Annotated in this window: 87 protein-coding genes; 26 read left to right on the top strand and 61 right to left on the bottom strand. The window is 51.9% G+C overall.

The genetic code is table 11. The features are described from left to right. Positions 1 to 217: 217 nt before the first annotated feature. The 9 genes from ACO0LM_RS25245 to ACO0LM_RS25205 all read right to left on the bottom strand — a co-directional run bounded on the left by ACO0LM_RS25245 (position 218) and on the right by ACO0LM_RS25205 (position 9,938). On the bottom strand, positions 218 to 1,318 hold the full coding sequence (locus tag ACO0LM_RS25245) for an ABC transporter ATP-binding protein (protein WP_423041111.1): 1,101 nt from the start codon (positions 1,316 to 1,318) through the stop codon (positions 218 to 220). A 25-nt stretch (positions 1,319 to 1,343) separates the two neighbouring features. Next, entirely contained in the window at positions 1,344 to 2,879 is a 1,536-nt protein-coding gene (gene nagZ, locus ACO0LM_RS25240) for a beta-N-acetylhexosaminidase (RefSeq protein ID WP_423041109.1), read from the bottom strand. Then, complete coding sequence (locus ACO0LM_RS25235) at positions 2,876 to 3,697, bottom strand: carbohydrate ABC transporter permease (RefSeq protein WP_423041107.1); 822 nt, start codon at positions 3,695 to 3,697, stop codon at positions 2,876 to 2,878. Before ACO0LM_RS25235 ends, nagZ begins: the two co-directional genes overlap by 4 nt. A 2-nt stretch (positions 3,698 to 3,699) precedes the next feature. Then, entirely contained in the window at positions 3,700 to 4,605 is a 906-nt protein-coding gene (locus tag ACO0LM_RS25230; protein ID WP_423041105.1) for a carbohydrate ABC transporter permease, read from the bottom strand. Next, positions 4,602 to 5,858, bottom strand: coding sequence for an ABC transporter substrate-binding protein (locus ACO0LM_RS25225; RefSeq protein WP_423041103.1), 1,257 nt, complete (start codon positions 5,856 to 5,858; stop codon positions 4,602 to 4,604). The genes ACO0LM_RS25230 and ACO0LM_RS25225 overlap by 4 nt, the downstream gene beginning before the upstream one ends. A 194-nt stretch (positions 5,859 to 6,052) precedes the next feature. Next, positions 6,053 to 7,063 (bottom strand): SIS domain-containing protein, encoded by a 1,011-nt coding sequence (locus ACO0LM_RS25220; protein WP_422990572.1) that lies wholly within the window; start codon positions 7,061 to 7,063, stop codon positions 6,053 to 6,055. Beyond that, entirely contained in the window at positions 7,056 to 8,192 is a 1,137-nt protein-coding gene (nagA, locus tag ACO0LM_RS25215; protein ID WP_423041101.1) for an N-acetylglucosamine-6-phosphate deacetylase, read from the bottom strand. Before nagA ends, ACO0LM_RS25220 begins: the two co-directional genes overlap by 8 nt. Continuing rightward, positions 8,189 to 8,923, bottom strand: coding sequence for a GntR family transcriptional regulator (locus tag ACO0LM_RS25210; protein WP_422990553.1), 735 nt, complete (start codon positions 8,921 to 8,923; stop codon positions 8,189 to 8,191). Before ACO0LM_RS25210 ends, nagA begins: the two co-directional genes overlap by 4 nt. Positions 8,924 to 8,993: 70 nt before the next feature. Further along, positions 8,994 to 9,938, bottom strand: a complete 945-nt coding sequence (locus ACO0LM_RS25205; protein WP_423041099.1) for a BadF/BadG/BcrA/BcrD ATPase family protein — start codon at positions 9,936 to 9,938, stop codon at positions 8,994 to 8,996. A 648-nt stretch (positions 9,939 to 10,586) separates the two neighbouring features. Here ACO0LM_RS25205 and ACO0LM_RS25200 point away from each other — a divergent pair. The 3 genes from ACO0LM_RS25200 (at position 10,587) to ACO0LM_RS25190 (ending at position 12,885) form a co-directional block, all read left to right on the top strand. Continuing rightward, a complete protein-coding gene (locus ACO0LM_RS25200) occupies positions 10,587 to 11,231 on the top strand; it encodes a hypothetical protein (protein ID WP_423041097.1) in 645 nt (214 codons plus the stop codon). A gap of 124 nt (positions 11,232 to 11,355) precedes the next feature. Continuing rightward, positions 11,356 to 12,258, top strand: a complete 903-nt coding sequence (locus ACO0LM_RS25195; RefSeq protein WP_423041095.1) for a hypothetical protein — start codon at positions 11,356 to 11,358, stop codon at positions 12,256 to 12,258. 117 nt (positions 12,259 to 12,375) lie between these two features. Beyond that, the gene (locus tag ACO0LM_RS25190; protein ID WP_423041093.1) at positions 12,376 to 12,885 is read left to right on the top strand and encodes a hypothetical protein; all 510 of its coding nucleotides are present in this window, start codon (positions 12,376 to 12,378) and stop codon (positions 12,883 to 12,885) included. 160 nt (positions 12,886 to 13,045) lie between these two features. Here ACO0LM_RS25190 and ACO0LM_RS25185 read toward each other — a convergent pair whose 3' ends face one another. The 5 genes from ACO0LM_RS25185 to ACO0LM_RS25165 form a co-directional block, all read right to left on the bottom strand. Continuing rightward, positions 13,046 to 13,603: a cytochrome b/b6 domain-containing protein gene (locus ACO0LM_RS25185; protein WP_423041091.1), complete on the bottom strand. Its 558-nt coding sequence runs from the start codon at positions 13,601 to 13,603 to the stop codon at positions 13,046 to 13,048. 16 nt (positions 13,604 to 13,619) lie between these two features. Further along, a complete protein-coding gene (locus tag ACO0LM_RS25180; protein WP_422990560.1) occupies positions 13,620 to 13,901 on the bottom strand; it encodes a PepSY domain-containing protein in 282 nt (93 codons plus the stop codon). A gap of 107 nt (positions 13,902 to 14,008) precedes the next feature. After that, positions 14,009 to 14,692 (bottom strand): Fe2+-dependent dioxygenase, encoded by a 684-nt coding sequence (locus ACO0LM_RS25175; RefSeq protein WP_423041089.1) that lies wholly within the window; start codon positions 14,690 to 14,692, stop codon positions 14,009 to 14,011. A gap of 27 nt (positions 14,693 to 14,719) precedes the next feature. Then, a complete protein-coding gene (locus tag ACO0LM_RS25170; RefSeq protein WP_423041087.1) occupies positions 14,720 to 15,862 on the bottom strand; it encodes an alpha-hydroxy acid oxidase in 1,143 nt (380 codons plus the stop codon). Between the two features lie 66 nt (positions 15,863 to 15,928). Then, positions 15,929 to 18,241: a TonB-dependent receptor gene (locus tag ACO0LM_RS25165; RefSeq protein WP_423041085.1), complete on the bottom strand. Its 2,313-nt coding sequence runs from the start codon at positions 18,239 to 18,241 to the stop codon at positions 15,929 to 15,931. 138 nt (positions 18,242 to 18,379) lie between these two features. Here ACO0LM_RS25165 and ACO0LM_RS25160 point away from each other — a divergent pair, with 138 nt between their 5' ends. Then, entirely contained in the window at positions 18,380 to 19,270 is an 891-nt protein-coding gene (locus tag ACO0LM_RS25160) for a methyl-accepting chemotaxis protein (RefSeq protein WP_423041083.1), read from the top strand. A 95-nt stretch (positions 19,271 to 19,365) separates the two neighbouring features. Here the strand turns inward: ACO0LM_RS25160 and ACO0LM_RS25155 are convergent, their stop codons facing one another. The 8 genes from ACO0LM_RS25155 to ACO0LM_RS25120 form a co-directional block, all read right to left on the bottom strand. After that, positions 19,366 to 20,130, bottom strand: coding sequence for a hypothetical protein (locus tag ACO0LM_RS25155; RefSeq protein WP_423041082.1), 765 nt, complete (start codon positions 20,128 to 20,130; stop codon positions 19,366 to 19,368). Between the two features lie 61 nt (positions 20,131 to 20,191). Then, positions 20,192 to 20,596: a hypothetical protein gene (locus ACO0LM_RS25150; RefSeq protein WP_423041080.1), complete on the bottom strand. Its 405-nt coding sequence runs from the start codon at positions 20,594 to 20,596 to the stop codon at positions 20,192 to 20,194. A 13-nt stretch (positions 20,597 to 20,609) separates the two neighbouring features. Further along, positions 20,610 to 20,846 (bottom strand): hypothetical protein, encoded by a 237-nt coding sequence (locus ACO0LM_RS25145; protein WP_423041078.1) that lies wholly within the window; start codon positions 20,844 to 20,846, stop codon positions 20,610 to 20,612. A 10-nt stretch (positions 20,847 to 20,856) separates the two neighbouring features. Beyond that, complete coding sequence (locus tag ACO0LM_RS25140) at positions 20,857 to 21,066, bottom strand: hypothetical protein (RefSeq protein WP_423041076.1); 210 nt, start codon at positions 21,064 to 21,066, stop codon at positions 20,857 to 20,859. 408 nt (positions 21,067 to 21,474) lie between these two features. Then, the gene (locus ACO0LM_RS25135) at positions 21,475 to 23,913 is read right to left on the bottom strand and encodes a tetratricopeptide repeat protein (protein WP_423041074.1); all 2,439 of its coding nucleotides are present in this window, start codon (positions 23,911 to 23,913) and stop codon (positions 21,475 to 21,477) included. 17 nt (positions 23,914 to 23,930) lie between these two features. Beyond that, the gene (locus ACO0LM_RS25130) at positions 23,931 to 24,383 is read right to left on the bottom strand and encodes a hypothetical protein (RefSeq protein WP_423041072.1); all 453 of its coding nucleotides are present in this window, start codon (positions 24,381 to 24,383) and stop codon (positions 23,931 to 23,933) included. A 143-nt stretch (positions 24,384 to 24,526) separates the two neighbouring features. Continuing rightward, the gene (locus ACO0LM_RS25125) at positions 24,527 to 24,766 is read right to left on the bottom strand and encodes a hypothetical protein (RefSeq protein ID WP_423041070.1); all 240 of its coding nucleotides are present in this window, start codon (positions 24,764 to 24,766) and stop codon (positions 24,527 to 24,529) included. Between the two features lie 17 nt (positions 24,767 to 24,783). Further along, a complete protein-coding gene (locus tag ACO0LM_RS25120) occupies positions 24,784 to 25,266 on the bottom strand; it encodes a hypothetical protein (RefSeq protein ID WP_423041068.1) in 483 nt (160 codons plus the stop codon). 126 nt (positions 25,267 to 25,392) lie between these two features. Between ACO0LM_RS25120 and ACO0LM_RS25115 the strand changes: the two genes are divergently transcribed. Further along, positions 25,393 to 25,557: a hypothetical protein gene (locus ACO0LM_RS25115; RefSeq protein ID WP_423041066.1), complete on the top strand. Its 165-nt coding sequence runs from the start codon at positions 25,393 to 25,395 to the stop codon at positions 25,555 to 25,557. Positions 25,558 to 25,735: 178 nt separating this feature from the next. Continuing rightward, positions 25,736 to 26,020 (top strand): hypothetical protein, encoded by a 285-nt coding sequence (locus tag ACO0LM_RS25110; protein WP_423041064.1) that lies wholly within the window; start codon positions 25,736 to 25,738, stop codon positions 26,018 to 26,020. A gap of 101 nt (positions 26,021 to 26,121) precedes the next feature. On the opposite strand, the gene ACO0LM_RS25105 is transcribed toward ACO0LM_RS25110, so the two are convergent. Beyond that, complete coding sequence (locus ACO0LM_RS25105) at positions 26,122 to 27,192, bottom strand: hypothetical protein (RefSeq protein WP_423041062.1); 1,071 nt, start codon at positions 27,190 to 27,192, stop codon at positions 26,122 to 26,124. A gap of 139 nt (positions 27,193 to 27,331) precedes the next feature. Next, positions 27,332 to 28,249, bottom strand: coding sequence for a LysR family transcriptional regulator (locus ACO0LM_RS25100; RefSeq protein ID WP_423041117.1), 918 nt, complete (start codon positions 28,247 to 28,249; stop codon positions 27,332 to 27,334). Between the two features lie 175 nt (positions 28,250 to 28,424). On the opposite strand from ACO0LM_RS25100, the gene ACO0LM_RS25095 reads away from it, so the two are divergent. Then, positions 28,425 to 29,717 (top strand): MFS transporter, encoded by a 1,293-nt coding sequence (locus tag ACO0LM_RS25095; RefSeq protein WP_423041060.1) that lies wholly within the window; start codon positions 28,425 to 28,427, stop codon positions 29,715 to 29,717. A gap of 74 nt (positions 29,718 to 29,791) precedes the next feature. Here ACO0LM_RS25095 and ACO0LM_RS25090 read toward each other — a convergent pair whose 3' ends face one another. After that, entirely contained in the window at positions 29,792 to 32,284 is a 2,493-nt protein-coding gene (locus tag ACO0LM_RS25090) for a glycoside hydrolase family 95 protein (RefSeq protein ID WP_423041058.1), read from the bottom strand. A gap of 332 nt (positions 32,285 to 32,616) precedes the next feature. Next, the gene (locus ACO0LM_RS25085) at positions 32,617 to 34,224 is read right to left on the bottom strand and encodes a GH39 family glycosyl hydrolase (protein WP_423041056.1); all 1,608 of its coding nucleotides are present in this window, start codon (positions 34,222 to 34,224) and stop codon (positions 32,617 to 32,619) included. 738 nt (positions 34,225 to 34,962) lie between these two features. Between ACO0LM_RS25085 and ACO0LM_RS25080 the strand changes: the two genes are divergently transcribed. The 5 genes from ACO0LM_RS25080 (at position 34,963) to ACO0LM_RS25060 (ending at position 43,945) form a co-directional block, all read left to right on the top strand. After that, on the top strand, positions 34,963 to 37,728 hold the full coding sequence (locus ACO0LM_RS25080; RefSeq protein WP_423041054.1) for a TonB-dependent receptor: 2,766 nt from the start codon (positions 34,963 to 34,965) through the stop codon (positions 37,726 to 37,728). Positions 37,729 to 37,879: 151 nt separating this feature from the next. Continuing rightward, positions 37,880 to 39,388, top strand: a complete 1,509-nt coding sequence (locus ACO0LM_RS25075; RefSeq protein WP_423041052.1) for a tryptophan halogenase family protein — start codon at positions 37,880 to 37,882, stop codon at positions 39,386 to 39,388. A gap of 140 nt (positions 39,389 to 39,528) precedes the next feature. Next, positions 39,529 to 40,266, top strand: coding sequence for a YoaK family protein (locus tag ACO0LM_RS25070; protein ID WP_423041050.1), 738 nt, complete (start codon positions 39,529 to 39,531; stop codon positions 40,264 to 40,266). A gap of 104 nt (positions 40,267 to 40,370) precedes the next feature. Then, positions 40,371 to 42,479 (top strand): hypothetical protein, encoded by a 2,109-nt coding sequence (locus tag ACO0LM_RS25065; RefSeq protein WP_423041048.1) that lies wholly within the window; start codon positions 40,371 to 40,373, stop codon positions 42,477 to 42,479. 8 nt (positions 42,480 to 42,487) lie between these two features. Further along, entirely contained in the window at positions 42,488 to 43,945 is a 1,458-nt protein-coding gene (locus tag ACO0LM_RS25060; protein WP_423041046.1) for a M48 family metallopeptidase, read from the top strand. Positions 43,946 to 43,999: 54 nt separating this feature from the next. Here the strand turns inward: ACO0LM_RS25060 and ACO0LM_RS25055 are convergent, their stop codons facing one another. The 4 genes from ACO0LM_RS25055 to ACO0LM_RS25040 form a co-directional block, all read right to left on the bottom strand. Beyond that, positions 44,000 to 44,659, bottom strand: a complete 660-nt coding sequence (locus ACO0LM_RS25055) for an amino acid ABC transporter permease (protein WP_423041044.1) — start codon at positions 44,657 to 44,659, stop codon at positions 44,000 to 44,002. A 130-nt stretch (positions 44,660 to 44,789) separates the two neighbouring features. Continuing rightward, positions 44,790 to 45,596 carry a cystine ABC transporter substrate-binding protein gene (locus ACO0LM_RS25050; protein WP_423041115.1) on the bottom strand — a complete coding sequence of 269 codons (807 nt, stop codon included), beginning with the start codon at positions 45,594 to 45,596 and terminating at the stop codon, positions 44,790 to 44,792. Positions 45,597 to 45,821: 225 nt separating this feature from the next. Next, positions 45,822 to 46,136, bottom strand: a complete 315-nt coding sequence (locus tag ACO0LM_RS25045; protein WP_423041042.1) for a hypothetical protein — start codon at positions 46,134 to 46,136, stop codon at positions 45,822 to 45,824. Between the two features lie 358 nt (positions 46,137 to 46,494). After that, positions 46,495 to 48,177: a peptide chain release factor 3 gene (locus ACO0LM_RS25040; protein ID WP_423041040.1), complete on the bottom strand. Its 1,683-nt coding sequence runs from the start codon at positions 48,175 to 48,177 to the stop codon at positions 46,495 to 46,497. Positions 48,178 to 48,398: 221 nt separating this feature from the next. Here ACO0LM_RS25040 and ACO0LM_RS25035 point away from each other — a divergent pair, with 221 nt between their 5' ends. From ACO0LM_RS25035 to ACO0LM_RS25005, 7 genes are all read left to right on the top strand, one after another. Next, entirely contained in the window at positions 48,399 to 49,109 is a 711-nt protein-coding gene (locus ACO0LM_RS25035; protein WP_423041038.1) for a hypothetical protein, read from the top strand. 100 nt (positions 49,110 to 49,209) lie between these two features. Continuing rightward, positions 49,210 to 49,965: a hypothetical protein gene (locus ACO0LM_RS25030; protein WP_423041036.1), complete on the top strand. Its 756-nt coding sequence runs from the start codon at positions 49,210 to 49,212 to the stop codon at positions 49,963 to 49,965. 96 nt (positions 49,966 to 50,061) lie between these two features. Beyond that, entirely contained in the window at positions 50,062 to 51,075 is a 1,014-nt protein-coding gene (locus ACO0LM_RS25025; protein ID WP_423041034.1) for a S1/P1 nuclease, read from the top strand. A 65-nt stretch (positions 51,076 to 51,140) separates the two neighbouring features. Continuing rightward, positions 51,141 to 52,997, top strand: a complete 1,857-nt coding sequence (gene sppA, locus ACO0LM_RS25020) for a signal peptide peptidase SppA (protein ID WP_423041032.1) — start codon at positions 51,141 to 51,143, stop codon at positions 52,995 to 52,997. Between the two features lie 219 nt (positions 52,998 to 53,216). Then, on the top strand, positions 53,217 to 55,043 hold the full coding sequence (locus tag ACO0LM_RS25015) for a CIA30 family protein (protein ID WP_423041030.1): 1,827 nt from the start codon (positions 53,217 to 53,219) through the stop codon (positions 55,041 to 55,043). 202 nt (positions 55,044 to 55,245) lie between these two features. Beyond that, the gene (locus ACO0LM_RS25010; RefSeq protein ID WP_423041028.1) at positions 55,246 to 56,376 is read left to right on the top strand and encodes a sensor histidine kinase; all 1,131 of its coding nucleotides are present in this window, start codon (positions 55,246 to 55,248) and stop codon (positions 56,374 to 56,376) included. Beyond that, the gene (locus ACO0LM_RS25005; RefSeq protein WP_423041026.1) at positions 56,373 to 56,978 is read left to right on the top strand and encodes a response regulator transcription factor; all 606 of its coding nucleotides are present in this window, start codon (positions 56,373 to 56,375) and stop codon (positions 56,976 to 56,978) included. Before ACO0LM_RS25010 ends, ACO0LM_RS25005 begins: the two co-directional genes overlap by 4 nt. 105 nt (positions 56,979 to 57,083) lie before the next feature. Here ACO0LM_RS25005 and ACO0LM_RS25000 read toward each other — a convergent pair whose 3' ends face one another. Both ACO0LM_RS25000 and ACO0LM_RS24995 read right to left on the bottom strand, forming a co-directional pair. Beyond that, complete coding sequence (locus ACO0LM_RS25000; protein ID WP_423041024.1) at positions 57,084 to 57,941, bottom strand: SDR family oxidoreductase; 858 nt, start codon at positions 57,939 to 57,941, stop codon at positions 57,084 to 57,086. 64 nt (positions 57,942 to 58,005) lie between these two features. Beyond that, positions 58,006 to 58,533 (bottom strand): nuclear transport factor 2 family protein, encoded by a 528-nt coding sequence (locus ACO0LM_RS24995; RefSeq protein WP_423041022.1) that lies wholly within the window; start codon positions 58,531 to 58,533, stop codon positions 58,006 to 58,008. 86 nt (positions 58,534 to 58,619) lie between these two features. Here ACO0LM_RS24995 and ACO0LM_RS24990 point away from each other — a divergent pair, with 86 nt between their 5' ends. Beyond that, positions 58,620 to 59,024, top strand: a complete 405-nt coding sequence (locus ACO0LM_RS24990) for a winged helix-turn-helix transcriptional regulator (RefSeq protein ID WP_423041020.1) — start codon at positions 58,620 to 58,622, stop codon at positions 59,022 to 59,024. Positions 59,025 to 59,150: 126 nt separating this feature from the next. On the opposite strand, the gene ACO0LM_RS24985 is transcribed toward ACO0LM_RS24990, so the two are convergent. From ACO0LM_RS24985 to ACO0LM_RS24940, 10 genes are all read right to left on the bottom strand, one after another. Continuing rightward, complete coding sequence (locus ACO0LM_RS24985; protein ID WP_423041018.1) at positions 59,151 to 59,708, bottom strand: GNAT family N-acetyltransferase; 558 nt, start codon at positions 59,706 to 59,708, stop codon at positions 59,151 to 59,153. Positions 59,709 to 59,814: 106 nt separating this feature from the next. Further along, positions 59,815 to 60,081: a hypothetical protein gene (locus tag ACO0LM_RS24980; protein WP_423041016.1), complete on the bottom strand. Its 267-nt coding sequence runs from the start codon at positions 60,079 to 60,081 to the stop codon at positions 59,815 to 59,817. Positions 60,082 to 60,360: 279 nt separating this feature from the next. Further along, positions 60,361 to 60,960 (bottom strand): hypothetical protein, encoded by a 600-nt coding sequence (locus tag ACO0LM_RS24975; RefSeq protein WP_423041014.1) that lies wholly within the window; start codon positions 60,958 to 60,960, stop codon positions 60,361 to 60,363. 117 nt (positions 60,961 to 61,077) lie between these two features. Continuing rightward, a complete protein-coding gene (locus ACO0LM_RS24970) occupies positions 61,078 to 61,419 on the bottom strand; it encodes a hypothetical protein (RefSeq protein ID WP_423041012.1) in 342 nt (113 codons plus the stop codon). Between the two features lie 70 nt (positions 61,420 to 61,489). Continuing rightward, a complete protein-coding gene (arr, locus tag ACO0LM_RS24965; RefSeq protein WP_423041010.1) occupies positions 61,490 to 61,924 on the bottom strand; it encodes an NAD(+)--rifampin ADP-ribosyltransferase in 435 nt (144 codons plus the stop codon). Between the two features lie 36 nt (positions 61,925 to 61,960). Further along, positions 61,961 to 63,061 (bottom strand): DUF6765 family protein, encoded by a 1,101-nt coding sequence (locus ACO0LM_RS24960; protein WP_423041008.1) that lies wholly within the window; start codon positions 63,059 to 63,061, stop codon positions 61,961 to 61,963. 369 nt (positions 63,062 to 63,430) lie between these two features. Further along, entirely contained in the window at positions 63,431 to 64,261 is an 831-nt protein-coding gene (locus ACO0LM_RS24955) for a serine hydrolase (RefSeq protein WP_423041006.1), read from the bottom strand. A gap of 117 nt (positions 64,262 to 64,378) precedes the next feature. Beyond that, on the bottom strand, positions 64,379 to 64,900 hold the full coding sequence (gene pal, locus ACO0LM_RS24950) for a peptidoglycan-associated lipoprotein Pal (protein WP_423041113.1): 522 nt from the start codon (positions 64,898 to 64,900) through the stop codon (positions 64,379 to 64,381). A gap of 223 nt (positions 64,901 to 65,123) precedes the next feature. After that, entirely contained in the window at positions 65,124 to 66,449 is a 1,326-nt protein-coding gene (locus ACO0LM_RS24945) for an ATP-binding protein (RefSeq protein WP_423041004.1), read from the bottom strand. Beyond that, positions 66,446 to 67,108: a response regulator gene (locus ACO0LM_RS24940; RefSeq protein WP_423041002.1), complete on the bottom strand. Its 663-nt coding sequence runs from the start codon at positions 67,106 to 67,108 to the stop codon at positions 66,446 to 66,448. Before ACO0LM_RS24940 ends, ACO0LM_RS24945 begins: the two co-directional genes overlap by 4 nt. A gap of 181 nt (positions 67,109 to 67,289) precedes the next feature. Between ACO0LM_RS24940 and ACO0LM_RS24935 the strand changes: the two genes are divergently transcribed. Both ACO0LM_RS24935 and ACO0LM_RS24930 read left to right on the top strand, forming a co-directional pair. Further along, positions 67,290 to 67,769: a cell division protein gene (locus ACO0LM_RS24935; RefSeq protein ID WP_423041000.1), complete on the top strand. Its 480-nt coding sequence runs from the start codon at positions 67,290 to 67,292 to the stop codon at positions 67,767 to 67,769. A gap of 79 nt (positions 67,770 to 67,848) precedes the next feature. Further along, complete coding sequence (locus tag ACO0LM_RS24930) at positions 67,849 to 68,025, top strand: hypothetical protein (RefSeq protein ID WP_423040998.1); 177 nt, start codon at positions 67,849 to 67,851, stop codon at positions 68,023 to 68,025. A gap of 76 nt (positions 68,026 to 68,101) precedes the next feature. Here ACO0LM_RS24930 and ACO0LM_RS24925 read toward each other — a convergent pair whose 3' ends face one another. The 5 genes from ACO0LM_RS24925 to ACO0LM_RS24905 form a co-directional block, all read right to left on the bottom strand. Continuing rightward, complete coding sequence (locus ACO0LM_RS24925) at positions 68,102 to 69,808, bottom strand: long-chain-fatty-acid--CoA ligase (protein WP_423040996.1); 1,707 nt, start codon at positions 69,806 to 69,808, stop codon at positions 68,102 to 68,104. Between the two features lie 138 nt (positions 69,809 to 69,946). Further along, the gene (locus tag ACO0LM_RS24920; protein ID WP_422985926.1) at positions 69,947 to 71,173 is read right to left on the bottom strand and encodes an acyl-CoA dehydrogenase; all 1,227 of its coding nucleotides are present in this window, start codon (positions 71,171 to 71,173) and stop codon (positions 69,947 to 69,949) included. Between the two features lie 55 nt (positions 71,174 to 71,228). Beyond that, positions 71,229 to 71,687, bottom strand: coding sequence for a PaaI family thioesterase (locus tag ACO0LM_RS24915; protein WP_423040994.1), 459 nt, complete (start codon positions 71,685 to 71,687; stop codon positions 71,229 to 71,231). A gap of 25 nt (positions 71,688 to 71,712) precedes the next feature. Continuing rightward, positions 71,713 to 72,477: an SDR family oxidoreductase gene (locus ACO0LM_RS24910; protein WP_423040992.1), complete on the bottom strand. Its 765-nt coding sequence runs from the start codon at positions 72,475 to 72,477 to the stop codon at positions 71,713 to 71,715. A gap of 19 nt (positions 72,478 to 72,496) precedes the next feature. Beyond that, on the bottom strand, positions 72,497 to 73,228 hold the full coding sequence (locus ACO0LM_RS24905; RefSeq protein WP_423040990.1) for a histidine phosphatase family protein: 732 nt from the start codon (positions 73,226 to 73,228) through the stop codon (positions 72,497 to 72,499). 101 nt (positions 73,229 to 73,329) lie between these two features. On the opposite strand from ACO0LM_RS24905, the gene ACO0LM_RS24900 reads away from it, so the two are divergent. After that, the gene (locus tag ACO0LM_RS24900; protein ID WP_423040988.1) at positions 73,330 to 74,241 is read left to right on the top strand and encodes a LysR family transcriptional regulator; all 912 of its coding nucleotides are present in this window, start codon (positions 73,330 to 73,332) and stop codon (positions 74,239 to 74,241) included. Positions 74,242 to 74,296: 55 nt separating this feature from the next. Here the strand turns inward: ACO0LM_RS24900 and ACO0LM_RS24895 are convergent, their stop codons facing one another. The 8 genes from ACO0LM_RS24895 to rpsP all read right to left on the bottom strand — a co-directional run bounded on the left by ACO0LM_RS24895 (position 74,297) and on the right by rpsP (position 79,944). Beyond that, the gene (locus ACO0LM_RS24895) at positions 74,297 to 74,629 is read right to left on the bottom strand and encodes a DUF3579 domain-containing protein (protein WP_186947500.1); all 333 of its coding nucleotides are present in this window, start codon (positions 74,627 to 74,629) and stop codon (positions 74,297 to 74,299) included. A gap of 483 nt (positions 74,630 to 75,112) precedes the next feature. Continuing rightward, a complete protein-coding gene (locus ACO0LM_RS24890; protein WP_423040986.1) occupies positions 75,113 to 75,685 on the bottom strand; it encodes a GNAT family N-acetyltransferase in 573 nt (190 codons plus the stop codon). 116 nt (positions 75,686 to 75,801) lie between these two features. After that, entirely contained in the window at positions 75,802 to 76,752 is a 951-nt protein-coding gene (locus tag ACO0LM_RS24885; RefSeq protein WP_422985914.1) for a CobD/CbiB family protein, read from the bottom strand. Between the two features lie 118 nt (positions 76,753 to 76,870). Next, complete coding sequence (locus ACO0LM_RS24880) at positions 76,871 to 77,539, bottom strand: CoA pyrophosphatase (RefSeq protein ID WP_422985912.1); 669 nt, start codon at positions 77,537 to 77,539, stop codon at positions 76,871 to 76,873. Positions 77,540 to 77,711: 172 nt separating this feature from the next. After that, the gene (rplS, locus tag ACO0LM_RS24875; RefSeq protein WP_186947495.1) at positions 77,712 to 78,095 is read right to left on the bottom strand and encodes a 50S ribosomal protein L19; all 384 of its coding nucleotides are present in this window, start codon (positions 78,093 to 78,095) and stop codon (positions 77,712 to 77,714) included. Between the two features lie 130 nt (positions 78,096 to 78,225). Beyond that, a complete protein-coding gene (gene trmD, locus ACO0LM_RS24870) occupies positions 78,226 to 78,972 on the bottom strand; it encodes a tRNA (guanosine(37)-N1)-methyltransferase TrmD (RefSeq protein WP_423040984.1) in 747 nt (248 codons plus the stop codon). A gap of 169 nt (positions 78,973 to 79,141) precedes the next feature. Beyond that, a complete protein-coding gene (gene rimM / locus ACO0LM_RS24865; RefSeq protein ID WP_422985908.1) occupies positions 79,142 to 79,684 on the bottom strand; it encodes a ribosome maturation factor RimM in 543 nt (180 codons plus the stop codon). An 11-nt stretch (positions 79,685 to 79,695) separates the two neighbouring features. After that, on the bottom strand, positions 79,696 to 79,944 hold the full coding sequence (gene rpsP, locus ACO0LM_RS24860; RefSeq protein ID WP_186947492.1) for a 30S ribosomal protein S16: 249 nt from the start codon (positions 79,942 to 79,944) through the stop codon (positions 79,696 to 79,698). A 185-nt stretch (positions 79,945 to 80,129) separates the two neighbouring features. Between rpsP and ACO0LM_RS24855 the strand changes: the two genes are divergently transcribed. From ACO0LM_RS24855 to ACO0LM_RS24845, 3 genes are all read left to right on the top strand, one after another. Continuing rightward, positions 80,130 to 80,561, top strand: coding sequence for a hypothetical protein (locus ACO0LM_RS24855; RefSeq protein ID WP_423040982.1), 432 nt, complete (start codon positions 80,130 to 80,132; stop codon positions 80,559 to 80,561). A gap of 281 nt (positions 80,562 to 80,842) precedes the next feature. Next, a complete protein-coding gene (locus tag ACO0LM_RS24850) occupies positions 80,843 to 81,256 on the top strand; it encodes a CopG family transcriptional regulator (RefSeq protein WP_423040980.1) in 414 nt (137 codons plus the stop codon). Positions 81,257 to 81,297: 41 nt separating this feature from the next. Continuing rightward, positions 81,298 to 82,530: an alpha/beta hydrolase family esterase gene (locus tag ACO0LM_RS24845; protein ID WP_423040978.1), complete on the top strand. Its 1,233-nt coding sequence runs from the start codon at positions 81,298 to 81,300 to the stop codon at positions 82,528 to 82,530. 345 nt (positions 82,531 to 82,875) lie between these two features. On the opposite strand, the gene ACO0LM_RS24840 is transcribed toward ACO0LM_RS24845, so the two are convergent. The 6 genes from ACO0LM_RS24840 to ACO0LM_RS24815 all read right to left on the bottom strand — a co-directional run bounded on the left by ACO0LM_RS24840 (position 82,876) and on the right by ACO0LM_RS24815 (position 88,890). Continuing rightward, a complete protein-coding gene (locus ACO0LM_RS24840) occupies positions 82,876 to 83,775 on the bottom strand; it encodes a hypothetical protein (protein ID WP_423040976.1) in 900 nt (299 codons plus the stop codon). Positions 83,776 to 84,003: 228 nt separating this feature from the next. After that, positions 84,004 to 84,825, bottom strand: a complete 822-nt coding sequence (locus ACO0LM_RS24835; protein WP_423040974.1) for an alpha/beta hydrolase family esterase — start codon at positions 84,823 to 84,825, stop codon at positions 84,004 to 84,006. 31 nt (positions 84,826 to 84,856) lie between these two features. After that, entirely contained in the window at positions 84,857 to 84,997 is a 141-nt protein-coding gene (locus ACO0LM_RS24830) for a hypothetical protein (RefSeq protein WP_423040972.1), read from the bottom strand. 227 nt (positions 84,998 to 85,224) lie between these two features. Further along, on the bottom strand, positions 85,225 to 87,015 hold the full coding sequence (locus ACO0LM_RS24825; RefSeq protein ID WP_423040970.1) for an acyl-CoA dehydrogenase: 1,791 nt from the start codon (positions 87,013 to 87,015) through the stop codon (positions 85,225 to 85,227). Between the two features lie 104 nt (positions 87,016 to 87,119). Continuing rightward, the gene (locus ACO0LM_RS24820; RefSeq protein ID WP_423040968.1) at positions 87,120 to 88,049 is read right to left on the bottom strand and encodes an electron transfer flavoprotein subunit alpha/FixB family protein; all 930 of its coding nucleotides are present in this window, start codon (positions 88,047 to 88,049) and stop codon (positions 87,120 to 87,122) included. Positions 88,050 to 88,137: 88 nt separating this feature from the next. Next, positions 88,138 to 88,890, bottom strand: a complete 753-nt coding sequence (locus ACO0LM_RS24815) for an electron transfer flavoprotein subunit beta/FixA family protein (protein ID WP_423040966.1) — start codon at positions 88,888 to 88,890, stop codon at positions 88,138 to 88,140. Positions 88,891 to 89,343: the final 453 nt, after the last annotated feature.

The following is an 89,343-nucleotide window of genomic DNA, read 5'->3' as shown; positions in this document are numbered from 1 at the left end:
GTCTTGGCGTAACGTTCAAAGCTTCCTTGGGCAAAGGTAGTCTGTTTCATGGCTTCAATGATTGACAGGGGAACATGCTTCTATTAACGTTTCTGAAGGAGATTGCGTTTACTTAATCAGAGATTCCTTAACAACAAACACGATATCAAGTGGAACGTAAAATTAATATGTGCTTGTATAAAGCGCTTCAGATCAATATTTAAAACCATGTGCGGGCTCAAGCCCTAACTGCGCTGCCTTCTGCATCAAACACATGGCACCTCCCCACCGGCAGTTGCACCCGCAAATCTGCCCCAGGGAATAAATCTGAGGTATCTGCTGGCAGCTTGATGGCGAACAGGTTTTCTTCACCGGCCAGTGTGGCGTAGACGATGGCGGCGTCGCCCAGATGTTCGATGAAGCTGATGCAGACGCTGAGCTGGTTGTTGCTGTCCTGGGTTTGTGCGGATGGGGCTACGTGTTCTGCGCGTATGCCTATACTGACTGCTTGTCCTTCTGTCAGGGCGTTGGGAGGGATGTTGACTTCCAGGTGTGCGCCACCGGCTAAAATCACTGTTGCCTGGTTGTCGGCGCAGCGGCTGACTTTGCCTTGCAGGAAATTCATTTTGGGTGAGCCCAAAAAGCCGGCGACGAAACAGTTGGCGGGTTTGTCGTAGAGTTCCAGCGGTGCGCCTATCTGTTCTATCTTGCCGCCATTGAAGACGGCGATGCGCTGGCCCAGGGTCATGGCTTCAACCTGGTCATGGGTGACGTAGATCATGGTGGCGGCCAGTTCGCGGTGCAGCTTGCTGAGTTCTATGCGCATTTGCACGCGCAGGCTGGCGTCGAGATTGGATAGCGGTTCATCAAATAAAAACAGGCCGGGTTTGCGCACGATGGCGCGACCGATGGCGACGCGCTGGCGCTGGCCGCCGGACAGGTCACGCGGCTTGCGGTGCAGCAGGTGAGTCATTTGCAGGATGCCGGCAGCATGCTGGACCGCGGCATCGATGTCTTGCTTGCTCATGCTACTGAGGCTAAGGCTGAAGGCCATGTTTTCATACACGGTCATATGCGGATACAGGGCGTAGGACTGAAACACCATGGCCAGACCACGCTTGGCGGGTGGGATGTCGTTGGCCAGTGCATCACCGATGTACAGTTCACCGGCGCTGATATCTTCGAGGCCAGCGATCATGCGCAGCAGGGTCGATTTACCACAGCCCGAGGGGCCGACAAAGACCATGAATTCACCATTGCGCACATGCAGGTCTATGCCTTGCAAGACCTGGTTACTGCCATAGGATTTGCTGATCTGCTGCAGTCTGACTTCGGCCATGCCTTGCCCCTCCCCTTTATACTTCTTACGTTGCTGCGTTAGAAAAACCGGCGACCGGGATCTGGCCGCTGGCGATTATTTCAGCGGCAAACCAGGCGCGTGCGGCATCGATGGCGGGTGGGGAAAAGCCATAGGTGATCAGAGCCGGTGCCTGGATGTCGAGCATTTGAAACGGGTTCCACAAGACCAGGTGCAGGTCTGGCTTCCAGCTGTCGCGCACCTGCTTGCTGTAGCGTATGCGCACGGTGGATGCCAGTATCACGAAGCGGCCATCGTTGGGCAAGGCGCTCCAGTCAAAGGTGTCGGCTTTGTTAAAAGTGACGGTGTCCACATCGTACACACTGGCCAGCATGGCGCTGACTTTGCTGGCGGGGATGCCTGCTTCTGACACGCCATCGCTGACGACATCGGCGCTGATGATCAGGCGCACCTTGCTGCCCCTGGCGGGCGGTACGGCATTGCCCTGGGTGGTCAGGCCGCGCTTCCAGGCACTGGCCATAAGGATGCGGTCTGCCATGTCGGTCTGGTAGGCGGTGTCTATGCAGGGATAGCGTGTTGTCAGTGCAGTCATGCGCTGCAGTTTTTGCTGTATGTCGGCCAAAGAAATCTGGCCAGAGAAAATGACTTCGGTCAGTGCGTTCAGGGTTTCAAGCTGGGTTTCTGTTGTGCCTAGCGCCATGACCATGTCAGCCCCAGCCAGCAAGGCGCGCACCGCTGCATTGCCGACGCCATAGCGCCCGGCGATGGCGTGCATGTCCATGCCGTCGGTGATGACGACGCCCTGGTAATTCCATTGATCACGCAGCAGACCGGTGAGTATGGGTTTGGACATGGTGGCGGGATTGTCTGTATCCAGCGCCGGGTAGACGATATGCGCGGTCATCATGGCGGGTGCATTGCGGCTGACGGCGGTCTGGAAAGGGGCCAGTTCCAGCGCCTGCAATTCGGCCAGGCTTTTATTCACGGTGGGCAAATCGCGGTGTGAATCAACATTGGTGTCACCATGACCCGGGAAGTGCTTGACGCAGCAAGCCACGCCTTCAGACAGGCTGCCATCCATCCAGGCCAGTGCCAGTTCACTGGCGCGCTTTGGGTCAGCGCCGAATGAACGTTCAGAGATGACGGGGTTATCGACGTTATTATTCAAATCCAGCACGGGTGCAAAGTTCCAGTTAAAACCCAGTGCCTTGACACCACGGGCAACGGCAGCACCCACCTGGCGGCATAGTTCCGGGTCCTCGCTGGCACCCAGTGACATCGCCGCCGGAGGCTGCGGTACCCAGGTGGAACGCACCACTGCGCCCCCTTCCTGATCGATGCCGATCAGTGCTTCCGCCCCCATGGCACTGCGCAGATCAGCCGTCAGTTTTTTCAACTGGGTTTCGTCCACCATGTTTTGCCTGAACAGGCAAATACCACGGATGTAATTGTCTTTCAAGAATTGTGCGGATGCATCGTCAAGGCTGGTGATGGGCAGGCGTATCATCACCAGTTGGCCGGCCAGGCGGCGCGCTGCTTCGCGTGTCAGGGTTTGCTCATTATAGTTTTTGTCTTGCGTCATTTCACTGCTCCATCCATGCCGCGCATAAAAAAGCGCTGGGTAAATAAAAAGGCGACCAATATAGGTGCAACTGTCAAAATGGTTCCTGCCGCGATCACGCGGGTGCTGCTGCCGTAGGTGCCGCGCAAATACAGCACACCCGCAGATAACGGAAAATCTTCTGGCTTGCTGATGACGATAGATGGCCAGATGTATTCATTCCAGGCTTCGACTGCGGTCAGTATGCCCACTGTTGCCAGCCATGGGGTGATCAGGGGCAATACGATGCGGTAAAAAATTGTCCATTCACTGGCACCATCCACCCTTGCGGCATCCAGCAAGTCTTGCGGTACCTCATCGAAAGCCTGTTTCAGCAAGAGTATGGATACTGCCGTCACGATATTCGGCAACACCACGGCGGTATAGGTATTCACCAGCGATATCTTGGTGATGGTGATGAAGTTGACCAAAAAATTGACTTCTGACGGCAAGATCATGGTTGCCAGTATTACGCCCATGATGAGCTTGCTGCCGCTGAACTGCATGCGTGATAAAGGATAAGCGGCCAGTGAACACACCACCAGCTTACCCAGCACTGTCGCCAGGGTAATCAGCAGCGAATTTTTATAGAATGCAATGATGGGGATGACGCGGAATGCCTCGATAAAATTATCCAGCGACACGCCACGCGGCCAGAAGGTGGGTGGGAATTCAAACAGATTGCCTTCGGTCGATATCGCCACCACCAGTGTCCACCAGAAGGGGAAAATACAGATGATGGCAATCAGGCTCAACAAACCATATTGCGATGCCGTGTTCAGGATTTTTTTGATGGACATGCTCATTCCCTGTGCCCTGGTTTAAGCCAGCGCAGGCAGATGAAGGCAATCGCCATGCAGCACACAGACACCACGAAACTGGCAGCCAGACCACGTGGCAGTTTCAAGTGTTTTAGCCCCTGGTCATAAGCGTAATACAGGGCCGTGAAGGTGGAGTTCATGGGGCCGCCCTGGGTCAGCACATCGACTTCCTGATACGCTTTCAAAGCTGCCAATACCGACATGATGCTGCACACCAGGATTGTTGGTTTCAGCATCGGCACGGTGATGCGCCAGAAACGTTGCCAGCGATTGGCACCGTCGAGTATGGCTGCTTCCTGCATTTCTGCTGGCAGTGATTGCAATGCCGCCAGGTACATCACCATATACCAGCCCAGGCCACGCCAGAAGGATACAAACATGACGGCGAACAGGGCCAGGGTATCGTCCGACAGCCAGCCCAGCGGTGCAGCAATCACATGCAGTTGCAGCAGCACATAATTAAGCGTGCCCTGTTCATGGAACATGAACCCCCACATGATGCCCACCACAGAAACGGTGGTCACCACCGGCACATAATAGGCGGCACGAAACCAGCGTATGCCGGCCAATTGATTATTCACCAGCACCGCCAGCGAAATGGCACCCAACTGCGTGAAAGGCACCACCAACAAAAACAGCAGCGAATTTTTTAGCCCGGTCAAGAACATGTCATTCGCAAACAGGGCGCGGTAATTGGCAAACCCCACCCAATGCACAGGGCGTATCAAACTAAAATCGGTAAAGCTGAGGTAAGAGCCATACATCACCGGCCAGAAGGAAAACATCAGCAGCAAGAACAGGGCTGGGGCCAGAAAGGCATAGGCCAGCAGATTGCGTCGTCTTGTCACCGAAGCCAGAGTTGAAATGGATGCCGCTTGCTTGCTCATGGCTGCTTTGCTCCCTGCAATTTACGGTTCCAGATGGCGACGGCTTCATCCAGTGCTTCCTGCACGTCACGTCTGCCGGTGACACCAGCCTCCACGGCCTTGACCAGGAAGCGGCGCAATTCGTCATAATCATCAATGCCGCTGACATACAGGGTGCGTGAAGCATTCATGGAATTGGCAGCAACCGCCAATGCCTGTTCTGATGCACCGGCATTGGCTGGCACCTGCTTAAAGTAAGGGTTGGACAAGGCCTGCCTGGTGGTGGGCATGACGCCAGCAAGCCGTGCAAAAGTCAGTTGATTGGCGTCGCTGGTCAGGTAGCGGGCAAAGGTGGCAATCTCGGGCAGTTGCTGTTTTTTTACACCCTTGGGTATGGCAAAATGGAATAACCAGCCACCATCATTGATGCCAGTTGGCCCCGGTGGCACCGGAAAAATACCGGTCTGCGCATAAATCTCTGGCGCATCTGTCTGTATGCGTTTCATGGCGGTGGGTGCGCTGACCATGACGCCCAGTCGCCCACCCAGATAGGCATCCACCACCGCCGGGAAATTGTCTTCGGCAAACAGCTTGTCTTTCAAAAAACCGTTTGCCTTGTAGGTCGCCGCCAGTTTTTTGATCAATGCCACATGGGCGAGTGAGTTGAAGACGGCCTTGCCATCGCGCAGTAAATCCAGCCCCTGCTGCATGAAAAAACCATCAATCTTGCCCAGCGCCGGTGCATAACCTGGCTTGCCGGTTTTGGCGGAAATCAGCACTGCCTGGGCCAGCAGTTCATCCATGCTCCTGGGGGCCTGGGTGATGCCGGCTGCTGCCAGTATCTTGCGGTTATAGGCAATCACATTGACGTTGCTGTAATGGGGAAAGCCATACACCTTGCCATTGAAACGCAAATCGGCTAGTGCCGCATCGGTGTAATCAATTGCTGCACCCGGTGTGGCCAGCCATGCATCGACTGGTTCCAGCAAGCCATCACGTGCCATTTCTTCTGCCCATGGCACGCTCAGATTCACCAGTGCCGGTGGGGTACCGGCGGCGATGGCGGTGATCAGTTTCAACTGCAAGATGTCCCATGGAAAATCCACCCATTCGAGCTTGACGCCGGGGTGTTGTGCTTCGTAGTTTTTAACCAGTTGCTGGAAGTAGGGAATGAACTTGGGCTTGAGGCTCATGGTCCAGAATTCGATTTTCTGGACAGCCAGGGCATTGCCATGCAGTGTTGTGCCCAGCACAAAGGCAGCCAGCAATACCATGCATCTGGGCCAGCGGCTTTTAGCTGGGTGTTTAGCTGGACTTTTAGCCCGGCTGCTGCCCTTGACTATACTCCCCCCAATTTTGAATAAATTTCGCATTTTTTCTATGTATGCATTGCTATTAGTAAAAATACTAGGGGGAGTATCTATCTTTTAAGTTTTTAAAAAATAGCGCGGCGGATTATCTGCACAGTCTAATTGGTTTTTGTCACTTTGCTGAGGTGACGTGGCTTGTCCGGGTCCAGGCCACGGGCAATCGACAGATTGGCGGCCATGACATAAAACGCCTGTATCGCCACGATGGGGTCAAGATCGGGTGTGGCTGCTACCGGCAGGGTCAGATTACGTTCCTTGACATCATCCGGTGCGGCCAGCAAGACATTGGCGCCACGGCCACGCATTTCTTCTGCCAGGGCGATCTGGCCAGCCTGTGAGGGACCACGGGTTGCGAAGATCAGCAAGGGATAACCATCGTGTATCAGTGCCATCGGGCCATGTTTGATTTCTGCACCACTGAAGGCTTCAGCCTGGATGACGGAAGTTTCCTTGAACTTCAATGCCGATTCCAGCGCCACCGGGAAGCTGATGCCACGTCCCACCACCATGATGCGTGACGCCGGTGTCAGTACATCCAGCGCTGGCGACCAGTCAAATTCGGTGGCGGCACGCAGGGCGTCCGGCAATTGTTCTATGGCTTGCAAAAATGCCGCATCATCTTGCCAGTGCCCGACCAGGCGTGCAGCGGCAACCAGCGAAGTGATAAAGCTCTTGGTGGCCGCCACGCTCAGTTCTGGCCCGGCATGCAGGGGCATGGTCCATTCTGCGCTTTGCCCCAGCGGTGATGCAGCATCATTCACCAGCGCCACGGTAGTGGCACCACCTTCGCGAAAATAACGGATGGGTTCGACCACGTCCGGGCTTTGGCCAGATTGTGAAATCGCAATCGCCAATGCATCCCTGGCCTGCAAGGGCGCATTATTCAGTGTCACCAGCGACATCGGCAAGGACGCGACGATGCGTCCCAACCTGGCCATGATGAGGTAAGCCGCATAATTGGCGGCATGGTCAGAACTGCCACGTGCCACTGTCACCACCGAGCCTGGTGGATGGGCACGCAAATGGGCACCCAGGGCACGGTAACTGTCATTGTCCAGCTTCAGTTGTCCGGCTACAAAATCGGCGGAAGAACACGCTTCCTTAAGCATCTGCGAGGTCAATCTTTTCTCCTTCTACATAAACAGCGATGAGGTTGAGCTGGCGATCCAGCACGACCAGGTCTGCGTAACTGCCAGCCTGCAGGCGGCCACGCTCATTCAATCCCAGATAATCGGCTGCGTAGGTAGAAACACGCTTCGATGCATCTTCCAGATCCAGGCCTATGCTGACCAGATTGCGCAGCGCCTGATCCATGGTCAGGGTACTACCTGCCAGCGTGCCGTCTTCCAGACGCACACCACCCAGGCATTTATGCACCACCTGGCGGCCCAGCATGTACTGGCCGTCTGGCATGCCGGATGCGGCAGTGGAATCAGTCACGCAATACAGATGCGGAATGGCGCGCAGGGCAGCCCGGATAGCGCCCGGATGCACATGCACCAGGTCGGGAATAATTTCAGAAAACTGCGCATGTGCGAGGGCAGCGCCGACCATGCCGGGTGCCCGGTGATCCATGCGCGACATGGCGTTATACAAGTGGGTAAAACCAGTAGCACCGTTTTCCAGCGCGGCCTTGCCCTCTTCATACGTACCCAGGGTATGGCCTATCTGTATCTGCATGCCCATGTCTGTCAGCTCGCGCACCAGTTGCAGATGGCCGTCCATTTCGGGTGCGACGGTAATCAGTTTGATTGGCGCTATGGCATCCAGGTGACGCACCTGGTCCAGTGAACCGGCATGCGCGAAATCTGGCTGCGCCCCCAGCTTGCCGGGGTTGATGTACGGGCCTTCCAGATGCACGCCCAGCACGCGGGCTGCGCCTGCGCTGCGCTGATCGACAAAGGGCCTGATCGCCTTCAATGCCTGTTCAAGGTCTGCCAGCGGTGCAGTCATGGTGGTTGCCAGCATACTGGTGGTACCATGCTTTGCATGCTTGCGGGCGATGACTTCGACGGCATCACCGGCTTCCATTGTGTCTTTGCCGCCAGCACCATGCACGTGCAGATCCACAAAACCTGGCAGTATGTAATGACTGGCTGCCACCTGATCAGGGCTACTTTCAGACGGCACGCTGGCATCGGCAGTGATCGCCTGTATTTTTTCAGCAAAGCTTACCGATCCCCATACCCAGCCTTGCGGTGTCAGTATCTGCCCTTGCAATTGTTGATTCAAGCTCATCTGAACAGCTCCGCCACAAAGTCATAATAATCACTGCGGCAGTACGAGTGAGAAAGCTCGATTGCTGCACCAGTGGGCAGATAGGCAACGCGGGTGATGAACAGCATCGCCGCGCCCTGTTTGATATCGGCCAGCCGCGCCTGTTCGGCTGTTGCATTCACAGCGCGGATATGTTGCAGTGCGCGCGTAGGTGACAGATTTTGTGCTTCCAGATAACCGTACAGGCTATCGTTGACCAGTTTCGGGTTTGGTATATACATCGCCGGTATGGTCGTGCTTTCTATCGCCATCACCACATTGTCGGCAGTACGCAAACGCTTGAGGCGCGACACCACGGTATTCGGCGACAGGCCCAGCGACAAAATCTCTTCTGGCGAAGCGATCCCGGTTTCACGCGATAACCAGCGCGAGCCAGGCACAAAACCACGATTGCGCAATTCTTCACTGAAGTTGGTCAGGCGCGATAAAGGCTGTTCAAGCTTGGGGGTGATGTAGGTGCCGGAACCATGCTTGCGGGTGAGCATGCCACGCTCGCACAACATGTCGATGGCTTTGCGCGCAGTGACGCGTGAGATATCCAGGGTTTCAGACAGCATGCGCTCTGACGGCAAGGCTTCATCCGGTTGCCACAGCCCGCTATGTATGCCGTTAGCCAGTTTATTTGCCAACTGCAGATACAAGGGAGTAGAACTCTCTGCATCAGGTTTGAAATCTATCAGTTGTGCCACCATGGTTCTCTCTCTTGGTTTATGGGTGTTGCTGGTATTACTGATGTTGCTGATGTTGCTGATGTTGCTGGTATTACTTATATTGCAGATGCTGCTGTATCAGTATCATGGCGCCCGCTGCTGAATCTGCCTGCGGCTTTTGCACCCGCCCCGCCAGTTCCGTCGGCAAATACGCAGCTACCGCATCCGCCAGACCGCCACACAGGGCAATCGGCAATTCAGCAGAAGGGTCGAGCGCCTGCGCCATGATGGCAACCTCTTTGCCAGCATCCTGCATGACGGTGTGTGCCACTTCCACTTCGGCAGCAAAGCGTATTACCAGTGGTGCCAGTTCTGCAAAACGGGTCTGGTTGGCCTGCGCCAGCCAGGCAAAGACGGCATCCCTGTCGCCACCACAATGTGTCAGCACGGCGCTGGCAAATGGGTTAGCGGCAGCACGCCCATCCAGCACACGCTGCAAGTGATTGACGGCACGCATGCCAAGCCATGCCCCGCTGGCTTCGTCACTGACAGGGAAACCCCAGCCACCGACTTCACGACGCTGACCGTTGGCCAGCAACACTTCACCAACACTGCCAGTGCCCAGTGCGATGATGGCACCAGGCTTGCCGCCCAGTGCCCCCAGCAAAGTTGTGTATGCATCCGTTTCAGCACAGACAGCACCAAAGCCAGGATTGAGGGCGACGAATTCTTTGGTCCAGTGGATATTGTGCACACCAGCCAGCCCGCAGCCGACAGCAACATCCTGCAATGGCGGCATGACCAGGCCAGCTACTGCAAATGCCTGCTGCGTCGCCTGCAAAATGGATTGCCAGGCCTTGTCGCGCCCCAGTGCCAGGCCAGATGGCCCGGCGCTGCCACGCCCCAGTTCCTGGCCTGCGGCATCAGCCAACACCACTCGCGTGCCAGTACCACCACCATCAGCACCGACAAAATAAGTGCAGGCCACGGACGTAAGCGTACCGCGTGCGGTATTCTGTCCGTCTGCTGTGTGCTGGTTTTCTGCTTGTTTATTCATTGATAAGTGAGCATTGATAAGTGAGCTATTCATGTTTTTTAACGCCGCCAAACCAGCGACGCCACATCTGCTACCATTTCAGGCTTCACTGTAAGTTTTTTTCCTAGTGGATGTCAATAGGTATTTAAGTGGTATCTTCAATTAAAATGTAAGCAATTCCCCACCTGCCCTCTGCTGACTCTACAAGCAGACCAGCGCCCGCCCGTCGTTTGGCAAGTTGTATTACAGCCATTGGCTGCAAGTACCACGGTAAAGTGCCTAGCCGGGTAACCGTGCCCGACAAGCAAGCGCGTCCAATGCTTGACCGTAGCAGACACATGTCGGCGTGGTATCCGCACAATCAATACAGTGATTTTTTAAGGTGGTATTAGGCTTACAAAGCGACGTTTACAGTGATAGCTTATGCAAAACCCGCCGCACCCCCGCAAGGACAACACAGACAGAGCGGCGACCTGCTATACACAATTGGAAGTTTTTTTGTACACCTATGGCCTGCTTTCTATAGCAGACACTTGCAATCCCAATATTTCTGACTATTCCTGCCCGCCTGGATTTACATGGTGATACGGAGCGGGTTAACATTGGTCACCAATGTTTCAGTTCACTGTTGCACACATCCTGTGTGCAAAGCTTTTTAAGGAGAGAGCAATGGGCTTGGGAATATCTGTTGGAGAATTAGCCGGACTGGCTGAAAGCGATCCTGAAGGTGTCGAATGGATGGAAGAAGGCTTTGCAGCAGCCAACGCAGTACTGACGGAAGCAGGTTTGCCCGAACATGTGGAACCCCGTCAATTGCCTGCACTCGATTCGCGTGCACAACTTGACAGCCTGCCGTATTCCTTCATCCACTATCTACGTCGCGCCTACGCCCGCCGCAAGGCTGACCCAAGCTGGATTGCGACACCCTTGCCAAAAGATGAAGAACCTGAAGAGGATGAAGCGCTTCAAGCAGAATACGATGCAATGAACAGCCACCTGATCTGCCATTCTGATGCCGAAGGTTATTATTTACCTGTGGATTTTTCAGAAGTCTTGTTTGCTGAAAGCGCCGATTCAGACTTGCCAGGCGGCATGCTCGGCTCTTCATACAGGTTGATGGAAGAACTGCTACTGGTTGCTCCTGCCCTAGGTATCAAACTCGACAATGATCAATTGTCGGATAGCGAGGCAGAACGCATCAGCAAAGTTGCACAAGAGGAGGACGGTTGCTACCGTGAATTGGAATCCTGGATATTGCTATACGAATGCGCGCGCCTGAGTCTGCAATATAAAACGGCGATAGTGTTTAGCTGAGTATTCGCCAAGAATAAGTCTTCACACCTGGATGTGTAGGCGGTTACAGACGCAAATGGGGCAACGACAGCACCTGCCCCATTAATCCTGCAAAAAAACATCATTAACTAAGGGTAAGTCTACGATGGGTAAGGCGGTTATTCTTGTTATCGGCGACAACTTCAGGGATCAACTCGACAGGTTCAGCATGTCTGAACATACTGATTCTGTCGTGGTCGATGTCTTAATTAAATTAAAGACACGGTATGCAACTTTATTCGGCTCATACGAAGAAGATTTTTGTGGATGGGTAAGGAAATATTTGGGCTACCAAGTTCTTGAAGAAGGGCAGGAACCAGATATCGGCGCGGTACACGCAGACGGATGGATGCGCATCGATGCCAATGGACAGGTTTTTGAACTCATGGAGCGCATAATACCAGGCGGACTTATTGAGTCGTTTAACGACACGATTCCTAAACTAAAACTCAAACCGGGTGCAGAGGGAATTGAGACAAGCGGCTGCAATACAACAGAAATCGTGGAGGGCTATGCTGGTTCAGTACGCAAGGATGCGATTGACTTTGAAGCGGTAAGCAATGCCATACGCACTGCCGCCAATGATCGTTGGTGCCGTGCTGCGGCTGCTTGCGATTCACAAGTATGGGCTCCGTTCGAACTCATAAAGAAAAAATATGCCCTCGATTATCATGGTGACGAACTGCAGCTTAACGCGCTAAGCGCATGGGCAAACCAGCCTTCCGTGAAAGCTATTCTGGCCGAGACAGATATTAATGATGTACAAACCAAAAATATTTCTGCATTAGAGCAAGGCATCCTGAACCTGTTTCGCTTGAATAACAGTCCTGATGCAATCGATCCACTGCGTTTATCGCGCAACCAATATATGGACAGGTTTGGCTTTTTTAGCCTTGTACCCTATTGGTTAGCGATACACGACGGCCTGGTGCTGAATCATTTCGACGATGCGTATTTTAGTTGCCTCACTGATGACACCATCCTGACACTCGCTAGTGTCCGTGTTTGACGTGAAAGTATCAGTTTTTCAACGGCAGAATCGCACGATTACCTTTGACGAATTAGGTATTTGTTGCCACCTGCATTTCCAGCTAAAATTAAAACTAGTCCAGAACGGGTGCCTATAATGTTTATGATGGAATTACCAGCGACGACATTTCAAGAAACGGCTCAGCATTCAACGATTGTGGCAACTACACAAGTTGCAGAGAAATTCGACCGCACCATAGGTATCTGTCATTTAAGCGAGAATTTTGGTCAACCACTATCTGCAGCCGATAGTATGAGTCCCATTTTGGCACTGGAAAATTATTACCGAAAGAGAGAAAAGACTAAAATTGAAGGGAATGGGATTGCCACAATTTTGAAAGCACCTACAAATGGCGCATTAAGTAGTTTGGGAAGTGGGAATTTTTTATATCTTCCAAACAAAGGGTTCATAGGCAATGATCGTGCGACCTTGTTTGTCAAATTCGGGGAAAAACGGGTTAAGGTGGAATATTTTTTCAAAGTAATGCAAAGCGTGCCTTTGCAATATGAAACTGGACCAAGCCCCTATGAAGAAAGCGGGTGCCCCAAGAAAGTGCGGGTCTGGAAAATTTCTGATTTAACAAAAGTACACGGCAAGGCCACTTAGCCGAATTGGACTAATGACCTTGAATGCCATTGATCAACTCACGAGTCGCCTTATCCATACAAGTGCAAGTGCGTATCCGGTGAATGTTTCTGGACGCTACTTCATTGTTTGGCTATTTGCAGATGCTATCAAATCGATAAAGCAGTAACCAGATGTATATCTAATCCACATCACCCGGCCCCGCCACCGGTTTTTCACCGATCAGCATGGCCTTGGCCAGGTTTTCGTGATGTTGCCAACTGGTGAACAGAACACCGGCCACGTGCAAGACTATCAGGCCAACCATGATCCAGGCGATAGTGATGTGTACACGTACAGGCCAGGCGTAGCCCCATAGTAAATCGGTGCCCATGGCCCAGCCGGTCAATACCAGCAATGCCACGCAGGATAACAATGCCACGACCATCCAGCCGCCCAAGGGGTTGTGGCCGATGTAACGTGGGGCTTTGGCGCGCATCACCAGGCGCACATAATCAAGCGTGGCTGGCAGCGGTTTAAGGAATTGGCCAAAGCGTGCATAGCGGTTGCCGACGCCAGACCAGACCAGGCGTGCCAATACCAGCAGGCCAGCGCCATAGCCTATATATTCATGGGCAACGCCAGTCTGGCCGCTGGTGAACCATGCAGTTGCGATACTGAACACCAGCGCCCAATGAATCAGGCGTACGGGCATGTCCCAGACGGGCGCGTCCCGGACGGGCACGTCCCGGACGGGCATGTCCCCGACGGATTGATTATTCTTCAACGCGCTCGAACGTCACCGGGTTGAAGAATGCTTCTACGCGTTTGCCCTTGGGGTCTTTGGCATACACTTCGTAGCAGCTGGTGGTTTGTTCCATGCGACGGATTTGCCAGCCTTCCTTGGTCAGCTTTTCTTGCAATTCGGTGTGTGGACGCCATTTGGCTTTTGGCTGGTCGGTACATTTGACATCGCCATGTGCCCAGGCGCTGCTGGATATAACAGCAAATGCCACCGGGACGAGTTTTACAAAAATTGATCGCGTAATTGATTGCATCGCTTACTCCTGATAAGTGATTTAAAACTTGGTTAAAACTTGGTTAAAAAAGTGATTTAAAACTTGGTTAAAACTTGGTTAAAACTTAGTTAATGCTCAGTTAAAACTTAAGTGATGGCCCAGCGGCGCAACAGGTTGTGGTAAACACCTGTCAGCGTCAGCAGTGCCGAATTTTGTGGGTCGACCGTCAATGTCAGTTTCTGGATTGCCTGATCCAGATCGTATAGCATCGCACGTTCTGTACCGTCGCTGACCATGCTCTCTATCCAGAAAAAAGAAGCAGTCCGCGCACCTGATGTCACCGGTGTCACCCGGTGCAGGCTGGAAGCGGGATACAGCACCATATCACCCGCAGCAAGCTTGACTGTTTGCGCACCAAAGTCGGTGTCGATTTCCAGTTCGCCCCCTTCATACTCTCCGGGTTCGGCCAGGAACACCGTGGCGGCCAGATCGCTGCGCAAATTTTGGCCCGTGCCGGGCAGTACCATGATGGCGCTGTCCACATGCAGGCCATAACCGCCGCCATCCTGGTAGCAATTGAATTTTGGTGGATAGATTTTTTGCGGCAAGGCGGCAGAAATGAAGGCGGGATGCTGACCCAGATTGCGCAAGATATGGTTGCCGAGTTTGATAGCCAGTTCTGAATTGTCGTCTATCTGCAAATTGCGTTTGACCTGCTGCGCGAGCGTGCCAGCCGTGCGTACACCGTCCTGCCATTCGGCATGGTCCAGATGCGCCCTGAACTGTCGGACTTCATCCTTGCTCAAGACATTCGCTATCACAATCAACATACCGTCAGCCTTACTTTATCGGTTAATTTAGTTCGTTCCAGGACAACGCAGCAAAGCCTCACTGCCAATGTCGCGCAAGGTGGCGCAACCGGCTTGCGCCATGCACACTTCCAGTTCTTCGCGCAACAGTTTGATCATGTGGGCGACACCCAATGCGCCAGCAACGCTCAGTGCATATAGTTGCAAACGCCCGATCAATACGGCATCGGCCCCCAGCGCCAGCGCCTTGAAGACATCCGCACCTGAACGTATACCACCATCCAGCAACAAGGGGAAATCATCTCCCACCGCCGCACGGATGCCCGGCAACACAGTCAGGCTGGCAGGGGCGCCATCCAGGCTGCGCCCGCCATGGTTGGAAACGACAATACCGGCCACCCCGGCGGCCTGCAAGGCACGTGCATCGTCGGGGTGCAAGACGCCTTTTACCCATATCGGCAAAGAAGTCTGCGCCATCAGCCAGGTCAGGTCTGACCAGGTTGGTGCGGCCCGCATCACACCCTGAAAAATACGGCTGTCACCCGGCGATAATGCAATCTCTTCAGCAGGCTGTCCAGCAGATGGGTCTTGCAGGTTAACCGCGACACAATCAGCCGGCATGCGAAATCCCGCTTGCAAGGCACGCGTGCTTGCCACTTGTATGGATGCATCCAGCGTCACCACGATGGCACTGAAGCCAGCCGCCTCTGCCCTAGCTAACAAAGCCAGCGTATCATTACGACGGGCTTGGAAATACAGTTGGAACCACTTGTGCGGGCCCGCCGCATGCGCCACATCTTCAAGGTGACAGGATGCCAGCGTGCTGCATACCATGCAGCTATCCGTCGCCTGCGCAGCCCGTGCAGTGTCGATTTCGCCAGCCGCATGGGCAAGCTTCTGGAAAGCCACGGGGGCCAAGAATAGGGGATGAAGGAAAGTTTGTGCGTCCAAAGTCACTCGCGTATGGCCATCTTTGACATCACGCAGCACACGCGGATAGATGGACCATTGCGAGAAAGCGGCCAGATTGGCGGCCACCGTCAGGTCACGCCCACTGCCACCAGCTACATAGGCGTAGCTGGGTTCTGCCATGGTACGCTGCGCCACCAGCTCATAATCCTGGGCGCAGCGTATATCTGCCGGAATACCCGGCGCGACTGGCTGATTAGCGGATGTGGACGGCTTGTTCATCAATGGAAATTATCAACAAAGAATCCGTATTTTAGCTGAATCGCCAGTTCGCCCGGCAGATGGTTTTTACATTTCGTAGTTCAGCGCGACGCGTACTGCACGTGCATCACCTTTGTACAGGAATGAACCCGAACGGTACACTGCCGTGTAGTAGTCCTTGTTCGTGACATTCAGTACATTCACGCGGACATCAAAGCGACGTGAGAAGCGATATGCGGCAAACACATCATACGCCGTGAACGAAGGTACTGGCTGTGAGCAAAGACCAGTTGCTGTGTAACCTGCTGCCGTGTCAGGCTGGCCACCACAACGATCACTTTCATGACGTGCTGCACCGCCGAACGAGAACGCATTGGTCAACTGATACTTGGCCTGCAACGAGAAAGTCTTCTTGGCAAAGTTGCTCAATGGGTTACCGATGTTGGCAGGTGTTGAAGAAGCCAGCACTTTGGAATCCATGAAGGCCGCGCCGGCCTGTACCGACAAGTCTTCCGTCAGGTTACCACTGAGACCAAGTTCCAGACCTTGCACACGATTTTTACCTGTGTTGAACGTACCGACGGTGTCATAGTTGGCACCTTCCATCACGTCTGATTTTTTGGTCTGGAACAATGCTGCGGTAGCCAGCAGTTTGTCGTCCAGCAGGTTCCACTTCACACCCAGTTCATAGTTGATTGAGGTTTCTGGCTTGGCACCGGCAATCTGGTTTTGATACAGGACAGCGCCACCGTACCCGCTGCTGGTACCTGCATCCGCTTCACCGCCATTGATGTCTTGTGCGCTGGCGACAGAACCATAGACGATGAGCTTGGGTGTGATCTTGTAGCTCAGGCCCAGATGGCCGTTCACCAGTGTGTCTTTATAACCGTAGTCGCCAGTGATGACGCCCGTGGTGTTATTGCGGCGTGTCAGGTTCAGGTCAAAGGAATCTGCACGCAAGCCGCCAAAAGCAGTAAATTTGTCAGTCAGATCAACGGTGTCCATCAGCGTCAGCGCCAATGCCTTGATATGCCAATCCTGGTTCCAGGTCAGACGGCTAGAGTTACGGCCAGCCAGGTTACTCAAATTGGCGACCGGTGTGCCATTGCTGTCAGTGAAACAGAAGCCATTGTTGGCACCGATGCCCGCCGTGGTCTTGCAATTGAATGTGCCGGTATTGGTGATGGCATAGGTACCGGACACGACTTTGTGGTCAGCATATTCTGCGCCAAAGATAAATTCATGCTTGAAGCCTGCCAGCACTTTGTCCCAACGCAAATTGCTTTGGTGGGCAAAGTAATCGATGTCTTGCCAGCCAGTGTGGCCACCATCGAGGGCGCCAGTGGTGTAAGCCACGCCTGTTGCACCATTGTAGCGGGTTGCAGAAGACGCACCAGAAGTCACATAACCGTTGCCGGATTTACCGTAACGCGTCAGGCTGGTAAGCTTGAGATCAGGTGCCAGCGTCCAGTTCACACGTGCCGTGACGGTATCCACATCCGACTTGAGGAAATCATTTGCCTGGCCATACACCGGCACATTGGTCGCTGGTACACGATTCGGCACAGTACCTGTCAGGTAGTAACCCAGATCCGGCGACGTATCTTTGGTACGCAGACCATAGTAATCCAGCGTGATGGACAAATCCTTGTCGACTTCATACAGGCCGGACAAGGCAATACCCTTGCGCTTGCGGTTAGCTGGCGAACGGTCAGGCACATCTTCATCGCCATACAGCACATTGGTGCGCAAAGCAAAATGGTCACCAAAACCTTTATTGATATCCGCAGTGACACGGCGTTGTGAATCACTGCCGATACCTACGGAAACACGTTCAAAGTCATGATCCAGAGTAGCCTGCTTGGTGATGGCGTTGATCGCACCACCGGCAGTGCCACGGCCAGCAAAACTGGAGTTAGGGCCCTTGGCAATTTCCAGTTGTTCGATGACGAAACTTTCACGTGTAGACATACCCGGATCACGCAAGCCATCGACAAAGACATCGCTGCGCGCCTCTTGGCCACGGATAATATACCGGTCGCCGAAGGCATTGCCGTTTTCACCGGTACCCAGCGTGATACCTGGCTGCGCGCCCAACACCTGTTTCAGGTCTGTCAGGCCAGAGTCATCAATCGCTGCGCGGGTCAGTACTGAAATAGTTTGTGGCGTTTCAGCCAGCGGACGCGTGTGACGAGAATCAGCAGACGATTTCGCTTTGTAAGGCGCACCAACTTCAGCATTGGGATTGGATTCAACACGCTTGCCCAGCACTTCCACTTCCGGCAACTTCTGCACATCCTTTTGTGTCTTGGCAGCAGGCGGCGTGACCTCTTGCCCCATGGCGACCATAGGCATGAACATGGCGCTGGAAATACCCAAGGCCAATGTTGTCTTTTTCATCGAATTTATTACCAGATCATCAGTAAGACGAAGGTTTTTTGGTTGCTTAACGTGTGAGTGATTCAAGACTTGCCTCTGATTGTGTATCGAAATTGATTGCGTGTGATGTCAATTCATTACTGTATTGCCATCTTCCATATGCAGAATGATACACATGTTAACAATGAGAATCAATATCATTTACATTCGCAGTCAAGCCAAGGATTATTTTCAGTCAATACAGGCAACACTCAGACTTACTTAGTCGATATTCACAAAAGCTACCCCATTCTCTGTGGCAAGCCGGGGACATCCGAACAAATTATCGTTGACAGCAATTCCCTGGCGGAAAGTACAGAAGAACAAGCCATATCTGTACAGCGAACTGCATCATCAATAGAATCGCTGACATCCAGCGTTGCCGCTAACAGAGAAAATTCCACCAGCGCCAACGAACTTGCCAAGGCAGCTTCTGAAGTGGCGCGACGAGGTGGGCATGTCGTCAATAAAGTCGTGCAGACCATGGATTCGATCAAAGATAGCTCCAGGCAAATTGTCGATATTATTTCCGTCATCGACGACATCGCATTTCAAACCAACATTCAGGCGTTGAATGCCACAGTTGAAGCCGCCAGAGCCGACGAACAGGGACGCGGCTTTGCAGTCATGGCCAGCGAAGTCAGAAATCTGGCGCAGCGAAGTGCAAGTGCCGCCAAAGAAATCAAGGCACTCATTACCGATTCCACACAACGCATCGAACTGGGCAATACCCTGGTCAGCAAGGCCGGTTTAACGATGGAAGAAATCGTCGCCAGCGTCAACCAGGTGTCGCAGATGATCTCTGCCATCAATCAATCCAGCATAGAACAGGCAACAGGAGTAGAACAAGTCCATACCGAAGTCAGCACCATCAGCAACACCGTCAACAGTAACGCCGGCGTCGTCAACAACCTGGCAAGCGCATCCACAGTCTTGCTGACGCAAACCAATTCGTCGACAGCGATCATGGGGCAGTTTATTACGTCGGATCGGCAGAGGATGAGGCGATAAAGTGACCTGCACTCTTAGTGAATGCCTAATCAACGAAGTCGAATACGATATCGTCCTGATCATGGCTAATTTTTTCCAGTCTGAATTTTCTTCAATTATTTCAAAGATTTTGGTGGATTAGGTGTGCCATTTGGAGGTATATGACCTTCAATCGCTTTGCTAATTTCGTCATATATCACAATTGCAGAAACTATATCGCGCTGAAATTCCTCAATAGCATCAATTTCATGTCGCTTATTTTTACCGATTAGATTTACATATCCTTTATCGCCTGAAATTCTCACCAGAACTTTTGATTCAGGATGAATCTTTCGAAGAGCATCAATATCCTGTTCCGTAGCCACCAAGTCGTATGACTCCGCGACGCCAACTCCCTCAGTTCTTCTGTAACTAGTATTGAGCTCAAAATCATGTTCGAATATAACGTTTCCGTCGACCATTATTGAAAGTTTTTTCATGAATAGCCAACTGCGGCCCCAATAATAGGGTGCGATGAATAAGATGGGCTTTTTACCATCTGGAACTGATACATACGTTTTGACACTCGTTCCAATATTCATCGGCATACCTGCTTTATAAATGCGAAGCTTTCTGAAGCCGTCTCGTTCGCCGAATGCGATTGAAAAGTTTTTGTTCTCTTTTGTCCCGAAAGCCGCCATAAATTCGGTCACGCCATCGCCCTTGTCTTTGGTTTGGCTTTCTATGTAGGCAGACGAAAGGGCGCTTGTCCACTCATCCATTGTCGCTATGTGGACAGGAATAGGGCGCTCCATTGATGGGGTTGGTGGTTTTGCTGGTTCATTTTTTGAGCAGCCAGCTATTAATAGCAGACATGTTATGGTGAAAATTAGGTTTTTCATATGCGCTTTTTTGTTTGGTTCTGATCAATTGCAAACGACTGACTTCAGTACTGATTTTTCCTCACTCTTTTCGTAATCCACGTATTGAATTCTTAAATTCGCTTATTGCGATACCGCCTTTGACAAGTGCCACCAAAATAAAAATTTGTAGAACAGCAATCGCAATAGCCCAGCCTGGCGCTTCTGCGAATAGGTAGTAGCTAATAAAAAATACAACAATCATGAAAACAACCATCACGCCGTAAATTAAGAATCTGGATCGTTGCAATTTTTCCGTTGCTTCACGCTCAATCTTCCAACGTGCCTCGACACTCTCGGCATGTTCTTTAGCACGTTGCCGTTCACGGTCAAGCTGCTCCGAAGTTTTCATTGGCCAAGCCTCGGTTGGCGTAACCAAATTATTGTCCACGTTATCACTTGCGGTGGTCATGATTTTTCTTGAACCGTTATCGAAAGTATCGCCCATGATTTTCCAAACATTATTTGAAAAGGTGAAGTATTGAAACCACCAGTAGCGCGAGAAGCAACCAAAAAATCCTATTTAGCATTGCGGTGATCGTGTATAGATGGGAAATCACGCCTCCCGCCCCACAAATAGCGTCGTCTAAACGTCGCGTGGCATTCCATACCTCTTCTGTTTCAGACTTGACTTCATCGACGGCATACTTGACGTTATTGACAGCGAATATTAGATCGTCATCATGGTTGTTAGACATTCTATTTTTCCTATTCAAAGTCTGCACTGTTCTCAATTGCGGATTTTGCCTCGATACAAACTGCCTGGGTTCCTTGTACATCACCAAGTTGCAAGGAAAATTTAGCCAATTTCACTACCTTTCCATCTAACGAAACGGTATAACTGTTTTGATCGCATTTCACGGCATACGTGAGTTTTTTACCGGTCGTTTGTGTGTGTGTGTGTGTAAACGTTTCCATTATATTTCCTTAATCCATAGTCATAAAAAATGAAAAATTTTATAATTCTTACAATATAGTACTTCGTGAGTTTGGAAATTATTACCTTTCTGATGAGATGGTGTGGAATGAGGTTGCATTTGACGCGCTTGCAAAAAATTCTGCTGAAAGGTTGTATTTCTCTTCTGAAAAGGAAAATTTGATGGAAGTGATTTCAATCATGGAGATTGCAAGAACCGATAGGTCGCATAAGTTATTAATAGATATTGAGAATGAGACCAATTTCGATTGGCGGGACGATTACTGGCCGAATTTTCAGCGTCAAATAGAAAAAATTATTTTCTATTTAAAACAGCATATGGATCAATCATAGCTTTTGCCCTGTTGCTGCTGCCCTTGCCCTGTTCAGTGTTCAATTAAGCCATTTTCCTATCTGTTTTCGGTGGCAGGCCATGCTTCTGTAGCTAAACGATTGGTTCGGTCTTGCCATTCAATAAGTCCCGCAATTCCGAACAAAATGGCTGCATCACGATAATGCAAGCGTGCAGCATTTTCCGACAGTGCACTCCTGGCCAATTCACCCAAGGCAAATAGGGCATTGGCCTCCCCCATGACATTGCCGATCTGCTTGTGCAGTCGCAGCGCATCGGTGAAGTGCGTGCGCGCCTGTTCGTTACGGTCCAGCGCGCGTTCAACATTGCCCAGACCATCAAGCGCATTGGCCTCACCCATGACATTGCCGATCTGCTTGTGCAGTCGCAGCGCCTCGGTGAAGTGCGTGCGCGCCTGTTCCTTACGGTCCAGTGTGCGTTCAACATTGCCCAGGCCATCAAGCGCATTGGCCTCACCCATGACATTACCGATCTGCTTGTGCAGTCGCAGCGCCTCGGTGAAGTGCGTGCGCGCCTGTTCCTTACGGTCCAGTGCGCGTTCAACATTGCCCAGACCATCAAGCGCATTGGCCTCACCCATGACATTGCCGATCTGCTTGTGCAGTCGCAGTGCCTCGGCCAAGTGGGTACGAGCCTGCTCCTGACGTTGCAGCGAGTAATCAACATTACCCAGGCCAAAGAGCACATTGGCCTCACCCATGACATTGCCGATCTGCTTGTACAGTCGCAGCGCCTCAGCCAAGTGGGTACGCGCCTGTTCCTGACGGTTCAGCACGCGTTCGACCTCGCCCAGACCCAAAAGCGCATTGGCCTCCCCCATGACATTGCCGATCTGCTTGTGCAGTCGCAGCGCATCGGTGAAGTGCGTGCGCGCCAATTCGTTACGGTCCAGTGCGCGTTCAACATTGCCCAGACCATCAAGCGCATTGGCCTCACCCATGACATTGCCGATCTGCTTGTGCAGTCGCAGTGCCTCGGCCAAGTGGGTACGAGCTTGCTCCTGACGTTGCAGCGAGTAATCAACATTGCCCAGGCCAAAGAGCGCATTGGCCTCACCCACGACATTGCCGATCTGCTTGTGCAGTCTTAAGGCCTCGGTGAAGTGGGTGTGCGCCTGTTCGTTACGGTTCAGCGCGCCTTCAACATTGGCCAGGCCAAAGAGCACTTTGGCCTCACCCATGACATTGCCAATCTGCTTGTGCAGTCGCAGCGCATCGGTGAAGTGCGTGCGCGCCTGTTCCTGACAGTCCAGCGCATGTTCAACATTACCCAGGCCAAAGAGCGCATTGGCCTCACCCATAACATTGCCGATCTGCTTGTACAGTCGCAGCGCCTTGGCCAAGTGGGTACGCGCCTGTTCCTGACGGTTCAGCACGCGTTCGACCTCGCCCAGACCCAAGAGCGCATTGGCAACACCCACGACATTGCCGATCTGTTTGTGCAGTCTTAAGGCCCCGGTGCAGTGGGTGCGCGCCTGTTCGTTACGGTTTAGCGCGCCTTCAGCATTGCCCAGACCACCAAGCGCATTGGCTACAACCATGACATTGCCAATCTGCTTGTACAGTCGCAGCGCCTCGGTGAAGTGCGTGCGCGCCTGTTCAAAACGACAATCGGTCAGTGCCTTTGTACCGTGGCCGTAAATCAAATCCGCGTCCGTCATATTTGACACACTCTTGTCCGGTGAGCCATCAAACTTATGCAGGAAGGCGCGTAAGGTTTCACAAACGGCGGCACTCCGGTCGGATGGCTTGGCAATCGATACATGATCGTCATCTGTTGCAACTGGGTCAGCGCCAACACCCGGATGCGCCGACGTGGAATTGACAATCCTCATCCCTTTGATATCACGTGTTTCATAGTAGGTGAAAGTTTCTATTTCGTGCTTTGGCGCGTGATTGCGGTACCGATTGTATAGATTGCCCAAATGCGCATCATGTTCCTTTAGTTCGCCAATGGAGACGGTCGCGCCCAGTACAGTTGAAAAATTGCTTAACATGGACGCTAAGGTAGCACCAGCATGCGGTGTAGCAAGAAATAGTACGGCTTTGGTAGCGGTGATTATCTTGTTATTTGTTGGTTGTATGCTGTCGCTAGAATCACGAAAAATTTGCTTGACCAGCAAGCCTCCCAGGCTGTGGCACACAAAAATGATAGGTCTAAAACCAATGCCCCGCTGGCACAACAGATTAAGCACCTGACCGGAACGCGTGGGGAGTGCCATACTGTGCCCCTCATCCGATCTCACCTTGGAAAATATCTTAGAAATACCAAACCATCTGGATGGGCTGGCCGCATATCCAAGTGACCATACACCGACGTCTTTGAACTCTGCTCCCACCCAATGCGGCCATGATGTGCTCTGATCGTCACCGTGACGCCAGGTTTTAAAAACGTCACCTCCAAGACCGTGAACAAAAATCACATCCGCTATGCGCATTTCAATGTCGGCACCTGATATCGGGTGGAGTTCAGCCATGATTTCCGATCGCCAAATTACTTGCAAGTGCCTGATAAAACACCCAGCATGCCAGCACTAAAAAGTGTAAACGGTTTAGATGTTCCAACATTGCTTTCCCGAACCTCAAGCAACTGTGCAACGTAAGTACCGGCACTTTTTTTATTGTCCCACTCAGCAAGCGATCTAAAATTCCAGCGATCCGATCCTCGTTCCAACACCTTTACCAAATCCGCGTTAGTAGTATTGATATACTCCCCTAGAATTGCTCCAGTATCCTTAGATACAATAAAAGAAGTGCCAAGAATGACGCTACTAAGTGATTTTTTGTCTGAATTGCTAAGAGCCCCATTTTCTATGTCATACACATGCAGCACTTTACATTCATAGGTTAGGTCCCCAGCAAAACAATTTGTGCTACCAAATTGCAATGCGAGTGCTCCAAACAATAAAATCAATCGTACATAGCCAACTGAGTTAGTGGATAACATCGTTTTCATTTATAAAATAATTGACTTCAAATCCGACGCCGACGAGAGGCTAGAAAGCAAAAATAGCTAGCACTCCTAGTTGTCCTATCTCAAAAAATTTTATGCTGAAATTACTCATAAAATTCGTTTTCATTCTTTTTCCGTTATCCATGTACTGGAATAATCACTGCATACGCGAAAAGAGCAGGTGAAGTTTCATCGGATTCATAAGTACCGATGAGCAAGTCTTTTCCAGGGTAATGTTTTGCACCAAGTTCGATCTTTTCTCGGAGTTGTTCTTCCGAATCCGTCAGCCGTCCGTTATACATCGCCTGTTTGAAATTTTCCCCTTCAGTGATAGAAATTCCGTATTTATTCTTTAACTCATAAATCATCGAAATCATGTCATTTTTCCTTTCGATTATTTGTGATCGCGAACACACTTCAATCCCGCCTCCACATGCTCCGCCCAGCCAGTCTTGTGCGTAGCAAACCATGCCTCTGTTTGCTCTTTCGTGACCCCACAGTCAATCTCAATTTGTGCCATTTTATTAGCGGCAAACGCGGCATTGGATGCGGCCCGTTCTTCGGGCGACTGGGTAATTACTTGCAGCAGTGATAGTGCGAAAGCGGTAGCCGGAATACCAACCAGCAAAATCGCAAATTTCGCCAATTTCCCCAAATTCTTGCAGATTGGGAGAAAGACAAAAATAAGAGGTATCCCAATTCCTAAAATAATTATCATCGTTATTTTCCTCTTCAAATCGGAATTAAAGACCTCTACCACATAGACTTTTAGCCTGGCTTCCGCCTGGCACCATCCAGCCGTTGCCACAAGGAAAAATCCAAGAATGATCTTGCCTGCATTGCTTAACAAACGATTCGATGAAACTGGCGTGCACATCGCACTCCCTTGTTAATTTTACACCAATGTCATTAATGTATTATATTTTGATAAACATGTGTGAATCTTCAGTAGTGCATTTACATATATCTCGTATTCCAGAAGCGATTGAACATGATTTATTCCATGCCCCCCATTGAGGGTAAATTAAGATTTTTTTCCACATTACTTAATATTTCTGCTATGTACTCTCAGGCAATTTCTGGCATGGCGCGTTTGTCTTTTGTATCTTCTGGAGAGAGTCATTTATCTAAAATTTTGGGTGGGGCGCTAATGCGTTTGCAAAATTGATTCCTGGTCATACCTAGCGTCTGCATTGCATCTCTTAAAAACTGCTGTTGACTTGATCTTTCCATCAGATAACACGGGCCACAAGTGCCCCCAATCGCACTGAATCGGCATCAATTAGATTTTTCGTGGCTTTCAGCATCTCGTGCCCAAGTAGCTAGAACTCATTTCATAAATAGGGATGAGTGCGAGCAAGGTGATTCAGGATGCCGTGCAAGGCGTCGTCGCCAGCGTCAACCATGGGTCGCAGATGAGCTCTGCCATCAAACAATCCAGCATAGAACAGGCAACTGGCGTCGAACAAGTCCATACCGAAGTCAACACCATCAGCCAGACTGTTAGCAGCAACGCCAGTGTCGTCAACAACCTGGCAAGCGCGTCAACAGTGCTGCTGACGCAAGCCAATTCGTTGACGGCGATCATAGGGCAGTTTATTACATGGAATCGGCAAGGGGTGTGGTGGTAGAAAAGCGAAACAAGTTCAGGATGTTTCGCTTTTCATGAGTCTAAGTTTCAGAATGTGCGTGTGCACGTGATAGCGGCCCCAGACTACAACATCCGTACGAATCAATACTTGGAAAAAATTGGCGTGTTGCCTACACCCGCAGCAATATTGTCGCCTATCGCTATTGAGTAACTATAATTGCCATTTGGGACTTTCGTTTTTTCCCACTGGATGCCGTCACAGCTATAAAAGATATAGTCGCCATCAGTAGTAAAGCTGGACGCAAGATCGACCGCCATCAATTGGCCGCCGCCTGCAACGATTGCATTACCATTTACGGGAAGGAAGGCTCGCCCTTTCGCGACAGTTTTCCAGTTAACGCCGTCGCTGCTGTTGGCAATATTGCCTTGGCTATCAACAGCCACATACATGCCGTTAAAGTACTGCATGCCAGTTATACCAGTCGTCGGAAATGTACCGTCGCCAACGATTTTTTGTGTCTGCCAGGTATTACCATCGCTGCTGACATATACATTGAGACCTGCACCGGCATAGAATTTTCCATTGGCAAATGTGCTCCAGCCAAAGACATAAACTTTAAGATCAGCCGCATTTGCTGCGGCATACCAATTCCGGCCATCAGCGCTCCAGATGATTTTTCCATCACCACCGACCAGTATAAATCTCCCGTTGCCATAGGACATACTCTTGGGGTCAAAATATGGAAGTGCTTGCAAAGATGGATTGGCGCTGTCGCCAATAATCAGGTTATCCCAACTTGTACCATCGATCGTGCTTGATGCCATCATTCGCTTATCCGTTAGCCCACCAGCCTGGCCAACCATGTAGATTTTTCCCAAGGCATAAGTCAATGCATAGCCACCATGTACACCAGAAGAAGTCACGTTAACCCAGTTTTCGCCATCCCGACTTATTACTGCCTTTCCGTACCCTATTCCCAAAAACACGCCATTGCCATAAACCACATTATTAAAGTATTCCAACTTTTGCCCTACCCCGTCCACAGCAGTCCAAGTCCGTCCGAACTTATTGGTGCAGCCTTGCCCCGATACAGTCCCGGCGTTGGCTCCAACAGTGGCACCGCCACTATTTGCAGAGCCGCCACTGCCACCACCGCAGGCAGATAAGACAAGAGCGATAGAAAGTATTGCTGTATTTTGAAATTTCATCATGTCAGATTAAAAATGGACCAGCATTGACTACCTTACGTGTCAGTCAAGTGAATCACGAAAAAAAGGAAAATAAAAAACGAGAAATAAGAAAGGCTGGTGATTGTAACAAAAATAAATGCGATTCAAACCACTCCACCACTCACCCATGCAACGTAGTCGGCACCGCCGCCCGTATCATTTCGATAAACCGCCGCAAACGTACTGGATAGAAGCGGGCATAGGGGTAGACCAGGTTCACGGGCAAGGCTGAGGCTTGCCATTGCGGGGCCAGTTGTACCAGGCGGCCTGCGGCCAGGTCGTCGGTCAGTATCCAGGTGGAACCTATTCCTACCCCCAGGCCTTCCAGCGTTGCGGTACGCAGGGCGTAGAGGTTGTCTGTACTCAGGCGGGGGGTGAAGGACAGGCGCTGGATTTCGCCGGTGTGTACGTGGTGCAGGAATACTTCATTGCGGTAAAACGTGCGCAAAGACAGCCATGGCAAGCCTGCCAGATCAATGGCCTGCTGCGGCACTGGTCTGCCGGCCAGCACGGACGGTGCGGCGACAACGATGCGTGGTACTTCGGCCAGCTTGATGGCCACCAGCGAAGAGTCGGTGACTTCGCCGACCTGGATGGCGCAGTCTATGCCGGCAGAGATGAAGTCTTGCAGCGAGATGTCGTCATGCAGCAGCCATTCGACCGATACACGCGGATAGCGCTTGAGGTAATCGGCCAGCGGTTTGATCAGGCGTTCCTGCCCGAAGGCGTGCGGTGCGACTACCCGCAACACGCCTTCTGGTTCTTCATTGGTGCCGCGTATATCCGATTCCAGCGTGGCCCAGCTGACCAGCAGGTTTCTGGCATGTTCGTAGCAACGCTCGCCATCCACAGTAAGACGCATGCTATGGGTAGAGCGATGCAGCAGGCGCACGCCCAACAATTGTTCCAGCGACTGCAGGCGGCGGCTGACTGTCGGCTGGGTCGTGCCCAACTGGACGGCAGCAGCAGAAAGATTGCCTGCCTCGACGATGCGGACGAAGGTCTGCATCAGTTCTATGCGGTCACCTGCCCCTGTCATCAGGGCCGCTGTGGCCACATTGGCGGCATTGTCAGCATTATCGGGGCGAGGAATAAGTGTCTTGATCATACGCTAAATGTATAACAAATCTGCAAGCCATGCTACTACCGTTTTATTTTGCGGCGCAATACACTGGTTTCAATCGTTAAATCCTCACGAAACCAAGGAGCAAGCCATGTCTTCCATTCATAATCCGCATGATCAGAGTGCATCAGGCCGGCCGACCCCTGCTCTGGTACTGCATACCACTCACGTAGCGCAATCAAGCAACAATAGCAGTGAGGTACACCAGCAGCCTTCTTCATCGCTGGTGCTGTTGCTGGCCAGTGGCGCCAGTCTGTCGGTGGCATCGCTGTATTACAGCCAGCCCATGCTGGGCATACTGGCTACGGAGATTGGTGTCAGCGACCTGGATATCGGCTTTGTGCCTACCCTGACGCAATTGGGCTATGCGCTGGGTATCTTGCTGCTGGCACCGCTGGGTGACAAACATGATCGCCGCAATATCATTCTTATCAAAGCCGGTTTGCTGGTGGTGTCGCTGATTGCGGCAGCTTTTGCGCAGTCACTCAGCGTACTGTTAATCGCCAGTCTGGCTATCGGGCTGACCGCCACCATGGCGCAGGATATTGTGCCCGCCGCTGCCACGCTGGCGCATGAATCACGGCGCGGCAAGGTGGTGGGTACGGTCATGACCGGTCTGTTGATGGGCATCTTGCTGTCGCGTGTTATCAGTGGTTTTGTGGCAGAACATTTTGGCTGGCGCACGATGTTTGTGCTGGCTGCTGCCGGTGTTTCATTGATCGCTGCCGCCATCTGGCGCGGGTTGCCGCATTTTGTGCCGACCACCAGCTTGAGCTATCGCGCCTTGCTGGGTTCGCTGCTGGGCCTGTTGCGCCGTCACGGCACGCTGCGTCGTGCTGCATTGGCACAGGGTTTTCTGGCGATGGGCTTCGGCGCTTTCTGGTCCACTTTGGCGGTGATGCTGCATGCAGAGCCGTTTCATATGGGTAGTGCGGTCGCGGGTGCCTTTGGTCTGGCTGGCGCGGTTGGCGCACTGGCGGCCCCCATGGCTGGCCACCTGGCCGACAAACATGGGCCAGGTGTAGTGACCAAACTTGGTGCGGGTCTGACAGCGGTATCTTTTGCGGCAATGAACCTCAGCCCTTTGCTGTCGCCCGCTGCGCAACTGTGGTTGCTGGGTATAGGCACTGTCGGCTTTGACCTGGGAGTACAAACCACATTGATCGCCCATCAAACCATCGTGTATGGCATAGACCCTGGCGCACGTAGCCGCCTGAATGCGGTGCTGTTTGTTGGCATGTTCATCGGCATGGCGGCAGGTGCCACACTGGGCAGTGCCCTGTTGGCGCAATGGGGCTGGACAGGCGTAACCGGCCTGGCGACTGTGACAGCACTGGCCGCACTGGCGGTGCGGTTTTGGAAGGTACCTGCCGACCAAGCTTGATTGGTCAGGAGCGAATTTAAGCTCGAATGTCAGTTTGAATATCAGCTCTGCAGTTTTCTTGCAGAGCTGATTTGTTATGTGGTCGCCACCGGCACTTGCAGGCGATGCATACCTTTTGCGTCCAGGCTGATATCCACCCTGGTGCCGCGATAGCTGAGGCGCAGCGCTGCGCCTGGTGGCCCCTGTAGGGTCGCTGACACCAGCTTGCCAGCACGCCACTGCATATCCACACTCAGCCCACCGCGTGCGCGCATGCCTTTGACTTCACCTGATGGCCAGGCGGAAGGCAAGGCTGGCAGCAGGAAAACTTCCCCACCCCAGGACTGCAGCAGCATTTCCATGATACCGGCTGCGCCACCAAAATTGCCATCGATTTGAAATGGTGGATGGGCGTCAAACATATTGGGGTAGGTACGCTTGGGGCCGGTCAATGCCTTTAATATGCTGTGCGCGTGATCACCATCGCCCATGCGTGCCCACAGGCAGATACGCCATGCCGTACCCCAGCCTGTGGCCAGGTCGCCGCGCTGGCGCAAGCTGTTTTTTGCGGCTTGCAACAAATCTGGTGTATCACGCAGATTGATCTGGCTGCTGGGATAAATGGCATACAGATGGGAAACGTGGCGATGATGTTGTTCGGGAGCCTGCGTATCCCAGTCATCCAGCCATTCTTGCAATTGTCCGGCTTTTCCAATCCGGTCGATTGCTATTTGCGGCAAAGCCTTGGCGATGCGCTCAATCACGGCCGGTTGTTGTTTCAGCAGACGCGCCGCTTCCAGTGTGTTTTTAAACAAGTCGCGCACGATCTGGCGATCCATGGCCGGGCCAGCGCACAACGAGGTTCCAAACGGATGCGAATTTTCTGGCGAGAGTGAGGGCGAAGTAATTAAACCCCGGCCTTTGGGATCTTCAATCAAGGTGTCCAGGAAAAACGCTGACGCCCCCAGCATGACCGGAAACAGTCGCGTCAGTACGTCCGCATCGCGGCTGTAATCATAATGATCCCATACCGAGTTGCATAACCATGCGCCGCCACAAGGCCACAGGCCCCAGCGCGGCCCATCGTTGGGCGAAGCTGCGCGCCACAGGTCCGTATTGTGATGTGTTACCCAGCCGCTGGCGTTATACATGGTCCTGGCAGTTTTGGCACCCGTCACTGCCAGGTCTTCGACCAGGCGCAGCAATGGTTCCACGCAAGCCCCCAAGCCGGCGGGGTCTGCCGGCCAGTAGTTCATTTGCGTATTGATGTTGATAGTATATTTGCTGCCCCATGGCGGGTTGGTGCCTTCGTTCCAGATACCCTGAAGATTCGCTGGCTGTGTACCGGGGCGCGAGGAAGAAATCATCAGGTAACGTGCGTACTGAACATACAAGGCAGACAAGGCAGGGTCTTCTGTGGTTTCGGCAGCAGCAATACGGATGTCCGTGGGGTGGGCTGCCTGCGCCGTGCTACCCAGGGCTATGGACATGTTGTTGAACAGCGCCTGATGATCGCGGATGTGATTACTCTTGAGCAGTTCATAAGGCTTTGTTGCAGCCTGCTCGGTTTGACGCCTGACCAACGCCACCGGGTCACCGCTGACATCGTGGTAATTGACATAGCTGGTAGCAGCGGCGATCAGTAATGTCACGGTCCGCGCCTCGCGGACTTTCAACACACTGTTTGCCAGACTGGACTTGCCGTCGGCAAGCACCTTGATACGCAGTGCATAACGCAAACCAGGCAAGCCCGATTTGCCCGATTTGCCATCCGCGCCAGGTTCGTTGCTACCCGTGATCAGGACAGCGTCTTTGCCGTCAGCGACCATCGTGGTGTCGGTGCTCAACACCCCTGCCGCTTCCGTCTTCAACCATTCAACCGTTGTCGGTTTGCTTAAACCATCGGCACCTTGATAATCAGAGGATGGATATTTCACCTTGCGTGGGCTGCGGTAGGCAAGTTCAATATCCAGCCTGGCTTGTTCTGCCGTCATATGCATGACGATGACCTGGTCTTGCGCCGACACAAACGCTTCGCGCACGAATGCGCCATCCGCTGTCTGGTATGAAGTAGTGTTGATCGCCGTTGCAAGATCAAGCTGGCGTTCATATTGCCTGGGCTGCGTCGCGCCCGTCAACGTCAGCAACACATCACCCAGGCTGCCATAGGGCATCAGCTTCAGAGGGTTGCCCATCATATAGTTACCGGCAAGATCCGCTGCTTCTTTGTATTTGCCATCGGCGATCAGTTGCCTAACTTCTGGCAAGGCTGTACGCGCATCCGGGTTGTCTGGCGTATACGGTGCGCCAGCCCATAAGGTATCTTCATTAAGTTGCAGGCGCTCTTGCGCCACGCGGCCAAAGACCATCGCACCCAGGCGGCCATTACCCAGCGGCAGCGCCTCTTCCCAACAAGATGCTGCTTGCTTGTACCACAGTGTATTCGTGTTTTTTAATGACTGTGTATTTTGCGCCATAAGCAGCGCTGGCGTGCCATACAAACCGGCCATGCCCAGCATCAAATTGCGCCGGGTCTGGTTAAAGCTTACCGCCCTGGTGATTTTTTTGACAGTCAGTTTTTTGCGCATGATGAAATCAGCTCCAACGATAAGGGAAGGCAGGTATGCTTGAAATGCGTAGGGCATAAAACCGGAATTGCTCTTGATTTTCCATGGGCATTACAACAATAGCGAGTAGTGAAGTCTTTTTTTGAAGTCAATTCTTTGCTGCGTGTCCTAAATAAAGTAATCACAACAATGACCAGGGAAACTATCAACAACAGCGTGACGACATAAAGAGGCTGTGCGATAGAGACTTGTGCTGGCTTGTGATCTTTTGGGCTATCTGGCTATCGGGCTATCGGGCTACCGAAAGTAACTGGCTGCTAAGCCTGAAAAAGCAGCTAGCCAACATGCTGACCTCATCGCCTTGGCAAATTAAATTTGCGATGTGACTGGCAACACCTGGCAAGCCATTTTTTTCCGTTCGGCAGCAGCTTGACCAGGATCACATCATTCTCACGCATGTCAATTTTGATGCTGGCCCTGGTCGATTGGTGTACCTTCACCTGGCGAAGCTCGGGCTTGTCTGTCGTCAAATCTTGCAATGCTTGCAGTTGCGTCGTACTCAGCTTAGCGGGCGAACCCATTTCCAGATATGCGGTGTGGGCATCATTCGATCTGAAACCAGTGCGGTAAATGTAGGCGGTGTAATTTCCTGGTTCCAGGCCACTGACATCCAGTTCCAGCGGTGCAATTGCCTTGCTTGGCTGCACGGTAGTATAGAAACCACGGTTGCTCTTGTTCTGCACAGGTTGATGAAAATCCCATGCCAGCACCTGCAGTGCCTTGTCTGTGTGCGTGGCATAGCTTTGCGTATCTTGGGTGGCAATGACAGACTCGCCCAACTGATGCAGGTATTTGTAGGCAAAATAGGCAGGCTTGCGTATCCCTTCAGGATTGAGCAAACCAAAACCACCTTGAAACGGCGCGGTTGGCGGACCTGGTTCTTCAAACAGGTCGGTGTAAGTCCAATAACTCATGCCCTGCACCGCGCCCTCGGTGGCTTTCAATTTGCTGAGGATATAAGCGGCACTGATGTAAGAATCGTGCACCGGATCACGCGGTGTATAACTGGTGCTCCACTCGGTAAAGAACAGTGGCAACTCTGGATACGAAGACGCTGTGATTTGTGCTCGCACCTTGTGTATATCACCGGACACGGCGTTAGGTGAAACGGATAATTTGGTGTCACTTGCACCATTCTCATCAAGGAATCCACCATCGACACCATAGGTGTGGGTGGTGACAAAATCAACCGGTGCGCCCGTCTTATGGGTGAACGCCAAAAATTCAGGCACCCAGGCAGCACCGGCGGTGGCAGGCCCGCCTACCCGCAGTTGCGGGTCTATGGCCTTGATGGCGCGGGCGCTTCTTTCATATAAATCGAAATAGGCTGCCTGATCTGCCTTTTCCCAGAAACCGTCAAGATTCGGTTCATTCCAGACTTCAAAATACCAGCTTCTGACTTCTTCTACACCATAACGGGCTTGCAGGTGGCGTACAAAATTATCCACCAGTGCCGTCCACTTTAGCGGGTCGGGATGCGAAGTATTTCCTTTCCAGTAAAAGATCGTCTGCTCAGAGCTTCGCATTGCATGTGGCGTGAAACCCAGTTCGACAAAGGGTTTGATGCCCATACCCAACATGCGGTCAAACAGATAATCAATTTTGGTCCAGTTATAGACCGGTTTGCCGTCAGCTTCAGTATATGTGCCCAGGACATCATGAAAAATGCCATGGAAGCGTAAATAGCGAAAACCCAGTTCATCCTTCACAGTCCGCAATTGCGCCAGACTGTCTTCCCTGATCAGCGTACCCGGATAGTCAGAACCAACGGATAAATCAGCAAAGTGATCACGTTGCACAACCGGCGCGTTGACATCAACACTGATGCGACGCACCTCGGCAGCGTGTGAAAAACTGAGCAAAAGCGGCGTCGCCAAAGCGAACAGCAGGGGTTTTAACATGGCGGGAGTCTCGTATTATTAGAATAAACAGCTTTATTTGAGCTTGCATTCTGCTGCGCCCTGCCGTCTGGCGCAATTACGAAAACCGCCAGTCCGGGGAATGATAACGATGAATACCAGCAAGATTCCACCAATAATCTAACTTGCCGCAGTGCGGCATTTTGAGGCCCCACATTAAGCCGCATTCAGCTTGGTTCTATATTCAACCGGTGTGAAGGTGTCTTGCTTTTAGAAATTCCCTCCCCCAAAAAACCAGCTTCAGGCAGGCTCACCAAAGCCATAAGCTGCTGAAAATTGTCGCACAGAAATTCCATCAAAAAAAACCAGAATCAATTCCACTTTAAATCCACTTTCCTTATCGAAAATTTGCCGTTCAAGTTCAGGCTGTGGGTTTAAAACATCAGTCCACTTCTATAACTGGCAAATTTAAAAAAATAATTTATCCAATAAAATCATATGCATACACGATATAACCATGACAAAATAGAAACCAATCAAACATCGCATAGATACCACTTAGATACCGATTGACAACCTGTTTAGCCATCACTAAAGTTCGTGACATCCCGTGTAGTTGTTTCGAGTGGTAGTTAACTCAGAATGAATTTTTATGATGCAGCGGGTGGTACCGAAAATAGTCACTGTCGTCTATGTCAAGTGCGTAAGGTATTTGGGGGAGTAAGCAATTTTTTGTAATGACCTGAAGTGGTCGGCAGGTCTTAACCGAAGGAGAACTAAATGCAAAATAAATTGAGTCCGATGAGAAGTAATCTAACGCCGATGGCATCCGCAGTTGCACTTCTGGTCATGAGCGTCGCCATGCAAGCGCAGGCACAAGAAACAGAAAAAGCAGCAAAACCAAAAGAACCACAAGAAGTGGTCGTTACTGGTATTCGCGCATCGCTGCAACAGTCCATGAATCAAAAACGTAATGCAGATACTTTCGTTGAAGTCATTACTGCTGAAGACATCGGCAAGATGCCGGATAAAAACGTTGCCGACTCACTGCAACGCGTACCTGGTGTCAGCGTGGCTGCCGCAGGCGGTGGCGAAGGCAGCTTTGGTGAAAATGACCGTGTTGCCCTGCGCGGCACACCGTTTGGCCTGACCTTGACGACCTTGAACGGCCATTCTGTTTCCAGCGGTGACTGGTTTGCCGATAATATTGTTGGCGGTGGCCGCAGCGTGAGCTTCTCGCTGTTCCCATCTGAACTGATCGGCCGTGTGACAGTACACAAAGGTTCACAAGCCAACCTGCTGGAAGGCGGCGCTGAAGGCGTAGTGGATATCGAAACACGCAAACCGCTGGATTTCAAAAAACAATTCAATGCCCAGGCCAGTATCGGCATGGTCAATTCTGAAAATTCCAGCAAATCCGATCCGCAGATAAGTGGCATGGTCGCATGGAAAAATGATGCGTCCACCATGGGTATCCTGGTGCAGGGTTTCCATCAAAAACGTACGCTCAGCCGTGCCGGGCAAGAGAATCAGATCTGGTGGGACAAGGTTGATGTTGGCAGCCCTATCGACAGCGCCATCAAAGGTGCGGGTACAGCCAATACAGCGACTTCACCGGCATCTGGTGCCATCACCAACTTCCTCGGTGGTACTGCCTGGTTTGAACAGCAGCGTACCCGTCAGGGCGGTTTGATCGACTTCCAGTTCAAGCCATCGAACGATGTGAACATAGATGTGACCGCCTTCCAGTCACACCTGGATGCACCAAACATCAACCACAACTTCATGCAGTCACTGGGCCGTTTTGTGGGTCCATCCTGGGCGACCACAGGTTTCCCTTCCAGCGCCATCACCGGCACCTTGAGCCAGGGCGTCATCAGCCAGTTAAACGTGGGTAATCCGGCAGGTTGCATCCCTTGTAGCGGCATGTCCAGCGCAGTGCAGGAAATTTTCTCCCGCCCTATCGCAGAAAGCCAGTCACAGTTCTTTAACATCGACGGTTCAGTCCGTGTTAACGACCGTTTCACTTTGAGCGGCAAACTGGGCACCACAAAAGGCCTGGGTAATACCGTCAGCGGCGCCATGGGTATCTGGATGCCATGGACAGGTGGCAGCTACACCATCAACGGTACCGACAAGGCAGTGACGTATGTCACGCCGGGTGCAGACAAGTTCTCTATCGGTGGCTTCAACAATGGCGCACCTGGTACGCCTGGCGCACCGTACACCTACGGTTCTCACGTCACCGCCAACGATAAAGAAGATTATGCACAAATCGACGGCGTGTATAAAACCGACCTCACCAGCATTCCTACCGTTCGTTTTGGTTTCCGCGCAGCAGAACACAAGCGTGAACTGAGCTCTATCGGTGTCAATGCATTGCCAGGTTTGTCGAATGCAGCCAACCTGCCAATGTCCGGCCTGACGGCTTTCCCTGGCATCTTTAATGACCTGGGTGCAAATGGTGCCGGTTACTGGACTTTCTCTCAGTCTGCAGTGAATGCCTGGCTGTCCCAGTACACCAACTACAGCGGTCACCTGCTGCAAAATGAGTTCACCATCAAGGAACCAACCCAGTCGGCGTACGTGATGGCTGATTTTGGTGGTGAAGGCTTCAGTGGCAATTTTGGTGTCCGTGTTGCCCGCACCAGCGAAGAAGTTACCCGTAACGAAATCGGCCCATCTGGCAACTTTGAGCCGAAAACCTATAAGAACAGCTATGTCGATTTCCTGCCAAGTGCTAACTTCCGTCTGGATGTGACCAAGGATATCGTCGCTCGCTTTGGTGTTTCCCGCACCATGGCACGCCCTGAACTGGGCCAGATGGCTGGTCTGGATCTGCGTGACGTACAGGGTACAGGCAACGGTGGTAACCCTAACCTGAAACCTATCCGTGCCAACACGGTTGATCTGGGCGTGGAATGGTATTTCGCACCGAAATCCATGGTGTCTGCCGATCTTTTCTATTCGGCTCTGGATGGTTACGTGACCTATGGCGCAAGCACAGGCACGTTCTACAACCAGATCCAAAAGAAAAACACTGTGTACGCGATGAGCACACCAATCAATACACAAGCTGAAGTCAAGGGTCTGGAATTGTCTTACATCCAGGCATTGCCAGCCGGCTTTGGTATCAACGCCAACTACACCTACACGCTGGGCAAGGAAACCGGTCAGGCTCCTGGTTCCAAGTGCGGTGATGTACTGGCCCCGGATTGTACTTTGATCGGTACTTCCAAAAATGCGTATAACCTGGGTGTATTCTATGAAGACAGCAAGTTCAGTGCACGTCTGACATACAGCTATCGTTCCGGCTTCCTGAACGGTACCAGCCGTAACAGCGCTGCCTACCAGAACGATATTGGTACTTTGTCTGCCACCCTGGCTTACCAGATCAGCGACAATTTCTCGATCTCTCTGGATGGCAAGGACTTGAACAATCCCCTGGTCAGCTCGGTCACCAAAACCCCAGGCGCAGCAGATTTGCCGGCATCCCTGTATAAAAATGGTCGCCAAATCTTCCTGACTTTGCACGCCAAGATGTAATTTGTTACGATCAGGCGGAGGGCCCGGATATTTTTGCCCTCTTCCCGATTTTTTAAAGTGATGGCGCGCTTTGCCCCATCACTTTTTTTTCATTGACATGCTGTATTGCCAGATATGCTAACGATTGTATCTACAGTCTAGGACCATGACCATGCAAGAACCCATCAAAAAAATCATGATCGTCGGGGGTGGCTCTGCCGGATGGATGGCAGCCCTGATTATTGCCAACTCGGTCAAGGACAAGGGTGTGGAAATCACCGTTGTCGAATCACCGACGGTAGGTGTCATAGGTGTTGGCGAAGGTTCCACACCAGTGTTGAAAAAGTTTTTCGATAACCTCGGCATACAGGAAAGCGAATGGATGCCAGAGTGTAATGCCACCTACAAGTCCGGCATCACCTTTGATGGCTGGTCCACCAAACCTGGCCATGAAAGTTATTTCCACCAGTTTGCCACCATGGTGGATAACCTGACACTGCCGGTCTTTGTGAATAACGTCAAGGCGCGCCTGCAAGGTGCAGACGTGTGCGCCCTGCCAAACAAGTTTTTCCTGTCTTCTGAACTGGCAGACCAACACCTGGCCCCTATCGCCGCCCACCACTTTCCTTTTTTCACCACCTACGGCTATCATTTTGATGCCATGCTGCTGGGCAAATACCTGCACAAGAAAGCCTTGCAAATGGGTGTGTGCCACGTCAGTGCCCACATTACGGATGCGCGACAGGATGCCAGCGGCAATATCACCGCAGTGGTGCTGGAAGACGGCAGCAGCATGCAAGCAGATTTCTTCGTTGACTGTTCCGGCTTTGCTGCACTGCTGATAGGCAAAACCCTGAAAACACCTTTTGTCAGCTATGCCGATAATTTATTCAATGACGCCGCGATTGCCATGCCATCGGATATCGGCGACGCGATACCCACGCAAACCATCTCCACCGCCATGAAACATGGCTGGTCGTGGCGCATCCCGTTGCAGAACCGCTTTGGCAATGGCTATGTGTACAGTTCGTCCTTCACCACGGCAGACCAGGCGGAGCATGAACTACGCAGCAAGCTGGGTCTGCTGGAATCAGACACCCAGGTGCGCCACCTGAAGATGAAACTGGGACGTGTCGAAAAACACTGGAACAAGAATTGTCTTGCGGTTGGCTTGTCTCAGGGTTTTCTGGAACCGCTGGAAGCAACCGCCTTGTACCTGACGCAAATGACTGCCGCCATCTTTTGCCTGTTCCTGGAAAAAGGCGATCTCAGCGAGCAGGCCCAACAAGTCTACAACCAGGAAATCAATGATTATTTTGATGGTCATCGCAACTACATCATTGCCCATTACAAAACCAATACCAGGACCGATACGGACTACTGGAAGGCCAATGCAGCCAACCTGAATGGTATCCCCGACTCGCTCAAACACATTTTTGCCGCCTGGCTGGAAGGGCGTGATCTGGGGGATGAAATCCGTCGGCAAAATATAGAAAAGTATTACCCTATAGGTTCCTGGTATGCATTAATGGCAGGTATGGGCCTGTTCCCGGAAGCCGATGCAAGCGCAGCGGATACCGGCCAGGACAAAGCAAACCCACTGGGTGATTTCATACAGCGCTGCGCCCTGAATTTCCAGGATCATCGCAGGTTTTTGTCCACGCACAGACCAGCCATGTAAGCTACTTGTGAGTTAAGGATGGAAGTAACAATGAGATAAAACAACATGCACAAAGGTAGCAAATGCAAACAGACGTGCATTTTTGCCAGTTTTTCGGCTAAACTCAAGTCAAACTGGCAAAAAAATACACCTTTTCGTGCATGCCCATCAATTACCTCGCAAACCTGACATCACCCAAGCGCACTCCCCGGTCTAATCTGCACCTGGGAGTGAGTCTTGCATGTGTAGCCGGGGCTTTGAATGCAGGTGGTTTTTTGGCCGTCGGACAATACACTTCCCACATGACCGGCATGCTTTCTTCTGCCGCGGACGACCTGATACTGGGTAAGCTACTGCCCGCTTTTGCCGCATTGTTCATGCTGGTTGCTTTTGCCTGGGGTGCGGCCTGTACGTCCCTGATCGTCAACTATGCCAAGCGCAACCAGTTTCGCTATATCTACACACCAGTCTTGCTGCTGGAGGCCAGCTTGTTACTGGTTTTCGGCCTGGTTGGGACTGAATTGCAGGAACATGCGGTGATCACCGTCTCTTTCACCACTGTCTTGCTCTGTTATGTGATGGGCTTGCAAAATGCCCTGATCACAAAAATCTCCCATTCTGAGATACGCACTACCCATGTCACGGGTCTGCTCACTGACATCGGCATAGAACTAGGCAAGATGATTTATTGGAACAGGAATAAAGACGAAGTTCATCATGAAAATGAAGTGAGTGCTAATTTACAAAAACTGCATTTGCATGGCTTGCTGGTGTTCTCTTTTTTTTCTGGTGCGGTAACAGGCGCTTATGGTTTCAAGCATTTTGGTTTCATTTCCACATTACCGATCGCCACCGCACTGGTCGTTTTGTCGCTGGCACCACGGTTCAGGAAAAACTGATGATCGGTTTTCAATAGACAATAGCAAGAGCACGTCCACCATATCGACCACGGCGACCACGGCGACTCAAGCTATTTTTTTAGTTATTTAATCAATTAACCCGTATGTCCATATCTGATCCAGCCAATTTATTTCAGCGTGTGCCAGAGTTGCGCACCTTCAGCGATGATCCGAAAATCAGCCGGGCCATAGAATCTGGTGACCCATTCAAGGTCTATCGTTCTTTAGTGCTGGCTCGCCTGTTCCGCCGCCTGCCACAGCACAAGAATCTGCTCAAGGAATTGACCAACGAACGCCGCCTGTTTGCCAAGCCATTGAAAGGCACGCCATCACTGGGGACGATCAACTCAGTCGGCTTCAGTTTTGTTGGTGAATCAGAGCGGGACACCGATGGTAGCCATATTGCCTTGCACGCTTTCGTCATCTTGTTTGGAATACCACTCGTCCCTATGGGTTCATATGTGGTGCTCAGCACAGGCGACAGGCAATGGCAAATCTATGCCCGCGCACCTTTGGGCATCATGGGCTGGCTATATACACGCGGCCTGGCACTGGCTTTGGTCATCATGGTCTTGTCGGGCGCAGCACATAGTTATCATGAAGCCAGCAACCAGGATTTGACGATACTCAATGGCTTTGATGTACCGGTAAAAGTAAAGATTGGTGATCAGACGCTGACGGTGGCAGCAATGGACCGTGCCACTTTGACTTTGCCAGTAGGTCATTTACTGGGTGAAGCCAGCGCCGACAAGGCTGGCGTCATAGATACGTATGACCAGTCTCTGGAAAGTAACGACCGCCATAACGTATGGAATATCGCAGGTGCTGCACCACTGGTAGCAAATACCATCATCTACCGTAAAGTAAAACCCGCCACTCCTGATCAGGGAGGGAGTCAGATTGTGTATTGCGGTAAGCGGCTGCTGGAGTTTTCCGACATCCAATACCTGTTCACAGAACCGCCGCAAACCTTAAGCATGAGCAAGCACCAGGACACACTCAGCGTGAAGCAATTGACCGTCATCACACAGGCAGGTACGCCAGGCGTGATGTCTTGCCTGAACTATGCATTCTCACATGGTCAGGAAAAAGACATGCTGCCTGCACTGGAAGCCAATGCTGCTCTCAAGGGTTGGGAATCACGCTCCACTGAAATTGCCCTGTATGTCGCGAACAGTATCTCCCATGCAGAAGCATTGCGCCTGAACCGTAAAATCTTGAAGCTACACCCGGAAGACGTCATGCTGGAGCGTAGCATTCAGGATTTGCGTGATGACATCGGTGAATATGAAACTATGCTGAAGGAATATGCACAACGTGCCAGCCAGCATGCTGACTCTTCATCTGAACAATATTTGTATGCTTCCTTACTCAGCGGTATCGAAGGTTTACAGGCCATGCAGGATTTGGCACAAAAATTCCCGAAAGATGCCAATATCTTGCGCAGCCTGATCTGGCGGAAGTATATCCATGGTGACAGCCGTGGCGCTGCGCAGGATTTGCTACAACTGCATACGCTCTCGCCAGAAAATGCCAGCCGCTTATTTGATACAGAGATCAGGCTATTGCTGGCACAACAACGGGCGGGCGAAGCACTTACATTGCTGGATGCCGCAGTCAATAACAGCAAGGGCACGGAAAGAGCTGCACGTGCGCTGGAATTCAGTGAAGTTGCCCGGCAAATAGGTAGTAGCGATCCTGACAAATATTTGCGCAGCATGCCTGAAGATGACGATAATAAACTGCTGGACATTTACCGCGCAAAAGCCGGCCTGTCGCCGAATAATGTAGCAAATCGTGAGCTTCCTGCGGTTAAACTTTCACAAAGCCTGCGCAGCTCACCACAGCAGACACTGGATTTGATGAAGCGTTTCAGCACGATACAGGTACGCGCGCATCTGGGCACAGATCAACTGGCACTGCTATACGGCGAGGCCAGCCGTATTAACGACCAAGCCACAAAAGATAAACTGCAAGCGTTGATGCCGATGCACAAAGCAGATTTGTCGGTTTTTGAGCAATTTGTACGGGGTGAAAAGGTCAATCTGAATGAGGTGGACTTTGAAACCGATGTGCTGGCTGCAGCCTATTTTATCCGTTCACGCAATCCGCAACTGTCGTCACAAGAACGGCAAAATCTAAGGCAGTTGGCGGCAAAAACAGATGTGCTGCAAGGTATAGTCAGCACGGCAATCAAGCAATGGCAAAGCTGAGCTTAATTATGAAAACTGATCATCAACGCAAACCACAACAGACTAATTTGACCCGCCGCGCTGGCTTGGTCGTTGCCCTATGGCTGGGTTTCTGGATACTCGCTCTTGGCCTGGTTATTGGTCTGGCCTGGGTACCGCTTACCCAGATCAATCACCGTTCCTCGCTACAGTTTTCTGGTATCGTCGCAGGTATCGCCGCCTTGACGCTGGCCTATTCCCTGCGTCCACGCAGCAAAGAAAAAAAGAGCAACACGACCGTCAAGCCTTTGTCACGCCAGACCGCCGCCCCACTGTATGCTTTGGTAGAACGCATCGCCAGGGAACTCAAGGTGGATGCACCCGTCCATATCCATTTGATCGGTGTCGCATCTGCCTTTATCAGTGGCAAAAAGAACTGGCGCGGTAAAATAAAAGAGCTTGAAGTCGGCTTGGGTCTGCCTTTGCTGGGCACGCTGTCAGAAGCGGAACTGGGCTCGGTCATCGCCCACGAATTTGGTCACTTTGTCGCTGGCGATTTGTCGCTGGGGCCCTGGGTATACCGTACCCGCACTGCGATTGCCTATACCGTCACCGATCTCGATGATTCCATGTTTTTCCTGGATGTGTTTTTCCGTTACTACGGTAAATGGTTTTTGAAATTATCTGCCGCTGTATCGCGCGGGCAGGAATTTGCCGCTGATGCATTGGCTGCAAAAAAATTTGGCCCAGCAGCCACCCGTAGCGCGCTGGAGAAAGTCCATTTGATCTCACCGATGTGGTCCAGCTATCTCGACTATGAGCTTGGTCCTGCATTAAATCGTGGTGCCCGCATGCCTATCTTTGAAGGTTTTCGTCGCTTTTGCAAACCAGGGGTGAAGCGGGCCGATATTCAAGCTGCGATTAACTATGCCGAATCGCATGCCACCTCAGAATTTGATACCCATCCCAGCCTGGAAGAAAGAGTGGCCGCTATCGTTCCTGGTGCGAGACCCAGTTTTCCCCCGCTGTCACAATGCCTGCATTTACTGGGTGGGGAAGAAGAAACAGAGAATGCCTGGTATGCCCTGTTTGAAAAAGAAAAATTGCAGCAGTGCGATTGGGACCGCTATGCCACAGAAGTCTTGCAGCAACAGAATATGCAAAGATTCGCCGGTAGCTGGATGGACCCGCAAACCCTGCCCTTGAATGAACTGGTGAAAATGGCGACTGATCCGAATGGCTTATGGGAAAGGCTCAGGCCAGAAGGCATCAGCTTTTTGTCACCAATGGGCAAGCGTTTTTATGTACTGGAAATCATGGAATCCTGGATCACTGCCTGCCTGACCCATTATGGTTATAAAGCCAGCCTGATACCTGGCCAGACATTGACCATGACACGCTCTGACACCTGGGTCATTCCATCCGAATTGCTGCAGGCAGCATTGCAATCCAAACTGACGGTCGCTTATCTGATTGGATTGCAGACAGAGACTGCAACGCCAGATTAGTCGGCTGGCTTAGCTCGCTAACTAAGTTAGTTAACTTAGCTGGCTCACTTGCTATCAAACCTGATGGGCTTTTTGCAGGCGTTTTTCCAGCCGTCTTTGTACTACTTCAAAACACAGGCTGAGCGCCCAGTACACGCAGGCTGCGGCAATATACAGGGGCAAGGGGCGAAAACTGGTGGCGATGACTTCCTTGGTGGCCAGCATCAATTCGGTCACGGTGATGACCGATACCAGCGAGGTATCCTTGATCAGGCTGATCAGGGTATTGCTCATGGATGGCACGGCAGTACGCATGGCTTGTGGCACCACGACGTAGCGCAGGGTCTGCCCATAGTTCAAACCAAGGCTGAAACTGGCTGACCACTGGCCACGGCTGACACCCAGGATCGCACCACGTATACTCTCTGACAGATAGGCACCGGCGTTCAGGCTGAGCGCCAGGATACCGGCTGCGGTGGCTGAGAATTCTATGCCTATGCCAGGTAATCCATAGTAGATGACAAAAATCTGCACCAGCAGCGGCGTACCGCGTATCAGGCTGACATAAATGGCTGCCGGGGTGCTGATCACGGCAAACGGCAATATACGTGCAACTGCCAGCAAAAATCCCAGTATCAGGCCACCAACCATGGCACCTGTCGCAAATAACAAGGTATAGGCAACCCCCTTCATCATGACCGGGGATGCCATCTGCAGCAATTCTAAAAGTTCCATGGCGGTTTCAAAAAGAAATATCCCCGCCTGTCTGGACGGGGATAGTGATATGAAGTGAGGGCACCCACTTAATCATACAGCGTATCCGGCAAACATTGCTCTTTGCAAGCAATGTCTGCCCAATTACGACTTATTGCGCCGAAGGTGCCTTGCTGACATCCTTGCCGAACCATTTATTGGATACCTTGGCGAAACTGCCATCCTTGATGATGTCAGCCAGCGCAGTATTCAGGGCTGCGGCAAATTTTGGGTTGCCCTTCTGGAACGGAATACCGTTCTTGGCCAATTCACCAACAGGTGCGCCCGCCTTGATCGGCAAGGCACTCGCTTTCAACAGATAGGCCACCATCAGGCTGTCATTGAGTGCCGCATCGACACGGCCTGCGGCCAGGTCTTGCAGATATTCTGGCGCACCCGGATAGCTTTTCACTTCGATACCAGCAACAGCTTTGGCACGTTCTTCATAATTGCTGCCCTGTCCCACACCCAGCTTTTTGCCTTTCAGGTCTTCCAGGCTTTTGAAAACACGCTTGTCATCTTTCTTGACGATGAGCTGGGCACTGGAAACGGTGTAAGGATCAGAGAAATCAAAAGTTTCCTGGCGTTTGGCGGTGATACCAACCTGGTTGACGATGACATCAAATTTACCGGCTGACAGGCCGGCCAGGATGCCGCTCCATTCAGAAGTCACGAATTCTGGCTTGACACCCAGTTTGGCTGCCAGCAACTTGGCGACATCGACATCGAAACCAGCCAGTTCGTTGGTTTTGGTGTCTTTGAAATTGAATGGAGGATAGGTGCCTTCCAGCGCAATTTTGAGCGTACCACGGGCCTTGACGGTATCGAGCAAATCGGCTGCGGTGGCAGACAGGGACGCACCAGCCAGAACGACGCCGGCCAGCAAAGTGGAGATTGTTTTTTTGGTGGAGAGTTTCATCATATTCCTGAAAAAAGCAGGCAACCGTGGGTGACGACGAATGCCAGTAAATCGTGACAGGCCAGACAAAAATTATCCGGCGACCTGCGTATGATATGGAGACTGGACTTTCAAGGACAACGAAGTATTTCTTATTTGCATATATCAGGCTTGCGCATATGCATACAAGTTAAATAGACAGGATGCACGCTGCTGACCTTACAGTGGGGTCAGCAGCGGCAGGTTTCAGAAGGAAGGCAGATCGTTCAGGCTGTGGCCGGGCAAATCATCACTCGCCGAGCTCAGGCCACGCACGCCATCTTCATACAGGATGCCGACGACTTTAGGGCCGAGGATAATGCCATTGCCATTGCTAAACTTGGGAATGACTTCATCGCCATTGGCGATCGTATCCAGCACTGCCTCGACGTCGGCTTCTTGCGGATCATCTACCATGGCGGGCGGCATGACCTGGCCACCCTTGCTCTTGCCCCAACGCACTTTGGCAATACGCTGCCCACTATCGTCATAACGGACGGCTTCAATAAAAAATAATGCCATGATCACGCTCCTCATCAAAGTTGCAACAGAAAATCGGGAAGGGAATGGAATTGCCTGGAAGTATCGTGCGTGCAGCCATACTGTTTCACCAACAGGGTCAAGCTCCACTTTGCGCTTGCAGTATGACAGCCATATGTCATTGCATGGCGCAAAAAATGCAGCCTAAATCACCATGTTAGCAAATTAAAATCTGCATTCAAGTCAATTTTGTAAGCGCCAATGACAAAGCGGCTGACAGGCACTTTTTGCCCTGTCAGCCGCTTGTTGACTCGTTTTGCCTGCGCTTGCTTGTACTTGTGCTTGTTTGATTGCTGTTGCTTGTACTTTAGCCGTACCTTACTCGTACTTGTCAGTCGGCTTAACCCAGCTTGGCCGCATGCTCACGGGTCGCATGGAAAGTTACGCCAGGCCAACGTTCTTGCGTCAGCTTCAGGTTGACACCCGATGTCGCCAGGTAAGCCATGTTGCCCGCAGCATCGTAAGCGATGTTGCCACCGGCGCTGGAGCGTTCAAAGTCGGCCAGCATTTTCTTGTCTTCGCAACTGATCCAGCGGGCGCTGCTGATGCTGGTGCCTTCAAACACGGCATCCACGCCATATTCATTTTTAAGGCGGCTGGCGACCACTTCAAACTGCAAGACACCGACCGCACCCAGCACCAGATCACTGCTGACGACAGGTTTGAATACCTGTACCGCACCTTCTTCACCCAATTGCTGCAAGCCCTTTTGCAATTGCTTAATTTTCAGTGGATTCAAAATACGTGCCGTACGGAAAAAGTCTGGCGCAAAGTAAGGGATGCCGGTGAATTGCAGCAGTTCGCCTTCAGAAAAACTGTCGCCTATCTGCATATTGCCATGATTGGGCAAACCAATGATGTCGCCGGCGTAAGCTTCTTCCACCTGTTCACGCGAAGACGCCATGAAGGTGACGACGGACGACACCTTGATCTCGCGGTTTAGTCGCAAATGCTTGAGTTTCATGCCACGTTCAAAACGGCCGGAACAGACGCGCAAGAAAGCAATGCGGTCACGGTGGGCCGGGTCCATATTCGCCTGGATTTTGAAAATGAAGCCAGAGAACGGTGTTTCTTTTGGCTCCACTGAACGGATAGTCGCATCGCGTTCACGCGGTGCCGGTGCCCAGTCCAGCAAGGCATTCAGGATTTCACGCACGCCGAAGTTGTTGATGGCAGAACCGAAAAATACCGGTGTCTGCACGCCAGCCAAAAAGTCTTCCAGGCTGAAAGGGTGGGAGGCACCATGGACCAGCTCGACTTCCATCTTCAATTGCTCGATTTCCAGCGGGAACATCTCTACCAGGCGCGGATTATTGATGCCCTTGATGACTTCGAATTCCTGGTCCGCACGTTCACTACCTGGGGTGAACAGCAAGATCTCATCTTTCAGGATGTGGTACACACCGCGGAAAGTCTTGCCCATGCCGATAGGCCAGGTCACCGGTGCACACTGTATCTTCAATACCGATTCCAGCTCATCCAGCAATTCCAGCGGGTCGCGGGTTTCGCGGTCCATCTTGTTGACGAAGGTGATGATGGGCGTATTGCGCATGCGGCAAACGTTCAGCAATTTAATGGTCTGTTCTTCCACACCCTTGGCAGCATCGATCACCATCAGGGCCGAATCAACTGCCGTCAATACGCGATAGGTATCTTCAGAAAAGTCCTGGTGACCCGGGGTGTCGAGCAGGTTGACCACGTGGTCGCGGTATTCAAACTGCATGACCGATGAAGCAACCGAGATGCCGCGCTGCTTTTCTATCTCCATCCAGTCGGAAGTCGCATGACGACCGCTCTTGCGTGCCTTGACCGTACCGGCCAGTTGAATTGCGCCCGAAAACATCAGCAGCTTTTCAGTCAGCGTGGTTTTACCCGCATCCGGATGGGAAATAATACCGAAGGTACGGCGACGTGCCACTTCACGGCTGATCAAGTCTTTCGATGGCGCACTGGCCGTCGATTCTGAGACTGTCTCAGGGATCTCGTTGGCGGCTTGCGCGCTGTCGTCTGGGGATGGGTTCATGGTGTTCATGCTGATGCCGCAAAAATGGAAGAAAAACACGCAAGTTTAGCTGGTATTGGGAGCGAAGTCGAATACCCGACCGGCGATGAGAAACAAGTGGACATAAGTAGGTAAGGAAATAAGCAATGAAATAGGCAATAAGCAAGCAATAAAGATTGCCAATCAGGCCACAAGAATGCTATAAGAGCAACAGTTACTACTCATTCAATTGTGCGGCCGACATGAAAACTTTCCATCTGTTCGTCTTCAGCATCCTTACCGCCATCTTGCCAGTCTGTGCCCAGGCTGATGAAGATATCCTGTGGAAAAAATTTTTCAACCAGATAGAACTCAGCAAAACCTGGGTAGCAGCCACGGTAGACTCCAGCTATACCGAAGAAGAAAAGAACTGGCTCAGCCCCAGTCAGTTTGCCAAGCGGGCCAAGCTGGGCAAATGGGTCAATGGAGAACCGCTACGTCGTATCGAAAGCCTGCCCGGTGCAACGCCAAGCAGCAAGACACACGTTTCCAGCCCCATCGCCAATCACCCCAATCTGGTGCTGAGTGGCATCACTTCCCGCCAAAGAGAAGTAGATCAAATAATCGACGGTGACACCTGGGCCGTGTATTCCCTCAAACTGGGCTCGAAAAAACGCCCACAAACAGCCAAAGTCTGGCTGCAACCAGACAGTGGCAAGCCCCTGAAAATGGAATTAAGCTTTTCAGCCAGCATGGAAGGGACCGTGCTGTATCAAAGCAATGAGGCTGGCGTCAGCCTGCCCATACGTTTTGTGCTGGAACACGAAAAACTGGGTATGCCGAAACATTGGCTGATCGTCTTTGAAAACCTGGACTGGATACCCAGGCCAGCCACCGAGCTGACCGGCCTGAATAACTTATATCATTTACAACTGGACAGTTTTCAGGTTCAAAGTTCAGGACGTAACAAATAAATTTCTTTATTTAATTCCCTTTTGCATAGATTGCTTGCAGTTTTCCATGGCAATGCCATGATAAGCGCTGGGTTGCCATGTCATTACCACCAGCCATCTCATGAAAAAAATTGCCCTGACTGCCATCTTTGCCAGCACTTTTCTCGCTGCCCTGCCTGCGCGGGCGGGGTCGGGGTATTACCTGGTCAGCCTGTATGAAAATGAAGGTGAAAAGACCATAGACTTCAAATCCTGGTCTTCGTTTGCTGATAACCGGGCAACAACGACCGTGCCTGAGCTTGGTGTCAGTTACATGCCCAACAAGACCTGGTACACGGAAGTGATTGCCAACTGGGCAAAACACGGTGCCAGTGCCTGGGAGACCAGCGCCTGGACCTGGCAAAACGACTTCCTGCTCACCCACGGTCAGTATCCGCTCGATCTGGCACTACATACCAACCTGAATAAAAATACCGACAGCAGCAGTGGTGTGGATTTTGAATTCGGCCCTGCCATGCAGACCGATTTTGACAGGCTGCAAGTCAATGCCAATGTGTTTTTCGAACGCACTTACCGCAGTAGCCAGGTCAGCAGCACGCAAATGAAATACCAGTGGCAGGGTAAATATCGCTGGCGCCCTGCCCTGGAATTTGGTGTGCTGGGTTTTGGCGAACTGGGTAGCTGGAGCAACTGGTCAGCCGGTGCCAAGCAATCGCACCGCATCGGGCCGGTCATTTCAGGCAGTTTTCGGCCCGGTGATGGCGGCAACGACAGCAGCAACAAAGCGGCAGTGCGCTACGATGTGTCCTATGTCAGCGGCAAAATCAACGCCCGCCATGCCAGCGTGTTCAGCATGCGCCTGCAATACGCTTTCTGATCTGTACACAAAGTTGCAGTTTGCTATATCCTCGTCATCTTTGTGTATTACCATTGATGCTTTCGCATCCCCTTCTTAACGCTATCTGATATTCCTATGAAAAAGATACTGATTTCAGCCCTGATGCTGGCCATGGCCGGCTTGCCACAATTGAGTTTCGCCTGGGGTGCCGATGGCCACCAGACCGTGGGAGCGATTGCCGATTCCCTGCTGGCAGGCAGCAAGGCCGGCGCGCAGGTCAAAGCACTATTGGGTGACAACACACTGGAAAAAGTGGCGGTCTGGGGTGATTGCGTCAAAGGTATTTCCCCTGAAAAAGACTATGCCTACACGTCCACTGGCCGTTATCCAGAATGCGCGCCGTTTGAAACAGCTGCCGGCATTGCTGCCATGAGCGATTACGTCAAACGCAATGACACCAATTGCAACCCGGCCAGCGGTGAAGAAAACTGCCACAAACAATATCATTATGCTGACGTGGCCTTGCAACATGACCAATACAAAACCGGCTATGTCGGCACCAGCGATCATGACGTGGTGAATGCCATCCGTGCGGCCGTCCTGGTCTTGCAAGACAAACCTCAGCCCAAGCCCTTCAATTTCAAGGACAAGCAAGAAGCCCTGACCCTGCTCACGCATTATGTCGGTGACCTGCACCAGCCGCTGCATGTCGGCTCCATCTTCCTGAATGCCGAAGGCAAGATCATCAACCCGGATGAAGGCCAGTATGACCGTGGCACCAATACCGTCGGCGGCAATGCCCTGCAATGTCCTTGCGGCAATCTGCATTCGCTGTGGGATGACCTGCCGCAGCAATACAAGCGTGGCCGCATGAATGAAACACTGACCAAAAAAGCCAAAACCCTGACATTGGCCAATGCATCCATTGAAGAGCTACCAGTGCTGTGGGCCAATGATGCCATCCGCGACGCCAGAATTTTGTTTGCTGGTACCCAATTCAGCAAAAGCACACCGAACCAAAAAGGCAATAACTGGTCTATTGCTTTGCCACTTGAATATGAAAAAACCATGGCCAGCCTGAAAGATGATGCCCTGGCCCGTGCTGGTGCCCACCTGGCCCAGTTGTTGAAAACCGTCTGGCCTGAATAAGAACCACGGCAATAACGCAATAACGTTTAGTTAGAATCACCTGAGTAAAATAGGACAAACTCACTATGGCTTTCACCCCATTAACCTGGATAGGAAAAGGTTTCAAGTATGCCTGGTCGGCGCTGGATTTCAGCCGCCGGGTCATACTCAACCTGATCCTGCTGATCATCCTGATCATGCTCGTCATCGGCCTGTTTGGCGGTGGACCTAAAAAAATCGAGGACAAGACCGCATTGTTGCTTGACCTGAAAGGCACGCTGGTTGAACAGAATTCTGGCAATGCGCGCGACACCCTGCTGGCAGAAGCCCGTGGCGATGTCCGCAGGACCACGCAATTGCGTGACATCCTGTGGGTGCTGGACCAGGCTGCCAAAGATCCGCAAATCAGCAGTGTAGTCCTGCTGCTCGATGATATGAACGGTACTGGCCTGACCATGCTGCGCGAAGTCGCTGCTGCGATTGACCGCTTCAAGGCCAGCGGCAAAACCGTGGTGGCCTGGGGCTCAAGTTTTGACCAGCGCCAGTATTACCTGGCAGCGCATGCCAATGAAGTCTACCTGCACCCTATGGGATCGGTGATGATGACGGGCTTTGGACGTTACCAGAATTATTACCGCGATGCGCTGGACAAACTGGGTGTCACCGTCACTGTCTTGAAAGCCGGTGATTACAAGAGCTTTGGCGAGCCCTATGTCGCCAACGCACCTTCGCCAGAAGCGGCAGAGGCTGAAAGCTTTTTGTACACCGCCCTGTGGAAGACCTATACCACTGATGTGGAAAAAGCCCGCAAGCTGCCAGACGGCACCATCATGCGCGGCATCAATGACCTGACCCAGTTGCTGGCGGCAGCCGGTGGTGACATCGCCAAACTGGCGCTCAACACCAAACTGGTCGATGGTTTGAAAACCCGTGATGAATTGCGCGAGCTGATGCTCAAGCGCGGCATCAAAGATGAACAGAGCAAGAGCTTCCGTCAAGTGGCGTTCGATGATTATCTGTCGCGCCAGAAACCCAAAGTGTTTGGCAACGCGGTAGGCGTCATCATTGCCTCTGGCGAAATCAGCGAAGGCATGGCACCACCGGGTTCCATCGGTGGCCTGTCCACTTCCGGCCTGATCCGCAAGGCACGTGAAGATGACGCCATCAAGGCCATCGTCCTGCGCGTTGATTCGCCTGGCGGCAGCGCTTTCGGTTCAGAACTGATACGCCGTGAACTGGAACTGACACGCAAGGCTGGCAAACCGGTCGTGGTATCCATGGGCAACGTCGCTGCATCCGGCGGTTACTGGATATCCATGGCGGCAGATGAAGTGATTGCTGACGAAGCCACCATCACCGGCTCCATTGGTGTCATTGCCATCCTGCCTACTGCCGACAAGGCCATGGACAAACTGGGCGTACACACTGCCGGGTCCCCTACCACCTGGCTGGCTGACCCATTCAATCCTTTGCGGCCTTTGAATCCACGTTTTGCTGAAGTCCTGCAAAGCAGCATCAACCATACCTATGCCGACTTTACCGGCAAGGCCGCTGCGGCACGCAAGACTACGCCAGAGAAAATCAATGCCGTTGCCCAGGGCCGTGTCTGGACAGGCCTGCAAGCCAAGGAACGTGGCCTGGTCGATACCATAGGCAGCTTCTCGGATGCGTTGAAATCGGCATCGACCCGCGCCAAACTGGGCAATGACTATCGCATCAGCTATATCGAACGCGAGCCCTCCAAGTTTGACCGCATCTTCAGCATCTTTGGTGCCAAGACCGCCCAGGTATTGCAAGACCAGTTCAAAGTAGCCATCGCACCCACCGGCCTGCCACCGGCAGCAGCGGCACAAATGCTGTCTGACCTGACCTGGCTTTCAGAAATCAACAAAGAAGGCAAAAGCTTTACTGCACTGACACATTGTCTATGCAAGGTGCCATAAGCCACATAAGTCACATAAGTCAAAGAAGTCAATCCTGACCGGGCTGGCAGCACCTTTTGCTGCCAGCCTGCCTGCCTTTATCTCCGTCTTTATCCCCGCCTCCATCTGCTGTCTGCACCAGGCATATGACAAATGTCATAGAAAATTGGTGGCAATTGCTTCTGTCTTATCCCTCCTTACATCAGCACAATGGTGACATCCCACACTATGGAGTCGACCATGAACAAAACATTGTTAAGCCTTGCCATCGCATGCAGCCTGACTGCTGCTGGCCAGCCATCCAGCTTTGCAGCCGATAGTTTCCTGATACGCCAGGTAAGGGTTTTTGACGGCGAGAAAATCCTCAAGGACAAAAATGTCCTGATTGCCGACGGCAAGATCAAGGACGTTGATTTCAAAGGCACACCATCGACAGCTACGCACATCATTGAAGGCCAGGGCCGCACCCTGCTGCCCGGCCTGATAGATGCCCATGTCCATGCCTTCCAGGATCTGGACCTGCCCTTGCTGTTTGGTGTCACTACCCAGATTGACATGTTCAACAATGTGAAACTGGTCGCCAGCATGAACGAAAAAATGCGCAAAGGTGAAAACCATGATCAGGCTGATCTGATCTCTGCCGGTACGCTGGCCACTGCGCCAGGCGGCCACGGCACGGAATATGGCATGGCCATCCCCACGCTGACCAAACCGGAAGAAGCCCAGGCCTGGGTCGATGCCCGCATTGCCGAAGGTTCACATTTCATTAAAATCGTGCTGGAACATGGGTATGAAAAACACCCCTTCAACAGCCTGGATGTTGCCACCGTCAAGGCCCTGGTAAAGGCAGCCCATCTGCGCCACAAGCTGGCCGTAGTATATATAGGTAGCCTGAAAGAAGCACAGGACGCACTGGACGCCGGTGCAGATGCCCTGGTCCATCTGTTTGCAGGCAAGCAGATCAGCGACCAGGACATGCGTGCGCTGGTAAAGGCAGCCAAAGACAGGCATGCCTTTATCATCCCCACCTTCAGCGTACTGGAAAGTATTGCCGGCATCAAGGAAGAGGATGTACTCAACGATAGCAGCATGACAGCATTGCTGAACAAGGCGCAATTGCAGCCACTGAACTCGCCTTACCGGGCCAAGGCAGATGCCGACATGCTGAAAGTACCGGCCATGATGACAGCCGCCATGCACGCCGCCGGCATACCGATCCTGGCAGGCACCGACGCCGGCAATGCTGGCACCCAATACGGCGCCAGCCTGCATCATGAACTGGCATCGCTGGTGAAAGCAGGCTTGAGCCCGGCAGCGGCACTGGCATCGGCGACATCCGTCCCGGCACATGCCTTTGGTCTGAAAGATCGCGGACGCATTGCCAAAGGCTACAAAGCCGACCTGTTGCTGGTCAGTGGCGAGCCAGACCAGGACATCAGCGCCAGCCGCAACATTGTCGAGGTGTGGAAAGACGGTGAACGCGCCACCAAACAGCGTGAACAAAAAATCCAGGAAGTGGCACGTCTGAATGCACAAAAGAACCTGATAGTGCAATTGCCTGCGGATGGCCGCATCAGCCTGTTCAGCAAAGACAAACTGGCCAGCCCCTTCGGCTTTGGCTGGGCACCATCGAATGATGCCCCCGTGGGTGGCAAATCCACCATCGATATCAAGCTGGCAGAAGCCGGCCCAGATAGCAGCAATGAGGTGGCAGCGGTCAATGTGGTGGCGACGATCAACCCCGGTTTTGCCTACCCCTGGGCAGGTCTGGCATTCTTCCCGGGCAAACAAGCAATGGAAGCAGCCGACCTGAGCGCAGCCAACACGCTGAAGTTCAAGGTCAGGGGGGATGGCAAGCAATACAGTGTCGGCATCAGCGTACAGGGTAGCTATATCCCTATTTCAGTACGCTTTACTGCATCTGAAGAATGGAAGGAAATCAGTATTCCTTTCAGCCAGTTCAAAGGTCTGGACCCCAGCATCATTACCCTGATGGCCTTCAACGCTGGGCCACAACCGGGTGAATACCGGTTTCAGATTGCGGATGTACGCCTTTTAAAGGAATAATGACGTTTAGAGGCTGTTGCAAAATTAACCTGGCGTTGTTGCGTTGCCCAACTGTAAAACCCGGTACTGAAGTACTGTCTTCGGCAACGACGCCTAGCCGGGGACGCCGAGTTAGCTTAATTTTGCAACAGCCTCTTACAAGAACATCAAGGCTCATTTCGTCAATACATCTGAGCCTTGACAGAAAACCTGGGGAACCCGCTTGAGCACATCCATCTTCCATCATCTGTCCCCACCCTGGGTACCGCCACGTTATGGCAGGGAACCTTATTTCTGGTTGTTGTCATTCGCCATTTTCGGCTTGAAGTATTTTTATATTGCCCCTTCGATCAAGGAAATATTGTTGCTGGTCGCCAGTCTGATATTTTTTTTGGTAGTCTATTTTTACAGTTTCTGGAATAGTGGCTGGCGCACTTATACCTGCATTCTGGTGGTGTGTGCCATGGGAATCATTTGGGCGCCGTTCAATTTTGGCAGTTCCACTTTCTGTATTTTTGCTGCCACCATGTGTTCACGCCTGCCAGATACCCGCAAGGCATATCAGTTTTTATGGGTGATAAGCAGCATTATTGTGACGGCCACTGTCAGTATGCGGCTGGAGAAATTTTTTTGGGTGCCGGCGATCATCTTCAGTATCCCCAGCGGGATTGGTGCCATCATCAGTGAACGACTGACGCTCAGTAATGAAAACCTGCTGCGCAAACAGGAAGAAGTGGAACACCTGGCCGCACTGGCTGAACGCGAACGCATCGCCCGCGATTTGCACGACCTGCTGGGTCATACCCTGTCCGTTATCACCCTGAAGGCAGAACTGGCGGGTAAATTGTTTGATAAGAACCCGGACGCCAGCAAAAAAGAAATCTGTGATATCGAACATACTGCCCGCCAGGCGCTGGCCGAAGTGCGTGCCGCCGTCATCGGCTACCGTGCCACCGGCCTGCTGCACGAATTGCAATCAGCCAAAAATGCCCTCAGCGCAGCGGCCGTTGAACTGGAAACTGAGCTGGAAACCGAGATAGAAAAAATGTCTCTGCCAGCCACCATGGAAAACGTCATGGCACTGGCCGTGCGCGAAGCCGTGACCAATATCATCCGCCATGCCCAGGCCAGCATCTGCAAGATCAGTCTTGCTACCCACAACGGACAGGTAGAATTGCGTATCGCCGATGATGGCGTCGCAAAAAATGGTATCGATGGCAAACAAGCCTTGCACAAAGGCAGCGGCCTGACCGGCATGAGTGAACGCGTGCAGGCCCTTGGTGGCACGCTGGATATCCGTATTGAACAGGGGCTGACCCTGCATCTGTCATTGCCTTTGAAAGAATCAACATGATACGTATCATCATTGCAGAAGACCAGGCACTGGTCTCTGGTGCACTGGCCGCCCTGCTGGGCCTGGAAGATGACCTGGAAGTCATCGCCCTGGCAAAAAATGGGCAGGAAGCCTATGCCCTGTGTGAAAAAGAACGCCCCGACATCATCCTCACCGACATAGAAATGCCCATCATGTCTGGCCTGGAACTGGCGGCAGCCATTGCAGAAAAAAAATGGCCCTGTAAAGTCATCGTGCTGACCACTTTTGCCCGTACCGGTTACTTGCGTCGCGCCATGGCCAGCGGCGTGCGCGGCTATATGCTGAAAGATGCCCCTGCCGACACGCTGGCAGCCGCCATCCGCACCGTGCACGGCGGTGGCCGCGCCATCGCCCCAGAACTGGCGCTGGAAAGCTGGGGCGGTGAACAAGATCCGCTCAGCGAGCGCGAACGCCAGGTCTTGCGGCTGGCGGGTACCGGCTCCACCAGCACTGACATCGCCAGCATCATGCACCTGTCCGAAGGAACCGTGCGCAATTACCTGTCAGAAGCCATCAGCAAACTGCATGCCAAAAACCGCGTAGAAGCATATCGCCTGGCACGGGATCAGGGTTGGCTATAAGTGTCTGGACATGATGACCGTCTACCGTTGTCAACCCCCGGTGTCAACCAGGATCAAGCGCAGCAATAGTATTGCTTGCTAATTTTTGCCAAATCCGCACTGACATCAGATTGATGACAGATGCGCTTTCAGCACAGCACGCAAGCTCGCCGTTGGCCGTTGGATCAGCTTGCCAAGCTGACCCTCGCCATCATACAAGCCACCCTGTGCAGCACCCGTGTCGGATTGCGCCAGGATATAGGCAAAGCCTTCCGGCAAGCCGAATGAGACCAGCATATCCTTGTATTCAGTTTCAGCAAAATTCACATAAGCGACAGGCTTGCCCGACAGGTCCGCCAAGCTTGCAGCCAGTTCACCGAGAGTGAATGCCTGGTCACCTGCCAGTTCATAAATCTTGCCAGCCAGGTCGCCACCGGTCAGCACCGCTGCGGCTGCGGCAGCGTAATCTGCTCGGGAAGCCGCCGATATTTTTCCTTCGCCAGCCGCACCAAATACCTTGCCGGTTTCCAGCGCGGTACCTACCGCAGAAAAATAGTTTTCTATATACCAGGAATTACGCAAGAAAGCGAAAGGCAGACCGCTATCGCGTATCAGTTTTTCGGTTTCAACATGTTCCTTGGCCAGCACCAGCGGTGATGTATCTGCATGCAAAATACTGGTGTAGGCAAGCAATGTGACGCCCGCATTTTTTGCAGCCTGGATCACATTCTTGTGCTGCTCCAGCCTTTGCCCGACTTCGCTGGACGATACCAGCAAGAGTTTTTTCACGCCCTGCAACGCGCTTGCCAGTGTCTCTGGCTTGCTATAGTCACCCTGACGAAGCTGCACGCCGCTGGCGCGTAAATCGTCTGCCTTGCTCACATCTCTTACGATGGCGACCACCTGATTGGCCGGGACGGTGCCCAACAAAGCCTGAATTACCAGACGACCTAACTGCCCACTTGCACCTGTTACTGCGATCATAAAATTCCTTCTGAAAGTTTAATACATCCCATTCCTGTCAGCGAAATGAGTTCCAATTGATTGTTTAATTCTTTAAAGCAGAATCCCAATGCTCATCTGCCTTGCCATCCACAATCCGCCAGGTATCAAACCAGGTGGTGGTGTACAGCAGCTGGTTGGTGGTCTTGTCCCGAACCGGCAAGGGATACATGACAGTCACCAGATCGCCTTCGGCAATCACGGCAACGATGGGTTTCGTCATCTTTTCTGGAATAGGCTTGGCCTGGACCTTTCTTACTTCGACAAAATACTTGACTACACCATCCAGGCCAGACGCCGCATTCGGGTTATGCTGTATATAGCGCTTGGACAAGTACTTGTCTGCCTGTTCCCAATGCCCAGCTTCCAGCAAGTCTTTGACGATGTGATAGGCCACCTGCTTGTTTGCATGCAGCCTGGGATCGCTACTGCTGAACAGCGCATCAGCATGATCAACTGCGATAACTGGCTCTTGCGCGTAGCTATTAGGCGACAAAGCAATAGACAATACGGACAGGGTGAGCGTAGCACCCAGCACCAGGCTTTTCTTGAAGCGATACGTCTGTTTTTTCATGGCAAATTCTCTCCTTGTTTCGACATGGTTACCGATAAGGTCTATAATAGAGACTATGTCTAAATATTGTAAGGAGGAAGTTTTTCATGCCAAGGTTACCTGAAGTGAACCGCCCCAAAGGCGTGGGCTTAGCGTCTGATTTTGATCCTGCCATGTGCCCGGTCAGGAATGTGCTCGACCATATCAGCACCAAATGGACACCGCTGATCCTGCTGACCCTGCAATCAGGCGCACTGCGTTTCAGTCAATTGCATAAACAAGTCCCTGACATTTCCAAACGCATGCTGACCCAGTCCTTGCGCGACCTGGAAAGAGACGGCCTGTTGAGCCGCAAAGTATTCCCCACCAAACCACCCAGCGTCGAATATGAATTAACCGAACTGGGCATCTCGGTCATGGTACCCATGGGCGCACTGGTGCATTGGGCGGAGAAGAATTTTGAGAAGATGAAGACGGCTAGGCTGTCTTTTGATAGCGGAGTACAGCAGTAAAGATTACCAGGCGTCTGTATATTCATCGATATCGTCGCACCGCGCCCGCGCTATGACCAGCTTTGGGCAACGTTATTGATTTCGCCGACAGCGCCAGATCAGGCTGCATCAATGCTCATAGCCGAATCATGCACGCTTCACCCAATCACTGCGCAACAAACCATATATGGTCGAATCAGACACGTTTCCTTCGACAATCCAGCGCTCACGTAACAAGCCTTCCCGGATAAAACCCAGTCTTTCCAGTGTTTTGGCTGATCCCAGATTATGCGGCACGATGTCAGCCTCAACACGGTTGAGATTCATTTCATCGAAACCATAATTCAACAAGGCGACCAATGCTTCATGCATATAGCCCTGCCCCCAGACAGCGACGTCCATTTCATACCCAATTTCAGCACGACGGCACCCGGCATCCAGATGAAACAGAATACAACTGCCAAGAAAGAGATTGTCAGTTTTACGTATCAGTCCTAGTCGCGCAAAATCACCTTTGAGCATGGCCGCCTTATCGCGCTCGACCATCGCCGTGGCCTGTACCAACTCGGTCCAGGGTGCGGACGGCATGTAGCGCATGACATCCGGGTTTGAACGTATGCGCAGAATTGCATCAGCATCATCCAGACACAAGGGCCGCAAATGCAGGCGTGGGGTATCGATAGTGACTTGTTCGAAAGATGGCATAATGGATTCTGCGCTATGAATGGTGAGTACAATCAAAAAAACAAAGCTGGGGTCAAAGAAATAAATATGCCGGAATGGCACCAACGTCATTCTTAAAACAACAGTTTTACTTCGTCCTTACCGTGTCTTCAAGTACAACGGTTTTATTACTGAAAATAAAAATAACGCCTCCGCCAAAGCCGTTCCATCCATGACGACTAAACAAAAATTCATATGAATTTTTTTTGACGTAAATGGTCACATCATAATTTTCAATTTTTCGATATTTGGCCTCTTCTATTAAGGAATCGGTCTTTAGAAGTTTGCTCATTTCCACAAAGGCTAAGTGACTCGCCTTCAACAACTTTGCAGAAATTTTAATATCTGCAGCCACAGGTTCCTTGTGGTCAATTTCGATTTCATTCTGCGAAGCGAAAGCTCTACTTGAAAAAGCTGATTGCAGTATCAGAACACAAAAAAATATTCGAACTATCTGCACGACTTGATTACTCCATTATTAATTGCAGGCAGAGCAAACATAAGAGAAAAATAGTAGTTGAATTTCACGTTGCATGCCTCGTTTTAGCGCAGATGTGACTGGATAGCTACTGGAATTAAAAATTAAAAAATAATACTAATGACCGATCTCTATCCGACGGCCATATTACAAAATTTATTGAATAGAACACCGTCCATCCATATACATTTTCCAACACAATTTCCCGTTTATACCGATTAAAAAAATTCTTATTACGCCCAGAGGTTCGTCTTCTACTTTGGCCCACAAAAAATTATTGAATTGAAAAAGCTTTCCTTTTCTTTTAATCAGACGATATGAGCTATCCCCCTTCAATGTCGTTTCCTTTACTGAAAAACTGCCGTCTTTCATAAAGGTGTATGTTGCTTCATAGTCTCCATCTCCTACAGTAATATGTTGCGGAGCCGCCCATGTTTTAGTCAGCGAAAAACGACTTCTTAAAATTACGTTATCAGATTTCAACCACCCGGCTTTTTCCGGGCTTGCAACATACATCCAATCGCCTTCCTGTTTTTGAATTGAGACTACTTCCCCCATTTCAACGCTATTTGTAGGTTCGACTGGCCGGTCCCTTGGATTTTCAAGAAGAAATACTGTTCTTTGAACTACACCGTCAATTAATTTATGTTTCCTGTCAGTCTCAGTGTGGTTAATTTCATTCTGCGACGCATGAGTGCTACTTGAAAGCCCTGATTGCAGTATCAGAGCACAAAAAAATATTCGAACCAGGGTCATGCGTCAATTCCTTCAGGATTCTTTACTGGTAGAGCAAACCTTTGCTGCTGCCGTAATAAAATAGTCCGGATACAGGGTGTTATAACGAATGAATCGCTGATATCCTCTTCCGCTTGTTCAGTGTCTGACCAATACCAGACCGTGTAAATATGCAGCGCAATATTTTGTTCTAGCAACGCCAGTATTTTTTTTCCAGACATCGCTGGATAAAAATGCCTTGTCGTACATTTCCGCGTCACAACAGGACTCCAACAAAGTTTCCATAAGGGTGAAGCGTTCGTCATCGTTCAACTCACCACTTTCATAAGCGGCTAGAAATTCGTCGATTCTCTTGGCGTCTGCAACTTCATATTCCCAGTCCTGCATGTCCCGGGTGTTGCGCAGATTAAACCTGAGCGCCAGTGCATCAATGGCGGCTCTGGTTGGGCAACGCCAGCAGTGTTCAAGATTAATCCACATGTATGTCTCTGCTTTGGAGTAAGGTATAAACAACAAGGCGCTCTTGCAAGCGCACTAAAAGAAGGCACCACTAATCATCAATCGCCTCAACCCCAAGCGCCTTGAGTCGCTCAATATTGTCCTTCATGGCTTGCAGCAATTCGGGAGGATGGCCCTGCCAATCTTTCACTTCGCCCACAACACGCAGCGGCTCGCGGGAACGGTATGATTTGGTTGGATTACCCGGGAATTTTTTGTCCGTCAGGTTTGGGTCGTCCATGATGGCGCCGGTAGGTTCTACGATGTAGATTCTGCCCGGGCCGTCGCCGAGTGCCAGTTCTGCGCCCCAAGTGGCGGCATCCAGAGTAGCGGTCAGGTAGATATAGCTCGCTTTTTTGCGCTTGCCGTAATTAGAGGCGTAGCCAGGCTCGATGAGGTCGCCCGGTTTCAGGTCAGCCCGTGTGCCATGGTAGAGCTGCTGCAAGCTCAGATCGTCGGAGGTCGTCGCTGGTTGGTTCTCTGTCATTTCTCTCTCTCTTTTTTGAACAGGTGACAGATTTAATTATGCCGCACAAATCCCGTATTTCGGCAAAAGCTCTTGCACCACAAACAGCCTGTGCATTTGTAGCGCGTCATGGAATTTTTTCCAGTCGCTGTTCAGGAAATTGGGATGGTATTTGAAATTTTCATTTCCGGTATCTTCAGTTGCTGTAGTGCCCAAGGCTGCATGCTTCCATGAATTCAAGCCTTTGGGCACGTAGTTCAAATCATTTTTCCCAAAACTGAAGTGCGCTTTCCTGATCGCTTTTAACCATGTCGCATGTCTTATATCGCCATCTTCGTTGACTGTTTCCCGGATCAGTTTATCTATCTTGTCCTTGTCGTCCGCTGTCAGCCCCGCAGTGCTCAATGAGGGATCGCCTGCCTTGAAACTTTTCATGGCGATGCACATGTGGTCGGCAGCGGCCAGAAAATCTTTAGGGTTATCCCGGCTCACAACTTCTCCTGCGCCGTTTGTATAAGTCCAGCTCAGGTAAGGCCGGTCTGGATAACTCAAGACTGCGCCATGCCCCAAAGGTAAGGTACCTGCGACCAATTCGCCTTTTGCATGATCAAACAAATCGGAAAAATAATTCTTGATGCTATCTCCCATGCTGGCAGAGGTAAGGCCTGTATGCTTGCTACATAATTGTGAAGCCCGATTGATTTCATCTTCAACACCGACAAAGCCTTGATGGGCCCAGGTATCGGCATAGACATGCATGGTAATTCCCAGGCGGTGCAGCGCATTTCTGTCATCTTTTCGTCGAATGCATTCTGCAACCATGTCACGCGCTACATAACTATTCGGCTTACAGATAATTCTTTGTATGAACCCCAGATCATTACCCTGGCCTGCCGGCAGCCCATTATTCCCTGGTAGGAAATGAAATGGTATCCACGCATGATGATTGGCCAGGTCATTAAAATTCTTGTAGTCCAGCATCTTGTGTGCAGATGCTATGCGGGAATACAGGGCACCGGTATCAAACTCTATATAGCCATCATTTGTTGCGTCATCCACATACTGCGCGCTATAGGCAATGATGTGTGCCTCGTCATGAGGAAAACCGGCCAGGCGCGCAACGACGTAAGTGACTGCATGATGGAAATCAATTTGCATGATGGCCTCACATAGGATGCTTCAGAAATCAGAAGATATTGTTGCAGCTTTAAGCCCAGGCCAACTTCGACTCTGCGGCTGCTGGATCGCGCTGCTTAATATTGAATTTTCGCGGGCAATTCATTGTGTTTCACTTTTATCATAAAGGCAATATTAATTTGCAACAATTCACATGAATCAGGCGTAATTCAGACGAATCACCTGCGATGAAATGAGCGTTATTTCTTGTTTTAAGTGCTGTTCAGGACAGCAACAATAGGGCGAGGCATGGCACAACGCATCTTGCACACCGGATGAGGAAGACGATGCTGGTATGCTGGGAATTATTACAGGATCAAGAATTTGAGCGACTATCGTTTGTCGTCTGCTCTATTTACGATGCCGTCTATGCCTGGCCAGCCTGGTCTTTACTTCTTCTTTGTAGCCTAGCAATTTGCCTATATTCAAGGCATCCACCCATCTGGCGGAGCTGGCTCTGGCGTTGAGTAACACCAGAGTGGCCATTTTGCCTGCCAGTTTGACGCGCATGATGAGACAGTTGCCGGCTTCGTTGGTGAAGCCGGTTTTGGAGAGCAGGACTTCCCAGCCTTTTTTGCCGACCAGGCGATTGGTATTATGGAATTCGCGCATGCGCCCGTTTTGAAGGGAGATGCTGTCTTCGCTGTCTGTCGTGATATCAGCGATCTCAGGATAACGGGCGGCGGCCTGGGCCATTTTTACCAGGTCGGCAGCGGTAGACGTATTTTCTGGTGACAGGCCGGTGGCTTCTTTGATGACGGTGTTGGGCATGCCCAGGGCGATCAGCTTGCTTTTGACGGCGACGATGAAGGCGTTATTACCACCGGGGTAGGTGCGCGCCAGCGAAGCTGCGGCACGGTTATCGGAAGACATCAGCGCCAGTTGCAGCGCATCCCTACGGGTGATGGAACTGCCCACCGGCACGTGTGAGCTACTGTGTTTTAACTGGTCAACATCGTCCGCAGTGATGTCGATTTTTTCATCCATGTTGGGCTTGCTGTCGAGGATGATCATGGCGGTCATCAGCTTCGTCAGCGAGGCGATGGGGACAATGGCTGTGGCATTTTTTTCCAGCAAGACCTGGCCATTGCGCTCATCTACCACAATCGCATTCTGGGAATTCAGCTGCATGGCAGCCAGGCTGCTGCTATAAAACAGCAAGATCACAACTAGCTTACGCATTAACATCGGGGCATTCAGTTACAAGTTTCAAGAACAAAAAAACCATTTGGTGGCACGATCAAATGTACCACCGCATGGTCTAATCATACAGGGAAAGCACGGCTTTCCCCATGAGCATTACTTGCCAGAGTATATGATATCTGCGCGGCGGTTTTCTGCCCAGGAAGCTTCGTCGCTACCAGTTGCTTTTGGTTTTTCCTTACCGAGGGAAACTGCTTCCATTTGTGCTTCAGGCACGCCCAGCAGGGACAAAGACTTGCGCACGGCTTCAGCACGTTTCTGGCCCAGTGCCAGATTGTATTCGCGGCCACCACGTTCATCGGTATTACCCTGGATCAGGATTTTTTTAGCTTTGTTGGCACTCAGGTTTTTGGCATTGCCATTCACTACTGTTGTAAATTCAGATTTGACGACGTATTGGTCAAAATCAAAATAGACGCTGCGGTTAGCGAGTTCGTTGAAGTCATTCTTGCCAGCGTCTACGGTAGTCACTGTCGTGGCACCATCACCGCCTTTTGGTTTTTCTAAACCGAGTGTTTTTTCTTCTTTAGCCCCGTCTTGTTTTGCTATTGGTGTACTGCAGGCTGCCAATAAAACTGCTACTGCTGCCAGGCTGGCCGCGCTTTTGATTGTGTTGATTGCACGCATGAAAATTTCCTCGAAGTTTTAATTAATCAATTCAAACCTGAAGCGGGAAAGTACACACCACAGGTATTACAAAACTTCGCTATGGTGCCTTAGGAAACTTAGGTGAATCTTAAAAAATACCTGTGGATAGAGATAAAACAAGGATTTTTACCTTGAAATTGGTAATTATTATAATATTTCCCAGCTTATTTTCAACTTGCTTTCAAGTCTTTTTTCAACTTGCATGGCGCAGGGAAGCCGGAAATTGTATGCGCACTTCCAGCCCGCCGATGGCTGCATGGGCCAGTTGTATGCGTGCCTGGTGACGATCGGCGATGGCTTTGGCAATCGCCAGGCCCAGGCCGCTGCCGCTGGTGCTGCTGCCTGCCACACGGTAAAAACGATCAAAAATGCGCTCACGTTCGGCTTCGGGGATGCCAGGGCCAGAATCCTGGATCACCAGTTGTATGCCCCCTATATCGTCAATCAGCGTAATGTAGACTGCCTCTTCATCCTGGATATAGCGCACGGCATTGTCAAGCAGGTTGCGTATCATGACGCGCAGGCTTTCGGCATCACCCATTAATTCTGTATTGGCGGCCATCTGGCTGCTGATACTGATTTTTCTGGAAACGGCAAACGGCATCACATCGCTGATGGCCTGTTCCACACAGGCGTTCAGCAAGGTCGGGCAGAAACTCAGGGCCGCCTGTGAAGACGGATCTTGCCTGGCCAGTGCCAGCAGTTGTTCCACCAGGCGCGATGCACGGTCCACCCCGCCCAACAGACGGTTGACTGCCTGTGCATGGGTGTTTTCATCCTTGGCACGGCCCAGATTTTGCACCTGCAGGCGCAAGGCCGTGATCGGCGAACGGAGTTCATGCGCGGCATCTGCCACAAAGCGCTGCTGTGCCTGCAAGGCCTGGCCCATGCGACCAAGCAGCGAATTCAATTCTGTCACCAGCAACGACACTTCACCCGGCAAACCTTTGTCTGACACCGGGTCGATGGAATTGGCGCTGCGATTGGCCAGCTCACTACCAATGCGATTGAGTGGTGCAAGTACAGAACTGACCCCCCACCAGGCGGCACAAAACAGCAAGATGGAAACTGGAATGACCGGCCATAAGGTGCTGAGTGCGAACGAAAATGCGCGCTCACGACGGGCACTGATTTTTTGCGCGACCTGGATCACGCGCTTGTTTTCTTCAGCGGCATACACGCGCCAGTCGCCATTTTCCAGGTTGACGGTGGAATAACCCAGCGCTGCCTGTTTCGGCAAGCTGCGGTGCTGGCGCGACTGGTAGACCCGGGCACCATCTTCTGACCATACCTGTACCACAAAATCAAAGTCATCGATCTCGGTACCGGGCAGGGTATGCCAGTCTACCTGGTCAAAATCACCGTCTTGCAGGGCCAGTGCCATTTGCTGCATGTGGTAGTCGAACAATTTGTCGGCTTCGCTGATGGCGGCGTGCAGGGATGTTGCAAACTGCAGGGCGGCTGCCGTCAAAATGGCGACGCCAAACAGCAGCATCATTTGCAGGCGCAGGGATTTCATGCGTTTTTCTCAACCATGTAACCGACACCACGCACATTGACGATGAATTTCTGGCCCAGCTTTTTTCTCAAGCCGTGGATATACACTTCAACGGCATTGCTTTCAATTTCTGAGGTATAGCCAAACAGCAGTTCTTCCAGCCGGCTGCGCGACAGGATGGCACCTGGCCTGGCGATAAGAGCATCCAATATGGTCCATTCACGCGCTGACAAGATGACTTGCTCCTTGCCGTTGAACACCTGGCGCGTGGTGGAATCCACCTCCACTTCACCACAAACGTAAGAGCTGTCCACCCGTCCGCGTGAACGGCGCAGCAGTGCATGCATGCGGGCAATCAGTTCATCCAGGTCAAAGGGCTTGATGAGATAATCGTCCGCCCCGGCATGCAGGCCCTGCACTCTTTGCGCTACGGTATCACGCGCCGTCATCACCAGCACTGGCAGGGCATCACCACGCTTGCGCAAGGCTTTCAGGATATCCATGCCATCGCGCTGCGGCAGGCTCAGGTCCAGCAGCAGCACATCGTAGCTGTGGATTTGCAAGGCCGCCTCTGCCGCTTCGCCGCTGGTCAGCCAGTCGACCAGGTTGGATTCACTTTCCAGCGCGATCTGGATGTTTTCACCTATCATGGGGTCGTCTTCGACGAGCAGGACTTTCATGGTCTGTCAGTCAATCAGGGGTTGTGGTGCAATGATGGTTTGCACAAGCTGTAAGATCGTAAACAGTTTCTAAAGCGAGGATTGTACGCGATGACGGCGCTGACAGCATGCAGTGCATCGCTTGACGCTGTTATGCATTTGATAGTTAACTTCCATAACAATAAAAAATGAAAGCAAGAAAATGACAGATCAACCTGCTCAAGTCGCTACCGAAGCCCATTTTGCACGAACAGAAAAGATACGCACCTGGCTCATCCGCTGGATGATGGCTGCTGCCGTGGCCCATTTTGTTGCGGGCGCGATCTTGCCCTGGCTGGCGCGGCAAAGCTGGATGGATGTATATCATCAGCATATAGACCAGCATTTCTGGCAAGCAGCAGCACCGGATGCCGCACGCGCAATGCAGATATGGTGGATCAGCCTGTTTGGACCGACGGTACAAACCGTGGGCTTGTGGATGGCGGCCCTGACGCAACTGGGTAATCGCTATCGCAGCCGCCTGGCCTGGGGCTGGCTGCTTGCCGGTATCGTCGTCTGGGCACCGCAAGATATCCTGATCTCGCTGCAAGCGAATGCCACGGTGCATGTCTGGATAGACAGCCTGGCCGTACTGACCCTGATACCGCCTTTGCTGTGGTTGTGGCGGATTGATCAGACCTGAGATTCAGCTACACCCAAACTTCAGGGCTTGTAAAAGACCTGTCAGCCACAATGTAGTGGCTTCATCTCCAGGAGCAAGCATGTTCTTTCTGCACCACCCACAACCGGTACGCCCCAGAAAGGCGGTACCTGAACTGCAAGTCAGCAGTCAAAGACAGGCCGTGGATACCAGGACCATTGTGGTGGAACGCAGTACTGAAGAATTGCGTGCGCTACAATTGCCGGTGCTCGCCAAGACAACTGGCGACAGCAAGTAAAAAAACGGCTTCTCTCACAACAAAGAAAAGCCGCAGAAGCGCTCACAACATTATTGTTTTAATTGGCTTAATTTGTTTATATAGTCGTCCCCGCCCTTTTCCTGGCCTCTTCTTCGTATAATTCTTTCTTGGACAATTTACCTACCGGGGTTTTCGGTAATTCAGCCCGAATATCCATGGCTTGCGGCATTTCATGCTTGCCCAGTCTTTCTTTGAGGAAGTCTTTCAGGTCATCAAAACTGAAAGCTGCCTGCCCCGCCTTGAGTTTGATAAAAGCCTTGGCAGCCTGCCCGCGATAAGCATCGGGGATGCCGATGACACTGACTTCGGCCACGGCCGGGTGTTCATAAATCGCTTCTTCTATATTGCGTGGATAGACGTTATAACCACCTGACAAAATCATGTCCTTGGTACGATCAACGATGTACACAAAACCGTCTGCATCCATATAGCCGACGTCGCCAGTGCGGAAGTACCCATCGGTAGTGAAAGCTTCACGAGTGGCGTCTGGCTTGTTCCAGTAGCCTTTCATGATATTCGCGCCGGCCACGCAGATTTCCCCGCGCTCACCCAAGGCCACTTCCTGACGCGCATCATCGATACTGACAAACTTGAAGCGTATGCCCGGTGTTGGCAAACCGCAGGAACCTGTCTTGCGCACGGCACCCAGTGGGGTAAAAGTGCCGGTGGGTGAAGTCTCGGTCATGCCCCAGCCTTCCAGCAGGGTACAACCGGTCAATGCCTGGAATTGTTGCAGCACTTCTGTCGGCAAAGGGGCACCGCCAGAATTGCAGAACTTCAGTGCGCTGAGATCATATTCTTTGATTTGCGGATGATTGATGATGGCGGTGTACATGGTGGGCACGCCTGGGAATACCGTGATCTTCTTGTTCGCCAGATCCTTCACCACGGTATCGGTATCAAAGCGGGTATGCAAGACAATTTCTGCACCCATGCGCAGGCCAAACAGCATGTCCACCGTCAATGCATAGATGTGGAATAGCGGCAGCACGGCCAGCAGTTTTTCTTTGCCCTCTTCCAGCACGCGGGGCTGGATATTGGTGGTTTCCATGATCTGGCTGCAAGCCGTGGTCAGGTTGCCATGCGTGAGCATTGCGCCCTTGGGCAAGCCGGTAGTGCCACCCGTGTATTGCAGGGTAGCGATGGTTTCCTTGGGGTCTGTTGCCGGAATAGGGGTGTAGTCACCATCATTGTCCAGCAGATTTGCAAACAGCAGATGCCGTGTATCGTCGGGGATGGCGCTGAGTTGGCCGGCCTTGTCCAGGTTCGCTTTGACTGCACCCGGGTAAGGCGTCATCTCCGGGATATTGCCGATGATGAGTTTTTGCAGGCGGGTATGCCCCAGCATCTTGGCCATTTGCGGATACAGCATGACCATGTCCAGCGTCACCAGCATGTCGGTATGGCTGTCGGCAATTTTATGCTCAAGCACTTTCTCGGCGTCCAGCGGTGAATAATTGACGACGGTGCCACCGGCCTGCAAGATGGCAAAAAAGCTGATGACGTAATGCGGTGTATTCGGTAAATACAGGCCTACATGTACCCCAGACTTCACGCCCAATTGCTGGAAACCTTTGGTGGCTTGATTCACCAGCTTTTGCAATTCGGCATAGCTGGTCTTTTTCCCCATGAATTCCAGAGCGGGCAGGTCTGGCCATTTGGCGGCAGCGTCATGCAGTAATTGCGGCACGCTGCTGATGGGCAGGTCGGCATCCCAATGCACGCCTGCGGGGTAAGATTTGATCCAGGGAGTGTCGCGCATTTTTGTCTCTCTATTTTTTAAGAATAATTTGAAAATGTCAGCAAGCCGGGCAGTTAACGTAGGAAAAGCCCCGCCTCAAAAAAAAGGAAGAGCCAATCCGGAACTACCCGCAAATCGCACTTATGAAACTACAAGTATTTATTTTTTCTCCATATATTTTTTCAACTCCATCTTGCCTATCTGATTCCTGTGCACTTCATCCGGGCCATCGGCCAGACGCAAGGTGCGGGCTTGTGCGTAGGAATATGCCAGACCAAAATCATCGGACACACCGCCACCACCATGTGCCTGTATCGCCCAGTCGATGACCTGGCATGCCATGGTCGGCGCGGCTACCTTGATCATGGCGATTTCTTTGGCTGCGGCCTTGTTGCCGACGGTATCCATCATTTGTGCCGCATTCAGTACCAGGAAGCGCGCCTGGTCGATCAGGATACGGGCATTGGCAATACGTTCCAGTGTCACACCCTGCTCTGCGACTCGTTTGCCAAAGGCCACGCGTGTCAAAGAGCGTTTGCACATATCTTCCAGTGCGCGTTCTGCCAGACCAATCAAACGCATGCAGTGATGGATGCGACCAGGTCCCAGGCGGCCCTGGGCAATTTCAAAACCACGGCCTTCACCCAGCAAGATATTTGATGCCGGTACCCGCACGTTTTCAAACAGGACTTCGCCATGGCCATGCGGTGCATCGTCATAACCGAATACCGGCAAGGCGCGCAGGATAGTCACGCCGGGCGTATCGCGCGGCACGATGATCATCGATTGCTGCTTGTGGCGGTCAGGGTTGGCCGGATCACTCTTGCCCATGAAGATGAATACTTTGCAGCGTGGGTCATTGGCGCCAGAGGACCACCATTTGCGGCCATTGATGACATATTCATCGCCATCACGGACGATGGATGCTTCGATATTGGTGGCGTCAGAAGATGCGACCGCCGGTTCTGTCATGGCGAAGCAGGAACGGATTTCACCACGTAGCAAGGGCTTCAGCCATTGTTCCTGATGTTCTGGCGTGCCATAGCGGGCAAACACTTCCATATTGCCGGTGTCGGGTGCCGAGCAATTGAATACTTCGGGTGCCCAGACGGCACGGCCCATGATTTCGCACAAGGGTGCATATTCCAGATTGGTCAAACCTGCGCCATGGCCAGATTCTGGCAGGAAGAGATTCCACAAACCGGCATCGCGGGCCTTGGCCTTCAGTTGCTCGACCACTTTGGTCGGTATCCAGGCATTGCCGGCCTTGCGGTTGGCAGCGATCTCACCAAAGAAAGTTTTTTCATTCGGGTAGACATGCTCGTCCATAAAAGCGATTAGACGTGCCTGCAAATCTTTGACTTTGGGGCTGTATTGGAAATCCATGATGTGTCCTTTTTCCTTGTGGGTTCAGTCTGCTCGGTTTGCTCAAATGGACAGGTTATGTCCGTTTATTTTTTTGTAGCTCAATATTGCGCGCCGTCAGCAATGCTGTTGCGCATAAAACCTCTTCGCCATCGCACACAGAGAAAACCTCTGCAGCGCTGACGGTCAATAACTTCCCGTGTGACACCACACGTCCGCGTGCCCGCAATTTTTCACCATCGGCGGGGGCGACTATCTTCAAATTACTGTCTATGCTGGCGTTGATCCAGCCGGGCGGTAACAGAGTGCCGGCGGCAGAGATACCGGCAAAATCTGCGGCTGCAAATATCGCTGTGGCCTGCATCTTTCCGGGTACAAAACTGAGTTCTTCACGGTAGGCAATATCCAGTTCCACTTCACCCGGCTCCACCCTCACAAACTGTATGCCCAGCCATTTCGCCATCGGCATGGCCAGCACCAGATTCTTGAGTTGCACTGCGTAATCTGGATTGCTTGCCACGTATGCCGGTTTCATGATTGCGCCTTGTCCTTTTGCCGTATTAACTAACCAGATACCCACCATCGACATTGATGCAGGTACCTGTGGTATAGCTCGACGCATTCGATGCCAGGTACAAGACCGTGCCCGCCATTTCATCTGGTTCGGCAATGCGCTTCATCGGTATGCGGGTCAGTGCTTTTTCGAGGATGACGGGGTTATGGAACAGGGCCGAGGCAAACTTGGTATCCGTCGCCCCCGGCAGCAAGGCGTTCACGCGCACACCCATGGCCGCGCATTCCAGCGCAAAGGATTTGGTCATGGCGATGACTGCCGCCTTGGTGATGGAGTAAATCCCCTGCATGGCACCGGGCACCACACCGTTGACGGACGCCACATTAATGATGCTGCCACCACCATGTTTGGCCATCAGTTTGGCACCGGCAGAAGACATGAAGAAGTAGCCACGTATATTGACATCCACCGTTTTTTGGAAGGCACCAACATCGGTCTCGGTGATATGCCCGAAATGCGGGTTGGTGGCTGCATTGTTGACCAAAATATCCAACCGGCCATGCGCGGCTGTAATGTCGGCAAACAGGGCATCAATCTGTGCCATTTCACCGATATGGCAGGCGCGTGCTTCTGCCTTGCCGCCAGCAGCGACTATCGCTGCCACCACGGCTTCGCAAGCTTCGGCCTTGCGGCTGGAAACGATGACGTAAGCACCGTTGGCAGCCAGGGTTTTGGCCACTGCTTCCCCTATGCCACGGCTGGCACCGGTAACCAGTGCGACCTTGCCGGTTAAATCGAACATTGCTGTCATATCTTGTCTCTCTTATTTTTTAAACGTAGGTAATTGCTTTGGGATTGTTCAATACTTCAAGATGCGAAAAATTATTCAGGTAAGCCAGCGCAGGGCGCAATACGCCTTCTGCTGTCGGCTGCAAATGAAAACGCGTCACGGCACTATTCACCAGCGACCAGTTGAGTTCGGCAAAGCGCGGGTCTGGAAAGCTCAGCACATGCTGGCATAGCGCCGAGATAGTGCCGCCAGAAGTGAACACGACAATGTTTTTGGCGTCATCAGCAATCGCCAGTTGCTTGTGCATGGCAGCGACACAACGCTGGCGAAATGCATTCCAGCTTTCCACATACTCGGCATCATGCTCACCCGACATCCAGCGGCTGATGGCCTGAGCAAAAATGTCCTGGAAGGCCTGCTTGCCATTCGGCGTATTCATGAGGAAATGCTTGACTGCTGCCGGGTCATCAAAAGCCGGTACATGCCGCGCCAGGACTTCATGGTGGTTGTATTCGTTGAAACCGGCATCGCAATGCCAGCCAGAAGTGTCCAGTGCATCAAGGTCTTGTTGCCGCATTTCTGCGATACAGGCTTGCGCGGTTTGCTGATGCCGCTTCAGGGTCCCTGTAACCACCCGCGATACCTGCATGTCGCGCGCTGCCCACCAGCGCCCCAGATGCTGCGCCTGCTGTTCGCCCAGTTCAGACAATTGATCATAGTTCTGGCTGCCGAATGAAGCCTGCCCGTGCCTGACCAGATATAAAGCTGCCATTACTTCCTCTATCAATAAACTTCAGTAAAACAATGAACAAAGTGTATGCCCGCGACTATAATTGATCAAATGAATAGTTATTATCTGGATTAATTAATCTTATGCATTTATCTCGCGTAGACTTGAACTTGTTCACCGTCTTTGTTGCCATCTACACCGAAGGCAGCGTGACCCGTGCCAGCCAGCAACTGAACCTGACGCAACCAGCCATCAGCCATGCCTTGAACCGCCTGCGGCAATTGTTCAATGACCCGCTGTTTGTACGCCAGGGGCAAGCCATGGTATCGACGCCACTGGCGCGCAGCATCATAGAACCGGTGCGGCAAGCCCTGCGTGGGCTGGAAGTGACACTGACCGAGAATGACAAGTTTGACCCGGCACTGGCCAGCAAGCAGTTCAACCTGGCTTTGCGCGATGTATTGGAATCCACTGCCCTTCCGCCGCTGATGGAGAGCATTACCCGGCAGGCACCACAAATCAATCTGGCAGCGATACAGGTGGAAAGGCGGGAACTGGTCAGTGAACTGGCGGCAGGCAGCCTGGACTTGGCGATTGATATGCTGTTGCCACTACCGAACGAGATACACCGCCAGAAGGTGGTGCAAGGCAATACCGTCGTGCTGGCAAGACGCGATCACCCTGTCATCCAGGGCAAGCTGGATCTGGACAGTTATATGCAGGCAGAACACATACTGGCCAGTTCACGTCGCAAGGGCATGGGTCTGGAAGATTTTGAACTGAGCCGCCTGGGCTTGCAAAGACGTATACGCCTGCGCTGTCAGCATTATTTCGCGGCCTGCCGGGTGGTCAGCCAGACCGATTTGTTGCTGACCATGCCGGAAGGTTATGCGCGTATTGCGAATGAACAGTTTGGTAACCAGATATTCCCGCTACCGGTTGCCATGCCTTCATGGGATGTGTACTTGTACTGGCACCAGAATGTGGAAAATGATCCGGCCAATCGCTGGCTAAGACAGCAGGTAATAGCGGCGTTTCAGAACCAGACGGTTTGATCAGACGGTTAGAAACGCGCTGGCCCCGCATGGCTGAATTCAGATGGAAGGCGATTTATTTGCCAGCTTTTGGCTCGTCTGGCAGCAGACAGGCATCGATAATTTGCAAATCATTATCTTTGGCAAAACTGACGACGAAATGATAAGCCAGTGGTTCGATTTCACGTATGGCTTCGTTCACCACGACAGAACGCACGCCGTTCAGCAGGATAGGACGGACATAGGGTGAATATTGCAGATGGGAGTGGCGGCCACCGTCGGGGCTGAAGCAGGACATGGCTCCACACAGGCGTTCTGCCCAGTCACTGGGGCGAAATTGCTTCCCATCGCTGGTGATGCCCTGGATGAAAAATTCGCGGACTTGTTGCGTTTTTTTGGTATCTGCCATGTGCTCGGCTTGCGAAAAAGCAAGAGTGAATAAAGCTCAACATCATTATGTGATACCAAGCTTTCAAAATACTTCCATATTATATCTTATAGAAGACTTGAATCAAAATCGCCGGGTAGATATATTATGAGCCTTTGCAAAATCCGTTCCAGCATGTGAATGCTGACATGGTAATTGAGCCACTATAGTTCATTTTGAACCAGAGTAAAGATAGACATTTCCATATCGCCCTCATGTGAACACAGACAGGCTACAGAGTGATGACTTGCATTCTTCCCACATGATGCTGCTTGAATTTTTTGCAAACGCTTTCTGACCGGCAGCAATCACTTTGTCAGCAATGCTTGTCTTTTCAGCACTTATATCGTTAGTGACATTGCAGGCAGTGTGATGGGCGGTGTGATGGGTAGTCGTATAGGTAGTGGTAGTAGAGGTGGTGGTAACAAGCACTTGCCTACCAGCCGCCCTCTCCTGATATGAAAATTAACTCTCGATAATGATCTGATACGGTAACGCCGGCCATTCCTGCGGTACCAAAGAATAAATCGATGCCGCTGCTGGCAAGCCACCTACCATCAAACGGTTGCGGGCCGTGCATTCATGCAGGGCACCCAGTTTTCTGGCGACTTGCATGCTGAGTTCATTGCCTTCGGCCACCACGATCTCGATACGATTGAAACCCAGTTGTTTAAATCCGGCTTCGGCCAATATACGTGCCACGCGGGTGGCAATGCCCTGCCCCTGCCTGGATTGCCTGATCCAGTAGCCAAGGTTACAGTAGTTGTGCATCTTGCTGATCAGATTCAAACCACAGGCGCCCAGCAGTTCCCTGCCATCTTCGCTAAAAATGCCGAATTCATAGGCAGTGCCTTCTGCACGACCACGGTTGCAGACGTCAAACCATTCGTGCGTGGCTTCTATCGTAAATCCGGCATGGCACCATGACATCCAGCGTCCGACAGTAGGAACGGATTCCAGCACCGTGGCAGTAAATTGTTCTGCGTCCTGCGGCTCAAAGGCGCGCAGGCAAATACCAGGGACGATAATTTTTTTCATGTGATCAGCAGGCAGTTTTCATATCAGGACTGCGGCTGCGCAGATACGGCAACCGGCACATCACGAATGCAAGAAGAAAAAAGCTGGCTGCACTATGCATGGCCAGCTTTCTTTATTTATACCCAGGCGGCAAAAGATAGCAGCACCAGCAGCAACATCCATAGCAGCAAGGCGCGCCAGACCAGGCCGACGGCGCTTTGCAAGGCTCTTGGTGACGCTTCAGCACCGGGCTGGCTTTCCAGTTCCAGGCTATCGACATCGACGGCGCTGGCATCGGCCTGCAAGACCATGGCTTTTTCTTCCGGCTCACCCAGGCGCACGCCCAGGGCACCACCACCGGCGGAGAGGATGATGCCCACTGCTTCATCCGACCAGCGGTCGGCATAGTTACGCCAGGAATACACGGCATCTTCAAAATTGCCGACAACCGCAAATGCGACTGCCGTCAGGCGTGCAGGTATCCAGTCTATCCAGTAAAACACCTGGGCCGCATAAACACCGAATTCTTCATTCTTCATGTGTTCGGGTTCATTCCAGGCGCGCGACAGGTATTCGGCCACGCGGTACATGACGGCACAGGCCGGTCCGACCGGCATCAGGAACCAGAAAAACACACCAAACACATTACGATGGCTGGCGATCAGCGAACGTTCTACCGCCAGTCTGGAAATTTCAGATACCTCCAGGCCGGTGGTGTCCAGATGCGTCCATTCAGCCAGATAACGGCGGGCAGCCTCTTCATCGCCTGAACTCAGGGCCAGTTGTATCGACGTGAAATAGTGGCTGTAGCGGCGAAAACCCAGGGTCAGGTAGACGATGATCACATTCCAGATCAGGGCCGCGATGGGGTTGAGGCGATGGCATAGCCAGTAGATCAGTGCCGTAGGGACAGTCAGCAAGCCAACGATGACCCACCAGCCCAGGCGACCATGCTTGACTTTACCCGCATTGAACGAAGCCTCGATTTTTTCAGCCAGCGTCTGGATTTGCGTATAGATAGGGTTATCTGCACGCAAGGGCTTGAGCTGCTCAATCAACAGAGCTAACAGAATCGAAATAAAGGTCATAATTGACTGGATTGATGTTGCAGCACCCGGCTGCAAACAATGAATTTGCAAATGCGGCAAGTGTAAACCGATTTGCCCAGATTATGAAGCTTTGTTCTACAGAGCAAGAATTTTGCTGTCATGCGCGCAAAAAATGAAACAGGTTGCGCAGCATTCCGGCAGTGGCACCCCAGATGAAATGCTGTTCATAAGGCATGGAATAAAACTGCCTTTGGCCGCCACCATCGGGTAATTCGAACAGACGGCGCTGATGGTGCTGGCCATCCATCAGGAAAGCCAGTGGCACTTCGAAAATGGAGGCGACTTCGGTAGGGTCCGCCCGCAGCTCAAACCCGGGGTCCACCAGTGATACCACGGGGCTGACGCGGTAACCGGTGCCAGTATGATAATCCGGCAAATGGCCCAGCACATCGACATAGCGACGCTGCAGGCCGACTTCTTCTTCGGCTTCACGCAGGGCGGTTTCTACCGGATTGATGTCTTCTTCTTCGAAACGCCCGCCGGGGAAGCTGATCTGGCCAGGATGATGGTTCAGATTGGCCGCACGCTCGGTCAGCAGCAGGGTCAAGCCGCTCTTGCGGGTGACGATGGGTATCAGTACCGACGCCGGGCGGAAAGGCAGCTTCCTGGACAGGGAATGTTCATCATTGATTTCTGGCGTCCACGGAGGAGGCTGGGCAAAACGTTCACGTAGCCAACCCGGGCACAAGCGGCTGACAGGCACCGCCGGCTCGGCAGCCACGGACAGGATGGGCAGGGATTCAGGATTCAGAAAAATGTTGCTCACGATGAAAAAGTCTGCGACCAGATCGGCCCGGAATTGCCGCAGCAATACCGGGAATCAAACCAAACCGTAACGGACATTATTTTGCCCCTCAAGGTTCATTAGAAAAATTCTTAAAAATACAATAAAAAAAGGATGCCTGAGCATCCTTTTTTCGATACGGCAATAACAGATATTACTCTGCTTTTGCTGCAACAACCTTACGTGCTGGCAATTTCTCTTTAATACGAGCAGATTTACCAGAGCGTTCACGCAGGTAGTACAACTTGGCGCGACGTACGTCACCGCGACGTTTCACTTCGATAGAAGCGATCAGTGGGGAATACAACTGGAATGTACGCTCAACGCCTTCGCCGGAAGAAATCTTACGGACGATGAAGTTGGAATTCAAACCACGGTTACGACGAGAGATCACAACGCCTTCGTAAGCCTGTGCACGTTTGCGTGTACCTTCAACAACGTTGACGCTCACTACAACTGTGTCACCTGGCGCAAAGTCAGGGATGTTCTTGCCAAGGCGAGCAATTTCTTCTTGCTCTAATTTTTGGATCAGATCCATTTTTTACTCCTATGACCATCTTGCCGACGCTGCAGAATCTGGTTCTGACTGATGCCCGGTAGAGGATGGGGTTTAACATGTGAATCAATTGATTCACGCTTAAAGATTCCAGCCCTGAGGCTGAAAAATATTACAAACTGCTTAAAAACTTTTCGTCGACCTTGCTCAACAAACCGGCAGCACGGGCTGCGGTGATCAAATCCGGGCGTTTCAGCTGACTGGCTTGCAGTGCACGCTGACGACGCCACTTCTCGATCTCGGCATGGTTGCCGCCCAACAGCACGGCAGGCACGGCTTCGTCTTCAAATACTTCTGGCCTGGTGTAATGCGGGCAATCCAGCAGACCATTGACAAAACTGTCCTGCACTGCCGACGCCTCATCATGCAAGACCCCGGGGATTTGCCGTATTACAGCATCCATCAGGGCCATGGCTGGCAATTCACCGCCAGACAGCACAAAATCACCGAGACTGATTTCTTCGTCAACATAATTGTCGAGCAAACGCTGATCAACGGCTTCATATCTGCCACACAACAAGACCAGACCCGCAGCTTTAGACAATTGCATGACCTTTTGATGGGTCAGCGGTTTGCCTTGAGGCGACAGATAAATGACTTTGGGTAACACCTGCGCTGTGACAGCCTGGCGCTGCTTTGCCGCGTCAATTGCCGACTGCAAAGGTTTTGCCATCATCACCATGCCGGGGCCACCGCCATAAGGCCGGTCATCCACGGTACGATGTTTGTCACTGGTGAAATCACGTGGATTCCACAGCTTCAATTCGCATTTTTGTTGCTCGAACGCCCGTCTGGTCACACCTGATTGGGTAATGGCAGCGAACATTTCGGGAAACAGCGTAATGACATCGAACTGCATGGCTATGCCTTCTGAGAACCTATTTACGATCCTACTGCGCGAGCGTGATCGGGGCTCATGTGCTGCTCAAAATGCTCATGTACTCAAGTACATTCCGCTTTCTGCGCTGCTCTTCACCCCGCTGACGCACGCTCGCTACAGATCGTAAACAGGTTCTGAATTCATCACCTTAATAATCACTACCCCAGTCGACCTGGATTTTGCCTGTCTTTTGATCCACTTCCTTGACGAAAGTCTCTACAAAAGGAATCAGGCGTTCGTGTTTCGACAGTTCATTCTCAGGCACATCCGCTGCCGCCACCCGCAAAATCGGATGTGCACCGTTGTCCATCAAATCCCTGACGACACCTAAATTTTCACCCTGAAGATTGTCTACCTGCAAACCTATCAGATCGAGCCAATAGAATTCACCGGACCCCAAAGCAGGAAAATGCTTGCGAGAGATTTGTACAGTCGCACCTTTCAGTGCTTCTGCGGCATTTCTGTCAGGCACACCTACCAGCCGCGCAACCACGTCTTCACCATGGATTTTGACTTCCATGCGATCGACATCACGCAACTCGGGCTTATCCAACCACCAGGTCTTTGCTGACAGCATTGCATCAGCATCAGCAGAATAAGGACGTATCCTTACCCAGCCATGAATACCAAATGCTCCCGAGATATAGCCCACCAGGACCAGATCATCAGGAACATGAACTTCAGCAGACATCAAAGCGGCTATTAAGCTGCTGCTTTGGAGGATGCTACCAAACGAGCTACTGCTGGCGACAATTGCGCGCCAACACCTTGCCAGTATGCCAGGCGATCTGCTGCTACACGTACTGTTTCGGCATTACCAGTTGCTACAGGATTGTAGAAACCGATACGCTCGATAAAGCGACCATCGCGACGATTACGGGAATCAGTTGCAACGATGTTGTAAAAAGGGCGCTTTTTTGCGCCACCACGAGCTAAACGAATAACGACCATAATATTTCCAAAAAATGTCTGAACGCGGAAAAAGCTGTAGATTATAGCCTGTTTCTTAAGCAAGTCGCAAGGACTACCTCACTTTTCCCTTGCGCAAACGCATTTTCATTGATCAGCGTGACTATTCCGACACATCAGGGCGGCTTGACATACAATCACAGCTTCACTCTTGATGACATGCTGCAATGACACTCACCAATAACAATACACCGCATAAAAATAAAGCCCTGACAACATTCCTGGCCGCCGTATTTGGTTCTATCGGCCTGCACCGCTTTTATCTTGCTGGCAAAAAAGACAAATGGGGCTGGCTGCATTTCAGCTCATTGCCACTCAGCATGGTCATCCATTATTTCTATTTTGGCAAACCTGAAATCGTGCAATACAGTCCACTGCTGATTTCTTTCCTGGCCGCCATACTGGAAGCCCTGGTCATGGGCCTGACATCGGATGAAAAATGGGATGCCAGGCATAACAGCAAATCCGGCCAGACCAGCGACTCAACCTGGCCACTGGCCCTGCTGCTGGTACTGACACTGGGTGTAGGCGCATTTGTACTGATCGCCGCCATCGCCCGTACCTTTGACCTGCTGTACACAGGCGGTGCATACGGCTGATATGCATATCTAAAAAAATGGCACCTGTACGCATATAGCATGCGCCCTTGGTTTCAATTGTTGAAATGCCCTCAATCGTCATCATTGAGGGCATTTTTTATTTAAAAGTGAAACCCCGGCTACAACGCCGCTGGTGTGGTTTGGCGTAAGTCCTAATAAAGGTTTTATTAAAGACTTTATTTCAACAAGACACTTGATATACTCCAAAGAACATCCATATAGCATCCATACAACATCCCATAACCATCCATATGGATGGTTATTTAAATGAAAGGCTGTATATGACCGTCTCTGACATACGAAGCAAAGCAAGTGACACTGAAAAAATCACGATCAATCTTGGCCTGATCGACCTTGGTCAGGTTGACCTGCTGGTAAATGAAGGTTTCTATTCGAACCGTACCGACCTGATACGTACCGCCATACGCAACCAGTTGCTAACCCATGCAGATGTCATACGTCAAACCGTGATACGCAAGAGCCTGGTATTGGGCCTGCAACATTACACGCGTGCAGATCTGGAAGCTGTGCGAGACGCTGGCCAACGTTTGCAGATACAAGTACTTGGGCTGGCCAGCATAGCGGCTGATGTAAGTCCCGAGCTGGCTGCGGCCAGTATCGCGTCGATTTCCGTATTAGGTGCATTCCAGGCCAGTAGCGCGGTAAAAGCCGCACTGGCAGACCGCATCCTTTGAATGAGCAAGACTATCCCCCATGCGCCACTTGAAAGTACATCATGAATTTTAATCAAAGCCTGCTGGCCCGTATGCGCATGGCAGGTCAATCCTGGCTCGACGCACAGACATTTACCCTGCCAGGCAATGACAGCATGAACACAGACCAATTGCAGAAGTTGACGGCAGTCACAGAGTTGATACAACGTACCCTTAACGAAAATTTGCCTGGGCTGGCAAAAGCAGAGCAGCAAGCCGGGTTTGCCAGCCCGGGACAATACGCTGCGTCCCCGGAACAGCCGCTGCATGACGTCAACCCAAGACCGGAAAAACATCTGGAGAAAAAATCACAAGGTGGTGCCCGGTATCAACCGCACATCGTGGATGCAGACGTCACGCCGGCAGAGAAAAGTGAAGCTGGTCGCTTCATCAACGGTAACTACAGCAATGCCCACGGCAAGCGTGGCTATAAACTGTATATTCCCTCTTCTTATACGGGGCAAGCCTTGCCACTGATAGTCATGTTGCATGGGTGCACCCAGGGGCCGGATGATTTTGCCACCGGCACAGGTATGAACCTGATCGCCGAACAACAGCAATGTATCGTTGTCTATCCCGCTCAGGACCAGGGTGCAAACAGCTCAAAATGCTGGAATTGGTTTAAGGCAATGGACCAGAAGCGCGACCAGGGTGAACCCGCCCTGATTGCCGGTATCACACGCGAAATTATGGCCAATTACCATATCGACCAGCGCCGCGTATTTATCGCAGGCATGTCAGCGGGTGGTGCCATGGCGGCGATCATGGCAGATGTCTACCCTGAGCTGTATGCGGCGGTAGGAATACATTCCGGCTTACCATTCGGTGCGGCGAGGGATTTACCTTCGGCATTGGCCGCCATGCGTGGTGCTGCCAGTCAAAGTAAAACGTCGTCTAGCGGTGCCGCCATACCTATCATCATTTTCCATGGCGATCAGGACCACACCGTCAACAGCAAGAATGCCGACCATATCATGACCCGTTATCTCGACAACAATCCATCAGGAATGCTCAACGAGCAAAAAGAGAGCGGTTACGGAAAACATGGTCGTCGCTACACGCGCACGCACTACGCGAAAAATGACTCTTCCGGGCAAGCTGGCATCAAGTCTGCCCATGCTGAACATTGGGTAATTCATGGAGCTGGTCATGCCTGGTCAGGCGGCAATAGTCAGGGTAGCTATACAGATGCATCGGGACCTGATGCCAGCAGCGAAATGCTGCGTTTCTTTCTGTCACAAGTAGCCTTGCCGTAATCGAGAGGTGGGTGAAAGCCCAGGAACATGATCGTCAGACACACGCCAGAATTAAAGACCGGTCACAAGCCGATATTTAATTCTGGTTACAAGTTCCATGATGTATTGATGCCCGCCCGCAAGCCGCGATGTCATGGGTGCGGTTTCATTTTTTCTGAAACGCACTTCATCCATACGATGAAATGAATGCGACTGAATTAGCGCACAAACAAGGCGATCAGGATAACGATAGGCAGAGGTATGCCAAGTAGCAAAAGTAAAATTGAACGCATGATAGGCTCCGAAAAATTATAATACGATGTATCCCCTGTATCCCCTTACCCTAGGAAAGAGCAAGGATGAGGACTATGAAATCAGATGTGCCTGATCCCGCTGACGGCCGCCCAGTGTGGCTGCCAGGCTGGCGACAAATGCCCCCAGCAGCAAGGCTACAAACATCCACAGGGCAGAATTTGCAGCTGCCTTGCGCGCCTGGTCAGCAGCTACTTTGGCTGCGTTTTTGGCATCTGTTACTTGCTTATTCATTTGATCAAAGATCGCATCAACGCGTTTTGTCGCATCCATCGGTGTCATTTCCGCACGCTTGGCAATCATGCTGGACAAATAGTCACGGTCACCCATTGACAATCCACCGGCCGCTATACCTGTCGATAAGATCCGGCCCACTTCCATACGTAAGGCATTGTTATTGCTGTCTGCAACAGCCTGCCCGGAACGTAATAGCATATCCGCATAATAATCAACCCTTCTCGTTTTTGCATTGTCTGTCGTTGATGCTGATGCCGCTGTTATCGCCGTTACTTTCGCTGCATTCCCCGCTGCATCCACTGCGCCACTTACCATACTGTGAACAGCACCGGCCAGTAAGCCCACTGTCAACAAAGAGGCCACGGCCCATGCCAGCATGCCATGCGCGGTGTCGCGGAAGTACACTTCGTCGTCGTGCACATTACTCCATTTGACGCGTAAGCGGCCGGCTATGTAACCACCAACACCGGACGCTGCAAGCTGCGTAAAAGCAAGCCAGACAATCGCCGATATGCCCATTACCGCCGCGTTATACGACCATGGTGACACCGACGATAAACCCAGACCTGCCCCGAGCATCAAAAGTATCAAAGAAAGTGCGGCAGCCGTCACAGCACCTGCCAGCACCGCGCCCCAGGACACGCCCGACGTTCCTGAACGGGAAGCATTTTCGTGGTTGACTACCAGCCTATTTTCGTCCGTCGTATTGTTGTTCATAAAGGTATCCGTCCGCTTTCAATTGGTTTTATTCAAAATGAGATTTCAAGTGTTTTCACTAAAACATTCAAGAATGAACTCAGCATATGCACGAGGGTTTTTGATGTCTGTGTGTTGACCAACACTGCATAATAAATTTCGTGCCAACGAAAAAAAATCAGACATACGCAGTAAAAACTGCGGGGTAAGAAAGAGCAGTGCGAGAACGCCGGGCCAGGATGTGAAATTTCAGCTTGGACTGGCAAATTGCTTGTTGGAAAAAGTCCAGATCATGCCAGACGCGTCAGGGCCTTTAGGATCACTGTAGGCATGGCCCGCAGCGCCGCCACTCCATGCATGCGCCAGCCCGTTCACCTCGCACAAGCTGACCACGATTTGCCCCTGAATGCGATAGTCGGTGATTGTTGCCGGGTAACGTGCGCCGCGTTGTACGGTACGGGGCTTGCCCGCTTTCGCGCCCGCCTGGTTGGCCCATTGCTGCGCCAGCAGTGGGCCATTGACAGGCGCAACGACGTGGTCTTTACTGCCCTGTATGACCAGCAAAGCAGGTAACTTCGCTCCTGTTGGCAGTGATTCGGCAACCAGCCTGCGCCCACGCATTGCCGTGACGGCTGTCGCAGAGGAATGTGCAAGCCCTGTTGCAATGCCCGAATGCATGGCAAGTACCCGAAAGCGTTCAGGGCGACGTAGCGCCACAAGTGCTGCGATACTGGCTCCGGCTGACAAGCCGGCCAAAGCGATGCGGCTACTGTCTACCGGTTGCGACAAACAGATTTGATCGATCACCGCATCGATAGAACCGGCTTCGCGTTGCGCCCTGCCCGACCGCGTGTCATACCAATTCCAGCAAGCCTGAATATTCGCCAGACGCTCTTGCTCCGGGTACAGCACAAGAAAGCGTTCACGCCTGGCAATTTGATTCATTCTGGTGCTTGCCGCCAGTGCTTCAGCATCTTGCCCGCAACCATGCAGCATGACTATCAGAGGAAGCGACTCCGTGCGCCGCACGCCCGGTGGTTTATACAGGCGGTAACGCCGTGCACCTGTCATGCCGACTGTGACTCCGGCCTCCCCGCTGTCCTTAGCCGTGGGTCGTGCTGTGGCTGGCAGGTGTTTGGGTGTTTTCGGTACTGCCGTCAAGGTTTTCTTGATCACCCTGCTCGTTGTTGTCCTCGCTGTCCTCGCTATCTTGCTGATGACGCGTGTGAACGATTTTGTCCATAATGTCTTGCTGCTGCGTTTAGTCATCCTTTGATGGTAAAGGTGAATGCTAACAACCTCTATGCGCTAACGCACACAGTATTTACAGAAGATCAGGCAGGGAAAAGCAAACAGGCAGTAACGCAATAACGATTACACCAAAGCGGGATTTGAGTATAAAAAAACGGATCATTCATTGGAATGATCCGTTTTTTTTCAAACAGACAATTTACCTTACTGCAGTCATCATCAGAACTGGTCTTCAGCCAAAGCCATGACACCGGCACTGCCATCCACAATCGCTGAACGCAAGCCTTGCGCGGCGGACAGGATATGGTCAGCAAAATAGCGTGCCGTGGCGATCTTGGCTTTCATGAAAGCGGCATCGCCCTCGCCTGCATCCAGTTTTTGCTGGGCGATGATGGCAGCACGTGCCATTTGCCAGCCACCGAAGACAATACCCGCCAGCTTCAGGTACAGGACGCTGCCGGCAAACACGCCTTTGATATCTTGCTTGAAGTTGGTGACCACATAATCAACCACGCTTTCCAGTGCGGCAGTACCGGCTGCCAGTTGACGCTGTATCGCCAGCATGTCAACAGAACCTATGGCCGCCAATTGCGCCTCGGTCGCACGCATGTCAGCGACAAAGGCTTTGGCGATGGCACCGCCATCGCGTGAAGTCTTGCGGCCAATCAGGTCATTCGCCTGGATGGCAGTGGTGCCTTCATAAATCGTCAAAATCTTGGCATCGCGGTAGTGTTGTGCCGCGCCGGTTTCTTCGATGAAACCCATGCCACCGTGTACCTGCACCCCCGTCGAAGTGACATCCAGCGACATTTCAGTCGACCAGCCTTTGACGATAGGTACCAGGTATTCATACTTGGCCTGGTTGGCCTTGCGCACTGCTACATCGGCATGATGGTGGGCGAAATCGCTGATACCGGCAGCCACATAAGCCAGCGCACGTGCGCCCTCGGTCTGGGCGCGCATGGACATCAGCATACGGCGCACATCAGGATGATTGATGATGGTGACTGGACCGGCAGACCCTGCCAGGTCGCGCGATTGCACACGGTCTTTGGCGTATTGCACGGCCTTTTGATAAGCGCGCTCTGCCACGCCTATGCCCTGCATGCCAACGCCAAAGCGGGCGGCATTCATCATGATGAACATGTATTCGAGGCCACGGTTTTCTTCGCCCACCAGAGTACCCAAAGCACCCCCGTGGTCGCCGAATTGCAATACCGCAGTCGGGCTGGCCTTGATGCCCAGCTTGTGTTCTATCGATACACAGTGCGCGTCATTGCGTGCACCCAGTGTGCCGTCAGCATTCACCAAAAACTTCGGTACGATGAACAGGGAAATACCTTTCACGCCTTCTGGTGCATCCGGCGTACGTGCCAGTACCAGGTGGACGATATTTTCTGCCATATCGTGTTCACCATAGGTGATGAAAATCTTGGTGCCGAATACTTTGTACGTACCATCGCCTTGTGGTACCGCACGTGTGCGTACCATCGCCAGGTCAGAACCCGCTTGTGGTTCGGTCAGGTTCATGGTGCCTGTCCATTTGCCGGAAATCAGGTTTTCCAGGTAAATGGCTTTTTGTTCGTCGCTGCCAGCGGTCAGCAGGGCTTCAATCGCACCATCGGTCAGCAGTGGGCACAGGGCAAACGAGATGCTGGCGGCATTCAGCATTTCTATGCATGGCGTCGCCACCAGCTTGGGCAAGCCCTGGCCGCCAAATTCTTGCGGATGCTGCACACCCTGCCAGCCTGCCTCACCAAACATCTTGAAGGCTTCTTTAAAGCCCTTGGTGGTGAAGACTTCGCCGTCTTTCCAGTAGCTGGGTGCCTGATCGCCAGGCCAGTTCAGCGGCGCAACCACTTCACCGGCAAACTTGGCGTTTTCTTCCAGCACGGCTTCTACGGTTTCTGCCGTCGCATCTTCACAGCCAGGCAAGGCATTCACTTGCGCCAGACCAGCCAGTTCATTGATGAGGAACAGCATGTCCTTGACAGGGGCAACATAGCTCATTTTTGTATCCCAAAAAAAGAAAAAGGGGCAGGTCAGGAAGATCGCCTTGATGATGCGATAAACCGCTTACCTGCCCCCGTCAGGCCACCGCAGCGGCCAACAAGTTAACCTAACTCAGCAACCAATTGTGGAACGATTTCAAACAAATCGCCAACGATGCCATAATCAGCAACCGAGAAAATCGGTGCTTCTGGATCTTTGTTGATGGCGACGATGGTTTTGGAATCTTTCATACCGGCCAGATGCTGGATCGCGCCAGAGATACCGACGGCGATATACAACTGCGGCGCAACGATCTTGCCGGTTTGGCCAACTTGCCAGTCATTCGGTACAAAGCCGGCATCCACCGCAGCACGGGATGCACCCATGGCTGCACCCAGCTTGTCAGCCAACGGTTCCAAAATCTTGAAGTTGTCGCCAGAACCCATGCCACGACCACCGGAAACGATGACTTTTGCAGCTGTCAGTTCAGGACGGTCAGACTTGGCCACTTCGCGCGAAACGAAAGCAGATTTGCCAGAATCAGCAACCGCAGAAATTGTTTCAACAGTCGCAGAGCCACCAGCGGTAGCAGCATCAAAACCAGTGGTACGCACGGTGATGACCTTGATCGCATCCGTCGATTGCACAGTAGCGATGGCGTTACCGGCATAGATAGGACGCTCGAAGGTGTCAGGGCTGTCTACCTTGGTGATTTCAGAAATTTGCGAAACGTCAAGCTTGGCAGCTACGCGTGGCAAAATGTTTTTGCCGTAGGCAGTTGCCGGTGCCAGGATATGGCTGTAGCCGGAAGCGATAGCCAATGCCTGTTCAGCCACGTTTTCTGCCAGGCCATCTGCAAAATGCGCTGCATCTGCATGCAATACTTTGCTGACGCCAGCGATTTTTGCTGCCGCTTGTGCCGCAGCACCCGCATTATGGCCAGCAACCAGTACGTGTACATCTGCGCCGCATTGTGCAGCGGCAGTGATGGTATTCAATGTGCTGCCCTTCAGGCTAGCATTGTCGTGTTCAGCGATGACGAGTGTAGTCATGATGTCTTCCACTTGATATGCTGCCAGGATCCCTATCCCGACAACAAAAATTATTCTTAAATTCTGTCTCTAATTCAGCGGTCGAAAATTAACCAATAACCTTGGCTTCATTTCTCAGCTTGGCAACCAGTGTCGCCACGTCAGGCACCTTGATGCCGGCGCTGCGTTTTGCTGGTTCGGTAACTTTCAAAGTCTTGACGCGAGAAGTAACGTCCACACCCAGGTCGGCCGGTTTGACATTGTCCAGTTGTTTTTTCTTGGCCTTCATGATGTTAGGCAAAGTCACATAACGCGGCTCATTCAAACGCAAGTCTGTGGTGATGATGGCTGGCAGTGTCAGCGACAATGTTTCCAGGCCGCCATCCACTTCGCGGGTGACTGTGGCTTTACCATCAGCAACCGTGACTTTGGAAGCGAAAGTCGCCTGTGGCCAACCCAGCAAAGCTGCCAGCATCTGGCCTGTCTGGTTGCAATCATCATCAATCGCCTGTTTGCCGAGGATGATCAATTGTGGTTGTTCTTTGTCAGCCAATGCCTTGAGCAATTTGGCCACAGCCAGCGGCTGTAGTTCTGCATCGCTTTCAACCAGGATGCCACGGTCAGCACCAATGGCCATGGCAGTACGCAGGGTTTCCTGGCATTGCGCTACGCCGCAAGAAACAGCCACGACTTCAGTCACAACGCCCGCTTCTCTCAAGCGGGTCGCTTCTTCAACAGCGATTTCATCAAATGGGTTCATGGACATTTTGACATTGGCGATATCAACGCCAGAGCCATCAGATTTGACACGTACTTTGACGTTGTAATCGACGACGCGTTTGACTGGTACCAGGACTTTCATAGTTCTGCCTTTATGAGCTAATTGGGAAATACCGAAGGTGATACGAATATAAACTGCTTAAATGATGAATACCAAAACTTAAATTTTGACGCCTGACGCTGCCACAAAGCCTGCGGTTCTAACGAGACGCACTGAATTCTGCACGCAAAGAACTCTTCAAGCATTAATTCTGCACGCATTAATTCTTCATACTACTGCGCTTTCGCATCCATAAATTGACGTATACGTAAATTGTAGTGATTATAAAACGAAAACATCAACATTTTGCATAATTTAGCACGATCGTTCTTTTTAATCCACTTTTCCAATAGAGAAGAAAGTCTAATTGTTGCCGCTGACCGAAAATTGACCCACTTAAGAGGTTTCTGCTGATTCAAAACTGACCCAGGTGTTCTACTTATCCTGCCTAATTTTTAGGCGGGAGACAAAAAGGTGATCACCATGGAAATGTTA

This window comes from Undibacterium sp. Di26W, assembly GCF_049340265.1.
In the GTDB taxonomy this organism is placed as follows: Bacteria; Pseudomonadota; Gammaproteobacteria; order Burkholderiales; family Burkholderiaceae_D; genus Undibacterium.
The sequence above is the reverse complement of the archived record's forward strand: the minus strand, read 5'-3'. Positions and strand labels throughout refer to the sequence as shown.

Bases quoted from the DNA above. Each gene is read 5' to 3' on its own strand.
- ACO0LM_RS25245 (WP_423041111.1), bottom strand. From the start codon at position 1,318: ATGGCCGAAGTCAGACTGCAGCAGATCAGCAAATCCTATGGCAGTAAC.
- nagZ (WP_423041109.1), bottom strand. From the start codon at position 2,879: ATGACGCAAGACAAAAACTATAATGAGCAAACCCTGACACGCGAAGCA.
- ACO0LM_RS25235 (WP_423041107.1), bottom strand. From the start codon at position 3,697: ATGTCCATCAAAAAAATCCTGAACACGGCATCGCAATATGGTTTGTTG.
- ACO0LM_RS25230 (WP_423041105.1), bottom strand. From the start codon at position 4,605: ATGAGCAAGCAAGCGGCATCCATTTCAACTCTGGCTTCGGTGACAAGA.
- ACO0LM_RS25225 (WP_423041103.1), bottom strand. From the start codon at position 5,858: ATGGTATTGCTGGCTGCCTTTGTGCTGGGCACAACACTGCATGGCAAT.
- ACO0LM_RS25220 (WP_422990572.1), bottom strand. From the start codon at position 7,063: ATGCTTAAGGAAGCGTGTTCTTCCGCCGATTTTGTAGCCGGACAACTG.
- nagA (WP_423041101.1), bottom strand. From the start codon at position 8,192: ATGAGCTTGAATCAACAATTGCAAGGGCAGATACTGACACCGCAAGGC.
- ACO0LM_RS25210 (WP_422990553.1), bottom strand. From the start codon at position 8,923: ATGGTGGCACAACTGATAGATTTCAAACCTGATGCAGAGAGTTCTACT.
- ACO0LM_RS25205 (WP_423041099.1), bottom strand. From the start codon at position 9,938: ATGAATAAACAAGCAGAAAACCAGCACACAGCAGACGGACAGAATACC.
- ACO0LM_RS25200 (WP_423041097.1), top strand. From the start codon at position 10,587: ATGGGCTTGGGAATATCTGTTGGAGAATTAGCCGGACTGGCTGAAAGC.
- ACO0LM_RS25195 (WP_423041095.1), top strand. From the start codon at position 11,356: ATGGGTAAGGCGGTTATTCTTGTTATCGGCGACAACTTCAGGGATCAA.
- ACO0LM_RS25190 (WP_423041093.1), top strand. From the start codon at position 12,376: ATGTTTATGATGGAATTACCAGCGACGACATTTCAAGAAACGGCTCAG.
- ACO0LM_RS25185 (WP_423041091.1), bottom strand. From the start codon at position 13,603: ATGCCCGTCCGGGACGTGCCCGTCCGGGACGCGCCCGTCTGGGACATG.
- ACO0LM_RS25180 (WP_422990560.1), bottom strand. From the start codon at position 13,901: ATGCAATCAATTACGCGATCAATTTTTGTAAAACTCGTCCCGGTGGCA.
- ACO0LM_RS25175 (WP_423041089.1), bottom strand. From the start codon at position 14,692: ATGTTGATTGTGATAGCGAATGTCTTGAGCAAGGATGAAGTCCGACAG.
- ACO0LM_RS25170 (WP_423041087.1), bottom strand. From the start codon at position 15,862: ATGAACAAGCCGTCCACATCCGCTAATCAGCCAGTCGCGCCGGGTATT.
- ACO0LM_RS25165 (WP_423041085.1), bottom strand. From the start codon at position 18,241: ATGAAAAAGACAACATTGGCCTTGGGTATTTCCAGCGCCATGTTCATG.
- ACO0LM_RS25160 (WP_423041083.1), top strand. From the start codon at position 18,380: ATGCAGAATGATACACATGTTAACAATGAGAATCAATATCATTTACAT.
- ACO0LM_RS25155 (WP_423041082.1), bottom strand. From the start codon at position 20,130: ATGAAAAACCTAATTTTCACCATAACATGTCTGCTATTAATAGCTGGC.
- ACO0LM_RS25150 (WP_423041080.1), bottom strand. From the start codon at position 20,596: ATGGGCGATACTTTCGATAACGGTTCAAGAAAAATCATGACCACCGCA.
- ACO0LM_RS25145 (WP_423041078.1), bottom strand. From the start codon at position 20,846: ATGTCTAACAACCATGATGACGATCTAATATTCGCTGTCAATAACGTC.
- ACO0LM_RS25140 (WP_423041076.1), bottom strand. From the start codon at position 21,066: ATGGAAACGTTTACACACACACACACACAAACGACCGGTAAAAAACTC.
- ACO0LM_RS25135 (WP_423041074.1), bottom strand. From the start codon at position 23,913: ATGGCTGAACTCCACCCGATATCAGGTGCCGACATTGAAATGCGCATA.
- ACO0LM_RS25130 (WP_423041072.1), bottom strand. From the start codon at position 24,383: ATGTTATCCACTAACTCAGTTGGCTATGTACGATTGATTTTATTGTTT.
- ACO0LM_RS25125 (WP_423041070.1), bottom strand. From the start codon at position 24,766: ATGATTTCGATGATTTATGAGTTAAAGAATAAATACGGAATTTCTATC.
- ACO0LM_RS25120 (WP_423041068.1), bottom strand. From the start codon at position 25,266: ATGTGCACGCCAGTTTCATCGAATCGTTTGTTAAGCAATGCAGGCAAG.
- ACO0LM_RS25115 (WP_423041066.1), top strand. From the start codon at position 25,393: ATGCCCCCCATTGAGGGTAAATTAAGATTTTTTTCCACATTACTTAAT.
- ACO0LM_RS25110 (WP_423041064.1), top strand. From the start codon at position 25,736: ATGAGTGCGAGCAAGGTGATTCAGGATGCCGTGCAAGGCGTCGTCGCC.
- ACO0LM_RS25105 (WP_423041062.1), bottom strand. From the start codon at position 27,192: ATGATGAAATTTCAAAATACAGCAATACTTTCTATCGCTCTTGTCTTA.
- ACO0LM_RS25100 (WP_423041117.1), bottom strand. From the start codon at position 28,249: ATGACAGGGGCAGGTGACCGCATAGAACTGATGCAGACCTTCGTCCGC.
- ACO0LM_RS25095 (WP_423041060.1), top strand. From the start codon at position 28,425: ATGTCTTCCATTCATAATCCGCATGATCAGAGTGCATCAGGCCGGCCG.
- ACO0LM_RS25090 (WP_423041058.1), bottom strand. From the start codon at position 32,284: ATGCGCAAAAAACTGACTGTCAAAAAAATCACCAGGGCGGTAAGCTTT.
- ACO0LM_RS25085 (WP_423041056.1), bottom strand. From the start codon at position 34,224: ATGTTAAAACCCCTGCTGTTCGCTTTGGCGACGCCGCTTTTGCTCAGT.
- ACO0LM_RS25080 (WP_423041054.1), top strand. From the start codon at position 34,963: ATGCAAAATAAATTGAGTCCGATGAGAAGTAATCTAACGCCGATGGCA.
- ACO0LM_RS25075 (WP_423041052.1), top strand. From the start codon at position 37,880: ATGCAAGAACCCATCAAAAAAATCATGATCGTCGGGGGTGGCTCTGCC.
- ACO0LM_RS25070 (WP_423041050.1), top strand. From the start codon at position 39,529: ATGCCCATCAATTACCTCGCAAACCTGACATCACCCAAGCGCACTCCC.
- ACO0LM_RS25065 (WP_423041048.1), top strand. From the start codon at position 40,371: ATGTCCATATCTGATCCAGCCAATTTATTTCAGCGTGTGCCAGAGTTG.
- ACO0LM_RS25060 (WP_423041046.1), top strand. From the start codon at position 42,488: ATGAAAACTGATCATCAACGCAAACCACAACAGACTAATTTGACCCGC.
- ACO0LM_RS25055 (WP_423041044.1), bottom strand. From the start codon at position 44,659: ATGGAACTTTTAGAATTGCTGCAGATGGCATCCCCGGTCATGATGAAG.
- ACO0LM_RS25050 (WP_423041115.1), bottom strand. From the start codon at position 45,596: ATGAAACTCTCCACCAAAAAAACAATCTCCACTTTGCTGGCCGGCGTC.
- ACO0LM_RS25045 (WP_423041042.1), bottom strand. From the start codon at position 46,136: ATGGCATTATTTTTTATTGAAGCCGTCCGTTATGACGATAGTGGGCAG.
- ACO0LM_RS25040 (WP_423041040.1), bottom strand. From the start codon at position 48,177: ATGAACCCATCCCCAGACGACAGCGCGCAAGCCGCCAACGAGATCCCT.
- ACO0LM_RS25035 (WP_423041038.1), top strand. From the start codon at position 48,399: ATGAAAACTTTCCATCTGTTCGTCTTCAGCATCCTTACCGCCATCTTG.
- ACO0LM_RS25030 (WP_423041036.1), top strand. From the start codon at position 49,210: ATGAAAAAAATTGCCCTGACTGCCATCTTTGCCAGCACTTTTCTCGCT.
- ACO0LM_RS25025 (WP_423041034.1), top strand. From the start codon at position 50,062: ATGAAAAAGATACTGATTTCAGCCCTGATGCTGGCCATGGCCGGCTTG.
- sppA (WP_423041032.1), top strand. From the start codon at position 51,141: ATGGCTTTCACCCCATTAACCTGGATAGGAAAAGGTTTCAAGTATGCC.
- ACO0LM_RS25015 (WP_423041030.1), top strand. From the start codon at position 53,217: ATGAACAAAACATTGTTAAGCCTTGCCATCGCATGCAGCCTGACTGCT.
- ACO0LM_RS25005 (WP_423041026.1), top strand. From the start codon at position 56,373: ATGATACGTATCATCATTGCAGAAGACCAGGCACTGGTCTCTGGTGCA.
- ACO0LM_RS25000 (WP_423041024.1), bottom strand. From the start codon at position 57,941: ATGATCGCAGTAACAGGTGCAAGTGGGCAGTTAGGTCGTCTGGTAATT.
- ACO0LM_RS24995 (WP_423041022.1), bottom strand. From the start codon at position 58,533: ATGAAAAAACAGACGTATCGCTTCAAGAAAAGCCTGGTGCTGGGTGCT.
- ACO0LM_RS24990 (WP_423041020.1), top strand. From the start codon at position 58,620: ATGCCAAGGTTACCTGAAGTGAACCGCCCCAAAGGCGTGGGCTTAGCG.
- ACO0LM_RS24985 (WP_423041018.1), bottom strand. From the start codon at position 59,708: ATGCCATCTTTCGAACAAGTCACTATCGATACCCCACGCCTGCATTTG.
- ACO0LM_RS24975 (WP_423041014.1), bottom strand. From the start codon at position 60,960: ATGACCCTGGTTCGAATATTTTTTTGTGCTCTGATACTGCAATCAGGG.
- ACO0LM_RS24970 (WP_423041012.1), bottom strand. From the start codon at position 61,419: ATGTGGATTAATCTTGAACACTGCTGGCGTTGCCCAACCAGAGCCGCC.
- arr (WP_423041010.1), bottom strand. From the start codon at position 61,924: ATGACAGAGAACCAACCAGCGACGACCTCCGACGATCTGAGCTTGCAG.
- ACO0LM_RS24960 (WP_423041008.1), bottom strand. From the start codon at position 63,061: ATGCAAATTGATTTCCATCATGCAGTCACTTACGTCGTTGCGCGCCTG.
- ACO0LM_RS24955 (WP_423041006.1), bottom strand. From the start codon at position 64,261: ATGCGTAAGCTAGTTGTGATCTTGCTGTTTTATAGCAGCAGCCTGGCT.
- ACO0LM_RS24945 (WP_423041004.1), bottom strand. From the start codon at position 66,449: ATGAAATCCCTGCGCCTGCAAATGATGCTGCTGTTTGGCGTCGCCATT.
- ACO0LM_RS24940 (WP_423041002.1), bottom strand. From the start codon at position 67,108: ATGAAAGTCCTGCTCGTCGAAGACGACCCCATGATAGGTGAAAACATC.
- ACO0LM_RS24935 (WP_423041000.1), top strand. From the start codon at position 67,290: ATGACAGATCAACCTGCTCAAGTCGCTACCGAAGCCCATTTTGCACGA.
- ACO0LM_RS24930 (WP_423040998.1), top strand. From the start codon at position 67,849: ATGTTCTTTCTGCACCACCCACAACCGGTACGCCCCAGAAAGGCGGTA.
- ACO0LM_RS24925 (WP_423040996.1), bottom strand. From the start codon at position 69,808: ATGCGCGACACTCCCTGGATCAAATCTTACCCCGCAGGCGTGCATTGG.
- ACO0LM_RS24920 (WP_422985926.1), bottom strand. From the start codon at position 71,173: ATGGATTTCCAATACAGCCCCAAAGTCAAAGATTTGCAGGCACGTCTA.
- ACO0LM_RS24915 (WP_423040994.1), bottom strand. From the start codon at position 71,687: ATGAAACCGGCATACGTGGCAAGCAATCCAGATTACGCAGTGCAACTC.
- ACO0LM_RS24910 (WP_423040992.1), bottom strand. From the start codon at position 72,477: ATGACAGCAATGTTCGATTTAACCGGCAAGGTCGCACTGGTTACCGGT.
- ACO0LM_RS24905 (WP_423040990.1), bottom strand. From the start codon at position 73,228: ATGGCAGCTTTATATCTGGTCAGGCACGGGCAGGCTTCATTCGGCAGC.
- ACO0LM_RS24900 (WP_423040988.1), top strand. From the start codon at position 73,330: ATGCATTTATCTCGCGTAGACTTGAACTTGTTCACCGTCTTTGTTGCC.
- ACO0LM_RS24895 (WP_186947500.1), bottom strand. From the start codon at position 74,629: ATGGCAGATACCAAAAAAACGCAACAAGTCCGCGAATTTTTCATCCAG.
- ACO0LM_RS24890 (WP_423040986.1), bottom strand. From the start codon at position 75,685: ATGAAAAAAATTATCGTCCCTGGTATTTGCCTGCGCGCCTTTGAGCCG.
- ACO0LM_RS24885 (WP_422985914.1), bottom strand. From the start codon at position 76,752: ATGACCTTTATTTCGATTCTGTTAGCTCTGTTGATTGAGCAGCTCAAG.
- rplS (WP_186947495.1), bottom strand. From the start codon at position 78,095: ATGGATCTGATCCAAAAATTAGAGCAAGAAGAAATTGCTCGCCTTGGC.
- trmD (WP_423040984.1), bottom strand. From the start codon at position 78,972: ATGCAGTTCGATGTCATTACGCTGTTTCCCGAAATGTTCGCTGCCATT.
- rimM (WP_422985908.1), bottom strand. From the start codon at position 79,684: ATGTCTGCTGAAGTTCATGTTCCTGATGATCTGGTCCTGGTGGGCTAT.
- rpsP (WP_186947492.1), bottom strand. From the start codon at position 79,944: ATGGTCGTTATTCGTTTAGCTCGTGGTGGCGCAAAAAAGCGCCCTTTT.
- ACO0LM_RS24855 (WP_423040982.1), top strand. From the start codon at position 80,130: ATGACACTCACCAATAACAATACACCGCATAAAAATAAAGCCCTGACA.
- ACO0LM_RS24850 (WP_423040980.1), top strand. From the start codon at position 80,843: ATGACCGTCTCTGACATACGAAGCAAAGCAAGTGACACTGAAAAAATC.
- ACO0LM_RS24845 (WP_423040978.1), top strand. From the start codon at position 81,298: ATGAATTTTAATCAAAGCCTGCTGGCCCGTATGCGCATGGCAGGTCAA.
- ACO0LM_RS24840 (WP_423040976.1), bottom strand. From the start codon at position 83,775: ATGAACAACAATACGACGGACGAAAATAGGCTGGTAGTCAACCACGAA.
- ACO0LM_RS24835 (WP_423040974.1), bottom strand. From the start codon at position 84,825: ATGACAGGTGCACGGCGTTACCGCCTGTATAAACCACCGGGCGTGCGG.
- ACO0LM_RS24830 (WP_423040972.1), bottom strand. From the start codon at position 84,997: ATGGACAAAATCGTTCACACGCGTCATCAGCAAGATAGCGAGGACAGC.
- ACO0LM_RS24825 (WP_423040970.1), bottom strand. From the start codon at position 87,015: ATGAGCTATGTTGCCCCTGTCAAGGACATGCTGTTCCTCATCAATGAA.
- ACO0LM_RS24820 (WP_423040968.1), bottom strand. From the start codon at position 88,049: ATGACTACACTCGTCATCGCTGAACACGACAATGCTAGCCTGAAGGGC.
- ACO0LM_RS24815 (WP_423040966.1), bottom strand. From the start codon at position 88,890: ATGAAAGTCCTGGTACCAGTCAAACGCGTCGTCGATTACAACGTCAAA.